Here is a 115,343-nt window from a genome sequence, read left to right on the forward strand (position 1 = left end):
GGCGAGGAGCTGAACCAGTCGCTGGAGAAGGCCGGCCGGGTGGCCGACTTCTTCGAGCTGGCCGAGCTGATGTGCATCGACGCCCTGCACCGCGAGGAGTCCTGCGGCGGTCACTTCCGGGCCGAGCACCAGACCCCCGACGGGGAGGCGCAGCGCGACGACGAGAAGTTCGCGTACGTCGCGGCCTGGGAGTTCACCGCCACCGGTGAGCCCTCGGTGCTGCACAAGGAAGACCTGAAGTTCGAATACGTCCACCCCACGCAGCGGAGCTACAAGTGAACCTGACCCTGCGCATCTGGCGCCAGAAGGGCCCTGAGGACAAGGGTCGGATGGTGACCTACCCGGTCGACGACGTGTCCCCGGACATGTCGTTCCTGGAGATGCTCGACGTGCTCAACGAGCGGCTGATCCTCTCCGGCGAGGACCCGGTGGCGTTCGACCACGACTGCCGCGAGGGCATCTGCGGCATGTGCGGCCTCATGATCAACGGGGACGCGCACGGGCCGCAGCGCGGCACCACGGCGTGCCAGCTGCACATGCGGCAGTTCTCCGACGGCGACACGATCGACATCGAGCCGTGGCGGGCCAGCGCCTTCCCGGTCGTCAAGGACCTGGTCGTCAACCGGAGCGCCTTCGACAAGATCATCGCTGCCGGTGGCTACATCACCGCGCCGACCGGCAGCGCGCCCGAGGCCCACTCCACCCCGGTCGCCAAGGCCAACGCGGACGCCGCCTTCGAGTCGGCGGCCTGCATCGGCTGCGGCGCGTGCGTGGCGGCCTGCCCGAACGGCTCCGGCATGCTCTTCACCGCCGCCAAGCTCACCCAGCTCTCGCTGCTGCCGCAGGGCCAGCCGGAGCGCTACACCCGGGTGATCGGCATGGTCGACGCGCACGACGAGGCGGGCTTCGGCGGCTGCACCAACGCCGGTGAGTGCACGGTGGCCTGCCCGAAGGGCATCCCGCTGAACACCATCGGCCGGCTCAACCGCGACTACCTGTCGGCCACCACCAAGGGTGGCAACACCCCCGGCTCCTGACCCTTCCGGCCCAGGCAACCCCCTGACCGCCGCGCCCCGATCGTCGGGCGCGGCGGTCAGCAACTCGACATCCAGGAAGTCGGCCGGTCCGGGCGCCCACGACACCCCAGCTTCCTGGAACCCGAGTCGATCAACCGCAACCACCGACGAGGCCGGAGCGCTTCAACGCCCCCTTCCCGGGTAGCAGTCAGGGGAGGACCGACGGAGGGCAGCCGGACATGAAGGCGTTGACCTGGCAGGGCAAGCGGGACGTACGGGTCGAGGAGGTGCCCGACCCCCGGATCGAGGAGCCGACCGACGCGATCGTCAAGATCACATCGACGGCGATCTGCGGCTCGGATCTGCACCTGTACGAGGTGCTGGGGCCGTACCTGAAGCCCGGGGACATCCTGGGACACGAGCCGATGGGGATCGTCGAGGAGGTCGGCCCGGAGGTGACCGGCCTGAAGGCCGGCGACCGGGTGGTGGTGCCGTTCAACATCTCCTGCGGCGACTGCTGGATGTGCCGACGCCAGCTCTACGCCCAGTGCGAGACGACCCAGGTGACCAGCGAGGGCAAGGGCGCGGCACTGTTCGGCTACACGTCCCTCTACGGGTCGGTGCCCGGCGGCCAGGCCGAGTACCTACGCGTTCCGCAGGCCCACTTCGGGCCGATCAAGATCCCGCAGACCGGCGCGGACGAGCGCTACCTCTACCTCTCCGACATCCTGCCCACCGCCTGGCAGGCGGTGAAGTACGCGGACACCCCGCCCGGCGGCACGCTCGCCGTCTTCGGGCTGGGCCCGGTCGGCCAGTTCTGCGCCCGCATCGGCCGCCACCTCGGCGCCGGACGCGTCATCGGACTGGACCTGGTGCCCGAGCGGCTGGAGCTGGCTCGCCGGCACGGCATCGAGGTGCTCGACGTACGCGAGTTGTCCGACGTGCCGGGCGCGCTGATCGACCTGGTCGACGGGCGCGGTCCGGACGCGGTCATCGACGCGGTCGGCATGGAGGCGCACGGCTCGCCGGTCGGCAAGCTCGCCCACGCGGCCGTCGGACTACTGCCGGACAAGCTCGCCCAGACGCTGACGGACCGGGTCGCCATCGACCGGCTCGCCGTCCTGCACGCCGCGCTCAAGGCGGTCCGGCGCGGCGGCACCGTCTCGCTCTCCGGGGTGTACGGCGGCGAGGCCGACCCGATGCCGATGATGGAGATGTTCGACCGGGGCGTCCAACTGCGGATGGGGCAGTGCCACGTGCGCCGCTGGGTCGACGAGATCATGCCGCTGCTCTCCGGCGACGACGACCCGCTGGGGGTGGAGGATCTGCGTACCCACCGGCTGCCGCTGAGCGACGCGCCGCGCGCGTACGAGATGTTCCAGAAGAAGGAGGACGCCTGCATCAAGGTGGTCCTGGAACCGTGAGTCGGGTGGTGGTGGTCGCGGGCGCGACCAGCGGGATCGGTCGGGCGACGGCCCGGGCGTTCGCCGAGCGCGGCGACCGCCTGGTCCTCGCGGCCCGCGCGCCGCAGACCCTCGCCGAGGTACGCGAGGAGTGCGCGGACGTCGAGGTGCTGACCGTGGCGACCGACGTCACCGAGGCGGGCGCGCTGGACGCGCTGGCGGAGGCGGCGATCGAACGGTTCGGCCGCATCGACGTCTGGGTGCACACGGCGGCGGTGATGGCCTATGGGCGCTTCGACGAGCTGCCGGAGCGGGTGTTCGACCAGGTGGTGCGGACGGATCTGCTGGCCGCCGCCGGCGCGGCCCGGGTGGCGCTGCGGCACTTCCGGGCCACCGGCGTCGGGACGTTGATCCTCACCGGTTCGGTGCTCGGGCACATCACCGCGCCGTACATGAGCGCGTACGTGACCAGCAAGTGGGGTTTGCAGGGGCTGGCCCGGACGCTCCAGCAGGAGCTGCGGGACAGCCCGGGAATCCGGCTGTGCCTGGTCAACCCGGGCAGTGTGGACACACCCGTCTACCAGCAGGCGGCCAACTATCTGGGTCGCGTCGGCCGCCCTCCACCGCCGGTCGCCGGGCCGCAGCGGGTGGCCCGGGCCATCGTCGACTGTGTGGACAGTCCCCGTCGGGAGGTGTCGGTGGGGCGGCTGAACGTGCTGCTACGCGCCGGCTTCACGCTGCTGCCCGGCGTCTACGACGTCCTCGTCGGCCCGTTGATGCGGCTCGCCGGCCTCAGTGGACGGCCGGTCGCGGCGCACGACGGCTCGGTCTTCGCGCCGAACCCGGCGGGCGAGGCGGTCCGTGGCGGTCACCTGCCCGACCTGCGGCAGCTCACCCGGGCGGTGTCCGGGCCGGCGGCACAGCTCCGTGGGACGGCGGCCGGCGCGATCGCCGCCGCGCTGCGCCGACGGTCCGGGTAAGACCGTTCGGGACTGTTCGGGACTCTCTCCGGAGGCATCGTGGATAGATCAACTCGCCTAGCGTGGGGGGCCGGCAGGCGCTCCGGCGCCCCACGACGGGAGAGACGATTGACCATCCGACTGAGCCGCAGGACCGCCCTCGGACTGGGCACGGTGACCACCGCCGGTACGGTGCTCGCCGTGACCACTCCGGCCAGCGCCGCCGAGGCGACACCGACCACCCCCGCGCAGGCGGCCCGGCGGGTCGCCACCGTCTTCGGCCGCCACCGCGCCGAGGCTGGCGGCAACTGGCAGGCGTACGTCAGCGTGGCCGACCCGGCGGGCACGCCGGTCGTCGCGGTGGCGGCGGACGCGGACCGGACGATCGAGGCGTACAGCGTCAACAAGATCGCGGTCGCCACGGCCGTGTTGGACAAGGTCGACCGTGGACTGCTGACGCTGGACCAGCGGGTCGAGGTGACCGCGGCGATCGTGGTGCCCGGTGGTGACGGCATCTTCAGCCTGGACGGCGCGTACCCGAGCAGCGTGACGCTGGGGCACGTGCTGGCGAACCTGCTGACCGTCTCGGACGACACCGCCGTACGACTGTGCGGGCTGGTCGCCCCGGCCGCCGAGATCAACTCGATCCTGGTCGCCAAGGGCTTCCCGAACACCCAGGTCGAGCCGGTCGCCAACCCGAACCGGTTCTTCCTCGGCACCAGCACTCCCCGGGAGACGCACGACCTGCTACGGGCCCTGGTCGCCGGCACGCTGCTCTCGCCGGCCTCGACAACGCACCTGCTCGGGCTGCTGCGCTCCCCGGTGGCCTTCACCGACGGGATCCGTCGCACCATGTCCTCCGACGATCGGGCCCGCATCGCCACGAAGGCCGGCTGGTTCGCCGACGCCCGGCACGAGGCCGGTGTGATCTTCGACCGGTCCGGCGCGGCGGTGCTCACCTACGCGCTCTTCGCCGACGGGCAGGCCGACCCGGACAACTTCGGCGCGACCCATCCGGCGGTGCGGGCGCGGGCCGCCATGGGTCCGAGGTTCCTCGCCGCGGTGGACCGCCTCGGGGGCGCGGGCACCGCGTACCGGACGACCGTCCAGCGGCCCAGCAACGGCGGCTGACTCCGCTGCCGGGTCGGTCGTCGGGGGGACGACCGGCCCGGTGCGGGCGACCGCCGGGGCGGGAACCTCGCGGGGGAACTACCGTGTAGTGCGGGACACGGCGGAGGGACGGCGATGACGCCAACGGAACGCACGGACGGGCAGCGGTCGCTCGGGCGACGGATGCGGGCGACGGCGGGACTGGCCGCGCTGGCCGGCCTGGCCTGGATGGCACGGGACGTGCCGGCGGCACTGGGCGGGCGACTCGCCGGGGCCCGGGCCGAGCGGGCGGCCCGCTCGCCGCAGTTCCGTGACGGCACGTTCCACAACCAGGCCGACGTCCGCACGATGGTCGCCGCCGAACCGGGTCGTAACCTGGTCCGGGAACTGATCTTCGGCAAGCAGAAGCGCCGCCCCACCGCGCCCGTGCCGCTGCTTCGGCCCGGCGCGTCGCCGGCCGCCGACACCGCCGACGAGCTGAACATCGTCTGGTACGGCCATGCCTCGGCGCTGATCGAGATCGAGGGCCGGCGGGTCCTGCTCGACCCGGTGTGGAGTGACCGCTGCTCGCCGTCCGGCGCGGTCGGTCCGCGTCGGCTGCACGAGCCGCCGGTGGGCATCGACGAACTGCCCCCGCTCGACGCCATCCTGATCTCCCACGACCACTACGACCACCTGGACATGCCCACCGTGCGGGCGCTGGTCGCCGGGCAGTCGGCGCCGTTCGTGGTGCCGCTCGGAGTGGGCGCCCACCTGGACCGCTGGGGGGTGCCCGCCGAGCGGATCATCGAGCTGGACTGGTCCGAGTCGCACCGGGTCGACGGGTTGGAGATCACCGCCACCGCCGCCCAGCACTTCTCCGGTCGCGGGCTGCGCCGCGACGGCACGCTCTGGAGCTCCTGGGTGGTCGCCGGGGCACGACGCAAGGTCTTCTACACCGGTGACTCCGGCTACTTCGCCGGGTACGCGGCGATCGGCGCCGAGCACGGGCCCTTCGACGTCACGCTGATGCAGATCGGCGCGTACGACCGGGCCTGGCCGACCATCCACATGTTCCCCGAGGAGGCGGTCGACGCCCACCTCGACCTGCGCGGCGGGCTGTTCATCCCGGTGCACTGGGCGACGTTCAACCTGGCCCTGCACGACTGGTCGGAGCCGGTGAACCGGCTGTGGGCCGAGGCGAAGGCCCGGGACGTGCGGCTCGCCGTTCCCCGCCCGGGTGAGCGGGTGGTGGTCGACGACCCGCCCGCCGTCGACGGTTGGTGGCAGTCCGTCGCCTGAGGTGGCGGTCCGTCGCCGGAGACGGCAGTCCGTCGCCGGAGGCGGGGTCAGAGCACGAAGGCGTCGGTCCAGAGCGCGCCGGAGCGACCGGAGAGCGCGTCCAGCATGGCGACCGCCTGGCCGTCGGTGAGCTGCGCGACGAAGTCCACGATCGCGCGTCCCCGGGCGCGGCCGATCCGGTGCGGCGTACGCGGGTGCAGCTCGGCCTCGGCCAGCTCGACCAGGTCGTGCAGCCGCCGGGGTAGGCGGGACTCCTCCTCCGGGTCGAGCAGCCACTCCCACAGCGCCTCCACCAGGGTGCCCAGGAGTCGGGCCTGACCACGCTGGTGCAGGGCCAGGTCGGGGCGGGCCAGCACGAACCGGTGGTGGACGAACTTGAGCACCTGGACCTCGTGCCACTGCGCGCTACCGAGCAGCACGTGCCCGGAGCGCACCGACGGCTGGTCGGTCACGGTGACGGCCTCGACGAAGCGGGTGGACCAGCGGGCGGAGAACCGCGCCACGTACTGCTCCGCCTCGATCGAGCCGTCGAACGGCAGCGCGAGCAGCCCGTCCACCAACTCCTCGCGGACGTGCTCGACGGCGGCGGCGAACGCGTCGTCGTTGGCGACCCAGGCGTCCTTGCGGTGCAGTTGCCGGCGGAGGCGCTCGATGGCCGCGCCGGGTCGTCGGGCCGAGGTGGCCAGCGCCCCGTCGGTGATCGCCCGGAAGTGCCCGACCTCGCGCTGCCAGGCCATCAGCTCGGCGGACACCGCGCCCTGCTGGAGCACCCCGACCCGGTAGAAGTCCTCCACGTCGTGGATGGCGTACGCGATGTCGTCGGCGGTGTCCATGACGGACGCCTCGACGGTCTGCTGCCAGTCCGGAATGCGGCCAACGAACGGCTCCCGGGCCTGCCGCAGGTCGTCCAGCTCGGTCCGGTACGCCCCGAACTTCAACGAGCCACTCTCCGGGTCGTCCGGCGGCGGGGTGGCGCCCCGCGGCGGCGGGTCCAGCAGGCGCGGGTGAGGGTCGGGGTAGTCCAGCCGCGTCCACGGGTACTTCAGCATCGCCGCGCGGACCGCGGCGGTCAGGTCCAACCCGGTGGTGGCGGCGCCCCGGATCTCGGTGCTCGTGACGATCCGATACGACTGCGCGTTGCCCTCGAAGCCGTCGGCGAGGCCCAGACGCTGGCGGGCCAACCGGTCGAGCACCCGCTCCCCCAGGTGGCCGAACGGCGGGTGGCCGAGGTCGTGCGCGAGCGCGGCGGCCTCCACCACGTCGGGGTCACAGCCGCCGAGCTTGTCCAGCAGGTCACGCCACCTGTCGTCGGCCGTCAACCGCTCGGCGATGGCGCGGGCCACCTGGGCGACCTTGAGGCTGTGGGTGAGCCGGTTGTGCACCAGCAACCCGGAGCCGACCGGGCTGATCACCTGGGTGACCCCGCCGAGCCGGGCAAAGAACGGCGAGCCGACGATCCGGTCCCGGTCGGCGCGGAACGGGTTGGCCGTGAGGTCGCCGAGAGCCCGGGCGCTGCCGCCGAAGAGCCGTCGGGCGCGCGGCTCCGCAGGTGATTCCATGATCGCCACGCTAGCGCAGGCCCGGTGGGGCCGGTCGAGGGATCGACCCGGCCTGCGCGCCGGGGCGCGGCGGAGCGACCTGGCCGGGCGCGGCGACACTCACCGGGGCCGCCCGGCAGAATGCAGGCGGTAACCGCTCTTCGAGGGCGGATCGAGTCGAAGGCGGATCGAGATCGTGACCCAGTCTGTTCATCAGCGGATCGCCGACGAGCTCGGCGTGGCCGAGCGTCAGGTGCGGGCGGCCGTGGAGCTGCTCGACGGCGGCGCCACCGTGCCGTTCATCGCCCGCTACCGCAAGGAGGCCACCGGCCTGCTCGACGACACCCAGCTGCGCACCCTGGAGGAGCGGCTGCGCTACCTGCGGGAGCTGGACGAGCGGCGGGCCGCCGTGCTGGAGTCGATCCGCGGCCAGGGCAAGCTGGACGAGGCGCTGGAAGCACAGATCATGGCCGCCGACTCGAAGTCGCGGCTGGAGGACATCTACCTGCCGTACAAGCCGAAGCGGCGGACCCGGGCGCAGATCGCCCGCGAGGCCGGCCTCGCGCCGCTGGCCGAGACGCTGCTGGCCGACCCGAGCCAGGACCCTCGGGCCACGGCCGCCGGGTACGTCGACGCGGACCGGGGTGTCGTCGACGCCGCCGCCGCGCTGGAGGGCGCGCGGGCGATCCTCATCGAGACCTTCGCCGAGGACGCCGACCTGATCGGCACGCTGCGCGAGCAGATGTGGTCGCGGGGCCGGCTGGCCTCCCGGGTACGCGATGGTCAGGAGACGGCCGGCGCGAAGTTCGCCGACTACTTCGACTTCTCCGAGCCGTACCCCAAGCTGCCGTCGCACCGCATCCTGGCGATGTTCCGGGGCGAGAAGGAGGGCGTGCTCGACCTCACCATGGAGTCGGAGGAGGCCGGCGAGGCCGACGCCGTACCGACCGGTCCGACCCGGTACGAGGCGATGATCGCCGGCCGGTTCGGCGTGTCCGACGCCGGGCGTCCCGCGGACCGGTGGTTGACCGACACGGTCCGCTGGGCCTGGCGTACGCGCATCCTCATCCACCTCGGGGCCGACCTGCGGATGCGGCTGTGGCAGGCCGCCGAGGAGGAGGCCGTACGGGTCTTCGCCACCAACCTGCGCGACCTGCTGCTCGCCGCGCCGGCCGGCACCCGGCCGACGATGGGCCTGGACCCGGGCCTGCGGACCGGCGTGAAGGTGGCCGTGGTCGACGCCACCGGCAAGGTGGTCGCCACCGACACCATCTACCCGCACGAGCCGCGTCGGCAGTGGGACGCGTCGATCGAGACCCTGGCCCGACTGGCCGGCGCGCACGGCGTGGAGCTGGTCGCGATCGGCAACGGCACCGCCTCGCGCGAGACCGACAAGCTGGCCGGTGACCTGATCAAGCGGCACCCGCAGCTCAACCTGACCAAGGTGATGGTCTCCGAGGCCGGCGCGTCGGTCTACTCCGCCTCCGCGTACGCCTCGCAGGAGCTACCCGGGATGGACGTGTCGCTGCGCGGCGCGGTCTCCATCGCCCGTCGTCTCCAGGACCCGCTCGCCGAGCTGGTCAAGATCGACCCGCGCTCGATCGGCGTCGGCCAGTACCAGCACGACCTGTCCGAGGTGAAGCTCTCCCGGTCGCTGGACGCCGTCGTGGAGGACTGCGTCAACGCGGTCGGGGTGGACGTGAACACCGCGTCCGCGCCGCTGCTGACCCGGGTCTCCGGGATCGGGGCCGGGCTGGCCGAGAACATCGTGCTGCACCGGGACTCCAACGGGCCGTTCCGGTCGCGGACCGAGCTGAAGAAGGTGGCCCGGCTCGGGCCGAAGGCGTTCGAGCAGTGCGCGGGCTTCCTGCGGATCCCCGGCGGCGACGACCCGCTGGACTCGTCCAGCGTGCACCCCGAGGCGTACCCGGTGGTGCGGCGCATCCTCGCCAGCACCGGGCAGGACCTGCGCGCGGTGATCGGCAAGAGCGCGATCCTGCGCGGGCTGCGGGCCACCGACTTCGTCGACGACCGGTTCGGCCTGCCCACCGTCACCGACATCCTCGCCGAGCTGGAGAAGCCGGGCCGTGACCCCCGGCCGGAGTTCCGCACCGCCACCTTCGTCGAGGGCGTGGAGAAGATCGGCGATCTGACGCCGGGCATGGTGCTGGAGGGTGTGGTCACCAACGTGGCCGCCTTCGGCGCGTTCGTGGACGTCGGGGTGCACCAGGACGGCCTGGTGCACGTGTCGGCGATGTCCCGGACGTTCGTGAAGGACCCCCGCGAGGTGGTGAAGTCCGGCGACGTGGTCAAGGTCCGGGTGCTCGACGTGGACGTACCCCGAAAGCGCATCTCACTGACCCTGCGCCTGGAGGACGAGCCGGCCGCCGGTGGTCGGACGAGCCAGGAGGGGCGTGGCGGCCCGGCGCAGCGCGGACCGCAGGGTGGTCGCGGGGGCCAGGCCGGCCAGGGCGGGTCCGGCGGTCGCGGCGGGTCCGGCGGGCAGGGTGGTCGCGAAGGCCAGGGCGGTCGTGGTGGCGGGCAGGACAGTCGTGGCGGCCAGGGCGGTCGTGGCGGCGGGCAGGGTGGTCGCGGCGGGCAGCAGCGGCAGGGCGCACCGGCGCCGGCCAACGATGCGATGGCCGAAGCCCTGCGCCGCGCCGGCCTGGCCTAACCCGCTCAGCACGTCAACCCCACGCCGCCTGCGTCGATCTTGCACTTACTGTCCCGACATAAGCTGGCATTCCGCCTATCTCGACGACAGAAACTGCAAGATCGACGCAGGCGGAGGCGGGGCGGGGCGGGGCGGGGGCGGGGCGGGGGCGTCGCGTACCGTCGGCTTTGTGAACGAGCCGGACGGCCGGACGTGGCGGGAGCAGCAGCAGCGGGCGGTGCGCGCGCATGCCGACGCGGACGCGCGGCGGCGGGCCGCCGAGCAGGCCGAGGCGGCGAAGCTGGTGGCCTGGTTCGTGGCCGAGGCGACCCGGCGGGGACTGCGCACCACCCGGCTGGTCGCCCGGGGTTACGACGGGCGCGGGCGCTACCGGACCAGGCTGAACGGCTGGTACGTCGACCGGGCCGAGACCCGGGCGGTGGACGTGGCCGGCCGGTTCCACCTGCTGACCGTGCCCGGAGGTCTGCGGGCCCGGCTGTTCGGCGCCGACCCGGAACCCAGCCCGGCGCCGTTGGTGGTCGGGTCCGGTGGACGCGACGGCGAGTCGATCCCGTTGCGGACGCTGCTCACCCGGTTGCTGGACGACGGGACCGGCGAGCCAGACCCCACCACCAGGCCTGCTGCACCACGAGGGTGAGCAGGCCGGCCAGGACGATCGCACTCAGGTTGATGACCAGTTGGAGTGCCGAGCCGCCCGCTTCGTCCCATACTCCGTAGGCGGCAGCCACCGCCACGTTCGCCGCGGCCGGGACCGTCGTCACCGAGATCAGCACCCCGACCAGGCTGCCGGACTTCTTCGACGTCAACGAGAGCATCCCGGCCACGCCGGCGAGGAGACCGACCACCCAGGACAACGCGTCCGGCCGCCAGATGAAGTCGGTGAGTGGGCGTTCGGCGAGCAGCATCTCCCGACTGACCAGGCCGGCTGCGGTCAGCGCCCAGGTGCTCAGCACGGTCGCCACCATGGCCGCCATGAAGCCGACCACGAGAGCCTGCACCGAGCGGCCGATCACCCCGAGCCGGCGGCGCAGCAACGCCACGCACAGCGCGGCGAGGGGGCCGAACTCCGGACCGACGACCATCGCCCCGACGATGAGAATCGGCTGGTCCAGCAGCACCCCGATGCCGGCGATCATGGTGGCCACCACGATCAGTACGAGGTACGTGCCGGACAGTTCCGTCTGCTCGCCGGTCTTCGCGGCGATCTCGTCCCAGACCACCGCGTCCGCGCCACTGCCCGGCGCCCGGTCCGCCGCCCGGTCGGCCGCCGCGGAGATGGTCAGCTCGATGTCCTCGGCCGCGATGCCGCCGCTGGTGTCCACGCCGATCCGCCGCAACTCCCGCAGCACGCGGTCCGCGCTCTCCCGCACCACGTCGCAGAGGATGAGATCGCCCGGCGGTTGCCGGGCGGCACCCGGCAGCACGGCGAGGTGAGTCACTCCTGCCTCTGCTGAGAGCAGGTCGACGACCTCCGTCGACCTGCTCTCCGGGGTGATCACCCTCAGGTGCAGCACGCGCCATCCCCTCGCCGGTCCGGCCGGTGCTTCCCGCGCCCGACCGGCCGTCGCGACTCTACAGCTCGCCCCGTCGAGGCCGGGAGCTGCACAAGGCCGGGGCCACAACGGGAGCCTCGGCCTGGTCGGAGACCGCGATGGACTCACCCCGCTCGGGCGGTGGCCGGGCGCCACCAGTCTGGACGAGCTGCCCACTTGGAAACGTACTGCAGCGGGTCAGCGCCGTCGGTGGCTCTCCACCGCCTCGCACAACGCCTGCTCGACCCGCTCGGCTCCGGCGGCGACGGAGAAGACCCGGTCGTAGTGCGCCCGGCCGGCATGACCGAGCAGCTCGAGCTTCTCCCGGCCCAGGCCGCAGAGTTCCCGTAGAGCGTCGGCGATCGAGTCGGGGTCACCGGGTCGGGCGGTGATGCCCGCGCCGCTCTCGTGCGCGACGGCGGCGGCGTCCCCCTCCGCGGCGACCAGCAGGGCCCGCCCGGCAGCGAGGGTGGCCTGCACCTTGCTGGGCATCGTGTACGCCGACATGCCGCCGGGTCGCAGGCTCACGTAGTGCGCGTCGCCGGTGGCCATCAACGCGGGCATCCGCTCGCGGGGCAGCCGCCCGAGGAACCGCACGTGTGTCGCGTTCAGCTCTTCGGCCCGACGGCGCAGCCGCTCCTCGGTGGTGCCGGAGCCGGCGATCAGGCAGACCAGTCGCGGATCGTTGATCCGGGCGCAGGCGTCGATGAGCGAGTCGAGCCCCTGCGCCTCACCGAGCGTGCCGGCGTACACCAGCACCACCTGGTCCTCGCGGAGCCCGAACTCGGCGCGCAGGTCCGCGACGCCCGTCTGCGGCGTCTCGTCGGCCCACACCGGAATGTGGACGAGCTTCTCCCGGGGTACGCCTCGGCTGGCGAGCAGGTCGGCGGCGCTGGGCGAGACGTAGGCGACCCGGCCGGCGCTGCGGTACATCCCACCGCACCAGCTGGTCATCCCCCGCTCGATCATCCGGGACACCCGGTCGGGGCCGATGAAGCCGCTGGCCACCGCGCTGTCGGGCCACAGGTCCAGCACGTGCAGCAGCACCGGCACCCGCTGGACGTACCGGGTGAACCACATCGGCAGGGCGACGCTGATCGGCGAGTTGCCGACCCAGAGGGCGTCCACGCCGCGCAGCGCCGACGTGCCGGACACCAGCGCCGAGGCGGCGAAGGAGCCGTAGTTCGCCAGCCGGCGCAGCGCGGAGCGGTCATGGCTGGGATAGAGGGCCACCCGGCGGATCCGGGTCGTCCCGTCGACCTCGTCGAGCCGACGGGTCACCCGGTAGCCGGGCGCCAACTCGCCGGTCGGATAGTTGGGGAACCCGGTGAGGACCTGGACCTCGTGTCCTCGGCGGACGAGAGCCCGAGCGAGCATCCCGGGGAGCGCGGCCGCGCCCGGCTCCGGGTCGAACCACTGGCTGAGCATGCCGATCCGCATGGGCTTCACCTCGCTGCCGAGCCGGCGACCGGACGGGCGGGCTGGTCGCCGTCGGCCTGCCACAGTGTCGCCAGCGAATCCTCGAGGTCGTGTGCGGGCGCCCACCCGAGCACCCGGTTCGCGCGCTCGATGTCGGCGCACATCCACGGCACGGCGGCTGAGCGATCGGCGTCCGGCGCGAAGCTGCCGTCCCGGATGTCGCCGGTGAAGCCGGACACCTCCGCCAGCAACCGGACGACGTCGCGCGTCGCCACCGCCCTACCGCTGCCCACGTTGAAGACCCGGGCGGGCCCCGGGCGGCAGTTCGCCGCGGCGAGGACCGCCGAGGCGACGTCCCGGACGTCGACGAAGTCCCGGTACGTGTCGTGCAGGCCCACGGCGATGTCCTCCGACCCGGTGGCGACCGCCGACCTCACCATCGCGGTCACCCGAGTGAGCACGTTGCCCGCCGGCATCCCGGGCCCGACCGGGTTGAAGATGCGCAACACCATCGTGTCGAGTCGGCCCGCCCCGCCGGCCAGCTCCGCCAACCGCGTGGCGGCCAGGTGGCTGAGCCCGTACTCGCTGATGGGTGTGCCCTGGTACTCCTCACTGACGGCGAGGCCGTGCGGCACGGTGCCGTACTCGGCGGCCGAGCCGATGCGGATCAGGCGGGCTCCGGGGGCGGCGGCGGCCACCGCTTCGATCAGCTTCGCGGTCGCCACCACGTGCGCCTGCACAAAGTCGTGCCCGGAGCCGACGATCCGTCCGGCCGCCGTCACCACCGTGTCCGGTCGCTCCCGGGCGATGAGCGCGGTCAGCTCGCGCAGCTCGACCCGGACCAGGTCACATTCGGCGCGGGTGATCGACCGGACGGTGGCGTGGGCGGCCAGCGCCGTCCGGATGTGCCGGCCGAGGAATCCACCGGACCCCAGGAGCAGGACCCGGTTCATCGCCGGTGGGCGGAGTCGTGGTCGACGCTCGGCTGCGCGGGTGGGTTACCGGTGAACTCGTGCCAGGTGGCCGCGCCCGGCGCGGAGATGCCCTGGCGACCGAGCACCACCCAGATCGTGGCCAGGACGATCCGCAGGTCCAGCAGGAAGGAGCGGCGGTCGACGTACTCGACGTCGTAGGTGAACTTCGCGTCCCAGTCCAGCGCGTTGCGGCCCCGCACCTGGGCCAGCCCGGTGATACCCGGTCGCACGTCGTGCCGTCGGGCCTGTTCCTGGTTGTAGAGGCTGAGGTAGCGCACGAGGTGCGGGCGGGGACCGACCACGCTCATCTCGCCCCGCAGCACGTTCCAGAACTCCGGCAGCTCGTCGAGGCTGCTGGCCCGCAACCAGCGGCCCACCCGGGTCAGACGATCCGCGTCGCTCACCAGCCCTCGATCCGGGTCGGGGTGACGCATGGTCCGGAACTTGACCACCTCGAACAGCTCACCGTGCAGCCCCGGGCGGGTGTGCCGGAACAGCACCGGCCGCCCGTGTGTCACCAGCACGACCAGGCCCACCACCGCCAGCACGGGAGCGCCGAGAACCAGAACGAGAAGAGCGCCGAGGACGTCGAGAAGCCGCTTCCAACGATCATAGGGTCGCCGTGTCGCAGTGCCTTCCCGAAGTGTTTCCCGACCGGTCGTCAGGTCGGAGGCACCGGGGGTCGGGTGCGCCGCGTGGAGAGCAACTTTTGGCATGGAGTACGCATACCACCTTTCCGGAAGGCCAACTCCGTCTTTAGCGCTAACGACTTCGGCGCGTCGACAACGCGGGGCCGAACGGATATTTTGGCAACGCCGAACCTTGTTCGCATATTTGCCGACGGCCACCACGGAAGGTCGAACGCGACTCCAATTCCGTTTAGCGGAAGAGGTCACGGTGCCACTTTTCCGCGCGTAGGGTCGCGTTCGACGAGAATCCGATTCCCGAGGATGGCCCCCCGGGAAACAGGCAGGAGAAGATGTGGTTTCCTCGCTTTCGGACCGGCGATTCCTGATCACCGGTGGCACCGGATCCTTCGGCCAGACGATGGTCTCCCGACTGCTCGACGCCGGGGCCGCCGAGGTGCGCGTACTCAGCCGGGACGAGTCGAAGCAGGACGCGATGCGGCACCGCCTCGGCGACGATCGGGTCCGCTACTACGTCGGCGACGTCCGCGACTACGACAGTGTGCTCAAGGCCGCGCGGGGAATGGAGTTCGTCTTTCACGCCGCGGCCCTGAAGCAGGTCCCCTCGTGCGAGTTCTTCCCACTGGAGGCCGTCCGCACCAATGTGCTCGGCAGCGCGAACGTGGTGGACGCCTGCGAGCGCGTCGGCGTCGAGGCGCTGGTGCTGTTGAGCACCGACAAGGCCGTCTATCCGGTAAACGCGATGGGCATGACCAAGGCGCTCATGGAGAAGGTCGCGCAGGCGCACTCCCGCAACAATCCCCAGGCGCGTACCCGGGTCTGCTGCGTGCGCTACGGCAACGTCATGTACTCACGCGGATCGGTGATCCCGCTGTTCATCGACCAGATCCTGCGCGGCGGCCTGCCGACGGTCACCGAGCCGTCGATGACCCGGTTCCTGATGTCCCTGCCGCAGTCGGTCGACCTGGTGGAGCACGCCTTCCGGTACGGCCAGCCAGGCGACGTCTTCATCCGCAAGGCCGACGCGTGCACGATCGGCGATCTGGCCACCGCGCTGTGCAACCTGTTCCGCGTCCCGGCGAAGTTCAACGTGCTCGGCATCCGGCACGGGGAGAAGCTGTACGAGACGCTGGCCAGCCGCGAGGAACTCGCCCACGTCGAGGATCTCGGCGAGTTCCTTCGGGTGCCGGTGGACAGTCGGGACCTCAACTACTCCCTCTACTTCGAGGAGGGTGACGTCGAGAGCGGCAACATGGCCGACTTCCACTCGCACAACGCCCGGCGGCTGTCCGTACCGGAGATCGAGGCGCTGCTGCTGACGCTGCCCGAGGTACGGGCGCAGGTCGAGGCCGCGGCGGCGGTCGTAACGGCATGAACACCGGCACCGGCGGCCGGCGACCGGAGTTCGTCCCCCGCCGACGCAGCGGCCTCGGCGAGGACGAGCCGCGCCCGACGCGACGGGTCCTCGTCGTCGGCGTGACCGGCATGCTCGGCCACGCTGTCCTGCGGGAGCTGAGCGACGATGCGGACCTCGACGTCCACGGCGTCGCCCGGAGCATCGAGGACCGCGCCGGGTGGTACCCGCCGCGCCTGCTCGACCGGATCACCCCGGCCGTCGACGCGACCCGCTTCGACGAGGTCCGGCAGATCGTCGACGACCTGCGGCCGGACGTCGTCGTCAACTGCGTGGGGGTGATCAAGCAACGGCCGGACGTGCAGGACGCGGTGCAGACGGTCACCCTCAACGCGCTCTTTCCCCATCTGCTCGCCGAGGCCTGCGGGCATCTCGGCAGTCGCCTGATCCACGTCAGCACCGACTGTGTCTTCTCCGGCCGGCGGGGCGGCTACGTCGAGGACGACCTGCCGGACCCACCAGACCTGTACGGGCGGTCGAAGCTGCTGGGTGAGGCGCGCGGGGTCGCCGCGCTCACCCTCCGCACCTCGATCATCGGGCACGAGCTGGTCACGAACCGCTCACTCGTGGACTGGTTCCTCTCCCAGCAAGGCCAGGTACGCGGTTTCACGAGGGCCATCTACAGCGGCGTGACGACCGTCGAGTTCGCCCGACTGCTCCGGACGGTGATCCTGCCCCGGACGGAGCTGGCCGGGCTCTACCACGTCGCCGCCGAACCGATCTCCAAGTACGACCTGCTCCGCCTGATCGCCGAGGTGTACGGGTGGCCCGGTGACATCGTCCCGGACGACGAGTTCACCTGCGACCGGTCGATGAACGCGGACGCCCTCGCCAAGGCCACCGGATACCGGCCGCCGCACTGGCCGGACATGATCCGGGCGATGCACGCCGCCAGGGCCCGCTGGGCTGACGAAACGGCCCAACCGGGCCTACAGGACCTGCCTCGCTGAGGGCGGTCCCCCCAACGACCGCGGGCGACGCCGGCGGCCGGACTTCAAAGGACATCACGTGGGAAACCGGATGGGCCAACTGGGCCTACTCGTCGTCGCGACGTGTCTGGTGGTGATCACCACCATCGCCGCCATCACCGCCCCGCTTGTCGCGACCGGGTTGGTCGCGCTGGTGCTGCTGCTCGCCTTCAGCCGGCGGGTCGACGGATGGCGGTGGATGCTGACCCTGACCGTCGGGCTGCTGGTGTGCGCCTCGTCCAACGTGCCGGCGCTCGTCGAGGCCAGCTTCTACCCTCGGTACGCGGCGGTCAGCGGCCTGGTCCTCTGGGGCCTCTGCCTCCCGGTCCGGACGACGGCCCGCAGCGATGCCTGGACCAGCGTGTTCGTCGGAGCGCTCTGGGCGATGGCCGGTCTCGCCACGGTGAGCTTCGCCTGGTCGGTGGTTCCGATGGAGACCCTCCAGCGAGGCGTCGCGCTGCTGCTCCTGGCCGCCCTGGTGCACGTACTCGTTCGGCGTCGATGGCCCGATCGTGCGGTCATGATGGCCGACCTGCGCGTGGTCTACCTGGTCCTCACCGCGTCCATCGTGGTCAGCCTCGGCATCGGGTTCGTCGACGGCACGCTCGTCGCGGCGACCTCCAGCGTCACGCGGTTCCAGGGCCTCTACAACAACCCCAACATGCTCGGCATCGTCTGTGCCCTGACGATCCCGCTGGGCTGGGCCGTCCACCGGCAGTCCCGGCGGCCCGTCACGCTCCTCGGCATGGCGCCGGCCGCCGTCAGCCTCCTGTTGTCCCAGTCGCGTACCGCGCTGATCGCCGTGCTCGTCGGCGCGCTCTGGCTCGTGGTGCGCCACGGGCTCGGCCGGGTGGTCCGGGTGGCCGCCGGGGCGACCGCCCTGCTGCTGGTGGCATACCTGCTCAACCTGCTGCCCACCATCTTCGCCGCACCCTGGATGCGCCAGTTCGTCATGCGCTTCACCGACCCCACCGGCGGCGACCTGTCCAACGGGCGGACCCAGATGTGGCAGACGACCATCGACCTGTGGTGGCAGAACCGCCCCACGCTGGGCTTCGGGTACGCGTCGCGGAATCACCTGTTCGAGCTGGCCAGCGCCGACGAGTTCTTCGGGACCGCCGGCGTCAGCGTGGTGCACAACAGCTACCTCCAGCTACTGCTGGAATTGGGGCTCGTCGCGGTGCCACCGCTGGTGGTGCTGCTGGTGGCCGCCGGGCGGGTCGCGGTGCGGGCCCCGGTGCGGCGGGCCGACGCGGGGTTGGTCTGGCTCGTCGTCACCGGCCTGCTGATCCAGGTCACCGAGTCGGCCATGTTCGGCACGGGCCAGACCTATCCGTACGTGTTCTGGACCGTGGTCGCCGCCGCGCTGCTGCACCTGCCGAAGGACCGGGCACCCGCCGGCCGGGAGGCCGCTCACGCCAACCCGCCCCACGCGGAGGCGCGCCGGCAGCGGGCCAGCATGTTCGACGACGCCACGCCGCGCCGACCCACCGTCCTGCTGCGCTGAGTGCCTGCCGGCAGCGCCGATGGGCACTCCGGGATACTCGGGCGGTGCGTTCGGCCGGCGGGCGTCGCCTCAGTCGCCCCGGCCCGCCGTCACGAAGGCGCTGACCCGGTCCCGCCAGGCACGGTGGTCGAACGACTCCCGGGCCCGCGAACGGGCAGCGCCGCTCATCGCCGTCCACTCCTCGTCGCGCAGCCGCAACGCCCGCTCGATGGCCGCCCGGACGTCGTCCGGGCCGTTGCCGTCGAGCACCAGACCCTCGATGCCGTCGTGGACGTAGGCGGCCAGGTCACTCGTGTGGTTGAGCAGCACCGGGCACCCGGCGGCGAGGCTCTCCGGCACCTTGGACGGAAACCCGTTTGCCGCGTACCCGCCGGTGGGGCGGACCAGCATCGAGAAGTGCGACTCCGACAGGAGGGTCAGCACCGTCTCGCGCGGAACGCGGCCGAGGAACCGCACGTCGGCCGAGACGGCGTCCAGCACCGTCATGTCCAGGTCGGAGTGGGCGGCGGCGTCCCGCGCGCTCACCCCGGCGATCGTGAGGCTGACCCGCCGCTGCTGCTCCGGGTTGAGCCGGCTGAGCCCCCGCAGGATCACGTCGAGCATGTCCTTGCGCCCGGGTGTGCCGGCGTAGAGCAGGCGCAGGCCCGCGCTGATCGGGGGTGGTTGCGGCGCCCGGAACTCGTCGCAGTCCACCTGCGGCGGCACCACCAGCACCTCCAGGCCGTGGCCCGTCAGGTAGTCGGCCAGCGTGGTGGAGACCGCCGTGGCCCGATCCACGAGCCGGGTCGCCAGGAACGTCGACCAGCGGTGCCGGACGAAGTACGGGGTGAGCCACCCGCGGCGGAACTGCCGTCGGTCGTGGCGCTCGCTGGCGTCCACCACCACCGGGCAGCGCAGCACGAGGCGCAGGGTCGCCCAGTTGCCGAGGGTCAGCAGGGCCATCGGCAACAGCACGACGCTCACGTCACCACGATCCACGCGGGCCCGGCGGACGGCCCGCAGGACCCGCAGCGGCCGGGCCAGCCGGGCCGACGCGCGGGTGAGGTGGTGCCGACCCCGGGTCCGCAGGGTGACCAGGTCGATGCCGGCCGCGCCGAGCTGCCCGGCCGGAAAGGCCACCTCGCAGGGCCAGTCATTGACGACGAGCGTGCGCGCACCCTCGGGCGCGGCGCAACGGGCGAGTTGCAGCAGCCGGTTCGAGGTGGCGTCCCCGTACGGGAACGCGTACGCGCCCACCAGCAGTGGACGCGGCCGGGCGGCCCGAGCGGTCGACCCCGGCGCCGGTCGCGGTTGCCGGCCGAGCACCGTTGTCTGATCGTTCATCTCTCTCCCCGTGTCGAGAAGGCGGGCGGCTGGGGCCGCGCCGGGCGGTGCGGGCGGCTCGACACCCACCGGCGGTAGATCGCCAGGTGGGTGGTGACCGCCGTGTCGATGGCGAAGACGCTGCGCGCGAACCGTTCCGCCGCCGTCGAGGCCGAGGTCTGCTCGGTGTACGTCGCCGCGGCGCACACCGCGTTCGCCCACTGCCTCGGCGCGGCCTCGGTGTCGACGATGGTCACGCCGGGCAGATGCTCGTTGATGAAGCGCACTCCCGGCAGGTCGGCGGCCACCGTGCCGATGCCCAGGGCGACCGGCTCCAGCACGCCCCCGGGCATCCCTTCCAGGCAGGACGGGTGGACGACCACGTCGGCCTGGCTCAACAGCCCGCCCACGTCGTCGCGCGGGCCCAACAGGTGTACCCGCTCGGCGAGACCGGCGGCGGCCGCCGCCGCCCGGACGCGCTCGTCGTCGACGTCGTCGCCCGGCCCGACGAGGACCGCGTGGGCCCGCACTCCCCGTGTCTGCAACTCGGCGAGGATCGGCGGCAGGAGCCAGCGCCGCTTCTCCGGCGATGCCCGGCCGACGCTGACGCAGACCAGATCGGCCGGGCGCGCGCCGATCAACTCGCGTAGGTCGTCCTGACTGGGGCGGCGCAGCCGGTCGAGGTCAAGTCCGTTGAGCACCACCCGGCAGCGGGGATCGTCCGGCCAGCGCGGGTCGTAGGCGACGGCGAGCGAGCTGGGCGAGACGCCGAGGATGTCGGTGGCGAAGACCCGCAGCAGCCGTCTGAAGACCCAGCGGTAGACACGCCGGCGCAGATCGCGGTGCTGGTTGTCGTCGCCCCGGAAGTGGGCGACGCGGACGGGCACCCCGCGGAGGGCGGCGAGCGCGAGAAGCACCCCGGAGAAGTTGGCGCAGTCGACGTGCACCACATCGGGGCGTACCCGCCGCAGCAGTCCGAGGAAGCGGGCGGCGAAGCGGAGGTCGAGCGGGATCGGGGTGACCGTGCCGCCGTGCCGGCTGACAACCCCGGCCAGCGGGCCGGGCCCGATGTGGTCGCTGAGCGTCGCGAGGTGCACCTGGACGCCGGCGGCCCAGAGACGGGGCAGCAGTTCGGCGGTACGCATCTCGGTGCCGCCGAAGTTCAGCTCGCCGACGACCCGCAGCACCCGGCACTCCCCGGTCACGTCGACGCTCCCCTGGTGACCGCCCGCCGGTATCCCACGAACACGGCCGGCCACATGGTGAGCACGTACGCGACACAGGCCGCCACCGGCAGGCCGGCGAGCCCGAACCGCCGCAGCGCCCAGACCTTGAGCGCCGTCGCCAACAGCAGGAACGCGGCCCAGCCGACGAACTGCGGCCGGAGCAACCCGATGCTGTTCTGCACCAGGATCAGCGGTGAGGTGACCGCGATCAGGAGGGACCAGCTCGCCAGTCCGACCAGGACCGCGACGGGGATCTCGGTGCGGTCGATGCCGCCCACCCACAGGTCGATCAGCCGGTGGCCGTAGCCGACCAGCACGACCCCGACCGCCCCCACGATCCCCCCGTAGAGCAGCACCATGCGGCGCGTGTTGCGACGCACCCAGGCCACCTCGCCCCGCGCCAGAGCCGCGCCGTTGACCGGCCAGACCGTCATACCGACCAGCCCGACGAAGATCGAGAGGACGCCGAACAGCTTCCCCACCACCGCGTAGTGCGCCGCCGTGGTGGCCCCGAGGACGTTCGCGACGAGCGGGCTGTCCACGTTCAGCGCGATCGCCGACATCGTGGTGAGCGCGAAGAACCGCAGACCCAGCCGGAGCAGGCCGACCGCGGTGGCCCGGTGCACGAGCTTCGGGCCCGGCCGCCGTCCGCGATCCTGCAACCAGAAGTACGTCACGCAGTTGAGCAGGTTGGTCACCGGCACGGCCAGCACCGCGCAGGCGATGACCGCCAGTGGTCGCCACCCGGCGGCGATGGCGCCGAGCACGGCCGCCATGCCCGACAGCGCGCCGGCCGACTGCCAGATGTTGCTCTGCACCACCTGGCCACGGGCGTACTGGACCCGCTGGACCAGCGAGAGCGGAATGTTGACCGCGAAGGCGCCGAAGCAGAGCAGGACCAGGGAGGGCGCCTCCGCGGCGACACCGGGGTCGGTGACGTTGAACAGCCCGGCCCAGGACACCACGGGTACGACGAGCACGAGACCCGTGAGCAGCGCGAGCGCGACCACACCGAGGGTGGCGAACGCGCTGGAGACCTCCCGGGCCTGTTGCTTCGGGTCGTCGGCCAGGTGACTGAGCCGGGTGAGCAGCCCGTTGCCCAGTCCCAGATCGGCGAACCAGGCCATCCCGGTGAGGGCGGTGACCGCCATCCAGAGGCCGTACCGTTGGTCACCGAGGAACCGGAAGCAGGCCGGGGTGATGACCAGCGGGGCGGCCAGGCCGATGCCCTTGGCCACCATCGCTGCGGCGATGCCCACCGTGACGGAGCGATCCCGATCCTTCGACGCCGCCGAGGGCCGCTCGCCGGGCGCGAGCGTGATTCCGGTCGGCGGCGCGGCCACCGGCACCCGGGCCAGCGGCTCCGGTACGGCCCGACTCGCTGCCCGGGTCACCGAGGCGCGGCGGCTACGGCGCGCTCGGCGTCCAACCGACCGGCCATCCACTCGACCGTCGCCCGCAGGCCCTCCCTACGGGCGACAGGCGCGACGCTCGGAAAGAGGTGCCGCAGCGCGGCGTTGTCGGCGAGGGAGTGCGCGACATCGCCGGTGCGTGGCGGCGCGTACTCGCGGACGATCGGTCGGCCGCACAGCCACTCGAGCTCGTCGAGGACCTGCAGCAGGCTGGCCCGCGCGCCAAACGCGAGGTTCACCGGGTGAGGGTGGTGAACCCGGCGGCGGACCGCGTCCAGGATGACGTCGCAGACCGTACCGACGTACGTGAAGTCACGCGACTGCGTCCCGTCGCCGTGCAGCACCGCGGGTTCGTCGCGTAGAGCGGCGTGCACGAAGCGGGGAATGACGGCCGCGTACGCGTGGTCGTGTCGCTGCCCCGGGCCGAACACGTTGAAGAAGCGGAAAGCCACCGTCGGCAGCCCGAACGACGCCTGGTGGGCCAGGGCGTACGCCTCGGTGGCGAGCTTGCTGGCCGCGTACGGGCTCATCGGGCGGGTCCAGGTCAGCTCGGTCTTGGGCAGGGCCGGGTTCATGCCGTACACCGACGAGGAGGAGGCGACGACGACGTGCGCGACCCGGTGTCGTCGGGCCGCCTCCACCACCATGAGGGTGCCGGTGGCGTTCGCGTGGTGGGAGGCCAGCGGGTCACTCAGCGACCGGGGAACGCTGGGCAACGCGGCCAGGTGGACCACCGCGTCGCGGCCCGTCATCGCGGCGTCCAGGGCCGCCGCATCCAGGATCGAGCCCTCGATCAGCTCGACGTCCAGACCGTCGAGGTTGGTCCGCAGCCCGACCGAGAGGTCGTCGAGGACGGTCACCCCGTCGATGCTGGGCTCGACCATCGCGGCGCGGGCCAGATTGGACCCGATGAAACCGGCTCCGCCGGTGATCAGAATGCGCATGAAATCCCCCGTTTACGGCAAATCACCTGTTCATCGAGTGAACACGGGCCGCGTGACGGCGACGGCGGAAAATTCACCCTGTCCGGGTGCTGACCGAAAATGGTCACCCCCATTTCCACGGCGCACAGTGAGGTTCATCGTCATGCGTTCGCGGCGGAGGTGCCGACCATGTCCGAGTTGATCGTCTACCGGTCCAACGCCCTGATGTCCGTCAGATCCCGCTTCGACAGCACGAGGGACCTGGTGATGCCGGCCAACCTGGCGTACGCCGAGGCGATGGTCGGCATGTGGCACTCGGGCCTGCCCCAGGTCACCCTGGTGCCCTCGACCGCGACCGACGCCCAGGTGTGGCCGGTGATGTCCGCCGTCGGGACGAAGATCCACGACACCTCCGACGACAACTGCCCGATCAACACCAGCTGGTCGTACGTCGGCGGCAACCACGGCTACAACGTCGGCAACCAGATCGTCGTCACCAACCACGGCAAGACGACGGTCGACGTGGGCTCGCAGTGGACCGACGGGACCCGCACCTTCACCCTGCTCGCCATCACCAACGCGGACAGCCTGCTGTTCGGCAACCCGTACACGATCGTCGACGGCATCGCGCAGGGCGCCCGGGTCAAGCCGGGCGCGCCGCTCACCCACCTCTCGGGGGCAACCCACACGGCGACCGTGCCGATCACGGGTCTGACGCCCGACGTGCAGATCCGCCCGGCCACCCACTCCCACACGGTGACCGTCGAACTCGACGGACGACCGGTGCCGGACGGCCGGTTCACGGGGCAGGAGCTGACCATCCGCGAGTCCTACCTGATCCCGTCCTACCAGGGGATGATCGACACCGCACGGGCGAACGTCGGCACACCCATCGCCACGATCATGTCGCGGATCCCGTCGCTGTGCCGCATCTCGAACGTCTACCGCTGGTCGCAGGGGGGTCTGCTGGTCGGGCAGACGGTGGCCGCGTTGGAACGCTTCGCCCTGAACGCCGGGGTGACCCAGTGCCATCCGTTGACTCCGGTTGCCGGCGGCACCCGCCGGCAGTTCATGCCGAACGTGGGCACGGCCGGCGGTCTGAGCTGGTCGGTGTGGGCGAACCTCGACACGTTGCCCGCCCTCACTGACATCACCCCGTCGGCCCTCACGAACCGGCTCATGCCGGCGAGCAGCATGACCCAGTGGGTGGTCGACAGCGGCCAGGTCCAGCAGTGGGGCATCGCCGTCGGTCTGCTGCCCGTCGCCGACGGCGTACCGGAGATCCGGTCCCGGCACACCACGGCCAAGAGTTGGTTCATCAGTTCCAGCCTGAAGAAGAACTATCCGCAGTTGGTGTGGGGTCGCATCCTGGAGGCGGGCGAGTCCGTGACCGGTACCGCCTATCGGCGCTACCTGGCGCCGCCCGCGGCGGCCACCGAGATCGTCGTGTCGGACTCCGCCAACGACTTCGTGATGATCGAACGGGTCGAGCCGGTCACCCAAGCCCAGATGGCGGCACCGCAGCTGTTCCAACGTTTGCTGGTACCGGCCGGGCCGACGAATCTCACCGTGCCGGACCGGGTCGCGGTGGCCGGCATCTCGTACACCATGCCAGTGCCCACCGGGTACGGCATGTGGCGCGCGGAGGCCGGCCCGGCGCAGGTGGGGCCGCTGCCCGGAACGACCTGCCCGCGCGGCAGCTACTTCCTGGCCCTCGCCGGCCCGACCCAGGACGTCACCTACGCCGGCACCTATCAGTCGCTCCTGCTGCATCCGGTGTACCTGGCGGAGCCCACCCCGGTCGACCGGGTGTGCGTCGAGGTGACCGTCGCGGGCTCGGGGGTGCTGCGACACGGCGTGTACGCCCACGATCCGGCCACCGGTCGTCCGACCCTCCTCGGCCCGATCGCCGACTTCGGCAGCGTCGCCGTCACGTCCGCCGGGGTCCAGGAGTCGGTGCTGAGTGTCCCCGTGGTCCTGCCCGCCGGCTGGCACTGGTACGGGCACGTGTGGCAGACCAGCGGCGTCACACCGCCCACGTTGCGCGCCAGCAGCACCGGTGTCGCCACCGGCCTGAATCTCGGCACCAGTTCGGCGGCGATGACCGGCGACCGGTTCGGTTACGAGGTGACCGGGACGACCGGCGCGCTGGGGGCCATCACCATCGCCGGGGTGCACCAACTGCCGCCACCGCGGGTCGCGTGCCGGCGTGCCTGAGCGGGCCGGCGGGGCTCAGACCGTGGTCACCCCGTAGATCTTCTTCATCGCCTCGTGCTTCTCCGGGACGGGGAGGTGCCCGATGCCCAGCGACTTGGCCTGCAACCGTTCGAGGTACTCGTCGGTGGTCCGCAGTGGGCGCGCCGGGACACCGGCCGCCACCGTGTTGTCGGGGATGTCGCGCGTGACGATCGAGCCTGCCCCGATGACGCACCGGTTTCCGATGGTGACACCGGCCAGGATCATCGACCGCATACCGATGTACACGTCGTCGCCGATCGTGATCGGGGCGGTCCAGTCCAGGTCGGGGTGGTCCTTGCGCAGGATCAGCGTGCCGCCGTCGTGGGTGACGAACTGCACCTCGGAGGTGATGTAGACGTTGTCGCCGATGGTGATCAGCCATGGCTCCGAGCCGAACATCGCCCGGCTGATCCCATAGAACCTGACCCGTCCGTTCAGCTTCACCCCCAGGGACCGCGCGAAGGCCTCGGGATTCCGGGTGGCGGCCAGGTGGTCCGAGACTCGTCGGACCATCGTGCGAAGGCGACTGGGCACCTGCTGTCCTCGCTCATCGGAGCCGACCGGCGTGGCGGACGGCGGACCCGCCCACGCGGACCCGTCACTGCAACGAACCAGTTCCAGCCCGGGTGACGCGGTCGCGGCCAGCCGGATCAGCCGCAGGGGCGCGGCCAGCCGGATCAGCCGCAGAACTGTCGGGCGTGGTCCAGCACGTTGGGTTCCTGGAGCTGTTGTCGCCAGAGTCGGTAGCGCCGACCCGCGGCCTCCTTGGCCTCGGCGCGCTCCCCGGCGGACCGGTCGGCGAGCCGGTCGAGGGTCTCGCTCAGGCCCGCCGCCGACGCCGGCCGGACCACCGCTCCCCCGCCGGTCGCGATCAGGTCGCTGAACGGCGTCGCGTCGGAGCAGACCACCGGGCAGCCGGACGCGAGGCTCTCCAGGATGACGTGCCCGTAATTCTCGCCAAGTGTCGGAAAGAGGAACGCGTCGTAGCGGCTGAAGGCCGCCATCACCTCGTCCGCCGCCAGTTCCCCGAGGTAGCGGACCCGCACATGGTCGGGCATCGCGTCGATGAGTCGTCGGCAGCACGCCCAGTACTGCTCGTCCTCCCGCGGACCGTAGATGTCGAACTCCAGCGGGCGCGTGGCGCCGGCGACCGCCTCCAACGCCCTGGTCAGGTTCTTCATCGGGGAGATCCGGCCGACGAAGACCAGCCGCAACGGCCCGTCGTGCGCGACGGCTCGGGGTGCCGGCTGTTCCGGGATGGGGCACTCGTTGCCGTTCACCATGATCTGCGCCCATGGCATGTTCGCACGGATCTGGTCCTCCTCCAGCCGGCTGCAGGCCTGCCACCGCACGTCGAGCCGGCGCAGCAGCGGGGCCCAGACCGCGAGGAAGAGCCGCTTCTTGCGGGCCTTGATGGCGAGCGCGCCGGGCGAGAGTTCGCCGCGCGGGGCCAGCATGACCGAGCGGACCCGCACCAGTCGCAGCGCCACCGCCAGGATCGGCAGCACGGAGAAGAGCGACCAGAGGCTGTTGACGTAGATCAGGTCGAGTGGGCGGGACCTGACGTGCCGCGCCAGTCGTACCCAGTGCCGCAGCGCGAACGCGCCGAGATAGAAGATGGCGCAGCGGTCGTCGCGGCGTACCAACCGCCCGGACAGGCCCGGGTACGGTGTGGACGAGCAGAGGTCCCGGTCGCCGGTGACCAGGGTGACGTCGAGGTCGTCCGGCAGGGTGTCGAGGATGAACCGCAGCGAGCGGATCGGCCCGCCGCCACGAAAGCCCGGCTCGAACACGCGGGCGGTGGCGAGCACCCGGTACCGCGTCGTGGTCGTGGATCGCGCCGTGCCGCTCGGCGTTCCGGTGCTGTCGGGCGGACGCGTCATTGCCAGCTCGTTCACCTTGGGCTCACCTTCCGAAATCCTGTTCCGGCGTCGGTGCGGGCACGTGTTCGCCCACCTGGAACGCGCGAGGACCGGCCAGGGCGCCGCCGCTCACCCGTCACCATCGGCACCGGTAACCGGTTCAGATGACGGAGAGCGGCAAGCGTTCTCCTTAGCCGAGGGAGAGCCGCGGTTGACGACCGACGTAGTGATCGTAGGCACCGGCGGGATGGGCCGAGAGGTATATGGGGTAATTCGCCTATTGAACACCTTTTCGGGCGCTCCGGCATCCTGGCGGGTACTGGGCTTCGTCGACGACTACCCCACCGAGAGAAACGTCGAGTCGGTACACCGCCTCGGCGTCGCCTTCCTCGGCCCGACCCGTTGGCTGGCCGCCCAACCGGCCAGCACCCACGTGGTGCTCGGCGTCGGGCACCCCCGGCTGCGCCGCGAGACCGACCAGACCATCTCCCGGTACGGCCTGCCGGCGGCCACGGTGGTGCATCCGGCCGCGGAGATCGGCCCCGACTGCGTCCACCAGCAGGGGCTGTTCGCCGCCGGTGGCGCCCGGGTCACCACGAACGTGCTGGTGGGGCGGCACGTGCACCTCAACCAGAACTGCACGGTCGGGCACGACACGGTGCTCGGTGACTACGTCTCGGTCAATCCGCTCGCCGCGGTTTCCGGGTACTGCCGGCTGGAGGACGGCGTGCTGGTGGGTACGACTGCCGCGATCCTGCCGAAGCTGACCGTCGGCCGGGATGCCACCGTGGGCGCCGGCGCCTGCGTGACCCGCGACGTACCGCCGGGCGTCGTCGTGACGGGTGTGCCGGCCCGCCCGGTGGAGCGGTCAGCGGCGGATGCCCGCCCAGTCGTGATGGCGGCGCACGGTCGACAGGATGAAGTCGACGACCCGGCGTGACGTATCGGGGACCTGGTAGTCGAGCGGGCAGGCGACCGAGCCCTCGGCCGCCTGCGCCACCACCACACGGATGGCCTCGACGACCCCGTCCGGATCGAGGCCGGTCATCACGATCGCCCCGCTGTCCAGCGCCTCCGGCCGTTCGATGGACTCGCGCAGGGTCACCGCCGGGAATCCGAGAATCGCGGCCTCCTCGCTGACGGTGCCACTGTCCGAGAGAGCGCATCGGGCGTTGCGTTGCAGGGTCACGTAGTCGAAGAAGCCGAACGGCTCGTGGAACGCCACACCGTCGAGGTGCAGGCCGTCGCCGGCGAGCGCCTCCAGCCGTTTACGGGTACGCGGATGGGTGGAGACCAGCAACGGCAGCCGCCACTCGTCGCGGACCGCCCGCAGGCATTCCAGCAGTCGGTGGAGCCGTTGCGGGTGGTCGACGTTCTCCTGCCGGTGCGCGCTGACGACGAAGTAGCCGCCCGGTTTCAGTTCGAGTTGGTCCAGCACGGTGGACCCCTCGATCTGCCGCCGGTAGTGGTCGAGCACCTCACGCATGGGTGAGCCGGTGTGCAGGATGCGACGCGGGTGCAGCCCTTCGGCGAGCAGGTTGCGCCGGGCGTGCTCCGAGTAGACCAGGTTGAAGTCGGCGATGTGGTCGACCATGCACCGGTTGGTCTCCTCCGGCACGTTCAGGTCGAAGCAGCGGTTGCCGGCCTCCATGTGGTACACCGGCACGTTCATCCGCCGGGCCATCAACGCCGAGATCGCGCTGTTGGTGTCGCCGAGCACCAGCAGGGCGTCCGGGCGCAGCTCGGTGATCGCTTTCTCCGTACCGACCAGGACGGCACCCAGGAGGCTGCCGAGAGACCTGGTGTCGGCCCGCAGGAAGAGGTCCGGGGCGCGGACCCCCAGTTCGCTGAAGAAGACGTCGGAGAGCGAGGGATCCCAGTTCTGTCCGGTGTGCACCAGGGTGTGGTCCACGGTCCGGTCGAGCGCGTCGATCACCCGGGCCAGCCGGATGATCTCCGGTCTGGTCCCGACGACGGTCATCACGCGGGTCACTTGACGCCTCCTGGTGGCAGTTGGACGGATTCGGCCCGCTGGGCGGGCAGTGGACACGGCTCCCGATGCGCCGGTTCGTGGATCACTCGTCGGGCCTGGTCGAGAACGCTTATCGGCGCCCTGCTCGCCCGCCACCGGCGATAGGCGGCGCCCGCCTCGATCCGGGCCGCGTGGCGTTGCTCCGGGGTGGCGGTCGCCACCTGCGTGACGAGGGCCCCCAGCGCGACCGGGGTCAGCTCGGTCAGGACCAGTCCGCCGCCGTCGCGCAGCACGCCCGTCCACGGTGTCCGGTCGGAGCAGACCACCGGACAGCATGCGGAGAGGCTCTCGGCGATGGCGTTGCCGTAGTTCTCCCCGCGGGTCGGCATGACGAAGGCGTCGTAGCGGGAGAAGGTCGGACGGACCTGCTCGGGCGGCAGCTCGCCCCGGTAGCTGACGGCGACCGAGTCGGGCAGCTCGGCCAGGCGCTCCCTGCACCGTCGCCAGTACGCCGGGTCCTCCACCGGGCCGTAGATGTCCAGCCGCACCGGCACCGGCACGAAGGCGAGCGCGGCAAGCACCAGGTCGAGGTTCTTCATGGGCGAGATCCGCCCGATGAAGACCAGCCGCGCGTGGTGGGTCGAGATCATCTCGACCGGCTCCGTCTGCGGCTCGGGGCCACGACTGACCGCGACGACACCGATCCGCGCCCGGGGCAGCACCCGCTGGATGTCGTTGGCCTCGACCGGCGTGGTGGCGTGCCACAGCACCCGACGGTCGAGCAGCATCCACCGCCAGGCAGCCAGGAAGATCCGCTTACGGAATCGGTGCACCCGGAGCGCGGCCGCTCCGAACTCACCTCGGGGGGCGACCAGGATGCGGCCCGCCCGCAGCAGCCCGAGCCGGGCCGCGGCCATGGGCAGGATGGAGAAGGTCGACCAGACGCTGTTGACGTACAGCAGGTCGAAGCGGTCGGCGCGCAGCGAGCGCCAGAGCGACCGCCACTGCTCCGGCCGACGCACACCGAGGTAGAAGACGTTCGTCCGGCCGACCCGGGCCCAGCGCCCGGAGAGCCCCGGATAGGGGTCGCGGCATCCCAGATCACGGTCGCGGGTCAACATCGACGTCTCGATGTCGTCGCTGGCCAGAGCGAGCACTTCACCAATGGACCGGACCGGCCCTCCGGCCCGCCATCCGGGAGCGAAATAACCGGCGGTGACAAGGACGTGGAATTTGTTTGCGTTGGCCGATGCAAAGCGTTCCCGGGCGTCCGCCGCGGGGGTGGGGTCGCCGACCATCCGCACTCCTCGCTCGTGCCACAGGATCAATTCACCCAACGATCGAACGCTCGATACGTGACTGATCCTTCTCTCAACTGAGCTGGGCGGTTGGGACGGGAAGAATAAATTCCGCCAGTTACATGAAACCCGAGTGTCGCCGACGTCGAGAGCGATATAAGGAAGCGCGGGGGAAATTGGCCCAGCAGGAGAGGGACTTCATGTCACGAACGGCGCTCATATCCGGCATCACCGGTCAGGACGGCAGTTACCTGTCGGAGTTCCTGCTCGACAAGGGATACACGGTGCACGGCATCAAACGGCGATCGTCCTCTTTCAACACCGAGCGGATCGACCACGTCGACGTACATCCGCGCAGCGGCGACGCCCGCCTCTTCCTCCACTACAGCGACCTCTCCGACCCGGCCTCGCTGACGGCGCTGATCCGGGACATCCGCCCCCACGAGATCTACAACCTGGGCGCCCAGAGCCACGTCCGGGTGTCCTTCGACATCCCCACGTACACGGCGGACGTCACCGGCCTCGGGGCGCTGCGCATGATGGAGGCGGCCCGTTCCGCCGACGTCGGCTGCCGGTTCTACCAGGCGTCCTCGTCGGAGATGTTCGGATCGACCCCACCCCCGCAACGCGAGGAGACTCCGTTCCACCCGCGCAGCCCGTACGCCTGCGCCAAGGTGTACGCCTACTGGTCGGCGGTGAACTACCGCGAGTCCTGGAACATGTTCTGCGCCAACGGCATCCTGTTCAACCACGAGAGCCCGCGCCGGGGCGAGAACTTCGTGACCCGCAAGATCACCCGTGCGGTGGCCAGGATCGAGGCCGGTATCCAGGACAAGCTCTACCTGGGCAACCTGGACGCCGTTCGGGACTGGGGCTACGCACCGGAGTACGTCGAGGCGATGTGGCTCGCCCTCCAGCGGGACACCCCGGACGACTACGTGATCGCCACCGGTGAGGGCCACACGGTGCGCGAATTCGTGGAGGCCGCGTTCGACCGGATCGGGTTGGACTGGCAGCGGTACGTGGAGTTGGACCCCGCCTACTTCCGCCCGGCGGAGGTCGATGCCCTCGTCGGCGACTACTCGAAGGCCCGACGCGCCCTGGGGTGGGCCCCGAAGACGCTCTTCAGCGACCTGGTCCGGATCATGGTCGACGCCGACCGGCAACTGCTCGAGGACGAGCGGATGGGGCGACTGATCCGGGTCGACCGGTGAGGGTCGCGGTCGACGCCGCACCCATCCGTCCCGGTCACGCCGCAGGGCTGGAAGCCTTCACCTACGGCCTGTTGACCGGCATGGCCGCCGACGACTCCTGCGAGCTGCGGGTGAACGTCCTGCGGGGCACGCTGCAGCAGTGGCGGGAACAGGTGCCCGTCCCGCGCATCGGCTGGACCGAGGTGACCCAGCCGCTGCGCTCCGACAACCCCACCGGCCAACTGCTGCGACGGTGGACACCGACGGTGGTACGCAATTCCCGCACGGTCCGCACGGCGGTCAACGCGGTCCGGCAACGGTCCGTCGTACGGCACGCCGACACCGACGTCACCCTGTTCCCGTTCCACTCCGCCCCGATCGGGTCGGGCCCCTCGGTCGTCGTCCTGCACGACACCCGCCACCTGCGGACCGAGTTCCACGCTCCCGGCTTCGCGGCGGTCGTCCGGGAGAACGTGGCCCGCGCGGCGGCGATCGTGGTCACCTGGCCCCATCCGTACCGGGAAACCCTGCGTCTCTTCCCGGAGGCCGCGGAGCGGACCGTGCTCATCCCGACCCCGGCGTTCCAGCCGGCGCCGGAACGCGCACACGCGCGGCCCGAACCGGGGCTGCTGGTCTACCCGTCGTCCACCGCGGAGCACAAGAACCACGCCACGCTGCTGGAGGCGATGGCCCTGCTGCCCGACTGCCGCCTGATCTGCCCGGGGCCGCTGGTCGAGCCCGAGGCGAGCCGGCTGCTCGCCCGAGCCGCCCAGGCTGACCTGCGCGGCCGGGTGTCCTTTCCCGGCTTCGTCAGCCTCGACGAGCTGAACGCCATCTACGCCAGGGCGGACGCGGTGGTCGTACCCTCGCTCTGGGAGGCGGCCAGCGGCGCGATGCTGGAGGCGTTCACCTGGGGTCTCCCGGTCGCCTGCGCCGACGTCGAGCCGCTTCGCGACCAGTTGGAGTTCAACCGCGCCGAGGCGGCGGTCTTCCGGGCGCGGGATCCGCGGTCCCTGGCCGACGCGGTCCGGCACCTCCTCGACGACCGGGAGCGCTATGCCGCGGCCTCCCGGCGGGCGAACGACCGGCTGGCCGCTCGCACGTGGGCGGCCACCGGCCGCGACTACCTGGACGTCCTGGCCTGGGCGGCACGGGGCGGATCAGGCCCGGTGCCGCGCTCCCCCTTCGTCACGGCGGCGAACGACGCCGCCCCCAGCGGAGGTGACGGGCCATGAGCATCGGGGACGACACCTATCCGGTGGCCCGACCGAGCCTCTCCGCGTTGGAGGAGCGGTACGTCGTGGACGCGCTGCGGAGCGGGTGGATCTCCTCGCAGGGTCCGTACCTGCGTGACTTCGAGGAACGGTTCGCCAGTCGCTGCGCCGCCGGCACCGCGCTGACGACGAGCAACGGCACGGTCGCGCTGCACCTGGTCCTGGCGGCGGCGGGCATCGGGCCGGGGGACGAGGTGGTCGTCCCCGCGCTGACGTACGTGGCGACGGCGAACGCCGTGGCGTACTGCGGTGCGCGTGCCGTCTGTGTGGACGTCCTGCCGGAGACCTGGTGCGTCGACCCGGCGGCGGTACGCGCCGCGATCGGCCCGCGTACCCGGGCGGTCATCGCCGTCGACCTGTATGGACATCCGGCCGACTACACCGCCCTGCGGCAGCTCTGTGACCAGCACGGTCTGCTCCTGGTCGCCGACGCGGCGGAGTCGTTCGGCGCCACCCTCGACGGACGGCCCACCGGCTCGCTCGCCGACGTCACGACCTTCTCCTTCTTCGGCAACAAGGTGCTCACGTCCGGCGAGGGCGGCTGCGTGACCACCTCCGACGCGGCCCTCGCCGAGCGGATGCGCCTCCTCCGCAACCAGGGCATGGATCCGCACCGTCGGTACTACTTCCCGGTGCTCGGCTACAACTACCGGATGACGAACCTGTGCGCCGCGGTGCTCTGCGCCCAACTGGAGCGCGCGGACGAGATCATCGCCCTTCGGGACCGGGTCATCGCCGGTTACGAGGAGCAGTTGGCCGACGAGCCGACGCTGTCGGCGCAGCCGGTGGCCGCCGGAGTCCGCCGCGCACCCTGGATGGCGGCCTTCCTCGTCGGGGCCGAGGGGGACGCGACGTCCCGGGATGCGCTGGCCCGTGCGCTCACCCGGCTCGGCGTGGAGACCCGCCCGTTCTTCGTGCCGATCCCGGACCTGCCGGCGCATCACGATCCGGGCGCGGACTGTCCGGTGACCGGGGACCTGAGTCGGCGCGGCATCAATCTGCCCACGTACGCCGATCTGAGCGAGCCGGCGGTCAAGGCCGTGGTGGAGCGCGTCCGCGCCGCCCTGGCGACCATCGCCTGACGCGCCGCCGGACCCGCGCCGACCCGGTCGGCGCGGGTCGGGCGGTCAGACCGGTTGGACCGCCGGTGGACGGTCGGCCGTGCGGTCGGCCAGCAGCAGGAGATAACTGCCGCCCCAGGCGACCGCGCTGGCCAGGGCCATCAGGACCAGCGCGCCGGCCGCGCCGGGAGCGCCGAACAGGACCGCCCCGGCGACGACCGCCGGCACGCGCAGCCCGCCGAGCAGGAGGCCGAGGACGATCGCCCGCCGGCTCGCCCGCTCGATCCGCAGCCCGGCGAAGCCGATGGTGGCCGGCACGGCCAGCAGACTCTCCAACGCGAGCAACACCAGCAGGCTCCGTGCGACGCTCCAGTTGGAGCCGAGCAGCTCCTTGCCGACCGCGTCCGGCAGCAGGGCCACCGCGACTGTCAACGGCCCGATGGCGGCGGCCACCAGCAGGGCCAGCCGGACAGCGGCCCGGGTCCGCACCGTGCGGGACTCGGCGCGGGTGCGGGCCAACTGCGGAAGGACGAGCGTGGCCGCCGTCGACAGCACCAGGTTGACCGGCCCCAGCAGCGTGCGGCCGGCGCTCAACGCGCCGACCACCGCCGTGCCGGCGACGAGCGCCACCGCGGTCAGCGCCAGCTGCGCGGACCCGTTGGTCAGCAGGAACTGCGTACCGAATCCCACCGCGACGCGGGTCTCAGCTCGGCCGACGCGCCAGCCGGGCACCAGCGCGTACCCGCGCCGGGCCGCGACGACCAGGCCGACCAGCGCGCCGCCGACGCCCCACAGGGCGAAGACGGTTGGTGGGTCGATCACCCGGAACAGACCGGCCAGCACGGCGCCCCCGGTGAGCGCGGCCCACGTGATCTCCTGGGCCATCGCCGCCGAGGGAGCGCCGATGCCGACGGCGACCGCCTTGGTGTAGTCGTAGAGGACCAGACCGGGCAGGGCGAGGCCCGCGAACAGCAGGTAGGGCGAGCCGTACGCCACGCCGGCCGCACAGACGAGGGTGCCAACGACGAGGCCGAGCAGGATCGCCCGCCGGGAGGCCGACGCGACCCCGACGCCGGTGGCCAGCACGGTGTCGGTCACCGTGCTCCGCACCAGCCCGGACCCGACGATGTAGAACGAGAACGCCAGGGCGAACTGGCCCAGCCCACCGACCGACTCCAGTCGGGTCACGGTGATGGCCAGCAGCAGGTTGCCACCGCTGGAGAGCCCGCCGACGACGAGCGCGAGCAGCGCCCGCCGTCCGGTCCGTGGCCCCTCTCGGGCGTCGGTACGGCCGACCGCGTGCCGGCCCACCCGTACGGTCACCGGCGCGTGGCCGGGATCGCGGGTGTTCGACCGGGCTCCGGGCGCTTGCGGGCCCCGTGCAGGGAGCGGCGGCTGAGCGCCAGGAGGACGAAGACCGGGATCGCCGCCACCACGTGTTGCAGAAAGCTGATCGTGGAGTCCGGGTAGGTGTTGGACCAGAGCAGCGGGTCGAAGAGCACCAGACAGAAGAGACTCAGCCGGATCGGGCCGGGTGCGCCCCGCCAGCGCAGCAGCACCGCCGCCACCGCGGCCCAGAAGGCGTGCACGGCGACCACGCCGGCCGGACCGTCGAAGAACCAGATGTTGCCCAGCAGCAGGAACGTGTAGGCCGACGTCGGACCACCGCCGATGTACTGGTTGATCCGCTGCCCGGTGGAGATCGCCGGCCGGTCCGGATCGAGCACCCGGGGCACCAACCCGTACCGCAGGTAGTCGGTGGCCGCGGGCTGGCCGAGGTCGACCGGGACATCGAAGCCCGCCACCGTACTGAGCTGGCTGTCCAGCCGCAGCCGGTCCGTGGCGGTGACCTTGGTGTCCACCGCGACGCCGCGATCCTCCCGGATGCTGTTGCGCTGCTCGAACACCGCCGGCCACGCGAGGAAGAGCACTACCGCGCAGAGCACCAGGTAACGCAGCCGGAAGATGCCGCAGAGCGCCCCGGTGGCCGCCATGAAGAACACCAACGCGACAAGCGGAGCGGTGACGGCCGTCAGTACCGCGACGTAGATCTCCGCGCCGACGAGGACGGCCAGCCAGCCGTACAGCTTCGTTCGCGACAGCCGACCGCTCAGATGGCTGGCCACCAGCAACGCGAAGCCCAGAGCCGTCCAACCGGAGAAGAGCGTGCTCACCAGGGCGAGCGGTCCGTCGGAGAGGTCGCCGGCAACCTGGTTCACGATCGTTCCCCGGCCGAGGTGGGCCCCGAGCACGTTGGACACGACGCTGGTCAGGGTGGTCACGATGGCGATCGGGTAGAGCCACGGATAGCGGGCGTGGGCGCGCCGGAAGCCGTCGCGCCAACGCGGGTCGGGACGGCCGAACAGGCGGGCCGTCGTCTCCACGGCGACACTACCCAGCAACGCGAGCCCGACCAGATAGACGATGAAACCGGTCTCCGGATTCCGGTAGTAGACCGCCATCGGCAGGATCAGCAGCGCGTACGGGGCGAGCACGACGACGGTCACCGGATAGCAGCGGAGCAACCGACCAACGAGGTCCCGTTGGGCGCCCGACGCCCTGACCCCGGTTGGCTGGTCCGTCCGCGCGTCGGTCGCACCGGTCGCCTCGCCGGGGGAGAGGGCAGCCCCGGGCCAGGTCATTGCGCGCGGGCCCCCTTCGGGATACGGATGGTCGCTCCTGACCCAACGAGCCAACCGACCGGGCGAAACGCCCTGTGGAGGCGGGCCCCGCGCGTAAGCCCCCTGCCCCTGTTGCCGGAACAGCTTTGCGAGTTGCCTTCTCAAGAGCCTGCGACGCCGCCTCGGTCGCCGCGAGGAGCCCTCGCCGGCAACCTCAGGCCCGTCAGACTTCCCGACCAGAAATCAGACATCCGGTCATAGAAATGTGAAAACCGGATTCCGCACCGCATATTCCGCTAAGCAGATAAGGGACGTCCGTGGGCCCCCTGACCTGCCCTGGGTCATCTTCGGCCACGGACAGGACAGGGAGTCGTAGATGCCCCCGGAGATACAACGGGTCGAGCCAACGGCGTCAACAGCCACCGGCCGGGCCAGGGTGAGCCGCCGTCGGACTGCCATCTTCCTCGCCGCCGACGCCCTCGGCTGGGTCGGCGGGTTCACGGTCGCGGGCTGGGCGAGGTACGAGATGGCCCTCACCGTCGACCAAGCGGTCAATGCGGTACTGCTCGGCGGCGGCGCCGCCGTGCTGCATGTCGGGGTCAGCGCACTGCGTCGTATCCGTTCCGGTCGTCAGCCTCTCGGCACCGTCGAGGAAGTCCGTGGACTCGCCGGCACCACCGCCACCACGGCGGCGATCGTCCTCGTCGCCCTCCTCGCGATGGGCGAACGCCCAGTGCCGGCCAGCACCCCCGTGATCGGTGCCGCACTGGCGCTGCTGCTGATGCTCAGCTGCCGTCTCCTACACCGCCACCGGCGCGACCGCGCGATGCGACCCGACGCCCGCTCGGCCACCCCGGTGCTCCTCTTCGGTTTCGGCGAGGCCGGGCAGGGGCTGGTACGCGCGATGCTCAGCGACCCGAAGGGCCGCTACCTTCCCGTCGGCGCGCTCGACGACGATCCGGGCAAACACGACCTGCGCATCGCAGGTGTCCCGGTGCTCGGCGGCCGGCAACACCTCGTCGACGTGATCGACCGCACCGGCGCCACCACCGTCATCTTCGCCGTGGCCAACGCCGACGCCATGCTGATCCGGGAGGTGCGGGAGGCGACTCTGCGCACGGGAGCGGCGTTCAAGGTGCTGCCGCCGGTCCGGGAGTTGGTGGATCACCGGATCACGGTCAGCGACGTACGGGACGTCCAGATCAGTGACCTGCTCGGCCGACGCCAGGTGGTCGGCGACCTGGCCCTGGACGACAACGGGATCACCGGTCGACGTGTCCTGGTCACCGGCGCCGGAGGTTCGATCGGATCGGAGCTGTGCCGGCAGATCATGCGCGCCAACCCCGGTGAGCTGATGATGCTGGACCGGGACGAGTCGGCCCTGCACAGCCTCCAGATGTCGCTCACCGGGCGCGCGCTGTTGGACGGCCCCGAACTCATTCTCGCCGACCTACGGGACGACGAAGGTATCCGCCGCATCATGCGGGAGCGCCGCCCCGAGATCGTCTTCCACGCGGCCGCGCTGAAGCATCTGCCCCTGCTGGAACGCCACCCGGGTGAAGCGGTCAAGACCAACGTCTGGGGGACGCTCACCGTCCTGGACGCCTGCCGGGATGTCACCCGCTTCGTCAACATCTCCACCGACAAGGCCGCCGACCCGATAAGCGTGCTCGGCTACTCGAAGCGCATCACCGAGATGCTGACCGCGCACGCCGCAGCCACCTACCCGGGCACCTTCCTGAGCGTCCGGTTCGGCAACGTCCTGAGCAGCCGGGGATCCGTGGTGACGGCCTTCCAGCGGCAGATCGAGGCGAGACAGCCCCTGACCGTCACCGACCCGCACGTGACCCGGTACCTGATGACGGTGCAGGAGGCCGTACACCTGGTCCTGCAAGCGGCGGCCATCGGGCGCGACGGGGAGGCCCTGGTCCTCGACATGGGCGAACCGGTACGGATCGACGATCTCGCCCGGCGCATGGTGGAGCAGGCGGCCAGCCCGGTCCCGATCGTCTACACCGGGCTACGACCCGGGGAGAAGCTGCACGAGGACCTGTTCGGCCAGGGGGAGGCGGACCTCCGGCCGCTGCACCCGCTGATCTCGCACGTGACGGTACCGGTCCTGGACCCGTTCGAGGTGAGTGGACTGGACCCGTTCGACGAACCCAACAAGGTCACCGACCAACTCGCCCGGCTCTGCGGCATCCGGCCCGGCCCGCTCTCCAACCGGCGCACCGGGATTCCGCTGGCACGCTGACGCCGTCGCAACCGGGGCCGGCGCACTCCCCGCGTCGGCCCCGGCGTGAGCTGACGGAGCCTCCCACCCGACCCGCCACCTGTAACAGCTGGCTCCGGCATCGACACGGACGGCAACGACCCGCCCATCGACCGATTGACATCGATCACGCCACACCGAAAGCTCGCGCCTACAGGTCCTTCACCCAAGGAGGCGCGATGAGACCGAGACGACTGGCGATCGCCAGCGTGGTCACCCTGCTCGGCGCACTGGCACTAACCCCGCCGGCGAGCGCGAAGCCACCGTCCGAACCGGGCCCCCGCGACGGCCTGGAGGTCTACGTCGGCACGGTCGACGCGAAACAGCGGGACCAGCTACGCGCGGCGGGGGTCGACCTCGGCCACGACGCGAAGACCGACTCGACCGGCAGGACGACGGTCGAGACGGTGCTCAGTCGCCGGCAGGCGAAGCGGCTGACCGACCAGGGCGTCCCGTTGTCGGTGAAGAGGGTGCGCGGCAAGGACGCGTCACAGGCGCTGCGGGAGCAGGCGGCGGCGGGCTGGACGGCGTTCCGGCCCTACGGGGAACCGGGCGGTCTGCGCGACGAGTTGAACGCCACAGCGGCCCGTTATCCCAAGCTGACCAAGGTGGAGACGATCGGCCGCACCCAGCAGGGCCAGCCGATCGTCGCTGTGAAGGTCACCAAGAACGCGCGGACCGTCGCGGACGGGAAGCGGCCCGCCGTGCTCTACGCCGGCGCGCAGCACGCCCGTGAGTGGATCACGCCGGAGATGACCCGTCGACTGATGCACCACGTGCTGGACAGCTACGGAACCGACCGGGAGATCACGAAAATTCTGGACACGACCGAGCTGTGGTTCCTGCCGGTGGCCAACCCGGACGGCTACGACTTCACCTTCACTTCCGGCAATCGGCTGTGGCGCAAGAACCTGCGGGACAACAACGGCGACGGGCAGATCACCTCCGGCGACGGCGTGGACCTCAACCGCAACTTCGCCTACAAGTGGGGGTACGACAACGAGGGCTCGTCACCGGAGCCGAACAGTGAGACCTACCGGGGTCCCGGCCCCAACTCGGAGCCGGAGACCAAGGCCCTGGACCAGCTCTTCAAGCGGGTCGGGTTCGAGTTCTTCGTCAACTACCACTCGGCGGCCGAACTGCTGCTCTACGGCATCGGCTGGCAGGTGAGCACCCCCAGCCCGGACGACGAGATCTACAAGGCGATGGTCGGGGACGACGCGCACCCGGCGGTGCCCGGTTACGACCCGGACATCTCCGCCGAGCTGTACACGACCAACGGTGACACCGACAGCCACGCCACCGTCCGGTACGGCACGCTGGGCTTCACCCCCGAGATGTCCACGTGTGAGGCCGCCTCGGCGGTCGACCCGGACGACGAGTGGCGCCCGGAGGACTGCGTCAGCGGCTTCATCTTCCCCGACGACGAGACGTTGATCGCTGGTGAGGTGAGCAAGAACCTGCCGTTCGCGCTGGCCGTGGCCAAGTCGGCGGCGGACCCGGACGAGCCGGTGTCGGTGGTCGGCCGGAGCACCCCGGACTTCGTGGTGGACGCCTTCGACACCTCGTACGGGCGCACCCAGCAGGTCGCCGCCGTCACCCGGCGGGCGCTGAAGAACGTGAAGATGCACTACACGGTCAACGGCGGGCGACCGAAGACCGTCGCGGTCCGCGAGTGGCGCGGCGGCGAGCGGTACGGCGACACTCACGACGACTACTACGCGGAGCTACGCGGGACGGTCCGCGGCACGAAGCCGGGTGACCGGGTGGAGGTCTGGTTCACCGGCAACAAACCCCGGTCGGGGGTGGTCGCAAGCGAACGCTTCACCTACCGGGTGCACACCGACATCGGCGGTGACGTGCTGATCCTCGCCGCTGAGGACGTCACCGGCCTCAGCCCGGCACAGACCGGCACCACCGCGAAGTACGCCGACGAGGTCGCGGCGTCGTTAAGCGCCGCCGGGCGCAGCAGCGACGTGTACGACTTCGACGCGATGGGCCGCAAGGCACCCCACCCGCTCGGCGTGCTGTCGCACTACAAGGCGGTGGTGTGGGAGACCGGCGACGACGTGATCATGCGCTCCCCCGGCCAGGTTGCCGGCACCGCGGCCAAGGCGGCGCTGGACACCGAACTGGCCGTGCGGGACTACCTCAACGAGGGTGGCAAGCTCCTGGTCAGCGGCCAGTACGCGCTGTTCGCCCAGGGTGCCAACGGTTCGTACGTCTACCATCCGGACGCGCCGCCGGAGTGCACCAACGCCGACGATCCCGCCTGCCTGCCGCTGCTCAACGACTTCCAGCAGTACTGGTTGGGAGCGCACACCTACGTCAGCGACGGCGGCACCTCGCCGGAGGGAGAGCCGTTCCCGGTCGCGGGCCGCGACGACGCCTTCACCGGCTTCAACGGGCAGCTCAACGCGGCCGGTTCGGCGCAGAACCAGGGGCACACCGCGTCGTTCCTGACCACGTCGAGTTTCCTGCCGCCGGACGAGTTCCCGCAGTTCGCCAGCTCCGCGCCGGTGGGCTGGACCCGACCGGGTGGCGCGCCGTTCGACCCGCGTACGGGTGAGTGGTACCTGCACAGCGGGCAGGCCGACGAGTCGTACAAGCGGCTCACCCGCACGGTGGACCTCAGCGGGGCGACCAGCGGAGAGCTGCGCTTCTTCACCTCGTACGAGATCGAGCAGAACTGGGACTTCCTGTTCGTCGAGGCCCACGAGGTGGGTAGCGACAACTGGACGACCCTGCCGGACCTCAACGGCAAGACCACCACCGTCACCGGGGAGAGCTGCGCCTCAGGCTGGGACGAGCTGCACCCGTTCATCGCCCACTACCAGGGCGCGGGCTGCTCCCCCACCGGAAGCACCGGCAGCTGGAACGCGGCGACCGGGACGTCGAGCGGCTGGAAGGAGTTCGTGGCCGACCTGACCGCGTACGCCGGCAAGCAGGTCGAGGTGTCGATCACGTACGCCTCGGACTGGGGCACCCAGGGCCTGGGCGTCTTCCTCGACGACACCCGGGTGGTGGTCGACGGGTCGACGGTGGCGGAGACCTCGTTCGAGTCCGCCGACCTGGGCGGCTGGACGGTGGCCGGGCCTCCGGCCGGCTCCGGCGGCAACGCCAACGACTGGTCGCGTAGCCAGCAGGCGTTCGAGGAGGGCTCGGTGGTGGTCACCGGGGACACGGTGTACCTGGGCTTCGGGTTGGAGGGCCTCTCCCCAGCAGCCCGCGATGACCTGGTCGCCCGCTCGTTGACCCACCTCACCGGTCAACCCCGCCCCTGACGGCGGCGAGGTGCGCCGGCGGTCCACGGGCCGCCGGCGCACCTTCGGCGTACGCCGGGTGCGGCCCGCACCGATGTGATGAGCTGGACGGGTGTCGGGGCTGGGACTTGTGCTGCACCCCACCCGGGATGTCACCGAGGTGGTCGAAATCATCGGACGGTGGGCCACCCGCCACCACAAGACGCTGTACGTGCGCGAGGAGGACCAGCACCGCGTCCCGTCCGGCGTCGAACCGCTGCCGGAGGGCGAGGTCGCCGTCCGCGCCGACGCGTTGATCAGCATCGGCGGTGACGGCACGATGCTGGGTGCGCTGCGCTCCGCCGTCCGCGACCCGAAGCCGGTGCTGGGCGTACACCTGGGTCGTCTGGGGTTTCTGGTCGAGATCGAACCGCCGGGGTTGCCCGACGCGCTGAGCCGGCTGCTGTCGAAGGACTTCACCGTCGAGTCGCACGCGTGTCTCGCCTGCGACGTGTGCGGTGACGACGTCGTGGCATTCAACGACATCGCGTTGGTCCGCCAGCCGGGCGCCGGTTTCGTCAGCGTCACGCTCGCCATCGACGGCCAGCAGTACGGCTACTACCGCAGCGACGCCATAGTGGTCAGCACCCCGATCGGCTCGACGGCGTACAGCTACGCGGCCGGCGGTCCGCTGATCTCCCCGGCGGCGGATTCGGTGGTGATCACGCCGTCGGCGCCGATGGCCGGTATCTCCCGTGCCGTGGTGCTCTCCCCGGACGAGAAGATCCGGTTGGAGCTACAGCCCAACTCGTCGCCGGTCGTCGTGGAGATGGACGGTCTGGTGTTCCGCGACGCGGCGACGGAGGGGGCGGTGGACATCTCGTACCGCCGCGACGCCGGCCTGGTGGTCCGCTTCGACCCGCTGCGCTACCAGGAGCGCAACCAGTTGAAGATGACCCTGCTCGACCTGCCGTTCCTCCCCGAGCAGCTCCGCGAACTACTCCCCGAAGAACTCCGCCGCCGCAGCCAGGAACTCCCCCCACCCGCCGACCCCCCACCCTGCTGAAACCCCCTGCCCCCCAACCCCCCACCGCCCCCGGCCTCCTCCCGGCGCGGTTGATCATGAAGTTATTGCCGTCCCGTACGGCGTGTCGTGGCAATAACTTCATGATCAACGCGGGCGGAGGGGGGTGGGGTGCGCAAGGAAGGGGGTGGGGTGGGGTGGGGTTAGGCTTGGGTTAGGGCCTGGTCTACCAGGGTTTTGGCTTCTTCCTGGATCTTCTTCAGGTGGTCGGGGCCCTGGAAGGACTCGGCGTAGATCTTGTAGACGTCTTCCGTTCCCGAGGGCCTGGCGGCGAACCAGCCGGACTTCGTGCTGACCTTCAGGCCACCGATCGGGGCGTTGTTGCCCGGGGCGGTGGTCAGGGTCGCGGTGATCGGCTCGCCGGCCAGCTCCGTGGCGGTGACCTGGTCCGGGTTGAGCTTCGCGAGCACGGCCTTCTGCTCGCGGGTCGCCGGGGCGTCGATCCGGGCGTACGCGGGGGCGCCGAAGCGCTCGGCCAGCTCCGCCCAGTGCTCGCTCGGGCTGCGCCCGGTGGTGGCCAGGATCTCGGAGGCCAGCAGGCAGAGCAGGATGCCGTCCTTGTCGGTGGTCCAGGTGGAGCCGTCGCGCCGCAGGAACGACGCCCCGGCGCTCTCCTCGCCGCCGAAACCGACCGCCCCGTCGAGCAGGCCCGGCACGAACCACTTGAACCCGACCGGCACCTCCAACAGCGGCCGACCCAGGTCGGCGGCCACCCGGTCGATCATCGAGGACGACACCAGGGTCTTGCCGACGGCGGCGGCCGGCCCCCAGTCGGCGCGGGTCCGGAACAGGTGCCCGATCGCGACCGCGAGGAAGTGGTTGGGGTTCATGAGGCCGGCGTCGGGGGTGACGATGCCGTGCCGGTCGGCGTCCGCGTCGTTGCCCGTGGAGATCTGGTAGTCGGCGCGGGCGGCGATCAGCGACGCCATCGCGTTCGGCGAGGAGCAGTCCATTCGGATCTTGCCGTCGCCGTCGAGGGTCATGAACCGCCAGGTCGGGTCGACCGTCGGGTTGACCACCGTCAGGTCCAGCCGGTGCCGCTCGGCGATCTCACCCCAGTACGCCACGCTCGCCCCGCCCAGCGGGTCCGCGCCGATGCGGATGCCGGCGTCGCGGATGGCGTCGATGTCGATCGCGGCCGGCAGGTCGTCGACGTAGTGGGCGAGGAAGTCGTACTCCCCGGTGGTGTCGGCGGCCCGGGCCCGCGCGTAGGTGATCCGGCGGACCTCCTTGAGCCCGGCGGCCAGGATCGCGTTGGCGCGGTCCTGGATCCACCGGGTCACGTCGGTGTCGGCCGGCCCGCCGTTGGTCGGGTTGTACTTGAAGCCGCCGTCGTCCGGCGGGTTGTGCGACGGGGTGATGACGATGCCGTCGGCGAGCCCGCTGGTGCGCCCCCGGTTGTGGGTGAGGATCGCGTGCGACAGCGCCGGCGTGGGGGTGTAGCCGTCGCGGCTGTCCACCAGCACGGTGACGCCGTTGGCGGCGAGGACCTCCAGCGCGTCCACGGCGGCGGGCGCGGAGAGCGCGTGGGTGTCCCGGGCGAGGAACAGCGGGCCGTCGAGGCCCTGCTCCCGCCGGTAGTCGCAGAGCGCCTGGGTGACCGCGAGGATGTGGTCGGAGTTGAACGCGTTGCGCAGGCTGGAGCCCCGGTGACCGGAGGTGCCGAAGGAGACCTGCTGCGCCGGGTCCGCGGGGTCCGGATGCTCGGCGTAGTAGGCGGTCACCAGGCGCGGCACGTCGACCAGGTCGGCGGGCTCGGCGGGCTGGCCGGCACGGGGGTGGGTCACTGCGGGATCCTCCTCGGTGTGTGCGGGTTGGTCACGGCTCGACCTTCTGGCCCTTGCCGATGACCACGATGCCGTTGTCGGAGACGGTGTAGCGCTGGCGGTCCTTCTCCAGGTCGACACCGATCTCGACGCCCTCGGGGACGAACACGTTCTTGTCCAGGATCGCCCGTCGGACCACCGCGTGTCGGCCGATCTCGACGCCCTCCATCAGCACCGAGCCCTCCACGTGCGCCCAGGAGTGCACCCGCACCTTCGGCGACACGATCGAGTTCTCCACCAGCGATCCGGAGATCACCACACCGGGCGAGACCATCGAGCCGACCGCCCGGCCGACCCGCTCACCCCACTGGTGGACGAACTTCGCCGGCGGCCACGGCGGCTGCTCGGTGTAGATCGGCCAGTCGAAGTTGTAGAGGTTGAAGACGGGGTGCACGTTGATCAGATCCATGTGCGCGTCGTAGAACGAGTCGAGCGTTCCCACGTCCCGCCAGTAGCCCCGGTCCCGGTCGGTGCTGCCCGGCACCTCGTTGTCGCGGAAGTCGTAGACGTTGGCCTCGCCCCGCTCGACGAGCATCGGGATGATGCTGCCGCCCATGTCGTGCTTGCTGCTCTTGTCGGCTGCGTCGCGCTCCACGGCCTCACACAGGGCCCGGGTGGTGAAGACGTAGTTGCCCATCGAGGCGTAGATCTCGTCCGGCGCGTCCGGCAGGCCGACCGCGTCGGTGGGCTTCTCGCGGAACGCACGGATCTTCCGGCCGTCCTCGCCGACCTCGATGACACCGAACTGGTCGGCCATCGACAGCGGCTGGCGGATGCCGGCGACGGTCACCGCCGCCCCGGAGGCGATGTGGTCCTCCACCATCTGCCGGGGATCCATCCGGTAGATGTGGTCGGCGCCGAAGACGATCACGTAGTCGGGCTGCTCGTCGTTGATGAGGTTGAAGCTCTGGTAGATGGCGTCGGCCGAGCCGGCGAACCACCACGGGCCGCGACGCTGCTGCGCCGGCACCGGGGTGACGTAGTTGCCGAGCAGCGTGGACATCCGCCAGGTCTTGGTGATGTGTCGGTCGAGGGAGTGGGACTTGTACTGGGTCAACACGACGATCTTGAGATAGCCGGCGTTGGCCAGGTTGGAGAGGACGAAGTCGACCATGCGGTACATCCCGCCGAACGGGACGGCCGGCTTGGCCCGGTCCGTGGTGAGTGGCATCAGGCGCTTGCCCTCCCCACCCGCCAGGACGATCGCGAGCACCTTGGCAGCCATGCCCCGACGCTATCCACCCGCGTGCCACTTCACCACTCGTACGGGGAGTCTTCTGCACTAGGGTGCGGGGTCATGACGGAACCCACCCCGCTGCGCGTCGACCTGCTCACCCGTGAGTACCCGCCGGAGGTCTACGGCGGCGCGGGCGTGCACGTCGAGTACCTGGCTCGGGAACTGCGTCGCCTTGCCGACGTCCGCGTGCACTGCTTCGGCCTGCCGCGGGCCGAGCCGGGCGTCACGGCGTACGCCGACCCGCCCGGTCTGACCGGCGCGAACGCCGCGTTGCGGACCATGGGCGTGGACCTGGAGATGGCCGCCGGCACCGCCGGCACCGACGTGGTGCACAGCCACACGTGGTACGCGAACCTGGCCGGGCACACCGCGAAGCTGCTGCACGGGGTGCCGCACGTGGTGACGGCGCACAGCCTGGAGCCGCTGCGGCCGTGGAAGGCCGAGCAGCTCGGTGGCGGCTATGCGCTCTCCTCGTGGATCGAGCGCACCGCCATGGAGGCCGCCGACGCGGTGATCGCCGTCAGCCGGGGCATGCGCGGCGACGTGCTGACCGCGTACCCGCAGATCGACCCGTCGAAGGTCCGGGTGGTCTACAACGGCATCGACACCGTGCAGTACGCCCCGGACTCCGGCACCGACGTGCTCAACCGGCTCGGCATCGACCCGGCGCTGCCCAGCGTGGTCTACGTGGGCAGGATCACCCGGCAGAAGGGCCTGCCCTACCTGCTGCGGGCCGCCCGGGAGCTGCCGGCGGACACCCAGCTCGTGCTGCTGGCCGGCGCGCCGGACACGGCGGAGATCGCCGCCGAGGTCGAGGAGCTGGTGGCCGAGCTGCGGGCCAACCGCTCCGGGGTCGTCTGGGTGGCCGAGATGCTGCCCAAGCCCGAGGTGATCCAGGTGCTCACGCACGCGACGGTCTTCGTCTGCCCGTCGGTGTACGAGCCGATGGGCATCGTGAACCTGGAGGCGATGGCGTGCGAGACGGCCGTGGTGGCGACCGCCACCGGCGGCATCCCCGAGGTGGTGGCCGACGGCGACACCGGGCTGCTGGTGCCGATCGAGCAGGCCACCGACGGGTCGGGGACGCCGCTGAAGCCGGAGACGTTCGTGGCCGACCTGGCGGCGGCGATCAACACGCTGCTCGCCGACCCGGCGCGTACCGAGCGCTTCGGCCTGGCCGGCCGCCGCCGCGCGGTCGAACACTTCTCCTGGGATGCCGTCGCGCGGCAGACCCTGGACGTGTACCGCTCCGTCGGCGGGCGCTGACGTCATGCGGTACGACGAACTCGAAGCCGCGATCCTCCGGCTGGTCGTCGCGGCGGGCGAGGACGACCTGCGGGCGTTCGGCCTCGACACGGTCACCCGGCTGACCCGCGACGATCTGCTCGACACCGCCGTCGACGACGAGATGACCGAGGACGCGTGGGCGGCTCTCACCAGCGCCCGCGAGAACGTGCGGACGGCCGACGCGACGGAGCTGCGCGCGCTGCTGGTTCGGATCGACGAGGGCATCCTCGCCGACGGTGACCTCGATCAGGGTCTCCTGACGGCCTTCACCGCGCTGGAGCACTGGACCACCTACCTGGAGGAGAACGCGCGCGGGGAGATCTACGAGCTGGCCATCCGCGCTGTCGAGGAGGTCGACTTCCAGGTCTCGGCCGACCTCGACGACGTCCTCGCCACCCCGGAGATGGCCGCCGAGTACGCCCGGATCGAGCGCCTGCTCACCGCCGGCCTCAGACCGCCGTCCCGGGAGGGGACTTGAGCAACGACGTCACCTCGGCGCGGTAACGCATCGGGCTCATCCGCGCGCTCTACGAGCAACGGGGACTGCGGTTGCGGGACACGCTCGCGGTGTCACCCACCCGGCCGGCTACCGAGCAGGCCGTCGAACTGCTGCGGGCCATGCTGCGCTTCAAGCGCGACAACCGGGTGCTGACGCTGGCGCTGGAGAGCGCCGGAGGCGGCAACCCGTACCGCAACGAGGCGTACGACCACTGGCACGCCCTGCTCGCCGACCTCGTCACGGAGGCACGCGGCCCGCAGTCGGCGGACTACCTGGCCCACGCGCTGCTCGCCGCCGTCCGCAGCGACCTGGTCGAGCACCTGCGCGACTGGCCCGAAGATCGGTGGCACGCGGGACTGGGCGCGCTTGTCGGCTCCGTACTTGGCGACGACGGGAAGACGAGGTGACGGCGGTCAGGCGACACCGAGAGTGGTGGCGAGCTGAACAATGCCGGCTGGCGCGTCGGCGGACCGCCACACGACCGTGACCAGCTTTCGTACCGCCGGGCGGTCGTGCACCTCGCCGGGTGCGGTGCGTTCCGCGTCGAGCAGCGCCCGGCCAGCCCGAAGCATGTCGCCGGTCAGCGCGTAGGCGCGGGCCACATCGAGGAGGTACGCGGCACGGTGTTCGGGCGGCAGCCACCGCCACTCCTCGCCGGCCACCAGCCGCTCGTGTCGAGCGGAGGCCGTGGTGACGTCGTCAAGGGACGCCTCGGCCACCACTCGGGCGGCCTCGACCACCGCCCAGCCAGCGATCCCCGAGGCTTGGTCGAGCGCGCGGCGTGCGCGGGCATGGTCCTTGCCGCCCGCAGCGGCGAGCGCAGCCTGGATCAGTAGCACGCCTCGAAGCGCGTCGGCTGAAGAGTCGTCGCCAGCCCCGGACACACCGATGTTTTCGGCGGCGACGAGCGCGGCGTCCAGGGCGGACCGTCGTCGACCACGAGACCGCAGGGCCTGACTCAGTGACACGGTGGCGAGGCCGACCAACTGCGGGTCATGGGTGGCCAGGGCGACTGCCATGCCCCGGTCGGCGGCCAACCAGGCCAGGTCCCCCTGGTCGACCTTCACCAGCGCCAGGGCGATGAGCGCGTACACCGACACCAGCAGCGCGTCCGTCGCGCCGGGGCGAGCCGCGTGCGCTTCCCGGGCCGCGTCGAGCAGGCCGGGCAACAGTGCGAGCAACGCCGGGTACCGAGCGTGGCGATAGCTCTGCTCGGCATGCTCCACCCGGGCCCGCAATTCCTCCGCCAGCGTCGGTCGATCCGCGCCCGGTAGGTGGTACCGGGCCAGCGCCAGCCGTACCCCGTCCACCCCGACCACGACCGGAGTCGGCCGCACCGGCCGCGCCGCCAAGAGGACCTCCACGTCGATGCGCAGCGTCTCGGCGACCTCCCGGAGGTTCGACACCCGCTCCAACCGGCGCACCCCACGCTCGACCTTGTCCACCCAACTCTTCGACTTGCCGAGCCGGTCCGCGAACTGCTGCTGCGTCATGTTGCGCCGGACCCGCCACTGCGCGACCCGGCGACCCACCGGCAGGTCGTTCACCGCCGGCCCGTCGCGCTCACCGCACGACCCCAAGAATAAACAACAGGAGTACGACCACAGCGATCACGAGTCCGTAGAGGTACTGCCGACGGGTGAGCGACGCCCGCGCCGGAAGCGGCGGGGTGGGAACCCGATCCCCGTCCGGCAGCCGAGGACGCGCACCGGCAACAGGATTGGCCGGTGGCAACGGCCCGTCGGGTGGACGCTCGCGCATCGGTAACTCCTCAAAGGCGATGAACGCAGGCCGGTGAAGACGCAGGTCAGGGCGGAGCGACACGGGGGAATCACCCCGCCCTGCCCGAGGGACCTCCGCTGCTGACGAGAGAACCCTGCAACCCAACTTAGGACCCTAAGTAGCCAGAGTCAACACAGGGTCCACACCTTGTCGCGGGTGGTGAGAGGCTGGACAGGCTGACGAGAGGTGGACCCACATGCCCCGCAAGCCTGTTTACGAGCAGGTAGTCGATGACGTCACAGCATCGATCCGCAGCGGCACCCTGAAGCCTGGCGACAAGTTGCCGACCATCGCCGAACTCGCCCGCCAGTACAGCTCATCTGACAATCCGATCAAGCGGGCTCTCTGGATCCTGGATGAGCGGGGCTGGATCGAGGTGCACCAGGGCAAGGGCTCGTTCGTGGCACCGAACCCGCCCGCCTGATCCGTTCGAGTCGCCCAGGCGACCTTGATCCACTCGTTTTGCAGGAAACCGTGGCCTCCGAGGCGCATTGATGCCGCGGTTTCACGGAACGCGAGTGGATCAGGGCGACGGCGGCCGGTCACCGTGGAGATCCGCGCAACTTCGGGGAAAGTGCTGTCTCGACGCGCTCCGATGCAGCAGTTTCCCCGAAAGTGAGCGGATCTTGGGTCGGGTGCCCACCGGGCGGGTGCTTGGCCGCGCGCGAGCCGATCTCGCACAGTAGGTTGGCGGGGTGACAGGACGGTTCCCGATCGAAGACGTCTCCCCCGTCGTCTCGTGCGGGCGGTACCCGGCCAAGGCGGTCGTCGACGAGCCGGTTCCGGTGTCGGCGCGCGCCTACCGGGAGGGGCACGACGCGCTGGGCTGCAACGTGGTGTGGGTCGGCCCGGACGGCGAGGAACGGCCGTTCACCCGGATGCGCCCAGGCGAGCCCGGCCAGGACCGTTGGCACGCCACGATCCGCCCGGACGCCGTCGGCGCCTGGACCTTCACCGTCGAGGCCTTCCAAGACCCGTACCTGACGTGGCAGAACGCGGTGACCAAGAAGATCGCCGCCGGGCAGGGGCCGGAAGATCTCGCCAACGACCTGGCCGAGGGCGCCCGGGTGCTCGCCGCCGCCACGGACCTGGTGCCGGCCGCCGACCGCGCGAGCGTCGCCGACGCGCTCACCGCCCTCGCCGACACCGATCTGCCGTTGCCGCAGCGCGTCGGGCCGGCGCTCGCCCTCGCCGACCTGCTCTGGGAGCACCCGGTACGCGAGTTGGTGACGGTCGGTGACGCGTACTCCCTCTGGGTCGACCGCAAGCGGGCCCTCTTCTCGGCCTGGTACGAGTTCTTCCCGCGCTCCGAAGGAGCAGCGGGTGGGCGCTCCGGCACCTTCGCCACCGCGACCGGGCGGCTGCCCGGTGTCGCCGCGATGGGCTTCGACGTGCTCTACCTGCCGCCGATCCACCCGATCGGCCGGGTCAACCGCAAGGGCCGCAACAACGCGCTCACCGCCGGGCCGACCGACGTGGGCTCGCCGTGGGCCATCGGCGCCGCCGAGGGCGGCCACGACACGATCCACCCCGACCTGGGTACGACGGCGGACTTCCGGGCCTTCATCGACGCCGCCGCCGCGCAGGGCCTGGAGGTCGCGATGGACCTGGCGTTGCAGTGCGCGCCGGACCATCCCTGGGTCACCGAGCACCCGGAGTGGTTCACCACCCGGGCCGACGGCAGCATCGCGTACGCGGAGAACCCGCCGAAGAAGTACCAGGACATCTACCCGGTCAACTTCGACAACGACCCGGAGGGCATCCGGGCCGAGGTGCTGCGGGTGGTGCTGCACTGGGTGGGCGAGGGCATCCGGATCTTCCGGGTGGACAACCCGCACACCAAGCCGTTCGACTTCTGGCACTGGCTGATCGCCGAGGTCAAGAAGGTCGACAAGGACGTGCTGTTCCTGGCCGAGGCATTCACCCGGCCGGCCATCATGCACGGGCTCGGCAAGATCGGCTTCACGCAGTCGTACACCTACTTCACCTGGCGCACGACGGCCGCGCAGATGCGGGAGTACTGCGAGGAGCTGGTCGCGTCGGCCGACCACATGCGGCCGAACTTCTGGCCGAACACGCCGGACATCCTGCACGAGTCGTTGCAGCACGGCGGCCCGCCGATGTTCAAGATCCGGGCGGTGCTGGCCGCGCTGCTCTCCCCCTCCTGGGGCCTGTACGCGGGCTACGAGCTGTTCGAGCACGTGGCTCGCCCCGGCGCGGAGGAGTACCTGGACAACGAGAAGTACGAGCTGCGTCCGCGCGACTGGGCCGCCGCCGAGGCGCAGGGCCGCTCGCTGGCGCCGTTCCTGACCACCCTCAACCGGGTACGCCGTGACAACCCGGCGCTGCACCAGCTCCGCAACCTGAAGTTCCACGAGATCGACAACCCGGCGCTGCTGTGCTGGTCGAAGCACGACCCGGAGACCGGCAACACGGTCATCGTCGTCTGCTCGTTCGACTCACGTGAGGTGCAGTGGGGCAACACCACGCTCGACATGCCGGCGCTCGGGTTCGACTGGCACGAGCGCTTCACCGTGTCCGACGAGCTGACCGGCACCAGCTACGACTGGGGGCAGCGCAACGCGGTACGACTCGACCCGTACCTGCAACCGGCGCACGTGCTGACCGTCCGCCGCCCGACGCCGCCCACCATGCCCGAGCCGGCCGGCGTCGAAGCGCCCGATCTCACCGTCGCCGACGTGCCGGAGGAGTTGTCCGGAGGCACGGCCCCGGTGGCCCCGGCCACCGAGCCGTCGCCTCCGGCCAGCGCCGCAGAGCCCCGGGCTGCCCAGCCGTCGCCGCCGCCCACCGCGCCCCCGACCACCGCGCCGCCGCCCACCGCGCCCCCGACCACCGCGCCGCCGGCCCCAGCCACCACGACGCCGCCCCCGGCCGCCGAGCCATCTGCCTCAGCCGCCGAGCCCGCTCCCCCGGCCGTTGAGCCATCTGCCTCAGCCGTCGAGCCATCTGCCCCGACGCCGGCGACCCCGGCCCGCGGGGCGGCGACGCCGGCCACCCTGGCGTTCCGCGCGGCGGCCCGTGCGGCGGCCGCCCAGTCCTCGGACGGCCGCCCGTCCACGCCCCACCCGGCTGCCATCCGCCCGTCCCGCTCCGCGCCGACCGCTTCCGCCTCGAAGGACGACCGATGGACCAGCTGATCACCGGTGTGACGCACGACCCGCACGCGCTGCTCGGCGCGCACCCCGCCGAGGGGTCGACCACGATCCGCACGATGCGCCGGGGCGCGGGTGACGTGGTGCTGCTCGTCGGCGACGAGCGGCACCCCATGAAGCGGGTGCACGACCTGGGCATCTTCGAGGCGCAGGTCGAGGGGGGCGTGCTCGACTACCGGGTGGAGGTCGACGGCACGACGCACGACGACCCGTACCGCTACCCGCCCACCCTCGGCGAGCTGGACCTGCACCTCATCGGCGAGGGCCGGCACGAGCGGCTGTGGGAAGCGCTCGGCGCGCGGGTGTTCGACGAGGGAGTGGCGTTCAGCGTCTGGGCGCCCAACGCCCAGGGCGTCCGCGTGGTCGGTGACTTCACCGGCTGGGGCGCGGACGACGGCTGGCCGATGCGCTCGCTCGGCTCCAGCGGGGTGTGGGAGCTGTTCGTCCCCAACGCGCGGGTCGGCGCCCGCTACAAGTTCCGGGTGCTCGGCGCCGACGGGAAGTGGCGGGACAAGGCCGACCCCCTGGCGGCGTACGCGGAGGTGCCGCCGGCCACCGCGTCGGTGGTGCACCACTCGACGTACCGCTGGAACGACGCCGACTGGCTCGCCCGCCGGGCCGAGCGGCGGCCGCACCAGGAGCCGATGAGCGTGTACGAGGTGCACCTCGGCTCGTGGCGGCCCGGCCTGGGTTACCGCGAGCTGGCCGACCAGCTCACCGCGTACGTCACCGAGCTGGGCTTCACGCACGTGGAGTTCCTGCCCGTGATGGAGCACCCGTTCGGCGGCTCCTGGGGCTACCAGGTGACCGGCTACTACGCGCCGACGTCCCGCTTCGGCGACCCGGACGAGTTCCGCCACCTCGTCGACGCTCTGCACGCCGCCGGTATCGGCGTGATCCTGGACTGGGTGCCCGCGCACTTCCCGAAGGACGAGTGGGCCCTCGCCCGCTTCGACGGCACCCCGCTGTACGAGCACCCCGACCCCCGTCGCGGCGAGCACCCGGACTGGGGCACGTACGTCTTCGACTTCGGTCGCCGCGAGGTGCGCAACTTCCTGGTCGCCAACGCGCTCTACTGGTGCGACCAGTTCCACGTCGACGGGCTGCGTGTCGACGCGGTCGCCTCGATGCTCTACCTGGACTACTCCCGCGAGGCGGGCCAGTGGGCCCCCAACCAGTACGGCGGTCGGGAGAACCTGGAGGCCATCGCGCTCATGCAGGAGGTGAACGCGACGGTCTACAAGCACCACGCCGGCGTCGTCATGATCGCCGAGGAGTCCACCGCGTGGCCGGGGGTCACCCAGTCCACCGCCGGTGGCGGGCTGGGCTTCGGCTTCAAGTGGAACATGGGCTGGATGCACGACACCCTGCTCTACACGTCGAAGGACCCGATCTACCGCCAGCACCACCACCACCAGCTCACGTTCTCCCTGGCGTATGCCTGGAGCGAGAACTACGTGCTGCCGATCAGCCACGACGAGGTCGTGCACGGCAAGGGATCGCTGGCCGGCAAGATGCCCGGCGACACCTGGCAGCGCCTCGCGAACGTCCGGGCGCTCCTGGCGTACATGTGGGCGCACCCCGGCAAGCAACTGCTCTTCATGGGCTCCGAGCTGGCCGACGACCGGGAGTGGAGCGAGGAACGCGGTCTCGACTGGTACCTGCTGCACGACCCGGCCCGCGCCGGAGTGCAGCGGCTCGTCGGTGACCTCAACCGCGTCTACCGGGACACCCCGGCGCTGTGGGCGCAGGACACCGAACCGGCCGGGTTCCGCTGGATCGCCGGCGACGACGTCGCCAACAACACCGTCTCCTTCGTCCGGATCGCGCCGGACGGTTCGACGCTGGTGTGCGTGGCGAACTTCTCGGCACTGCCGCTGCACGACTACCGGATCGGCCTACCGGCCGGCGGTACGTGGACCGAGGTGCTCAACACCGACGCCCACCACTACGGCGGGTCGGGGGTGGGCAACCTGGGCGAGGTGCACGCCGAGGACGTGCCGTGGCACGGTCTGGTGGCGTCGGCGGCCCTCCAGGTGCCGCCGCTGGGCGTCATCTGGCTCCGCCAGGGCTGACCGCCGCTGACCGTCGCGCAGTCCCATGATCACTTGATGCTGACCAGTTGCCAGCAGGCTCCAGGAACTGGTCAGCATCAAGTGATCATCACGCTACATACTTGAACGCGCACATCGACTCCTCGGAGACCGCCCGCCGGAAGATCGGCTGAGCGGTGTCCTCGTCCAGTGTCCATGGGTGCCTGTCGGTGGGTTGGGCGAAAGTCATACAGCCGAGCGCGATCCGGCTCACCCGCAGGTCTGCCGAGCCCAACCTGGTGTAGTCCATCGATCGTCACGCCCCACCCGGGTACGGGGCGGCGGCACGGGCGGCACGCAATGCCTGCGCCCACCATTGGAGTTGTTCCAGGAGTGTCTTGGCGTAGCCGGCTGCGGCGGCGTCCAGCGGTGCACCGTCCTGCCAGGCGGTGAAGTAGTTGGGGAAGGCCAGTCCGTCGCGGATCGTGACCGCGTGCAGTTCGGTGAGCACGTTCTCGAGGTGAAGCACCGCATGCCGGCCACCGGCCGCACCGCCGTAGCTGACGAACGCCACCGGTTTGGCGGTCCACTGGGTGAAGTGCCAGTCGACGAACGCCTTCAACGACGCTGGGAAGCTGTGGTTGTACTCCGGAGTGACGATGATGAAAGCGTCGGCCTCCGACAGCCTCCTGGTGAGGTCCTTCATGCCTTCCGGACGGGGATAGTCGTCCCCGGCGAACTTCGGCGAAGCGGCCGGCAGCACCAGCGGAATGTCCACCCCGGCCAGGTCGACGAGGTCGGCGTCGAAACCGCCGTGCGCGTGAATCTGATCCGTCACCCAGGAGGCGACGACGGGCCCGAACCTTCCCTCACGGATGCTACCGACGATGACCACGAGTCTGCTCTTGTCGCTCATGCCGTCGACGATCTGTCGTTTCCGGGCGAGCAGCCAGACCGGGTGCAGGCTGGCCCCCACAGGGCCACCCTGTGTCCCGCCGACCGGGCGTGGCGGGCCGTAGGCTCCGCAGCATGGGTACGCCGCTGGGAGACTTCGTCCGGGCCAAGCGTGACAGCCTCCGCCCCGAGGAGTTGGGCCTGCCGGCACTCCTGCGACGGCGTGCTCCCGGGCTACGGCGGTCGGAGTTGGCCGCGCGGGCTGGGGTCAGCGTCGAGTACCTCACCAGAATCGAACAGGGCCGCGACCGTAACCCGTCGCGCTCGGTCGTCAACGCCCTGGCCGATGCGCTCAACCTCGACACCGCCGAACGCACGCATCTGGGCTACCTCGCCAAGATCACTGGTGGCGCGTGTGCCGGGCACGTGCGGCCGACGCCGCCCGTACGCACCGTGCGGCCAACCGTGCGCCAGATACTCACCCTTCTGGAGCCGGGCATCGCCTTCGTCACCAACCGAATCGGTGACGTGCTCGCCCACACCGACGGCTTCGGCACGGTCATGCGCGCCACCGGCCTGCTGGACACGGAAGAGCCCAACCTCACCAGGTATGTCTTCACGCATCCGCGGGCCAGGACCACCTTCGTCGACTGGGAGCAAATCGCCGACGAGCAGGTCTTCAACCTGTGGCTCGGGCCTTCGGCCGAAACGTTCGAATGGTTCACGGCCGATCTCGCAACCGTGGCCGGCGCCGAGTTCACGCGGCGGCTGCACCGCCACCTCCCTCCCGCCCGCGTCCCGCTGAGGATGACTCACCCGCGCGGGCCCCAACTGCGGTGGAATCGGGAGGTCCTTGAGCTTCCTGCCTCGGACGCCCAGCAACTCATCCTTCTGCTACCCGCTGACGACGCGACCGCCGCGGCGCTGGATCACCTACCTGAGCGCCCACACCGCACGGCCCTCCGCGCTGTCTGACGCCCGCGTGGCCCTGGCATTTTTGGCCGAGTCAGACGAGGCCGGCGTCGCGGAGCAGCTGCCACAGGCCGGCGCCGTCGGGCGCGGACAGCCACTTCTGCCCCACCGGCCCCGAGGACGGCCGTCCGGCCGGGGCGGGCAGGCTACCGGCCAGCACCGACTGCGTCGGGGACAGCCGGCGGATGGCCACCCCGGCGACGTTCTCCGGGTGGGCCGCCGCGAACTCGCGGTAGATCTCCTGGTCGTGCTGGCCGTCGTCGCCGACGAGGAGCCAGCGCACGTCGGGGAACTCCTTGGCGAGCCGCGCGAGGGTGGAACGCTTGTGCTCCATGCCACTGCGGAACCAGCGGTCGGCGGTCGGACCCCAGTCGGTGAGCAGCAGCGGCCCGGCCGGGTAGAGGTGCCGGGACAGGAACCGCGTCAACGTCGGCGCGACGTTCCACGCGCCGGTGGAGAGGTAGAAGACCGGGGCGCCGGGGTGCGCGGTGACCAGTCGCTCGTAGAGCACCGCCATGCCGGGTACGGCGGCGCGGGCGTGCTCGTCGAGAACGAAGGTGTTCCACGCGGCGAGCAGGGGTCGGGGCAGCGCCGTCACCATCACCGTGTCGTCGATGTCGGACAGGATGCCGAACTTGACCTCCGGGTCGAGGATGCGCACGGGCGCGTCGACGGGCTCGGCGTCGGGGACGCTGAGGCGTACGGTGCCCCAGCCGGGTGGCAGGTCGGCCTCGACGAGCGTGTCGACGAAGCCGCTGCGGTCGGCCCGGGCCTCGTGCCGCACCCCGCCGGCCTCGATCTGCACGGTGACGTGCTTGGCGGGCAGGGTGGTGAAGCTGCGCCAGCCGCGGACCTTCTCCAGCCGACCCCGCTGACGGGTGTCGGGCCGACCGAGCAGCACCCGGCACATCACGCGCACCCAGCCGGGGCGGCCGTAGCCGGTGTAGGCGACGATGTTCATCCGCCAGCCGGTGCGGCGCAGCCGACGCTCCACGAGCTGGTGCACGGCGTCTTCGATCCGCGCGGCCCGGTGCAGGTTCGGCACGGCCAGTTCGCCGGCGGGTGTGGGTGGCACCCGCCAACCCTGCCACACGCCGACGCCGTCGGCCACGCGAGCGGGTCCGAACCGCAGCCCGCCAGCCAGGCCGGACTGGGCCGAAGCGGCCCGACCGGCGGTCGGTCCGTGAAACACTCCGGTCGGGACGACGACGGGGGCGTGGTCGTGTCGCATCCAGAGCAGCACCGCGGGCGGTGGCGTCCGCGACTTGACCGGCCGGCGCTCGTCGCGCTGCTGTTCGGGCTGGTCGGCGTCGGGTACCGGCTGGTCCTGACGCTGTACACCGTCCCGGTGTCGAACAGCGACGAGGCGACCTTCGGGCTGGCCGCCCTGCACATCGGGCAGGGCCGGGAACACCCCGTCTTCCTCTACGGCCAGCACTACATGGGGATGCTCGAGTCGTACCTGGCGGCGCCTCTGCTTGCCGTGTTCGGTCCGAGCTGGCCGGTGCTGCGGCTGCCGATGCTGGCCCTGTACGCGATCTTCCTCTACCTCGTGTACCGGCTCACCCGCCGGCTCTACCCGCCGTGGTTCGCCGTGCTCGTGGTCGCTCTGCTGGCGCTGGGACCCGAGCGGGTGGTGCGTGACCAGCTCACGGTGGTCGGCGGCCGACCGGAGGTCAAACCGGCGGTGCTGCTGATGCTGCTGATCGTCGTGGGGCTGGCCGCCGGGTCGGTGCGCCACCGTCGGCTGGCCGTCGCGCTGTTCGGGCTGCTGGCCGGGCTGGCCGCCTGGTCGGACTGGCTGATCCTGCCGTACCTGGGTGTCGCCGTGCTGGCGCTGCTCTGGGCGGTGCGCCGGGAGCTGGTCGGCTGGTCCGGGCTGCTGCTGGTGGCGGGTTTCGTGGTCGGGATCGCGCCGATGATCGTCGACAACCTGCGCGCCGGGCCGGGTGAGGACTCGCTGACGGTGTTCCGGGAGGTCAGCACCAAGGCCGGCCCGCTGCCGCCGTGGTCGGACCGGATCCGGGGTGGCCTGTTGGAGGGGGTGCCGCTGGCGCACGGGCTCTGCCCGGTCGACGGCTGCGGCCGCTGGCAGCAGTGGTTCGGGCTGCTCTACCCGGTGCTGCTGGTGGCCGCCGCGGCGCTCGCGCTCGTCGCGTACCGCCGGGCCGTGGGCACGGCACCCGGCGGGCCCGCCGCCGGCACCCTGCGCGGCGACCGGGCCGAGGGCACGCCACGGTCCGCGCGGGTCGGGCCGGTGGTGCAGCTCGCGCTTGTCGTCGGGGCGGCGTTGACCCTGCTGTCGTACGTGCGCAGCCCGCTCGCCGCGACCAGTCCGCTGGACAACGCGCGCTACCTGTCGGTGCTGCAACTGTCGCTGCCGGCGGTGCTCTGGCCGCTCTGGGCGGCGGCCGTGGCCGGCCGGCGGGGCACGGTGGGCGTACTCGGCCGGCTGACCGGCGCGCTGGCCGCCGCCGTGCTGGCGGCGCTGACCGCGACGACGCTGGTGGTCACCGTGCTCTTCGCGGTCAGCGGCGCCGCCGCGTCGCGGACCGAGGAGCGCCAGGCCCGGGAGTTGGCCACCGCGCTGCGCGCCGACGGACCCCACGAGGTGTACGGGGACTACTGGACCTGCAACCGGCTGATCTTCAACACCGACGAGGCGGTGGTCTGCGGGGTGCTCGACGGCGACCTGTCCCCCGGGCAGAACCGCTACCGACCGTACTGGCGGCAGGTCGGGCGGGCTGCGCGGCCCGGCTACGTGGTGGAGGTCGACTCGCCGATGGACCGGCGGCTGCGCCGGCTGCTCGCCGACCGACCCGACGCCGCACCGGTCCGCGAGGTCGGTGGTTATCGCGTGTACCACCCCGACACCCCGGTGCGGCCCTGGCGCTGAGGACGGGTCGTACGCTGGCCGGGCCGCCGCCGTACGCCGTTCGAGGAGATCCGATGCTCATCCTGCTGCCGCCCTCGGAGGGCAAGGCCGACGCCGGCACCGGACGGCGGTGGACGCCGGACAAGCTCTCGCTGCCGGAGCTGAACCCGGCCCGCGAGCGGGTGCTCGACGCGCTCGTGACGCTCAGCGCGGGGCCGGACGAGGAGGCGGCGTTGGCCGCGCTCGGGCTCAGCGACGGTCAGCGTGGCGAGCTGCGCCGCAACGCCCGGCTGCGGGAGGCGGCGACCGCCCCGGCCGAGCGGCTCTACACCGGGGTGCTCTACGAGGCGCTGGAGCTGGCCACGCTGCCACCGGCGGCGCTGCGGGCGGCCCGCCGGTCGATCCTCATCAGCTCCGGCCTGTGGGGCGCGGTACGCCTCGCCGACCGGATCCCGCCGTACCGCTGCCCGATCGGCGTCCGCCTGCCGGACGTCGGGGCGCTGTCGGCGTACTGGCGGCGGGAGTTGACGCCGGTCCTGGCCGGCGCGGCCGGTCGGGGCCCGGTGCTCGACCTGCGCTCCGGCGCGTACGCGGCCACCTGGACTCCGCGCGGCGAGCTGGCCGAACGGACGGTCACCGTGCGGGTGCTGCACGAGCGGGAGGTCGACGGGGTGCCCGTCCGCTCGGTCGTGAGCCACTTCAACAAGGCGACCAAGGGACGGCTGGTACGGGATCTGCTCCTCACCGGCGCGAAGCCGCGCACCGCCCGGGAGCTGGTCGGCGCCCTGCGCGAGCTGAAGCACACCGTGGTGGAGGAACCGACCGCCGCCGGGCGGGTCCGGCAGGTGGATCTGGTGGTCACCGAGCTGTAGCGCAGCGGGAGCCGCAAGATTTGCTCAAGGCTGGGCGGGACACGTTCCGTAACGGCCGCGCAGGGGCCACGGTAGGGAGACCCAGACTCCGACAAAGGAGCCTTCAGTTGGCCCGCGATCCCGCCCTGCTCGACCGGCCCCGCCCACCGGCGACGCCGCCCCCGCTGGACTGGCTGACCCTGGGCGACGCGTTCGAGGCGTCCTGCCTGCTGCGCTGCACCGCGCCTGCGACGGGCGCCCGGTCGAGCGCCACGCCGTCTGCGCCGGCGCCGGCGCAGACGCCGGGGGTCGAGTTCAACCGGGAGGACGCCGCGCAGCGGATGCGCCAGCTGCTCGCCCGCCTCGACATTCCGGTCACCCAGGAGGTGACGGTCGGCGGACTCCGCCGCCGCTACGAGGTGCACCGGCTGTGGGTGCCGCCGGAGCACCGGGGCACGTACGGCCGGTTGATGGATGCCGGCTGGTGGCAGGGACGTCGGGAGCTGTTGGGCGGTCCCGTGCCGGGCGCCTCGCCGGCCCGCCGCAGGTGGGTGTCCCGCCTCGCGGCGGCGGCATGGCGGTCGGCGCTGCTGGCCGGCGGGCGGCACGTGCGCCGGCACATCCTCGGTGTACGGCTCACCGACCGGGAGTTGGCCGCCGTGCTGATCCGCGGCGCGGCCGTGCTCGACGTGCCGGCCGTACTCCGCCCGGGCACCGGCTGTTTCCTGGTGAGCGTGGCCGACGGGCCGGACCGGGAGCGCATCCTGCACAGCGCGTCGTTGGAGCCGGCGCGCGCCGCGGTGTCGACGCCGGGCCGCCGCCCGGTCTGCTGAGCGAGGGCCGCACCGGCGGTACTGACGGATGCGGGCTTGCGCCTGCCCGTCGGAGCGCGCACAGTGCACCGCGTGAGTCGTACCTCGTCTCCTCGGGCCGGTCGACGCCGCGCGGGGACGGCGGCGCTGGCGCTGGTCGTGGCCCTGACCGTCGCCGGCTGCCGGGACGACCCGGCCGAGCCGGTGGAGATCCGGATCGCCACCGGCAGCCCCACCGCCGTCTACTACGCGTTCGGGCAGTCCCTCGCGACCATCCTCAACCGCGAACTGCCCGGGGTACGGGCCAGCGTGGTGATCACCGCGGCCTCGGCGGAGAACGTCCGCCTGGTCGGCTCGGGGGCCGCCGAGCTGGGTTTCACCCAGGCCGACGTGCTGCCCACGAGCCCGACGCAGAGCCCCTCGGTGGACGCGGTGGCCCGGGTGTACGACGACCAACTGCACCTGGTCACGACCGACGGCGGGCCGGTCCGCACGGTCGGCGACCTGCGGGGTCGGCGGGTCTCCGTGGGCGCGGCCGGCTCCGGCACCGAGATCACCGCCACCCGGCTGCTCGAGGTGGCCCGGCTCGGGGGCGACGCGGTACGCCGGGAACGGCTCGGCCTGGACGACTCGGTGACCGCCCTGCGCTCGGGACGCATCGACGCGTTCTTCTTCTCCGGTGGTCTGCCGGTGCGGGGCATCGAGGAGCTGGCCGGGCGCAGCGCCACCCGGGTCGTCGACCTCGGCGAGTGGACGGAGCCGCTGCGCGCCCGCTACGGGCAGGTCTACGTGTCCCGGGACATCCCCCGCTCGGTGTACGGCATGAACCCGGTGACCACGGTCGCCGACCCGAACTATCTGATCGTGCGGGCCGACCTGCCGGAGCCGCTGGTCCGGGATGTGACCCGACTGCTGATGGAGCGCCGGGCCGAGCTGGGCGCGGCGCATCCGGCGGCGGGACGGATGAGCCCCCGTTCGGCGATCGCCACCGCGCCGCTGCCACTGCACCCGGGCGCCGCCGCCTGGTACCGGGCCGCCAAGCCCTGAGCTGCCGGACGGCCACGCCGTGGGCCGCCCGGGTCGCCGCAGTGGCCGAGCCGTGAACCGCCGCTAGCGCGCCGGGGTGGGCCACCGGTCGGCGGCCGGGTCCCCCTCCCCGTCCAGCGGCTCTCCCGCCGGCTCGGTGGCCGGGAACCACAGGCCGGCGACCAGCCCGCGCGGGGTGCCCGCTCGCATGGTGAGCCGCCCGTCGGAGGCGTCCACCAGCACGGCGGCGATGGTCAGGCCGAGCCCGGCCCCGTCGACGTTCTGCGCGTCCGGGGCCCGCCAGAACCGCTCGGTGGCCTGGCGGAGCTGACTCTCGGTCATACCCGGGCCGGTGTCGCGCACCTCCAACAGGACGCCGTCGTCGCGGCGCGCCACCGTCACCGTCACCGCCCCGCCGGCACCGCTGAACTTCACCGCGTTGTCGATCAGGGCGTCCAGCGCCTGGTCGACGGCGGTCGGCACGGTCCGCGCGTACGCGGGGGCATCGCTCGTGGCCAGGCGCAGCGCGACCGACCGGTGCCGGGCCAACGGCGCCCACGCGGCCACCCGGGAAGCCGCGACGGCGGCGGCGTCCACGCTGACCCGCTCGTTCTCCTCGCGTTCGGCCCGGGCCAGGGTGAGCAGCGCGTCGAGCACCAGCGCCAGCCGGTCGGTCTCCTCCAACGCCAGCCGGTGCTCGGAGCGCCCGTCCGCGTCGGTGAGGCTGGGACCCAGCTCCTCCACCCGCAGCCGCAGCGCCGTGAGCGGATTGCGCAGCTGGTGGCTGGCGTGCGCGACGAAGGCACGCTGCCGGTCCATCACGTCGGAGACCACGTCGGCCATGTGGTTGAAGCTGGTCGCGAGCCGGCGCAGCTCCGGCGGGCCGAGTCGATGCTGCACCCGGGCGCCCCGATCGCCCTCGGCGATCTCGTGGGTGACCGCGTCCAGCTCGGTGACCGGCCGCAGCACCCATCCGGCCAGGCCGAACGCGGTGAGCACGCAGGCCAGCACGACGAGCAGGCCGGCCACGGTGAGCAGCAGCCACCAGATGGTCACGGCCCGGCGGATCTCGCCGGCGGGTGTCACGATCACCACCGCGCCGAGGACCTCACCGCCGTCGTTGATGGGCACCGCCACCACCACCGGTCCGGCGGACCAGGGCCAGATCGACTCCGGCGCGCTGGCCTGCTGCCCGGACAGCGCCACGTCCAGGACCGTGGCCGTTCCGGTGGACCGCCAGCTCGCCGAGTCGACGACGATGCCCCGGTCCCGGTCGACGACCGCCGCGCCGATCCCGTACAGCTCGTCGTAGCTGCGCAGCTCCGCGCCGATCGGGCCGGGCTCGCCGCCGCGCAGCGCCGGACCGGCCAGCGAGGCGAACCGGGTGGCGTCGGCGAGCCGGTCGGCGCGTACCCGCTCGGTCTCCCGGCTGGCCAGGGTCACGGCGAGCGGGCTCTCCAGCGCGACGAGGACGAGCACCATCAGCAGCAGGTAACTGATCACCAGTCGACGGCGCACGGCGTCCCCTCACGCATCGCGCAACCGGTAGCCGACCCCACGGACGGTCTCCACCAGCCGCGCGTCGCCCAGCTTGCCGCGCAACGACCCGACGTGCACCTCGACCGTGTGCGGATCGCCCCAGGTGGTGCCCCAGGCGTCGAGCAGGATGCGGTCGCGGGGCACCGCCACCCCCGGCTGGCGGGCGAGCGACAGCAGCACGTCGAACTCCTTGCGGGTCAGCGTCACCGCGCGCCCCGCCACCGTCACCGTGCGGGCGGCCACGTCGATGCGCACCGCCCCCGCCTCGATCAGGTGCCGCTCGGGAGCGGCATTCGCGGCGCGGCGCAGCACCGCCTCGATCCGGGCCTGCAACTCCACCATCGAGAACGGCTTGACCACGTAGTCGTCCGCGCCCAGGCGCAGCCCGAGGACGCGGTCGCGCTCCTCACCCCGCGCGGTCACCGCGATGATGCCGAGCTGGCTGCTGCGCCGGCGCAGCTCCCGACACACCTCGGTGCCGTCGCCGTCGGGCAGGGTCAGATCCAGCAGCACCAGGTCGCAGGGGGCGGCGGAGAGCGCCGCGGCGACAGTGGCGGCGTGCTCGACCTGGTAGCCACGACGGGTCAGGGCGGAGGAGAGCGCGGCGGCCACCCGGCGGTCGTCCTCCACCAGCAGGATCCGCACCGTGCCCCCATCCGTCGCAGCCGTCCTGCGAATGGTGGCAGAAGGCCGCCGCGAGCGGGAGGGCCGCCTCCCGGTCGGGCCCTAGAGACCGAACGTGTCGTCGGCGACCGCGTCCCGCACGCCGTCGGTGAAGCCCCGGAAACCGGGGTCGTCGTGCCGGGCCGGCACGCTGGTCACGTTGACGCCGCTGGCCTGGGTGACGGCGTCGACCAGGGGCGGAAAGTCGATCTCGGAGTCGTCGAAGGCGTCGTCGTCCGCCTCGGCCAGGTTGATCACGTGCTGCACGTCGTCCGACGGGGTGTCCGGGTCCTCGGCCCACTCGCCGCCGGCCCGGTAGCACTCGTCGTACAGCCCGCGCTGGGTGTCGGTCCAGTCGTCGTCGTAGCTCGCCATCGTCCATCCCCTTCCGGCGGGTCCACCTGAGCATGACGGGCGGTGGCCGACGTCGGCGGCGGTACGGCCGAAACGTGGGAGACGTAGTCTGCGGAGGTGATCTACAAGCTGTTGCCGACCGTCGAGTGGGACGACGCGCGGGCCGCCGGCGCCGTCGCCGGCTCGGCCCTGGACCGCCAGGACGGTTTCATCCACCTCTCCGCCGCCGACCAGGTGGTGGAGACGGCCCGCCGGCACTTCTCCGGCGTCACCGGCCTCACCCTGCTGGGCGTGGACGAGGGCCGGCTGGCCGACGTCCTGCGCTGGGAGCCGTCGCGCGGCGGGCAGCTCTTCCCCCACCTGTACGGGCCGCTGCCGCTGAGCGCGGTCGTGACGGCACGGGCGTTGCCGGCGGACACCCCGGTCGCCGACGCGGTCGCCGCCCTGCTCGACTGAGTCACCCCTCCTCGCCGCCGACACGACCGCGCCCGGTCCGACGAGTGTCGGGCCGGGCGCGGGACGTGGTGCGCGGTCAGCGGCAGAGCCGGGTGATCTCCTCGGCGAACCGGTCCATCGGGTTGGCCTCCGCCGGCCCCAACAGGTAGGTCTTCAGGTCGCGGCGTGCCTCGGTCATCGGGTCGTCGCCGGCCCGGGTCACCGCCACGATCTTCTCCAGCTCACCGCAGTCGGCGGAGAGCAGGTACGCGGCCCGCGAGGTCGGGTACTCCCGACGGAACTCGTCCTCCGGCAGGCCGGACGGGTTTGCCACCACGTACGGCCGCTGACTCTGCACGAAGTCCGAGACCACACTGGACACGTCGCTGATCAGCAGGTCGGTCTGGTTGAAGCAGTCGAACAGCCCGGGCGTACGGCCGGTCACCACGAGATGCGCGGTGCCGTCCAGGGAGGCCGCGTTGGGGTTTCCACCGGCGGAGCGGATCGCCTCGACGATCCGGTCGTGCACCGCCTTGGCCGCCTTGGACCGCGACCCGGTCAGCGGGTGCGGCTTGTAGACCAGACGCACTCCGGGGTTGCTCGCCAGCAGGCCCTTGACGATCCGCTCACCCATCAGCACCAGGGAGGTGTGGTACGGGTCGTCGTCGAGCCAACCCTCCCAGGTGGGCGCGTAGAGCACGGTGAACGGACGGTCCACCGACTCGGCCCCGAAGGTGTGCACGCCGGCCAACTGCGGCCGGCCGATCTCCACGATGTCCGAGTCGAGCACGCCCACCCCGGCACGGGCGTACCGCTCCCGACCGGCCAGGCCCGCCACCCAGACCTCGTCGTACACCTTGCTGTAGGGGTTGACGCTGGCCTGCTTGTCGCTGTCGCCGTGCCCCACGAAGACGTGCTTCATGCCGGGCTCGCGCAGCATGTGGATGTTCGCGCCGACGTTCGCGGCGTAGAGGGCGGCGCGGACGCTGCCGAGTTCGAGGTTCATGAAGTCCACCCCGGCCGGGACGCAGAGCACCGGCAGCCGGGTGTCGGCCAGCTCGAAGAACGCCTCCCGGCTGCGCATCAGCACCACCGCGCGCTGGTTCAGCGCCTCGGTGGGAGCGAGCCACATGTTGGCCTGGTAGACGTCCTTGGCCGGGCCGGCGAAGTAGAGCGCCACCTCGGGCCGGTGGGTGTCGAGCCAGCGCTGCACGGCCGGCATCAGCGGCCCCTGGCCGGAGCCTCGACCACGCAGCCACGTCGCGGCGATGATCGCGCCCACCACCCCGGTCGCCGCCACCGTCAGAGCGGCGGCGATGAAGTACGGCGTCGGCTCGTGCCGCACGGCGGCGACCACCGCGGCCGGGACCAGCAGGAGGTTGAGCAGGGGCATCCGGTCGCCCGCGACGGCCGCCGCCCAGGCCGGCGGGCGGGGGGCCGAGCGCAGGGGGCCCAGCTCGATGTTGCGGACCAGGGCGGACTGCGGGTTACGCCGGTCGATCATGGTGGAGAGCGCGCCCGCGAAGACCGAGACGACCCACACCGCCGCCGGCAGGATCAGCAGGAGGCTCAACTCGACGCCGTCGAGCTCGACCTGGGCGGCGACCAGCAGCACGGCCGACAGGTCACGGGTCAACTGCCGGTACGAGAAGTTCAGGCCGACCTTCTCCAGCAGCACCTGCGACGGCGGGGACCAGCGGGCGGCGGCGAACTCCCCGACCACCGCCGCCAGTCCGGCGACGGCGAACAGGCCGACCCAACCGAAGACTCCTGCGACGAGCATGACCAGGTAGGCCAGCACCAGCAGCGCGCTGCGGGCGGCCACTCCGATGCGTCCTGTCAACGTGCCGAACAACGAGTTCGCTCCCTACGATTTCCGTGGTGGACGCATGCCCGTGGTGCGTCGATGACACTCCCCGTCGCGCATGACCTACCGCGCGCCCGGAGCGGCGGGCCACGGATGTGGTGATCCAGACCCCGTACGGCGGGCGGTAGTGATGACTGCGACCTTAACGCGAAGACACCCAGCGGTGTCGCTCGGGTATCGGCCGCACATTTCGGTCACCGCACCGAAACTGCCGGTGCCGCACCGTCGCGGCACCGGCCGACCCAGGGGCGGAATGCTCAGCCGACCCGCCGGAAACACGTCATCGCTCCGGGCTTGCCACGCTTCGCGAACTCCTGGTAGCCGAGCTGCGGCGCCAGGTCACGGGCGTACTGGTTGCCGTTGTAGACGCAGATGGTGCCCACGTCCAGCCGATCGAGCGCCGGGCCCAACTCCGCCGGCGTCGCGGTGGTGGCGCCGTCGGCGAAGCCGGCGAGCAGCAGCCGGTCCTTGGCGAACTGGGAGTTGAGGTCGTACTCGACGAGGTAGAAGTCACGCGGTAGGACGACCCGAACCTGGCTGGTGACGACGAGCGAGGTCCGCATGATGGTCTTCGGCGCCAGCAGCAGGCCCGCGGGCCGGTCCAACCCCTTGATCCAGAAGGCGATCGACTGGCGCTGCTGCGGCAGCTTCCAGGTGGGCCGCTCGTGCACGTCGACCCAACTCTTGGCGGACCACATCGGAGTGGCGAAGAGCGCGAACGAGGCGACCAGCAGTACCGCGATCCCAGCGGACGCCGCACGACGCAGCACCGGCGTGGGGGCCGGCACGCGAACCGTGCAGAGCAGCCCGATCAGGGTCGGCAGGGCGAGCAGCCACGGCACCCGCCACAGCACGACCGAGATTCCGCTGAGCGCGCTCAACGTCTCCAGCACACCGGGGACGAACAGTACGCTCAGCGCCAGGGTCGCGCCGGCGGTGAGCAGCGCGGGCGTGCGCCGACGGGCCAGCAGCGGGCCGCACCAGAGCGCCAGGCCGGAGAGCACGCCGACCACGCCGAACAGCAGGGTCCGCTTGTAGGTGTACGCCGCGTCGAAGAAGGCGTCGTCCGCGCCGTCGGCGGTCAGGCCGCCGAGCAGGATCCGGGACACCACCAGGGACCCGATCGGGTACGTGAGGGCCGCCACCGCCGCCACCACGGCGAGCTTCCAGCGCCCGACCAGCAGCATGGCGAAACCGGCGGCGCCGACCAGCATCGGCAGGATGATCGCGGCGGTGTTGGTGAGGCCGATGGCGGTGATCGAGAGCGCCACGATGAGCAGCAGGCTCCGCCGGGTACGCCGGTCGAACCACTCGGTCAGGTAGAGCCACATCAGCGGGATGACGGCCGAGACGAACATGCCCTTGCCCTCGTAGAGCCGGGGCAGGTGGAATGTGCCCAGCGCGGCGTCCCCACCGACGACCAGGTACAGGTACGCGACGGCGACCGTGAAGGCGAGCACCGGCCGCCGGGGTGCCCAACGGTGGGTCAGCCGCCAGAGCGCGAGCACCGCCAGCACCGCCATGATCGGCAGCATCACGTACCAGGTGGCCGAGGCCCCGTGGATCCCGAGCACGTTGGCGAGCGCGCCGTCGAACACCTCGATCGAGGGGATGGGGGGTTGCGAACCCATCGCCGGGAGGACGTTCTCGGAGAAGAGGAAGTCGTTGAGCGGAACGAGGTCCCGCTCGGCGATCCAGACCGACTTCCCGACGTAGTAGACGTCGTCCGGGGTGTTGCGGGCGAGGAAGAACGAGGAGATCCCGACCAGCACGGAGATGACCAGCGCGTACGCCGACTGCCCCGCCGTGGGCATTGGCGCGATCGAGGTGGGCGTCGGTCCGTCCAGCCAGACCCGACGCAGCAGCAGGATCCCGCCGGCCGCCGCGAGCAGCCCCGCCACCGCCGGGATCCACCAGGAGAGGGCGACGCCGGTGCCGATCACTCCGGCGCTGACCGAGGCTAGCGCTGCGGCGACGAGCACGCCGATCAGCAGCCGCCGGTCGACCGCAGGCCGCGTCCCGGTCAGCTCGATCGGCTCGACCGATCCGCTCTCCTCGCGGAGGGCGGCGGAGCGGCGTCGGGCCCGCAGCATCGCCACCACGGCCAGCAGGACGCAGGCGACCAACCAGATCCGGAAGGTCACCGACGGACGCAGATCCGCCAGGAAGGCCGCGTGGTAGAGGACGGTGAAGAGTGCGAACGCGACCACGGCCCCGTCGGTGAGCAGCGTCGGGGCGGTGGCCACCAGCGCGCGTACCCGGGTGGCGGGGCTTCGGTCGGGGCCCTGACCCGACCGGGACACCGGCTCGGAGCGCGGCGTCGGGTCGGGGTCAGTGGGCGCGACGGCGATGATGTCGACGTTGGCCACGGGCGTCCTTCTCGTCAGGCGGATCTGGGGGCGAAAGGTGGATGTCGGCTCGGTGACGGCCGGGCGTCAAGGGGGCAGCCTAGCGGAGGCGGGCGGCCCGCCAGGTCCCCGTCGTGGGTGGTGTCGCGGGCCCGGTCAGCCGGATACCGGCGTCGCCCTCGGCCGGGGTACGACGCCGGTCGCGCCGAGTCCGACGGCCACGGATTCGACCAGGTTGTCCAGGTAGCTGTCGGTGAGCGGCAGCCGGGCGATGGCGAGCCGCCAGTAGAGCGGGCCGACGATCAGGTCGACGGCGGCGTCGGGATCGGTGTCCGCGGGCAGCTCGCCGCGCTGCACGGCGCGGATGACCAGGCGGCCGCCGATCTCCTGCTGGCGGGCGCGCAGCACCTGGCGCAGGGCCTCGTCGATGGCCGGGTTCCGGGCCGCCTCGGCCAGCAGGTCGGGGATGATCTGCGACGCCAGGGGGTGACGCAGCGCGTGTGCCACGGCCTGGAACAGCAGCACGAGGTCGCCGCGCAGGGTGCCGGTGTCCAGCACCGGCAGCTTGCCGTGTGCGGCGGCCGCGACGATCTCCACCACCAGGTCGAGTTTCGAACTCCACCGGCGGTAGACCGCCGTCTTGCTGACGCCGGCCCGTCGGGCCACCGCCTCGATGGAGAGCCGGCCGTAGCCGACCGCGGCCAGCTCCTGCATGAGCGCGCGCCGGATGGCCGTGGTGATCTCGTCGCGCAGCACCGCCGCGCCGGCCGGTACGCGCCTCTTCTCGGTCGTCACCGAGGACTCTTCTCGCAGGTCACGCCCGCTAGAGTAGCGCAACGACGGTACGGTTGCGTCCCGACGTGTTTCGGACTACTGTCCACGCAGCGACGAGGCGGCGTCCCGCGCACAGTTCCCACTAGGATTCCATCGTCGCGAGCAACCCGTCTGCACGAAAGATCGGAGCGCCATTTCCATGGCCACCACCGCGCTGGTCGACCCTGACACGGGCCTGACCCAGGCGCAGCTGGCCGCTCGGCACGGGCTACGGGTCGCCGGTGAGCGACCCACCCTCGTCGAGTACAGCCGCCGACTCTGGGCCTACCGGCACTTCATCGCCGCGTACGCCAACGCCAAGCTGGTCGCGTCCTACAGCAACGCCAAGCTGGGCCAGCTCTGGCAGGTGCTCACCCCGCTGACCAACGCCGCGGTCTACTACCTGATCTTCGGGGTGGTGCTGTCACAGAACAGCATCCCGAACTTCATCGCGTACCTGACCACCGGGTTGTTCATCTTCAACTTCACCCAGAGCGCGGTCCTGGCCGGCACCCAGTCGATCAGCAGCAACCTCGGGCTGATCCGGGCGCTGCACTTCCCCCGGGCCAGCCTGCCGCTGTCCACCACCGTGACCCAGTTCCAGCAGCTCCTGGCGTCGATGGTGGTGCTGGTCGGCATCGTGCTGGTCACCGGCGAGTCGATCACCTGGGACTGGCTGCTGCTGGTGCCGGCCCTGCTGTTGCAGGCGGTCTTCAACGCGGGCGTGGTGCTGCTGGTCGCCCGGCTGGGCTCCAAGGCCAGCGACCTCAAGCAGGTCATGCCGTTCGTCATGCGCACCTGGATGTACGGCTCCGGCGTCCTCTACAGCGTCAGCCTCTTCGAGCGGCTGCCCGGCTGGGCGACGACGCTGGTCCAGTTCAACCCGCTGCTGGTCTACATCGAGCTGGCCCGGTACGCGCTGCTCGAGCGGGCGCCCCTGCTCAACGAGTCGCTGACCCAGCTCTGGCTGGTCGCCGCCGGTTGGGCGGTCGTGGCCGGTGTCGGCGGCTACATCTACTTCTGGCGCGGCGAACAGGAGTACGGCCGTGGTTGATTCCCTGCCGGCCGCCGACGAGGCGACCGTCTCCCTGCCGACGTTGACGCCCGAGCGGATCCCCACCGTGGTGGTCGACGACGCGCACATCATCTACCGGGTCCACCAGGGCGCCACCGGTGGCACCACTCCGGTGGCGGCGCTGCGCCGGCTGGTCAAGCGCACCAACGCGCCGAACGTGCGGGAGGTGCACGCCGTCAAGGGCGTGTCGTTCACCGCGTACCGGGGCGAGGCGATCGGGCTGATCGGCAGCAACGGCTCGGGCAAGTCCACCATCCTGCGGGCCATCGCCGGCCTGCTACCGGTCAACCGGGGCGCGATCCACACCCAGGGGCAGCCGTCGCTGCTCGGGGTGAACGCGGCGCTGCTCAACGACCTGTCCGGCGAGCGAAACGTCGTGCTGGGGTGCCTGGCGATGGGCATGCACCCCGACGAGGTCGCCAAGCAGGCCGCGGGGATCATCGACTTCTCCGGGATCAACGAGCGGGGTGACTTCGCCAGCCTGCCGATGCGCACGTACTCGTCGGGCATGGCGGCCCGGCTGCGGTTCTCCATCGCCGCCGCCAAGAAGCACGACGTGCTGCTCATCGACGAGGCGCTCGCCACCGGCGACAAGGGTTTCCGCAAGCGCAGCGAGCAGCGCGTCCGCGAGCTGCGCGAGGGCGCCGGCACGGTGTTCCTGGTCAGCCACCAGCTCTCCTCCGTACGCGACACCTGCGAACGGACGATCTGGCTGGAATCGGGCCTCATCCGGATGGACGGCCCGACCGACGAGGTCATCCGCGCGTACGAGGCGTTCGCGAACAGCAAGTAGAGTGCCGGCCAACCACCGGCATCGACACGGCAACCAGGACCGCGTCGCCCGCGTTGGGGCGGCGCGGTCCGCGCGTTAAGGTTCATTCCGTCGCCGCTCGGGCGGAACTTTCCGTTAACGCAACCCTGAGAGTGAGGATCCGGCAATGACGCAGGACCAGACCACTGGCCCGGACGCCGCAACGGAGACCCCCGCACCGTGGCGGCCCTCGCGGACAGTGGCCGTGGTGCTGGCCGGCGGCACCGGGACCCGGCTGGGCCTCGGCATCCCCAAGCAGCTGCTCAAGATCGCCGGTAAGCCGATCATCGAGCACACTCTCGCGGTCTTCGAGGCCGCTCCGGAGATCGACGAGATCATCGTGCTGATGGCGACCGGTCACGTCGACGACGCCCGGCAGATCGTCGAGAAGGCCGGCCTGCGCAAGGTCACCAAGGTGATCGAGGGCGGCGACACCCGCAACGCGACCACCCGGATCGCGCTCGACGCCGTCGGGCCGGCCGACTGCAACATCCTCTTCCACGACGCCGTCCGCCCGCTGCTCAGCGGCCGGATCGTCCGCGAGTGCGTCAACGCGCTGTGGACCTACGACGCCGTCGACGTCGCCATCCCCTCCGCCGACACGATCATCCAGGTGGACGAGAACGACTGCATCACCGACATTCCGGTGCGCTCCCGGCTGCGCCGGGGACAGACCCCGCAGGCGTTCCGCTCCCCCACGATCCGTGAGGCGTACCGGATCGCCGAGGACGACCCCGACTTCGCCGCCACCGACGACTGCGGCGTGGTGCTCCGGTACCTGCCGGGCACGCCGATCAAGGTGATCGACGGCTCGGACGAGAACATCAAGGTCACCCACCCGGTCGACGTGCACCTGGCGGACAAGCTCTTCCAGCTCGCGGCGGCGCAGGCGCCCCGGCTGACCGACCACCGCAGCTACACCGAGGAGCTGACGGGCCGCACGATCGTGGTGTTCGGCGGCAGCTACGGGATCGGCCACGAGCTGACCGAGCTGGCGCGGCGCTTCGGCGCGCAGGTCTTCCCGTTCAGCCGCTCCACCACGGGCACCCACGTCGAGCGCGCCGAGGACGTCGAGGCCGCGCTGACGACCGCCTTCGAGGCCACCGGCCGGATCGACCACGTGGTGGTGACCGCCGGGATCCTGGAGCGGGGCGCCCTGGCCGAGATGGACGAGGAGACGATGGACCGGGTGTTGCAGGTCAACTTCGTCGGCCCGGTGACCATCGCCCGGCAGGCCCTTCCGTACCTGCAGCAGACCAAGGGTCAGCTGCTGCTCTACACCTCCAGCTCGTACACCCGGGGTCGGGCCCGCTACGCCCTCTACTCGTCCACCAAGGCCGCCCTGGTCAACCTGACCCAGGCGCTCGCCGACGAGTGGGCCGACGTCGGCGTACGGGTCAACTGCATCAACCCGGAGCGGACGGCCACCCCCATGCGTACGCGTGCCTTCGGCGAGGAGCCGGAGAACACGCTGCTGGCCGCGGAGGCCGTCGCGCAGTCCTCGCTCGACGTGTTGATCTCCGACCTGACCGGTCAGGTCATCGACGTACGCCGGGCGCCTGGCGACGGCCCGTCCGTGCCGGCGCAGGCCAGCCCGGACCGGTCCGAGACGCCGGCCGCGGCGTCGACGAACTGACGCCGACGGCACCGCGACACCGAGGGCGGCGATCGGAGCGACATGCGTGGTGACCTGGTTCGCAAGGTGGCCGCCCGGTGCCTGAGCACCGGGCTGGCCGTGCTGGCCTTCGTGGTGCTGGCCCTCACCGGCAGCACCGGGTGGGGCCTCGCGCTGGCCGTCGCCGCGCTGGTGGCGGCGGCCGCTGAGCAGCGGATCCGACCGGGCGCCGACCTGGTGGCCGAGACCGCCCTGATCGCCGCGGCGGTCCTGGTCGGCTACTCCCGACGGCTCGACGACGGCTTCGACCCGGCGCTGGCCGCGACGGCGCTGGTCCTGCTGGGGCTGGTGCTGCTGGTGGGGCCGTTGCGCACCGCGGGCAACCTGGAGATCCGGGCCGCCAACCTGCCGGTACGCGCCTGGACCCCGCTGATCGCCGACCGACTCGGCGTCGCCCTGCTGGGGCTGCTCGCGGTGGTGGCGATCGCCGCCGCGTCGACCCTGCCGGCCGTCGTGGCGCTCGCCGCCAGCCTGCTGGTGGCCGCCGGTGCCGGGGCGGTCGCGCTGGACCTGGCGAGGCGACGGTTCCGCCCGGCCGCCGGCGGTGGGCAGGTCGCCCGCGCGCTACGCCGGCACGAGCCGGAGTTCCTGCTCTACTTCTCCGCACCGCCCGGCTCCGAGTACCAGGTCACCATGTGGCTGCCGTACCTCGAACGGATCGGCCGGCCCTTCCTGGTGCTGGTCCGTGAGCCGGAGTTCGTCGCGCCGATCGCCGCGGCCACCGACGCGCCGGTGGTCTACTGCCCCACGCTGCGCGCGATGGACGAAGCGCTGGTGCCGAGCCTGCGGGTGGCCTTCTACGTCAACCATGGGGCGAAGAACAGCCACTGCATCCGGTTCACCCAGCTCACGCACGTCCAACTGCACCACGGCGACAGCGACAAGGCGCCCAGCGCCAACCCGGTCTCAGGGATCTTCGACCGGATCTTCGTGGCCGGGCCGGCGGCGATCGACCGGTACGCCCGCGCCGGGGTGCAGATCCCGGCGGAGAAGTTCGTCGTGGTGGGCCGTCCCCAGGTCGAGTCGATCGAGGTACGCGAGGAGCCGACGCGGGGCCTCGCGCACCCGACGGTGCTCTACACCCCGACCTGGACCGGGCACCACGCCGACGCCGACTACTGCTCGCTGCCGGTGGCCGAGGAGCTGCTGCGGCGGCTGCTGGGGCGCGGCGCGACGGTGATTTTGCGGGCGCATCCGTACACGGCGCAGAACCCCGCGTCGGCACGCCAGTTGGGCCGGCTCACCGAACTGCTGGTCGCCGACCGCGCCCGCACCGGCCGGCAGCACGTGTTCGGTGCGGCCGCCCGGGAGCTGAGCCTGACCGAGTCCGTGAACCGCTCGGACGCGCTGGTCTCCGACGTCTCCGGGGTCATCTCCGACTATCTCTACTCCGGCAAGCCGTACGCCGTCACCGACATGGGCGGCGAGGGCGACCGGTTCACCGAGCGCTTCCCGCTGGCCGGCTCGGGTTACGTGCTGCGGCGCGACATGTCCAACGTGGACGCCGTGCTCACCGCCCTGCTGGACACCGACCCGCTGGCCGACGCCCGCTGGGTCACCCGCCGCCGCTACCTGGGGGACTTCCCGGCCGAGTCGTACGCCGAGGGTTTCCTGACCGCCGCCCGCCGCGAGCTGACCCCGGCCCGGGAACTACCCGCGCCCGCACCTGCCTGACCGATCAACGGTACGGGTCCAGCAACCTCAGCACGGCCGCCGGATCCTCCAGGTGCGCGTTGTGCCCGAGACCGGGCAGCGTGACGACCGGTACGCCGTACTCCTTGAGCTGCGCGTCCGTGACCATCGGGTCGTGCTCCCCGCGGGCCAGCACCACCGGCACGTCGGTCGCCGCCAGCAGCGCGGCCAGGTCGGGCGCGCCGACGGCGAACGCGGCGTCGTCCATCGCGAGCCGCCACCGGCCGTCGACCTGACGCAGCCCGGCGTCGACCATCGGGTGGTCCGGGAGGACCAGACCGGTGAGGCCGGCGACCCGCAGATAGCGGCGGGCGGCCTCGGTGCGACTGGTGAACCAGCCCACCGGGCGGGCGGCGAGGTCCACGGCGCGGGCCAGCTCGGCCGGCGTCCAGACGGCCTTGATGCCCAAGCCCACCACCGCGTCCACCGGCAGGCCGGCGGCGCGGGCCGCCAGCGCCAGGCCGACCACGCCACCGAGCGAGTGCCCGAGCACGACGATGCGGTCGTCGGAGGCCAGGCCCTGCGCGACCCGCTGGGCGAAACCCTCGAAGGAGTACGACGACAGCGGCGCCGACCAACCGTGACCGGCGAGATCGGGCGCCAGCCACCGGCCGGGCCAGTGCTGCTCCAGAAGTGGCGCCCAGGGCAGCCACACGTCACCCGTCGCCCCCATGCCGTGCAGCAGCAACAGGATCGGCTCACGGCCAGCCTGACCACCCGATTCATCCACCACGGCCGCAGTCTCCCACGGTTCGTGGCCCGGTACGAGAGGCGTTCACCCGCGTCGCGCCCCGACACGGGAACGCCGCGGGCGCCGGCCCCTCGTGGGAGACGGCGCCCGCGGCGTCGTGGGGTGTCGCGCGTTGGTCAGGCGGAGTAACCCCGGGTGGCGATCCAGTTCGCCAGGTCGATCGTGGTGATCCAGTAGGCCGGGTCGGCGGCGTTCGCCGAGTCGGCGATCCGCACGGTACGACCGTTGTCCTTGTAGCCGACGACGGCGATGTAGTGCCCACCGCCGTAGGAGTGGTAGCCGCCCTCGGTGTCGATGGCGTCGCCGGCGACGTTGGCCACCACGCCGCGGCCATCGGTGATGGCCTTGACGACGTCGGCCTGAAGACGGTCCATCTGGGCCGGGCTGGGCGTGCCCGCGAACATGCGGGTGCGGTACGGGGAGCCCTTCACCTCGGCGTTGAGCACGCGGGTGGTGTCCTCGGCCGAGTTGGTGCCCATCTCGGTGGTGCCCAACTCGGCGCCGAGCTCCTCCTGGGTGCGGTCGATGCCGCTGGCGCTGAGCGCGTTGCGGGTGGCCGCCGGGCCGCAGTTGTAGTAGGTGTTCTGTGCCTCGTAGTCGTAGTCGAGCACCTTCGTCGCGGGTGGCTTCGGAGGCGTCGGCTTCCGGGTGACGTCCGGGTTGCTCGTGGCCTTGGCGGCGGGGGACGCGGTGCTGGTCGCCGGGGCGGCGGTGCTCGGTGCGACGCTCGCCGACGGAGCCGCGGACCGGAGCTCGCCACGGGAGGCGACGGTGTCACTGCGCATCTCGGCGATGGTGGTCGGGGTGCGCGAGCCGGCCGGGGCGTCGTCGGCGCCGGCGACCAGAGCGCCGGCGGTGGTGGCGATCGCGAGGGCCGCAGCGGAGGCGGCGACGATCTGGTACGGGCGCTCGGTCGCGAGGCGACGGAGCTGGCGCTTCAGGGTGTGCTTCACGAGGTCCTCCACGGTTCACAGGGAGAGCGGCACACCGGGGCCCGACCGGCATCCGGGCAGGCGTCAGCGCGCGGGCGGTGGCCCGCGGATGATGAACCGCTCAGGGGAACGCCCGGCGCGGCCGGGCGGGAAGTGCGGTGACCCGGGGGGGTCAGCTCACCGTCACGAGGCGGATGAGCGGGGACACCGCGTCGCCGTGGAGGCGGAGGAACAACAGGGGGATCGAGGGGTGCTGCACGAGGATGGAACTCCTTCCGTCACCGCCTACCGGGTTAGCTGACGGATTCGGGCGGGAAGATCGCCCTACCGCGGGCCGTGGCTCGCGGATTCACCCCGGACTTACTGTGGGTCCCCGGTTCGTTGATCACGATTGAGCGGGTCGGCACGGCGTCGCCTCCTGCGATCGGTAACCGCACCGGACGGGACGACAGTACTGGCCGGTGCGCACTCTGCCAAGCCGCGCCCACCTGCGTAAACATCGATTGGCCCAGCAATTTCTGCGCGTTTTGCCGCTGACGTGACTCGATGGGACAACGGGTTCCGCCGGCACCTGTGGGCGACAACCGGACAGGCGGCCGACAACGCCGCCACAATCGCGGGCACAATGGCCGTCGATGACGCCGACCGCCCGATTTCCGCTGCCGGTGACCCGCCTCACATAACAGATCGGGCTCAACCGGCCCGGGCCGGACGCCAGCGTGCCACGAGGGCCGTACGCGACGGCCGCGTCGCGGTGCGCCGGGAGAGCGCTGGGCTCGGCCGGCACCGTACCGCCGCAACGTACGCCTCCTGGGCGAGGACGCGCGCCGACTCGGCGGCCACCTCGGCGTCCCGCCAGGACGACCGCTCCCGCTCGGCGGCCGTCCGGTGCTCGGCCAGCCTCGCGTCCCGGATCGCCCGGATGAGCAGCGTCTCCTGCTCGACCGGGTGCCGGCGGGGGTCCCAGCCGCGCCGATGCCCGAACACGTCGCCGAGCTGAGCCATGGTCAACTCCCCCCGCCAGTGCGCCGCCATGGCGGCACGGTGCAGATAGCGCTCCCGGGCCGCGTACTCGGCGGGGGTGTGCGGGGTACGCGGCGTCGGCAACGCCCCGGCACCGGCGACCCGACGGGCGGCGGTGTCCGCCTCGTCGTACGCCGTCCAGGCCCGCTGCGCCTCGTCCTGAGCGACCAGCCAGTCAGCACGCCGCCGTCGGGCGGTCCGCGCCGCCCGGGTGGCGGCCACGGCCACCTCCTCGGCGTACCGGCGCAGGTCGGCCATCTCGGCGACGGCCACCTCGCGGGCGGTGGGTGTCGGCGGCGTGGGGTCGGCCGCGGGCGAGTCCCGCTCCGGACGGGCCACCAGGACGGCGAGGACCGTCAGCGCCAGTAGGAACAGGGCCGACCAGATGGCGGCGGCCTGGGGCACCTCGGTCAGGAACTGGTAGAAGACGACGGTTTCCATGATCGACACCTCGGCATGAGCACCGCGCCACCCACCACAGGGGACAGGTGAGCGCGACCGGGAGCACGTCCTCACGCTACCGTCGGGACCACCCGGACGCATCGGCGACGGGCGTGTCGGCCCGCGCCGCGCCGACCCCGTCCGCGTCACCACCTACGGTCTCCGGGGTGCGCTGATGAGGAACGAGCGGCGGGCGGCCCGGGCGGCGTGGCGCGAGCCGGCGCATCATCGGTATCTCCACGAAGCGGTGCAGCAGCCCGGCGAGGACCAGGTTCACGAGCAGGAATCCGAGCACCACCGCCGGGCCCCGCCAACCCCGGAAGCCGGTCCCCCAGTCGCCGCTGAGCCGGAGCACGCTCGTCATCACCAGGACGTGCACCAGGTAGAAGGCGAACGAGACCTCACCGAGCCAGACCAGCGGGCGTGAGCGCCACGGCGAGCGCCGGTCGCGCACGTCGGCGTCGGCGGCGGCGGTGATCACCAACAGGTACGCGACGGCGAGCAGCGTGGTCCACAACTCGGCGCGGATCCACTGCGCGGCGGCCACCCAGGTGCCCACGAAGATCGCGGTGGCGGCGGTCAGTCCCGGCCCGCGCCACCGGCCCCGGAGCATCAGCTCGGCCGCCACCGCGCCCAGCCAGAACTCCAGGGACCGCGCCGGCGGGAAGATCTGGGTGAACCACCAGCGGCTCACCTCCGGCACCAGCTGCTGCGCCGGCCAGAGCGCGAGGATCAACAGCGGCAGCGCGACGACGAGCGCCCAGAGCACCGCGGGTCGCGCCCGGCGCAACAGGGGCAGCGCCAGCGGCAGACACAGGTAGAAGAAGAACTCGCAGGACAGCGACCAGCTCACCGTGTTGACGCTGTAGAACCAGCCGAGCCGAGGGTCCCACGCCTGCAACAGCAGCAGGTTCTCCACGGCGACGGCCGGCAGGACGGGATCGGCGAACCACCAGGCGACCAGCAGCGCGGCGGCCCACAGCACCACGTGGTTCGGGTAGATCTTCGCGACCCGTCGACGCCAGAAGGTCAGCCGCGAGTCGCCCGGGCGGGCCGACCAGACCAGCACGAAACCGCTGAGGATGAAGAAGAACTGCACGCCGGACAGGCCGAGGGTGAAGAGGGCGTCGACGACGGCCTTGTAGTCCGGCTCGGCGATGATCCGCATCGTCCCGGCGTGGAACCCGAAGACCAGCAGCGCGGCGATCCACCGCAGCCCGGTCAGCGACGGCAGCCGGGCGGGGGCGGCCGGCGCGGTCGGCGCGTCGGTGGTGCTCGTCATGCCGAGGCACCCTACCGGGTCACTCCCGGGTGAACCGGGCGGCCGTTGTTAACCTTCCGCTTCGCGGGTGTTCAGGGATTCCACCATCCGCGGCCACATGTGGTTCCGGGGCTGGCCATCCGCGTCGTCGAAGGTGGCGAGGTGGTCAATGAGCCGACGCACGCGCCGCTGCTGAGCATCGTCGTGCCCGTCTACGGCGTCGAGGCTTACCTGTACCAGTGCCTCGAGTCGATCCGGGCGGACATCCCGGTGGGCGAGTCGGAGGCGGTCGAGCTGATCGCCGTGGACGACGCCTCCCCGGACGGCTGCGGCGCGATGCTGCGGTCCTACGCCACCGGGCGCGACAACGTCCGCGTCGTACACCTGGAAGAGAACGTGGGCCTCGGCCTGGCCCGCAACGCGGGCCTCGACGTGGCCACCGGCCGGTACGTGTGGTTCGTCGACAGCGACGACTGGCTGCCGCCGGGCACGATCGCGGCGGTGCTGGACCGGCTGCGTGAACACCAGCCCGACGTCCTCATGCTGGACCACCTGCGCGTGCACGAGGACGGTCGGCGGGAGGTCGACGCGAGCAGCCACCTGCTGCGCGGGGTGCCGGGCGTGGCCCGCCTCGCCGACCAGCCGCACCTGCTGCGGGTGCAGCACACGGCGTGGAACAAGGTGGTACGCCGGGCCTTCCTCGACGAGTTGGAGCTGCGCTTCTTCCCCGGCTGGTACGAGGACATCCCGTTCAGCCACCCGCTGCTGATCGGCGCGGAGAAGATCTCGGTGCTGGACCGGGTCTGCTACCTGTACCGGCAGGGCCGCCAGGGCGCGATCACCTCCACCCGCAGTGGTCGGCACTTCGACGCGTTCGGCCAGTACGAGCGGCTGATGGACTGGGTCGCCCGCCGGCACCCGGACGAAGGCCTGCGGGCCGAGCTGTTCGAGCTGATGATCAGCCACTACCTGGTGGTGGTCGGCAACGACGGCCGGCTGCACCCACACCTGCGGCGCGCCTTCTTCCACCGGGTCGCCGAGCACTACCGCCGATACCTGCCCCCCGGGGGCTACCCGATGCCGCCGGGGGTCACCGGGCTCAAGCACCGTCTGGTGGGGCGTGGTGACTGGTTGGCGTACTCGGCGCTGCGGCAGGCCCACCGGGTCACGGGCCGGTGGCGACGGCCCAGCCCGACCGCTGGCGCCGACTCGTCGTCGGCCGACGACCCGTCCCGAACGGCGCGGTCGGCGAGCAGGTCGGACGGCGGGCAGACCGCCGGCCTGCCGGGACGGTCGGACGCGCTGGCCGGTGGCCGCCTGCCGTGACCCGTTCGGCGGGTGCCGGAGTTTTTCAGGTCGTCCACCCGTTCGGGGGACGACGACAGCACCACCGCACCTTCGGTGCGGGCGTAAGGGAACAGAGGTCGGAATGACGGCGACAATCAAGATCGGACCGCACGCGGTCGGTGCCGGGGAGCGGCCCTTCGTGGTCGCCGAGATGTCCGGTAACCACAACGGCGACCTGGACCGGGCGCTGGCCATCGTGGACGCGGTCGCCGAGAGCGGCGCGCACGCGCTCAAGTTGCAGACGTACCGGCCGGACACGATCACGATCGACGTCGACGCCCCGGCCTTCCGCATCTCCGGCGGGCACGAGCTGTGGGGCGGCGAGAACCTGTACCGCCTCTACGAGCGGGCGCACACCCCGTACGAGTGGCACGCCCCGATCTTCGCGCGGGCCCGCGAGCGCGGGCTGACGGTCTTCTCGTCACCGTTCGACGCGACCGCCGTGGAGCTGTTGGAGTCGTTGGACGCCCCGGCGTACAAGATCGCGTCCTCGGAGCTGGTGGACCTTCCGCTGATCCGGTTGGTGGCCAGCACCGGCAAGCCGATGGTGATCTCCACCGGGATGGCGACGGTCGCCGAGATCGATGCCGCCGTACGGACCGCCCGCGACGGCGGCGCGGCGGGCATCGTGCTGCTGGCCTGCACCGCGTCGTACCCGGCACCCCCCGCCGACAGCAACCTGCGCCGCCTGCCGGTGCTGGCCGGCGCGTTCGACGTGCCGGTCGGACTCTCCGATCACACGCCCGGTATCGGCGTGGCGGTCGCCTCGGTGGCGCTGGGCGCCTGCTTCATCGAGAAGCACGTGACCCTGGACCGGGCCGACGGCGGCGTGGACTCGGACTTCTCGCTGAACCCGGCGGAGTTGACGGCGCTCGTCGAGGAGTCGGGCCGCGCCTACGCGGCCCTGGGCGGCACCGCGATCGGTCCGACGCCCGCCGAGCGGGAAGGGCTGCGGTTCCGCCGTTCGCTGTTCGTGGTCGAGGACGTCCGGGCCGGCGACCCGGTGACGGCACAGAACGTCCGGTCGATCCGCCCGGCCGGCGGCCTGGCCCCGATCGAGATCGACAGGGTGTTGGGCCGTACCTTCACCACCGATGTCCCGCGCGGCACCCCGCTGAGCTGGGACCTGATCTGACCGCCGGGTAGCCGGCCGGGCGTGCGGTCCCGACCGGCAGTGTCCTGTGTGCCTCCTGTCGAGCTGCCCCGGAAATGGGGCGGGCCGCCATCGAGGCCCACTCGCCCCGGATCTGGGGCAGCTCGACAGGCAACGCCGACACCGACCGTGCCCCACCCGCCGGCCGCGACCTACCGGCCCGGCACGGTCCGGTGTGCGCCCCGCCGACACCAGCCGCGGCCCACCCGTCAGGCGCGGCCGATCGGCCCGGCGCCCTACCCGGGCGCGAGGCCGACGGTGACCACCAGGTCGGCGACCCGCAGGGTACGCCAGAGCATGGCGCCGTCCAGCGGGGTGCCCAGCCCGTGGCGGCGCCACCACATGGCGATCGGCACGTCGGCCAACTTGCAGCAGCACTCGGCCCGGGTCCACCGGGCCCAGAAGTCACCAGCGCCGAAGCGGCGGGCCAGCGCCGGGGGCACCGGGGCGTTCGCCCGCTCCGCGTCGACGGCCACTCGCCAACCCGGCACCGGCGGGCCGTACCAGCCGACGCAGCGCCCGTCGTCGAGGTGACTGCGGGTCGTCGCCGAGGCCAGGTCGGCGGGCATACCGATCCGTAGGTGCCGTTCGGCGGCGGCGAGCAGTCCCGGCACCGGCCGCAGGTCAGATGGAGGCGGCACCGTCCACCACGATGACCTGGCCGTTGATGTTGGTGTGCTCGCGCAGCAGCATCCGCACCACCGGCACGACCTCCTCCGGCTCGGTCAGGTGGCCGGTCGGGGTACGGCGCACGATCTGGTCGAGCTGGGTCGGGCCGAGCACGGCCGACATCTCCGAGGCGAAGAAGCCGGGCGCGACCGCGTTGACCAGCATCCGGCCGCCGAGTTCCCGGGCGAGCGACCGGGTGGCGGCGTCCATGCCGCCCTTGGTGGCCGAGTACGCGACCAGGCCCGGGAAGCCGCGCTGCGCGCAGATCGAGGTGATGTTGACGACGCGGCCCCGCAGGCCCTTGCCGAGCATCCGACGGATCACCAGCCGGGTCAGTTGCAGGGGCGCGGTCAGGTTGGTCTCGATGATCCGGGCGATGTCGTCGGTCGCGGTGTGCACGTGCAGGGAGTCCTGCCCGACGGCGGCGTTGTTGACGATGCCGTCGATCGGGCCGAGGCGCTGCTCCACCTCGCGGACGAAGCCCTGCGCGGCGCGCAGGTCGGTGACGTCGACCGAACCGACGTGCGCCCGGTCGGGGTGCTCGGCGGCGAGCTTCTCCAGCTCGGGGGTGACGGTGCGGGCGAACGCGGCCACCCGTACGCCCGCGTCGAGCAGGTCGGTGACGATGGCCAGGCCCAGCCCCCGGGAACCGCCGGAGACGAGGACCACGGAGCTGGGGGGAACGAGCTTGGTGTCGGCGGGGTCAGACATCGCTCTTCAGGGTCTCCTTGACGGGAATCTCGGTCAGCACACGGATCCGGCGGGGCACGGCGTGCTCGGGCAGCCGGTCGGCGCACCAGCGGACCAGCGCGGCCTCGTCGGGCAGCGGGGCGTGCTCGGCGGGTGCGAGGACCACGTCGGCGACGACCATCCGGCCGAGCACCGGGGCGCGGCGGCCGGTGACGCGGGCCCAGGCCACACCGGGATGCTGGGTCAGCACGCCACGGACCACACCGGCGGAGACCTTGCTCCCACCCACGTTGATCTCGTCGGTGTCCAAGCGACCCGTGATCAGCACCCGCCCGTCGACCACCTGCACCCGGTCTCCGGTGCGGACCGGGCCGGAGAGTCCGACCCCGTGGTACGGGGAGGTGACGACCAGCTCGTCGTCACGCACCGACAGGGTGGGTCGCCCCTCGGTTTCCCGGTCCAGCCAATCGGCGGGGAACCCGGCCCGGCCGTCGTGCACCACGATGGACGCGCCGACCTCCGAGGACGCGTAGATCCAGGAGATCCGCGCGGCGGGAAAGACCTGGCGCAGCTGGTCCAGGATCGCCTGGTCCACCGGCTCGCCACCGAGGGTGATCTGACGCAGCGGCACCCGGGCCAGCGCGGCCGCGTCCCGGTAGAGGGTGCGCCGCCAGAAGGTGGGCGTGCCGGACGCGGCGTCCACCCCGTGCGCGGCGGCGACCACCGGCCAGTCGTCCAGTTCGGCCGGCTCGATGACCACCAGGTGCTGACCGGGCTGGGTCAGCGACAGGGTCACGACCTGCCACCAGGCGTACGTGCCGGGGGCGTAGGGGCACAGCCAGGTCCGGGCCGGCTGGTCGGCCCGGACGGTGGTCAACGTGTCGAGGGTGTGCCCGACCCGCTTGGGACGGCCCGTCGACCCGGAGGTCAGCAGCCACAGCCGGCCGGGTTCGGCGACGCGCGGTCGGGCGGGCGCGCTGTGGTGCGCGCCGTCGTCGTCGAGGAGGGTCACGGTGAAACCGGCGTCGTCCAGCTCCGCGCGCATCGTGGCGTCCACCCGGCTCGCGGTGCTGAGCAGCAGCTCGGTGCCGTGCACGGCGTGCTGCCGCGCGGCGGCGAGCGCGTGCCGGGCGGAGTGCGCCAGCACCGCGGCGGGGTCGGGCAGCTCCGGCGTCGGCAACGTCCGCCACGTCAGGGCTTCGCCGCCCACGACGAGCCGGTTGTCGACGCCGGCCGGCTCCGGGCCCGCGGTGGCCGGATGGGGGGTCGCGACGGTCACTGCTGCTGTAGCTCGACGAGGAAGTCGAGGACGTCGCCGATGGTGGCGATGCGGCGCAGGCCGGGAGCGTCGAAGTTGAGCTCCTCCCCCGTCTCGTCCTCCACGCGCAGGGCCAGCTCGGAGAAGTCCAGCGAACGGAAACCGATGTCCCGCAGCTGCGCCGCGTCGTCGGCGGGCAGCTCCTTGTCCTGGTTCTTGAGCACCTGCGCCATGAGGTCGCGGATCTGCGCGCGACTCAATTCGTTCATGCGCCGGAGTCTACAACCCAACGAATGGATAACTGATTTCCCGGTGGTCCCGGGTAAGGTGCCGGGACCGGATGTGTGCACACAGGAAAGCGGGATCACGTGTTACGCGAAGCGACGGCGGACGACGTTCATCTGATGTTGTCCTGGCGTAATCAGGAAACCAACCGGCAGGTCAGCAAGACCAGCCACGAGATCACCGCCGAGGAGCACGCCCGGTGGTGGTCGGCGGTGCGCGACGACCCGACGCGGCGCGTCCTGACGTACGTCCACGACGACCGGCCCTGCGGTGTCGTCACCTTCTTCGACCTGCGGCTGGACGCCCCGCGAACCGGGGCGTGGGGCTTCTACCTGGACGCCGACGGGCTGGCCGGGCGGGGCGAGACGCTGCCGGCCTGGCTGGGGGTGATGCGGGAGGCCGTGGAGTACGCCTTCGACGGGTTGCACCTGACGCGGCTCGACGGCGAGGTGCTGGCGCACAACACCGTCGTGCGGCAGATGAACCGACGCTTTCGATTCGTCGAGGGCACGCCACGGCAGGAACTGTCCGACGGGCGGGAAATCACCGTCATTCCGATTTCCCTGGCGCGCGAGGATCGCCGCCAACGGTGATTTCCGGCGGCATTTTGCACGCTGGCCGATAAGCATTAACCCGGTGGACATCCGCCGTTCACGCAATTGCGGTGTCCACCGGGTGGAACGCATATCGGATCAGACGCGTCGCCAGGCCGCCCAATGCTGGCCCTCGTTGCCGCCGAGCCGGACGAAGCCGTACCTCGCGCCGTCCCAGTCGTCCGGCTGGCCGGGCGCCCAGCGGGCGAACACCACCTGCGCGGCGGCGGGTGGCTGTTCGCGGAACCACCGCACGTCGGTCCAGGTCACCTGGTGACTGAGGTTGAACCGCAGGATGTAGTGCACACCGGTCGAGGCCCAGACCCGCTCGCCGGGGCGTACGCCGACGTCGGCGACCCGGGGGGTCGGCGCGGTGCTCGCCGCCATCGGCCGGACCAGCCGTTGGTCGATCACCTGCATGGTGAGCAGGTTGACCACGACCAGGACGCCGAGCACCGGCAGCCGCAGCCGGGGCACGCGGACCACGGCCACCAGCAGCACGCACGCGCCGATGCCGATCAGCGACCCGAGCACCGGACGCATCTCGCGCCAACCGTTGGTCAACGCCATCAGGTCCGGCGCGCCGAAGCCGCCGTAGCGCAGCGAGTGCCCTCGGCTGGCCACGTACGCGAGGCGACCGGCGACCACCGCGCCGCCGACGACCAGCAGGCCCACCGCGACCGCCGCCCGGCGCAGCGCCACCCGGCGATCCTCGGTGAGCAGCACCCCGAGCCCGACCAGCAGCCAGAACGGGGCGAGCATCTGCACGTAGCGACCGTAGATCGCGTCCAACGGCTTGCCGGTGATGCCGGCCAGGATCACCGACGCGCCGCTGGCGACCCCGACGCTCACGACCAGCGCCACACCCATCGTCCAGCGGGTGGCGTCACCGTGGCGCGGACGCCACAGCTCCTTGACGGCGGCGGCCCAGGCGATCCCGGCCAGTCCGAACGTGATCACCACGAGGTACCAGAGCTGGGTGGTGACGGCCGCCCCGACGCGGACCACCCCCTGCGCGGAGGCGACGGCGGCGACGGTGCCGCCGCCCGGGGTGCTGCCCAGCAGGTAGACCTTGTCCCCGAGGAAGCGGATGCCGGCCTCGTTGACCAGCGCCAGGGCCAGCACCGGCAGCAGCGCCGCGAGCACCGCGACGGGGGTGATCCGGCGGCGCACGAACAGCAGCAGGACCAGGCCGGCGTGCACGGCCACGATCACCAGGCCGCGCGAGTGCAGCAGGTGGAACGCCCCCACCAGCAGACCCACGGTGGCGGCGGCGAACGGCCCGGGGCGTTCGATCCAGCGGTGTACGGCCAGCAGCCAGGCGACCACGAGCGGCGCCATCACCGTGTCGATCATCGCGACGCCGGCGTAGAAGGCGGTGGCCGGCAGCGTGGCCGCGACCACCGCCGTGAGCAGCGCGGACGCGCGGGGCAGCCGGAGCACCCGCCGGCCCAGGAGGTACGCCAGCGGCAGCAGCGCCGAGTTGACCATCGCGTTGATCAGCTGGACGAGGCGGTAACTGTCGGCGAAGTCGTGGTGGCCGAGGAACGCGGGCGAGATGAGCATGGGGTATCCGACCCGCCGCAGCAGGTCGTTCTCGCTGCTGAAGCCGCCCGGACCGCCGGCGAGGGCGCGGGCGGTGTTCAGATAGCTGTCCTCGTCGGTGTGGGCGATGGGCAGCGCGATGTGCCGCGAGAGCCACATGCGCCAGGCGACGCTCAGCACCCAACCGACGAACAGCAGCAGCGGCACCAGCCAGCGGCGTGCGGGTGTCGCGGGCGGTGTCCCGGCCGGGACCGCCGGCCGTTCGATCACGTCGCTGCCGGTTGCCATCAACGCCTCCTGAACCGCCGGCCGGACCGGCGCTGGGCACGCCGGACAGGCTGGTGACGCTCGGGGATGATCCGCTCGCACCGAGGCGGTGCGGATGTCGGGTGAACGCGGCAACCACGACGCGCTCAAGGCTGCCGGGTCGCTCGCGCGGCCACTGTAGCGACCGGATCTCCCCTGGTCAGTCCGCTTCCCGGACGGTCGGAAATGTTCGCCTGCGCGGTGCCCGCCATTCACGACGGCAGGGGAAGCGGTTAACCCGCGAGCGCCGGTGCGTTAACCCGCCGCCGTTAGCGTCTCACCCCGGTCGGCCGGCCGAGGGCCGCCGGTTCATCCACGATCACGGGAGCACCAAATTGAGTGAGTTGAATGGATCGTCCATTCTGATCACCGGGGGAACGGGTTCCTTCGGCAGGACCTTCCTCCGGCACATCCTCACCGAGGCCGACCCCGCCCGGGTGGTGGTCTTCTCCCGCGACGAGCTCAAGCAGTACGAGTTGCGCCAGCAGCTCGGCGACGACCCGCGCCTGCGCTGGTTCATCGGCGACATCCGGGACCGGCACCGTCTCACGCGGGCGATGCACGGCGTGGACCACGTCGTGCACGCCGCCGCCCTGAAGCAGGTGGACACCGCGGAGTACAACCCGTCGGAGTTCATCGCCACCAACATCACCGGCTCGCAGCACGTGGTCGACGCGGCGATCGAGGCGGGCGTCAAGAAGGTCATCGCGCTCTCGACCGACAAGGCGTCCAGCCCGATCAACCTGTACGGCGCCACCAAGCTGGTCGGCGACAAGCTGTTCGTCTCGGCCAACCACTACGCCGCGCACCACCCGACCCGGTTCGCCGTCGTGCGCTACGGCAACGTGGTCGGCAGTCGCGGTTCGGTCGTCCCGCTGTTCCACCGGCTCGCCGCCGAGGGCAAGAGCCTGCCGATCACCGACAAGCGGATGACCCGCTTCTGGATCACCCTCGAGCAGGCCGTGCAGTTCGTCATGGACTCGTTCGACCAGATGCAGGGTGGCGAGCTGTTCGTGCCCCGGATCCCCAGCATGCGCATCCTCGACCTGGTCGAGGCCGTCGCCCCGGACGCCACCACCCACGAGATCGGCATCCGGCCCGGCGAGAAGCTGCACGAGGAGATGATCGCCCCGGACGACAGCCGGCGGACGCTGCGCGCCAAGGACCGCTACATTGTCCAGCCGACCATCGCCGGTTGGGGCTACCAGCCGCCGGTCGACTGCGAGCCCGTGCCGGACGGCTTCGCCTACCAGTCGGACACGAACGACGAGTGGCTCACCGTCGAGCAACTACGCGAGATGCTCGGCCTGACCGCATGACCGGGATGCTCCCGTACGGTCGGCAGTCGATCTCCGAGGACGACGTCGCGGCCGTCGCTGGCGTGCTGCGCGGCGACTGGCTCACCACCGGGCCGCAGGTCGACGCGTTCGAGGCCGACCTGGCCCGGGTGACCGGCGCGGCAGGCGTCGCCGCCGTCTCCAACGGCACCGCCGCGCTGCACGTGGCGTACGCGGCGGCCGGTGTCGGACCGGGCGACGAGGTGGTGGTGCCGCCCATGACGTTCGTGGCGACCGCCAGCAGCGCTGTCGCCCTCGGCGCGAAGATCGCCTTCGCGGACGTCGACGAGGAGACCTTCTGCCTCGACCCGGCTGCCGCGGCGGCGGCGGTCACCTCACGTACCAAGGTGGTTTCCGCCGTCGACTACGGCGGCCACCCGGCCGACTACGACGCGCTGCGCAAGGCCGTCGAGGGCACCGACGCCCTGCTGCTCGCCGACGCGGCGCACTCCATCGGCGGGACGTACCACGGTCGGCCGGTCGGATCACTCGCCGACCTGACCACGTTCTCGTTCTTCCCGACGAAGAACCTCACCACCGCCGAGGGCGGCGGGGTCGCCGCGCTGGATCCGAAGATTCTGGAGCGGGCCCGCCGCTTCCGTGGCGTGGGCATGGTCCGCGAGCGCGACGACCTGCGCCGCCCCGACGAGGGCGGCTGGTTCTACGAGGTGCCCGAGTTCGGGCTGAACTACCGCCTGCCCGACGTGCTCTGCGCCCTGGGCCGCAGCCAACTGCGCCGCCTCGGCGAGTTCGTGGCCCGCCGGGCCGCCCTCGTCGCCCGCTACAACGAGGCACTCGCCGACCTGGACGGGGTACGCCTGCCCGTCCAGCAGCCGTGGGCCGAGCCGGCCTGGCACCTCTACCCGATCCGGGTGCTCGACGGGCGTCGCCGCGAGGTGTACGACCGGATGCGCGCGGCCGGCATCGGCGTGCAGGTCAACTACATCCCGGTGCACTGGCACCCGGCCTTCGCCGACCTGGGCTACCGGCGCGGGTCGTGCCCGGTGGCCGAGTCGTTCTACGCCCAGCAGCTCTCGCTGCCGTTGTACCCGGGACTCAGCGACGCCGACCAGGACCGCGTCATCGACGCGCTGACCGCGATCCTGCGGGGCAGCGCGGTGCGTTCCGCCGCCTGATGGGAAGCTGATGCACCACGCGAACCACTTCTACGGCCACGCCCACGTGCTGGCCCGTTACGCCGGTCTCGGCGACCGGCATCCGCCACGGATCAACGGGTACGTGCAGCACGGCTGGAACATCGGCGACGGCCTCGCTCCGGGTCACCCGTACGCCGACCGCACGCCGAGCCTGCTGTGGTCCGAGCAGACCCGCCGCCGGGCCTGGTCGGTGGGGCGGCGCAACGTCGTCGTGATCGGCGCCCCGTTCACCTACCTGCTGGCCATGCGGCCCGAGGACCCGCCGGAGCAGGAGCGGGAGGGCACCATCTGGTACCCGTTCCACGGCTGGGAGGGCCAGCACGTCAAGGGCGACCACCGGGAGCTGATCGCTCGCATCCGCGACACCGAGCCCGGTCCGGTGACGGTCTGCCTGTACTGGCACGAGTACGGCATGCGCCACGTCCGGCGGCTCTACGAGCGCGCCGGGTTCCGGGTGATCTGCCACGGCTACCGGGGACACTGGTGGAAGGACACCGACCCGGAGTTCCTCGACAAGCAACTGACCGAGCTGCGCCGTCACCGCCGGGTAGCATCCAACCGCCTGACCAGCGCGATCTTCTACGGCATCGCGGCCGGCTGCGAACCGGCCGTCTACGGCGACCCGATGATCCTGTCCAACGAGGACCCGACCTTCGGCGGCACCGCCCGCATCCGTCGGCAGTGGCCGGAGCTGCACGGCACCACGGTCGACCTGCCCACCGCCGTCACGATCGCCCGCGCGGAGCTGGGCGTCGACCACCGCTGCACCCCTGCCGAGCTGCGTGAGCTGCTGGGTTGGGCGAACCTTGGGGAAGAAGAGGACGACAGTGACGACTGAGACCGCACCCGCCGGCCGGATCAGCCTGCCCGGCGGCGAGATGCTGGCCTGGTCCGACCTGCCGAAGGAGCGGTTGGCCGACGGCGGGCCGCTCGCCGCGCTGGCCGCCCGCGTCGTGCCGTCCGGCGCGCGTGTCCTGCTGGCCGGCCCGCACGACCCGGCACTGCTCGACCGGCTCGCCCACGCCGAGGTGACCTGCCTGCTGCGCAGTCATCCGGACGCGGTGGTGCTCGCCCAGCGGGCCACCCGCGTCATCGTGGGCGGCCCCGCCGGCCTGCCCGACGACGAGACGTACGACGTGGTGATCGCCGCCGCCGGCCTGGACCCGATCGAGTCGGTGGAGGGCACCCGGCTCGGCTGGGACGGCGTGCTGGCCCGGCTGGTCGCGGCGGTACGCCCCGGTGGCGCGCTGCTGCTGCGCCTGGACAACCCGCTCGGGCTGCACCGGCTGGTCGCCACCACCCCCTGGTACGCCGCCCGCGACGACTCCGCCTGGGTCATCGGCGGCGTGCTCGACCCGGCCCATCCCGCCAACCGGGACCAGCTCCGGCAGCGGATCACCGACAGCGGGCTCCGCCCGAGCGCCTGCTGGGCCGCGTACCCCGATGGCGCGACGGCGACGGCCCTGCTCGACGCCGACCAGCTCGACCGCGGCGCGGGCCGCGGGCTGTTCGACGCGGTGCTGCACGGCGCCTGCGCCGACGCCTTCGCCCCCGCCACGGTGCTCCAGGACCCGGCCCGGCTGGCGGTGGACGCCCTGCACGCCGGGCGGGCCGCCGACCTCGCGCCCGCCTGGCTGATGCTGGCCCACCGGCCCGGCGGACCCACGGACGCCCCCGCCGACGGGGAGCTGCCGGTGGCGCTGGTGCAGACCGGCTCGTCCGGCCAGCCCGGAATCGGTGTGCTGGAGGTGCGCGACGGCCCGTCCGGCTGGCGGTGGGGGCACGTCGCCACCGCCGACACGAGCGCGCCGAGCGGGCCGTTCGCCAGCCGCGAGGCCGCGTACCGGGACCCCGACGCGCTGACCGGGGCGGTGCCGTCCGGGCGACTGCTGCACACCCTGCTGCTCGACGCCGCGCTGCGCCGCGACCTGGCGACGGTGCGCGCGCTGCTGCACGGGTACGCGGGCTGGCTCGCCGACCAGGCCGACGCCGACGGACGGCTCGTCGGCGCCGCCGCGCTGGCCAGCGCGGACAACATGGTGGTCGACGGGGAACGCTTCGCGGTGCTCGACCCGAGCTGGCGGGCGGCCGACCGGCTCCCCGTCGACGTGGTGCTGGCCCGCGGGCTGTGGCGCTTCGCGGCGGCCCTGCTCACCGGCGGGTACGCCCACCCGTGGTCGTCGACCCTCGACGTCGCCGGCCTCACCGTCGTCCTCGGCGGGCTCGCCGGCCACGACCTGGACCGGACGACGGTGGCCGAGGCGGTCCAGGCCGAAGCGGCGATCACGGCCAGCCTGCACGGACTGGACGCCGAGCGCCGCACGGCCCTCGCCACCGACCTACCGGCGCTCGAACCGACCGACCCACCGGTCGGGGCGCACAGCTACCAGCAGTTGCGCGAGGCGTGGCTGCGCCAACGCGAGGAGATCAGCCGGCTGGCTGCCCTGACCCGGTGGACCGACGAACTGCTCACCTCTCGGGAGCGGGCGCTGCGCCGGGCCGAGGCGAAGATCGGCCTGCTCAGCGGGTCCATCAGCTACCGCGTCGGCCGGCTCGCCATCACCCCCGCCCGGCTGGCCAAGCGGGGTGCGCGTGCCGCGAAGCGGCGTGCCCGCGCGGCGCTCGCCCCGAAGCAGCTCGTGACCGAGCAGGAGGAGCAGCAGTGATCGACGGCGGCGCTCCGGCGACGGCGCGGCTCGGCCTTGCGGCACGGTCCGCCACGACAGCGCGTCCGGATGCGACGGCCGACGCGGGCCCGACGATCGCGCCACGGATCGTCGGAATCGTGCAGGCCCGGATGGGCTCGTCCCGGCTGCCCGGCAAGGTGCTGCGCCCGCTCGCCGGGCGGTCCGTGCTCGGCCGCGTCGTCCGCGCCGCCCGCGACAGCGGCGTCCTCGCCGACCTGGTGGTCGCCACGAGCACCGACACCGTCGACGACGCGGTGGTCGACGAGTGCCGGCGACTCGACGTGCCGTGCCATCGCGGGCCCGTCGACGACGTGCTGGGCCGGTTCGTGGGCGCGCTCGCCGCCCACCCGGGCGACGCGGTCATGCGGTTCACCGCCGACTGCCCGCTGCTCGACCCGGAGATCATCACGCTGGTGGCCTCGGTGTACCGGGCCGTACCCGGGTTGGACTACGCGAGCACGTCGATCGCGCGCACCCTGCCCCGAGGGCTGGACGTCGAGATCATCCGCGCGGACGCCCTGCGTACCCTGGACCGGCTCGCCACCGGCCACCACCGGGTCCACGTGACCTCGTACGCGTACACCCATCCGGAGCTGTTCCGGGTGCTCGGGGTGACCCTCACCCCGGACCGTTCGGCGCTGCGGCTGACCCTCGACACCGAGCAGGACTGGGCGCTGGTGAACGCCGTCGCCGACCACTTCGGCGACGTCAGCGTGCCCCTGGCCAAGCTCGCCGACTGGCTCGACGGGCAACCCCGGCTGCGCGCGCTCAACGCCGACGTACGCCAGAAGCGGCTGGAGGAGTCCTGAGCACGCTACGGGTCGGGCTGCGCTGCGACGCCGGCCCGCGGCGCGGCGTCGGGCACCTCGTCCGCTGCCTGGCCCTCGCCGAGGAGTTCCTGGCCCGAGGCGCCCACGTCGCGGTGTTCGGCACGGTCGAGCGCGTCGGCTGGGCCAGCGCCGAACTGGCCGCGCGCGGCATCGAGCTGCACCCCGGCCCCGAGTCACCGAGCGAGCTGGTCGAGGCGGCCCGACGACACGACCTCGACGTGGTGGTCCTCGACTCGTATGAACTGGACCCGGCCGGTGCCGGTGCCCTGCGCGCCGCCGGCATCCTCACCCTCGCCGTGATCGACGGAGACAGCCGGGGTCAGGACGCCGACCTGTACCTCGACCAGAACTTCGGGGCGCGGCTTCCGGAACTGCCCGGACGGCTGCTCGCCGGCAGCGGGTACGCCCTGCTGCGCGACTCGGTCGTGGCCGCCCGCCCGGCGACGCCCCGGCCCGCCACGACGGTCGGCCGGCCACGGGTGCTCGCCTTCTTCGGTGGCACCGACGCGGTCGGCGCGGCACCGGCGCTGACCCGGGTACTGCTGGCCACCGGCCACCCGATGGACCTAACGGTCGTCGTCGGGCGACCCGAGATCGAGGCCGAGCTGGAGACGATCATCCCCGGGCGGGGGCAGGTCGTGCGTCCCGTCCCGCCCACCGGCGCACTGCCCGCCCTGATCACCGAGGCGGACCTCGTGGTCAGCGCCGCCGGCACCTCCACCTGGGAACTGTGCTGCCTCGGTGCTCCTGCGGCACTGGTCTGCGTGGTCGACAACCAACGTGAGTCGTACACCCGGGTGGTGCGGCACGGCCTGGCCGCCGGCCTCGGCGAGCTGTCGGACCTGACCGCCGCCGGGCTGTCCGGGCGGACCGCCCGCGCGACGGCGGCGCGAACGCTCACCGGGCTCCTCAGCTCGCCGCAACGCCGCGCGGCGCTGGCCCGGCGGGCCTGGTCCGCCGTGGACGGCCAGGGCCGCGCCCGCGTGGTCGACGCCGTGCTGGAATCCGTAACCCCAACCCCCGCCAACCCCTAACCCCCGCCCCCGCTCCCCGCCCCCGCCCCCGCTCCCGCTCCCGCTCCCGCTCCCGCTCTCGCTCTCGGCGATCTTGCACTTGCTGCGGCGACACAAGGGGCGATTACTCCCATATCGGCAACCGAAACTGCAAGATCGGCGCGGGGTGGGGGCGCGGGGGGCGCCGTGAGGGTGTGGCGCGGCACTCGCACGGGTGTACTAATGGGCTGCTAGGGTGGGTTGCATGGAGGCCGCCTACCAGCCGTCGATGCTCGATCTGACCGACGCGGAGCCGACTCTGGGGCCACTGCCCGGCCCGATCCGGCGGCACGATCTGACCCGGGGCGCCTGGGTCGACCATCTTCCCGGCTGGGTACGCGGCTCCGACGTGGTCCTCGACACCCTGCTCACCGAGGTGCCGTGGCGGGCGGAGCGCCGGACCATGTACGACAGCGAGGTCGATGTGCCCCGACTGCTCTGCTGGTACGACGGCGAACGGAAACTGCCGCACCCCGTGCTCACGGCCGCGCGCACGGCCCTGACCCGGCACTACGCACCCGAGCTGGGCGAACCGTTCGTCACCGCCGGCATGTGCCTCTACCGCTCCGGCCGCGACAGCGTCGCCTGGCACGGCGACACCATCGGCCGCTCCGCCCACACGGACACCATCGTCGCGATCGTCTCGTTCGGCTCACCCCGACCGCTGCTGCTGCGCCCGCGCGGCGGCGGCGACAGCCTGCGCTTCCCCGTGGGACACGGCGATCTGATCGTCATGGGCGGCTCCTGCCAGCGCACCTGGGAACACGCCATCCCCAAGACCACCCGCCCAGTCGGCCCCCGGGTAAGTGTCCAGTTCCGCCCCATCAACGTCGCCTAACCCCCCCACCCCCCACCCGGCCCCCCACCCACCCACACCGGGTTGATCATGAAGTTATTGCCACGACACGCCGACGACGGTGGCAATAACTTCATGATCAACGGGGGCCAGCGGGCCGGGGACGGATCCGGGGTGGGTTAGTCGCGTTCGATCAGGTGGCCTACCACCGTTGGGCCGAGCATCACGGCGAAGCCGCTGCCGTCGCGGCGGGGGTCGGCCGCCGGCAGTTCGACCGGCTCGCCGGTGGCGGTCGCGCCGACCGGGCGCGGCCCGACCCAGGCCACGGCGACGTCCGTCTCACCCTTGAGGAAGCGGTGGGCACGCACGCCGCCGGTCGCCCGGCCCTTCGCCGGGTACGCCTGGAACGGCGTGACCTTGACCGTCGCTCCGGTGGAGGTGACCACCATCGGCTCGCCGTGACCCGGATCGTCGGTGCGTACCGCGCCGAAGAAGACCACCCGCGCACCGGCCGGCAGGTTGATGCCGGCCATGCCACCGCCCTTGAGGCCCTGCGGGCGCACCACTGAAACCGCGAAGCGCAGCAACGACGCCTCCGAGGTCACGAACGTCAGCGTCTCGGTGTCGCTGGTCAGCCAGGTCGCCCCGACCACCTCGTCACCGTCCCGCAGGCCGATCACCTCGAACTCGTCGGAACGAACCGGCCACTCCGGGGCGCAGATCTTGACCACGCCCTGCCGGGTGCCCAGCGCCAGCCCGGGTGAGGCGTCGGCAGCGCCGCCGAGGGGGGCCAGACCGACGACGGTCTCCCCCGCCTCCAGCGGCACCAGCTCAGCCGCGGACATGCCACCGCGCAGCGACACCGTGCCGGCCTGCTCGGGCAGCACCGGCAGCGGCAGTACGTCGATCTTGAAGGCGCGACCCGCGCTCGTGACCAACAGCACCCGGCCACGGGCCGTGGAGTGCACGATGGCGCGTACCGTGTCGTGCTTGACCCGGCCGTTGCGCCGACGCCCCTCGGCGCTCTCTTCCGACTCGGCCGCGGTCCGGGCGACCAGCCCGGTCGCCGAGAGGATCACCTGGCACGGGTCGTCCGCGACCTCCAGCGGGCCGGCCGGCGCGGACGCCGCCAGCACCTCCTTCAGGTCACCGTCGACGAGGGTCGTACGCCGTTCGGTGCCGAACTGCTTGACCACGGCCGCCAGCTCGTCGGAGACCAGCTTCTTGAGCACCCGCTCGTCGTCGAGGATCGTGGACAGCTCGGCGATCTCGGAGCGCAGCCGCTCCTGCTCGGCCTCCAGCTCGATCCGGTCGAATTTCGTGAGCCGGCGCAGCGGCGTGTCCAGGATGTAGGTGGCCTGGATGTCGGAGAGGCCGAACTGGCTCATCAGCCCGTCCTTGGCCGCCTGCGCGTCGTCGCTGCCACGGATGAGTCGGACCACCCGGTCGATGTCGAGCAGCGCGATCAGCAGACCGTCGACCAGGTGCAGCCGCTCCTCGCGCTTGCGGCGACGGTAGGAGCTACGCCGGGTGACCACCTCGTACCGGTGGGCGAGGAAGACCTCCAAGAGGGCCTTCAACCCGAGGGTACGGGGCTGACCGTCGACCAGCACGAGGTTGTTGACGCCGAAGGACTGCTCCAACGGGGTCAACCGGTACAGGTCGGCGAGGAGCGCCTGCGGATTGACCCCCACCTTGCACTCGACCACCAGGCGGGTGCCGCTCTCCCGGTCGGTGAGGTCCTTGACGTCCGCGATGCCGGTCAGCCGCTTGGTCTTGGTGACCTCGTTGGTGATCGCCGCGATGACCTTCTCCGCGCCGACGCCATAGGGCAGCTCGACCACGGTGATGGCCTGGCGACCCCGACTGCCCTCGATGGGGCCGATCTCCACCTTGCCGCGCATCCGCACCACGCCGCGCCCGGTCTCGTACGCCCGGCGCACCTCGTCGAGGCCGAGCAGCACCCCACCGGTGGGCAGGTCGGGGCCGGGGACGAACTCCATGAGCTTGTCCAGGGTGGCGTCAGGGTGGTTGATCAGCCAGCGGGCCGCCGAGACGACCTCGGCGAGGTTGTGCGGGATCATGTTGGTGGCCATTCCGACCGCGATCCCGGACGCGCCGTTGACCAGCAGGTTCGGAAAGGCCGCCGGCAGCACGGTCGGCTGCGTCAACGATCCGTCGTAGTTGGGCTCGACGTCGACCGTGTCCTCGCCCAGCTCACCGACGAGCAGCATGGCCTCACGGGACATCCGCGCTTCGGTGTAACGCGAGGCGGCCGGGCCGTCGTCCGGGGATCCGAAGTTGCCGTGCCCGTCGATCAGCGGCACGTTGAGCGAGAAGTCCTGGGCCAGGCGGACCATCGCGTCGTAGATCGCCGTGTCGCCGTGCGGATGGTACTTTCCCATGCAGTTGTGGACGACATAGCCCTCGGCGACAAACGCGTGCTCGTCACTGCCGACCTGGATGTCATACGTGTCGTCGGGTGACACCTCCTGAACCGAGGTGACCCGGACGAACGAACTCCCCACCAACGCGTCGAGCCGAGCAGCCAGCGGTGAGCCGAGCCGGTGGAGCTTGTTGATCCAGCCGTCTCGGACCGCCCGCTCCAGCTGGAACGACCGATCCGCAAGCGGGACGCCATTGCGGTCCTTGCCGTACCTCACCTTGGGGCTGCCGCTCGCCGAGAGCGAGGCGCGGAACGCGTGTCCGTCCTGGTCCCGGAACCACCCGCCGCCCTGATGCGCTGCGTTGAACTCCGCAATGACCGGACCGTACGGCAACCGGTCGTTGCCCTGCTTGCCGCCGTACTCGTAGCCGATATCGGTGACCTTCTGCAGGCCGTCGTGCTTGTATCCGATTCGCACCCAGGGCAGCAGCAACCGGGCAAGGTCTGCGGCGTCCCGTCCGCTGACCGAGAGACCAAAAAGTGGGTTACCCGCAGAGGCGCGACCGCTGGTCCAGTGATGTCCATGCAGCCCAAGGTCGGCGAGCATGGCGTAGATCTGCCGTACCAGCACCTCGCTCGTGCTGACGAAGACGATCTCCCTGAAGCGCTTACGAACGTAGCCGTCTCCGTCGAAGAAGCCAGCGAGGAACGGCGCCCAGGCCGACCGGTTCTCGACGATGTCGCGTGGTATGTACTTGTCCCGGCTGAGCGGTTCGGTCGCCTCCAACAGCCCCTCGTGCCGGCTGAAGGTCAGGATGTGCTGGTCGCGATGGAGGGGGTTGCGCGCCTCGCGCTTACCTCGCGAGACATTCAATCCACTGGCGATGGCCCAGCCGTGCGCGACATCCAGCGGCTCGACGTCACACATGTGGATCCGGACCCGACCGTCGGCCTCGCGAGACCGATGGGCAGGAAAGCCTTCGGCCACCAGCAGCCCGCGCACATAGTCGTAGACGTCTCCGGCGGGAGTCGACAGCGCGTTGCGACGACTGCCGTAGGCCAATGTCAGTTGCCCCGCGAGATCCCGAGCCTCCACCCATTCAACCGAAAGGTCATCGGCGACCACGCGGAAGCGCTGGCCCGGCGTGACGAGCATCGTGTGCCCGTTGCTCCAGGTCACGCGCACGAGTTCGGAGGTCGGATTCCGATAAACAGCAGTCACCGGCACGGAGGCTCCATCGCCGTCGAGCACGAGGTCCCCGACTTCGATCAGCTCAATGGCCCGCAGACCGGCGGGCGTCGAGACGAGTGTGCCGGCGACGAAGCAGTCACCGACGATGCGCGCGGACTTCACGTGCCCGCGATCGGGGCGGTAGCCCTGCTCATACATGGACCAGAGGATCCGACGGTGCACGGGCTTGAGGCCGTCGCGGGCGTCCGGCAGGGCGCGGGAGTGGATGACCGAGAAGGCGTACTCCAGATAGGAGTCGGAGACCTCGGTGACCAGCGGATTGTCGAAGACCCGCGCGCCGGCCTGGTCGAACGAGGAGAGGTCGACCTTGTTTTCCTTGCGGCGTGCCATGACTCAGCTCTCCACTCGAATGGAACGTCGGCTCATGCGTCGATCGCTTCCCGGTCGACCCGGTCGGCGGAGTCGATCAGCCAGTTGCGGCGCGGCTCGACCTTCTCGCCCATCAGCAGTTCGAGGATGCGCTCGGCGGCGTCCACGTCGTCGAGGGTGATCCGGCGGACCGCGCGGGTGGCCGGGTTCATCGTGGTGTCCCACAACTCGTCGGCGTCCATCTCACCGAGACCCTTGAAGCGCGGGATGGGCGTGACGATCTGCTTGCCGGCCTTCTCCAGCTTGCGGACCGTCGTCTCCATCTCGGCCTGGGTGTACGTGTAGACGGTCTGCGGGTTCCGCCCCTTGGTGGTGATCTTGTGCAGGGGCGGCATCGCGGCGTAGAGCCGGCCGGCCTGGATCAACGGCCGCATGTAGCGGGCGAACAGGGTGATCAGCAGCGTACGGATGTGCGCGCCGTCCACGTCGGCGTCGGCCATGATCAGTACGCGGCCGTAGCGCAGCGCGGACAGGTCGAACGTGCGCCCCGAACCCGCACCGAGCACCTGGACGATCGCCGCGCACTCGGCATTGTCCAGAACCTGCTGGAGGTTTGCCTTCTGCACGTTGAGGATCTTGCCGCGGATCGGCAGCAACGCCTGATATTCCGACGAACGGGCCATTCTGCTCGTGCCGAGGGCGCTGTCCCCCTCCACGATGAACAGCTCGCTGCGGTCGATGCCCGTCGCGCGGCAGTCGACCAGCTTCGGCGGCATGGACGCGCCCTCCAGGGCGGTCTTGCGCCGGGCGGCGTCCTTCTGCTGCTTCTGGGTGAGCCGCACCCGTGCCGCGTCGACGATCTTCTGGAGGACGACGCGCGCCTCGGCCTTGGTGCGCCGGTCCTCCAGCCAGGACTTGACGTGCGCGTCCATCAGGCTCTGGATGACCTTGGTGATGCCGGTGGTGGACAGCTCGTCCTTGGTCTGGGAGGTGAACTGCGGCTCGGGGATCCGCACGTGCACCACGGCGGTCATCCCCTCCAGGACGTCGTCCAGGGTGGGCGGTTCCTCCTTGGCCTTGAGCAGACCGCGGGTGTTGCGGACGGCGTCGGCGAGCGTGCGCACCAGGGCCCGTTCAAAGCCCTTGCGGTGGGTGCCGCCGTGGGCGTTGCGGATGGTGTTGGTGAAGCACTCGACGGTGCGCTCGTAGCCGGTTCCCCACCGGAACGCCACCTCGACCTCGGCGCGCCGCTGCACGTTGGACTGCATGACGCCGTTGGCGTCGGCGGCGTTCTCCCGGTACGTCCCCTCGCCGTCGACCAGCAGGATGCCGGAGACCGGGCGGTCGCCGGCCGGCGCGAGGAACTCGACCATGTCGCTGAGCCCGTTGGGGTAGTGGAACCGCTCCTCGACGGGCGCCTCACCGGTCAGGTCACGCAGCAGGTACGTCACGCCGGGGACCAGGAACGCGGTGTTGCGCAGCTTCATCCGGACGGCGTCGACGTCCAGCGCCGCGCCGGTCTCGAAGTAGCGCGCGTCGTGCCACCAGCGGATGGAGGTGCCGGTGCGCTGGCCGCGTTTCATCGCCCCGGTCACCTGCAGGCCCGGACCGGCGGTGAAGGGCGCGTCCGGCCCGGCGCCGTCGAAGATCCCGGGTACGCCGTGCCGGAAGGACATCGAGTGGACCTTGCCGCTCCGGCGGACGGTGACGTCGAAGCGGCGGGACAGCGCGTTGACGGCGGAGGCGCCCACGCCGTGCAGGCCGCCGGAGGTCTTGTAGCCGGAGCCGCCGAACTTGCCGCCTGCGTGCAGGCGGGTCAGCACCAGCTCGACGCCGGAGATGCCGGATTTGGCGTGCACGTCGGTGGGGATGCCCCGGCCGTCGTCGTCGACCTGGACCGAGCCGTCGGGGTGCAGGATCACCTCGACGTGGCTGGCGTGACCGGCGACGCCCTCGTCGGTGGAGTTGTCGAGGATCTCGTTGACGAGGTGACCCACGCCACGGCTGTCGGTGGAACCGATGTACATGCCGGGACGCTTGCGAACGGCGTCCAGCCCCTCAAGGTGGGTGAGGTCATCGGCCCCGTACAGGGTGTCAGGCTCTGCGGTCAACTGGTCGTACTCCCCGGTCTCGGCGGTGTGGTGCGGCGTCCCAACTGTCGGTCGGCCGGCGCGCGCCGCAGCGAGCCTAGCCCGAGACTGAGACAACTCCCGGAGGACCTACACGACCCGCCGTGCTCGACCCGATGAACGTGAGCCACCGAACAGCCGCACGGTGAGCAGGGGACCACGCAGAGATACCCACGTCGGTACGATTCCTCACTTGCGGGGACGACGGACGCGGGGAGGCGGTCGGGGTGGACGACACGACACGTGATGCCCTGCGGCGCTCCCTCGGCACGCGTGCCCGGCGTTGGCTGCTCGCGGGCACCCTGCTGGCGGGGCTGCTCACCGCCGTGGCTCTCGTCGCGACGGCGGCGCCCGCTGATCGGACGTTCGTCGACCTCTCGGGTGCGGTCCAGGGTCTGATGTCGGTGGCGACGCCACTGTTCGGCATCCTGCTCGTGCACGATCCACGCCCGGAGGCCGCTGTCGTTCCGACGGTGCCCGGAGTGCTGCTGCCGGCTGTCGTGATCGGGGTGGCCGGCGTGGTGATCTGCGCCGCGACGCTGGCGCTGGGCCCGGCCGACGGGGCGGCCGACCCGTGGCGGCACACCGGCACGGTGGCGGTGGGCAGCGTGCTGGTGCAGGTGGTCGCCGGCCTGGTCGGCACCGGGCTCGGTCTGCTGCTGCGCTCGCGGGTGGTCGCGTTCCTCGCCACGATCGTCCTCCCGCTGGGCCTGTTCGGGCTGTTGGAGGCCGTCGGCGCGCTGCGTCCGGCGCAGCCGTGGCTCACCCCGTTCGGCAGCGTCCGCAACCTGCTCTCCGGGGAGATGAGCGTGCTGCGGTGGGCGCAGTGGCTGTGCGTACTCCTGATCTGGGGTGTTGGTCTGAACGCGCTTGGCGCGGCCGTGCGCGGCCGGCGTCACCCCTGACGTAGTCGACGGCCCGGCGTTCATCTCCCATCCACAGTGGGCGCACACCGCTGCGCCGACATCCACGTGTCGATCGTCGAAAGATTCTGTTACGGGCCATTGACGCCCGTTGCACGGGAGTGATCTGATCGCGCTCTCAGAGAATCTTTCATCTTTCGATGGACGGGAGCCCCATGCCCAGGTTCCGCCGTACCGCGCTCGCCGCGGCACTCACGATCGTCACGGCCGCGCTGTCGACCGCCATCGCGCTGCCCGCCCCCGCGACCGCCGCGCTGCCCACCGCAGCCGTGGCGCTCGGCGACAGCTTCATCAGCGGGGAGGGCGCCGGCGCGTACACCCCGGTGGTCGACGCCAACGGCGTCACCCAGGGCTTCCCCGGCTGGACCGCCCCGAACAACAACGCGTTCTTCTGCCACCGGTCGGCCAACGCCTCGCTCAACCAGGCGAACCTGCCGGGCATCCAGAACCGGTTCAACCTGGCCTGCTCCGGCGGCCAGCCGCACGACATCGCGACCGCCTCCCAGGCCCGCACCAAAGGTCGTACGGTCTCGGCCCAGCTCGACCAGCTCCGTGCCGTCGCGCAGACCCAGGACATCGACCTGGTGCTGATCGGCCTCGGTTCCAACAACAGCTCGTTCACCTTCGGCAGCGTCGCGGAGACCTGCGCCAACCGGTTCATCGCCGACGCCTGGACCGGCTGGTGGGAGTTCTGGGCGTACCTGAACGGGCCGGTGGAGCAGAAGCCGTGCAGCGACGCCGACCTGGCCACCGCCGCGCAGCTCAGCGCCGCGACCGCGGAGACCACCGCCGCCGTACGACAGATCCTCACCACCCTCGACCAGGTGGACGCGGACGGGCAGCACCGGGTGGTGTTCCAGGACTACACCAACCCGCTGCCGCTGGACCTGAACGCGGCGTTCTACGAGGAGGACGGCCGCGACGACACCCGGGACAAGTTCCGTGACCTCGGCGCCGAGCGGTACGCGGCCGGCTGCCCGATCCACCTGGCCAGCCTCGCCCCCGGGCACCGCTTCTCCCAGGGCCTCGGTGGCATCGTGAAGTCCACCCGGGACACCCTGGCCGCCGAGTTCCCCAACGACGACCTGGTCTACCTGAACGTCCAGCGGGCCTTCGACGGCGCGCGGCTGTGCGAGTCGACGTCCAGCCCGGCCGGCGCGCTGGCCACCCCGATCCGGTTGCAGGACGGCGCGACGGGCACCTTCGTGACCAGCCTCGCCGGTAAGGACAAGATCGCCATTCAGCGGATCGCCAACACCTGCGTCAGCTACTTCCAGACGTGCCAGGAGTCGTGGCACCCCAACGCCACCGGACACCAGGTGCTCGGCCAGTGCCTCGCCGGCGCCGCCGTCACCGCCGCCCGCGCGGTGTCGTGCGTCCGCGCGAGCAACGGGGCGATCTCGGTCTCCTGACCGGTTTCGCCACCGGAGGCCCCGTCAACCGACGGGGCCTCCGTCGTGTCGACTCAGTCCTCCTGCTCCACCGGCGTCCGTTCGCCGTCGCGCTCCACCTCGATGGGCGCGTGGTCCTTGCGCGGCGCGACCTCGGCGGTGGTGCGGTGCGGATCGTTGTCCGGGTGCATGAGCACCGCGTCGGTCTTGGGGGTCTTCTCGCGGACCTCGTCCGGCTGCGACATGCCGTTCCCCTCTCCGTCGGCGTCCGCCTGACCTACCCACCGCCGCGCCGACGACTCCTCCCGGAGACGGTTCGGGCCCCGCGAGCCCGGATGTCCCCGTCGCGCGGATCGACCGGCCGACGACGGGGTTAGCCGTCCGGGCGACGGGTAAGCCGCCTCGCCCGACACGGCGGAAGGGGATCACACATGTCCGAACGACACACCGCACTGCGCTCGATGCACGATCTGGGTCTGGCGGCCTGGTTCGGCGGCTCCCTCATGGGTGCCTTCGGCGTCAACGGCGCAGCAGCGAAAATCAACGACTCGACCCAGCGGCTCCCGGTCGCCTCGGCCGGATGGTCCAAGTGGACACCGGTCAACGCGGCCGCGATCGGCGCGCACCTCGCCGGCGCGGTCGGCGAACTGGTCACCGAGAGCCCGCGGGTGGCGGCCCAGCGTGGAGTTGGCCGCGCCAGCGCCATCAAGACGGCGCTGACGATCGGCGCGCTGGCCGTCACCGGCTACAGCCGGTTGGTCGGTATGCGGCTGGAGAAGGCGGGCGGGCCGCCGGTGAGCGGCGCCACCGAACCCAACCACCAGACACCGGCCAGCGTCGCCTCCTCGCAGCGGCAGATGAAGCTGCTCCAGTGGGCGATCCCGGCGCTGACCGGATCGCTGGTCGTGGTCACCGCGTACATGGGTGAGCAGCAGAAGCCCGGTCAGGTGCTGCGGGGCCTCATGAGCCGCGCCGGCGGCATGCGCAGCGCCCCGATGGGCCTGGCGAAGATCGGCATGAGCGTCGGCGGCAAGCGCCAGATGGCGATGGCCGGACGCTGAGCGTCGGGCCGGCCGGGCCCCGCCGGACCGTCGACGGCGGGACGTCGGCCGGCCCTGCGCCGCACGGCACTTCGGGGTGGGCACGGGTCGCACCGGCACCGGCCCACCCCGCGCCCACGCCCGCTGGACAGGACCGGGAGGGGCAACCCGTCCGTCGACAGGCGGACCGACCGAAGAGGTGGCCATGACGGCACACGAGGGACGCGGCGGTGACCGGCTCGAACCGGAGGCGACCAACCCCTGGGGAACCAGCGACGGCTTCGACGCCGACGCGCCCTGGGGCGCGGGCGACGACTCCCCGATGGACGAGGGCAGCGAGGAGACGGCGGTGCCCGAGGGGCGGCGCGGTGAACGGCGGGCGGGCGCGCCGGACGGGCAGAGCGGCCCGGCCGGACGGCACGGCTTCGGCTCGGTCGAGCCCACCCGCACCACGGTGGCGGGGCCGGGCGCGCCGCCCGACCCCGCGCCCAGCGGGCGGACGTTCCCCGACGAGGCGGAGGTCACCGAGCGGTCCCAGGACGCGCTGCGCAGCCGGGGTCGCCGATCCTGAACACCGGCGCTGCCCGGGGTTCCGGGCGGTGGCCACGCGAGACGGCCGCCGGTCAGCCGCGCGACGCCGCGACGGCCGGACCGTCGGACGCCCGACGCGGCCCGACGGGCACCGGTGTGTCGCCGAGCATCGTCTCGGCGAGCAGTTGCGCCAGCCGCGTCGCGTCCCGCTGGGCCTGCCCGGCGCAGCAGTTGTTGAACAGGACGTGCAGGTCGTCGACGTTCCCGGCCAATCCGGCCAGCCGTTCCGCCCAGGCGCGTAGCTCCTGCTCGGCGTACGCGTAGCGGAACTTGTCCTGCTTGTCGCCGTCGCGCCACGCGTCGCTGTGGCCGTGGAAACGGACGATCGCCGGCTCCGCCGTACGCGCCAGGATCGGCGGCACCGACGACGGGTGTCCCTGCGGCATGTCCACGCAGACCAGTGAGAGGTCGTGCGCGCGCAGCAGGTCCAGGGTCGCGGTCGTGGCCGCGCCGTCGAACCAGGACCCGTGCCGCAGCTCCACCGCCACGCGCCACGGCCGGCACCGCTGCGCCAGTTCCACGATGCGCCGTTCGGCGGCGGCGCCACGGGCCAGCCAGGGCGGGAACTGCAGGAGGACCGCGCCCAACTTGTCGGCGGCCGCGATCGGGGCCAGCGCCTCCCGGAAGCGGACCCACAGCTCCTCGTACGCCTGCTCGGGCAGGTCACGGCGGCGGACCCGGCCCGGGCCGGCGGACGGCCGCAGGTCGCGCGGCAACGCGGCCACCGGCGTCGGATGCCCGGTGAAGAGGCTGAACGCCTTGATGTCGAAGGTGAAGTCGTCGGGAGTGGCGTCGACCCAGCCCTGTGTCGTCTCCGGGACCGGGACGGCGTAGTAGGAGGTGTCCACCTCGACGAGCGGGAAGCGGCCGGCGTAGAAGGCCAGCCGGCCGGCCGGCGTGTTGGCCGAACGGGGATACCAGCCGGAGCGCAGCAGTGACTGGTCCGCCCACGACGACGTGCCCACCTTGATGACACCCATGTCATTCAGTGGACAGTCCCGCACCCCGATCGGCAACCGCTGAAGCCCGATGCCCTCGTCGTGTCCGACCCTGAAGTGTCGGTCGCCGGTCCTAGGCTGCGGGCTGACGGACTTCGACGAGAGGGCGACACCATGACCAGCACCGCGCAGCTCACCGGGGAACGGGCCGACCTGTTGCAGACGCTGCGCCGGCACCGGGGCTTTCTCCTGCAGACCGTCGACGGTCTGACCGACGAGCAGGCCGCCGCCCGCAGCACCGTGACCGAGCTCTGCCCCGGCGGGCTGATCAAGCACGTCGCGAGCACCGAGGAGCGGTGGATGCTGTTCGCCGTTGGTGGCGCGGAGGAGATGCAGCGGGCCGAGATGGACTGGGTCGGCCAGTTCCAGATGACGCCGGGCGAGACCCTGGCCGGTCTGGTCGAGCGGTTCCAGGCGGTGGCCGCCCACACCGACGAGCTGATCGCCACCCTCGACCTGGACGCGGCGCACCCGCTGCCGCAGGCACCCTGGTTCGAGCCGGGCGCGAGTTGGACGGTGCGGCGGGTCCTGCTGCACCTGATCGCCGAGACGTCCCAGCACGCCGGGCACGCCGACATCCTCCGGGAGGCGATCGACGGGGCAAAGACCATGGGCTGACCCGCGATCCGGCGGTCACCGGCCCGCGTTCACGTCGTGTTCTCCGATCCTGGGCGCGAGCGGATGTGACATCGCCCGACAGGGCGACGCTGAGGGACACGAGATGAACGCGGACCGGATGGACGGCGAGACCGCCGAGCTGCTGCTCGGCGGTCTACCCGTCGGCGAGTTTGTCGGCACGCATCCGGTCGGGCTGCTGCTGACGGCGGCCCGCGCCGCTGCCCGGCCCGGCGAGCTGGCCGGTCTGGGCAGCGCCGTGCAGGGCTTCCGCCAGGTCCAGGCGCAACGCCACCGGTCTCCCCCGGTCCAGCGGGAGGCGCCCGTAAAGGAGAAGGACGCCACGGCCGCCGATCTCAGGACCGGAACGGGGACGTCTGGGGCCTGACCGGCTGGGTGGAGCGCTCGCCGGCGTACGCGTCGATGCGGCCCCAGCGCCCGGGAACGCCGAGCAGGTCGACACGGCCGAACCCCGCGGGCAGAGCGGGCCTGACCAGCAGGTCCTCACCGGTCGGCCGCAGACCCAGCAGGGTGCCGAGCAGCATCAGCAGGCCTCCCGAGGACCACGACTGCGGGCGTCCGGCCGACGGCAACTGGACCGGATACTTCGTCAAGCTCCGTTCGTAGCCGGCGATCAGCTCGGGTACCGCCCCGCCGAGCGTCTGGGCCAGGTCGAAGATGCCGCTCGCGATCCGGGCCGCGTGCGTGTCGAACCGGTAGTGCCGCAGCCCGGCGGCGATCAGGGCGTTGTCCGACGGCCACACCGCCCCCAGGTGCGACCCCACCGGGTTGTACGGGCGCTGGCCGGCGGCGTACGTCCGCACGCCCCAGCCGTTGAAGAGCTGGGGCCCCAGGAGGTGCTCGGCGACCGCCTCGGCCCGATCGTCCGCGACGATCCCGCTCCACAGCAGGTGCCCGATGTTCGACGACAGGGCGTCGACCGGTTCGCCGTACGGGTCCAGTGCCAGCGCGTAGTACTCCCGGTGTGGCAGCCAGAAGTCCCGGTTGAACCGCTCCTTGAGCGCCGCGGCCTCCCGGTCGAGACGGTCGGCGTACTCCGGGTCGCCCCAGAACTCGCGGGCCAGCCGCGCGCCGCGCCGCTTCGCGTCGTACGCGTAACCCTGCAACTCGCAGGTGGCGCGGGGGAACTCGGGCAGCCGTCCCTGCGCGTCGATGATCGCGTCCGAGGAGTCCTTCCAGGACTGGTTGACCGCGCCGACGCGCTCGTTGCGGCGCTGGTAGCGCACGTAGCCGTCACCGGTCATGTCGCCGTACTCGTCGATCCAGTTCAGCGCCATCCGGGCCGGCTGGCGCAGCTCGCGGACGAGCTCGGCGTCACCGGACCAGCGCTCGTACTCGTCGATCAGCACGACGAACAACGGGGTGATGTCCGCGGCGGCGTAGTACACCGCGCTCGGTCGCTCGCCGAAGACACTCGACTCGCCGTAGCGCAGCTCGGAGACGATCTTGCCGGGCTCCTCCTCACGCTCGTCGTCGAGGTGCCCGCCCTGCAACAGGGCCAGCATCCGCAGCGTGGCCGGCGTCAACTCCGGGGTGAACGCCAACGTCTCCAGGCAGGTGATGATGCTGTCCCGCCCCAGGAAGGCCATCGACCACGGGAGACCGGCGACGGGCACGCGCTCGGAGGTCGACAGTGGCCGGTACCGCAGCGCGGCCAGGTCGGCGAGGCTCCCCCGGTACATCTCCTCCAGGCCCCCGCGCTCGGCCACCAATCGTGGCGCCCGGTCCAGCCAGGCCGCCAGGTCCTCCCGCATCCCGGTGCGGACGGCCCGCTGGTGCGCCTGGAGGCTGGCGCGCATGTCCTGGCCGCCCTCCCCGACGACGGTAAGGACGACGTGCAGGTCGGTCTCCCACCGCCCGTGCGGGGGGATGCGGATCCGGAACGTCATCCCGCCCTCGTCGACGTCGACCGCGGCGGTGCTGCTGACCGTCGTCTCGCGGACGAACCGCTGCCGCTCGTAGCGCAGGGTGAGCCGTTGGCGCGCGGAGTCGACGTCGACCCGTACGCCCCGCCGCCGCAGGTTCCCGATCTCGGTGATGTCGGCGAAGTCGCTGCCCATCTCCATGCGTACGGTCAGCTCGGCGGGCTCCGACGAGTGGTTCAGCACGGTGAGTTTCTCGTGGAAGCACTCGTGGATCGAGCGGTGCCGGATGATCGACAGGTCGGCGTCGACGTAGTGGCTCGCGGCGCCGGGCACCAGGAAGAACCGGGTCTCGAAGTACGTCATCTCGTCCCGGGAGAGGGCGTTGATCCGCTCCCCGTCGACGGTCAGCACCCAGTGTGAGAGGAAGCGCGTGTCGAACGCGAAGAGCCCGACGGGCGCCTGCGGATCCACCTCGACGTCACCCTGGGCGTCGCTGATGGCGAACACGTTGCCGGCGAGGACGTGCACGAGCTCCTGTCTCATGGCCGGCCGTCCGGCCCGCCGGTCGCCGCCCGCCCGGCCGGCGCGCTCCGCCGGGCCAACGCGGCCCGCCCCAGCTCGCGCGGGTGCCGGGCGCCCCTCGGCCCCGGCAGGACACGCCGCAGCACCAACAGCAGCCGCATGTCGCCCCGCAGGGTCAGCTCGTTGCGCAGCAGCGCCGTGCCCGGAGGCAGGGCACCGTTGACCAACTCGTCGAAGACCGCACGGGGCGCGCGGACGACCAGGTCCGCGTCGTCGGCCGAGCGGCTGACCCGGATGTGCTGGTCCGCCACGGTCAGGTACCAGTGCTCGGTGTACCCGTCGTCGCGCAGGTCCAGCCGGAGCGTCCCGGTCATCGCCTCGGGCAGGTCGAAAGGCCGGCCCGCGTCCAGGTGCTCCAGGTAGCTCGTCGCCGTCGTGCCCATCACATCCCCTCCCGCATCCCCGCAGAGTCCCTCCCGCCAGGGTGAGCGAAGTTCACCCGAACCGGGTGAACCGCGACCCCGCCGCGCCCCCGCAAGCGCTGCGCCCCGCGATCTTGCAGTTTCGGTGGCGACATATCAGTCGAGAGAACGCGAATCGACAGCAGAAACTGCAAGATCGCGAGAGGACTCGGGGCCGGGCCGTGATCGTGCCGTGAGGCCGGCGGACGCCGTGGGTCAGCCGCGCTCGAGCAGGCCACGGACGTAGGCGGCCTGGCCGGCATGCTGCGCGTCGTCGTCGGCGATGCTGACCAGCCGCACGCCGAGGCTGACCGGCGGGTCCCACGACTCGTCGACGATGCGGTCCAGGTCCGCCGGGCGCAAGCCGGCGAGAAACGATCGGGTACGCGCCGAGACGGCGCCGTAGTAGTCGATGAGCGCCTGCGCGCTCTCCGGCCGTACCCCTGCGACCTGGGCGGGCGTGTGACCGTAGCCGGTGTCGTGCGGGTCGGCGACGAGGCCGAACCGCCCGGCCCAGTCGCCACCGGTCCAGATCTGCTCGGCGTCGAGCAGGTCGGCGACGTGGTGGTCCTGGACGCGGGTCAGGTGCCAGACGAGCCAGCCGATCGAGTTGGCCCCCTCGGCGGGCGCCCAGCGCAGCTGCTCCGGTGAGAGGCCGTCGACCGCCGCGCGGACGAGGTCGGGCAGCCGGTCGTACGTCTCGGTCAGCAGGTCACTCACGTCCACGGGTACGCCTCCTGGTGGGTCTTGGATCACCGTACCGCCGGCCACCGACGGCCGAACCTCGGCCGCTACCGTGATCACGTGGTCGCCGCGCTGGAGCTGTATCTGGACCCGGACGCCACGCGGCGGATCCGGGTGCTGTGGGACGCCCTGGAGGCCGAGGGCGTGCAGAGCATGCGCTCGCTGCTCCAGCAACGCCACCGCCCGCACGTGTCCCTCGCGGTGGCGCCCCGCTTCGACCCGGAGCAGGTCGCCGAGGCGCTGGGCGAAACGGTCGTGGCGGCCCCGCTGCGCCTCGACTTCCAGCACGCCGGGCAGTTCGTCGGTCGGGTGCTGTGGCTCGGTCCGACGCCGACGGGGGAGCTGCTGGCGCATCACCGGCTGGTGCACGGCCGGCTCGCCGCCGCCGGTATCGAACTGGTCGAGCACTACCAGCCGGGGCGCTGGGTGCCGCACTGCACGCTGTCCATGCGGGTGCCGAACACGCTGATGGCCGCCGCGGTGCGCCGCTGTCTGGAGGTGCTGCCGCTGACGGCGACAGTGGTCGGCGCGGCGCTCACCGACCACGCCCGTGGTATCGCCCACCCGCTGCGCTGAGCGGGTCCGACCGCCGGGCGAGTTGTCCGGTTTGGCGGGCGTGAGTCGGGAAACCGAAAACAGGGGGTGCGGATCCGGCCCATCGTGGGATGGTTCGACGTGGATGCCGTACCGGTGGCGACCCGCGTGCGCGGGCCGCCCGGCCGGGCGCGCGGGGCACACCGTGTCGCCCGCGACGGCTTCGACGAGGAGAGGCAGGGCCCATGCAGGCTCAGCGCAGGCCACCGCGGAGCGAGCGGAGCCAGACCAAGCACGACCGCACCGGCGGTGGCATGACCGGTGCCGCCACCCCACTGACCATCTGGGCCGCCGCCGTGCTGCTCGGTCGCATCGGCGCCGGCGACGACGACCTTGAGGACGAGCGGCACATCCTGCGCGGCATCGAGTGAGCGTCGTTCACAACCAGCCGCGGCGCTTGAAGACCAGGTAGAGGGTGCCGCAGACCAGCACCATGAGCAGGAGCGCGAACAGGTAGCCGAAGCGCCAGCTCAACTCGGGCATGTGCACGAAGTTCATCCCGTACACCGTGCCGATCAGGGTGGGGGCGAACAGGATCGCGGCCCACGAGGAGACCTTCTTCAGCTCCTCGTTCTGCGCGTAGCTGGCCGCCGTGAGGCTGCGCATCTCCTCGTTCTGCTGCTGCGAGACCAGGGTGGCGTTGACGGTCAGGATGTTCTGCAGCAGGTGCCGGAACCCGTCCACCCGCTCCACCACCTGGGTGAGGTGGTCGATGACGTCACGCAGGTAGCGGCGCAGCTCCTCGTCGGTGCCGTAGCTGCCGGCGCCGGCCGCCAGGGAGTCGAGCATGCCCAGCAGTGGGCGGGCGGCCCGCTGGAACTCGATGACCTCCCGGCTGAGCCCGTAGATGCGCCGGCTGGCATTCGGGTCACCGCCGAACACCTGGGTCTCGATCTCGTCGATGTCGTTCTCCAGCCCGGCGACCACCGGCGCGTACCCGTCGACGACCTGGTCCAGGATCGCGTACAGCACCGCCTCGGGACCCCGGGCGAGCATCGGCGCGTCGGCCTCCATGCGACGTCGTACCGCGGCCAGGTCGGGCGCCTCTCCGTGCCGGACCGTGACCACGAAACCGGGCCCGATGAACAGGTGCAGCTCGGAGAACTCCACCTCCTCCCGCAGGTCGTCGTAGCGGGCGGCGCGCAGCACCACGAACAGGGTGTGCCCGTACCGTTCCAGCTTGGGCCGCTGGTGGGCGTTGATCGCGTCCTCGACCGCCAGGTCGTGCAGACGGAACTCGCGCGCCAGCGAGGAGATCTGGTCGATGTCGGGCCGGTACAACCCGATCCAGGCCATCGCGTGGTCCTGCGTCTGCAGGCAGGCGTACGTCTCGGCGAGACCGGCCGGTGAGGCGAACCGGTGTCCCCGGATGTAGACGGCGCTGTCCACCAGTCGGCCGGCGGACGGGCTCCCCGGCTGCGCGGGCGGGACGGCACCGACCCGGGCCTCGTGCTCGTCGAGCTGGCGGCCGAAGCCGTCGCCCCGGCGGAAGCGGCGGCCACCAACCACGAGCCCGCTCCCCTCCCGGCGCTGCCCGGCCCGGGGTTCGGGACGGGGGCGCTGCTTCCCCGGTGCTTCCGACCCGAAACCCGGGGCCCGGGGCCGGTGCTCCGACGGACGGTTTCCGCACACCGCCGGACGGACGTCGACCACACGGCGGATACTCGCGGTGACCATGGGCGGGACGGGGGTGACGCCGGTGGAGGTGAACAGGCGTGCCGGCCGGCGGACCGACCGGGTACGGCGGTGGCTGCTCGCCGACGAGTCGCAGCAGCCCGTGCCGCAGGGCCCGGGCGGCCGCCCACCCGAGCAGCGGCACCACCCGTGGTGGAAGGTGATGTGCCTGACCGGCGTCGACTACTTCTCGACGCTTGGCTACCAGCCGGGGATCGCGGCGCTGGCCGCCGGGGCGCTCTCCCCGGTGGCGACCCTGGTGCTGGTGCTGGTGACGCTGCTGGGCGCGCTGCCCGTCTACCGGCGGGTGGCGGTGGAGAGCCCGCACGGCGAGGGCTCGATCGCGATGCTCGTACGCCTGCTCAGCTACTGGCCGGGCAAGCTGTTCGTGCTGGTGCTGCTGGGCTTCGCGGCCACCGACTTCATCATCACCATCACCCTGTCCGCGGCCGACGCGACCGCCCACCTCGACGAGAATCCGTTCCTGCCCAGCGGCCTCAAGGGTCACGAGGTCGCCGTCACGCTGCTGCTGGTGGCGCTGCTCGGCGCGGTGTTCCTCAAGGGGTTCGGCGAGGCCATCGGGATCGCCGTCGTCCTGGTCGCGGTCTACCTGACGCTGAACGCGGTGGTGATCGCCGACGCGCTGTGGCGGGTGGTGAGCGACCCGAGCGCGGTCGGGGACTGGACGAACGCCCTGACCACCGGACACGGGGATCCCCTGATGGTGGTCGCGCTGTCCCTGCTCGTGTTCCCGAAGCTGGCGCTGGGCCTGTCCGGTTTCGAGACCGGGGTGGCGGTGATGCCGCACATCCGAGGAGACCGGCAGGACTCGGAGGACCGGCCGCTGGGCCGCATCCGGGGCGCGCGGCGGCTGCTCACCACCGCCGCCGCGACGATGAGCGTCTTCCTGATCACCAGCAGCGTGACCACCACGGTGCTGATCCCGCCCGAGGCGTTCAAGCCGGGCGGGGCCGCCAACGGCCGGGCACTGGCCTACCTGGCCCACCAGCATCTCGGCGGTGTGTTCGGCACCGTCTACGACCTCTCCACCATCGCGATCCTCTGGTTCGCGGGGGCGTCCGCGATGGCCGGGCTGCTCAACCTCGTACCCCGGTATCTGCCGCGCTACGGCATGGCGCCGACGTGGGCCCGCGCGGTCCGGCCGCTGGTCCTGGTCTTCACCGGCGTGGCATTCCTGATCACGATCATTTTCTCCGCCAGCGTCGACGCGCAGGGCGGCGCGTACGCCACCGGGGTTCTGGTGTTGATCACCTCGGCGGCGACGGCCGTGACGCTCGCGGCGCGGCGGCGGCGTCAGCGCGGTCGCACGGTCGCTTTCGGGATCATCGCGGTGGTGTTCGTCTACACCACCGTGGCGAACGTGGTGCAGCGTCCGGACGGCGTGAAGATCGCCGCCTGTTTCATCGGCGCGATGATCCTGGTGTCGGCGCTGTCGCGGGTGATGCGGGCGTTCGAGCTGCGGGTCGACCACGTCGAGCTCGACGAGCTGGCGACCGCGATGATCGACGAGCGCTCCGGACGCCGCATCCGCCTGGTCGCGCACGAGCCGGAGCGCCGCGATCTCGCGGAGTACCGCGACAAGCTGGCCCAGACCATGGCGGACAACGACTTCCCCGACGACAGCGACGTGATCTTCGTCGAGGTCCGGGTCACCGATCCGTCGGACTTCGAGACGGGGTTGCTGGTACGCGGCAGCGTGGCGCACGACCGTTTCCCGGTGCTCAGCCTGGCCA

96 protein-coding genes, 3 pseudogenes and 1 riboswitch (2 of these 100 cut by a window edge) are annotated in these 115,343 nt (G+C 71.8%); of the genes and pseudogenes, 54 read left to right on the forward strand and 45 right to left on the reverse strand.

Features of this window, described 5'->3' with window-relative positions; genetic code table 11:
- From ACIA3K_RS16255 to ACIA3K_RS16280, 6 genes are all read left to right on the forward strand, one after another.
- Window positions 1–279 carry the end of a fumarate reductase/succinate dehydrogenase flavoprotein subunit gene (locus ACIA3K_RS16255; protein ID WP_355050273.1) on the forward strand. It extends 1,659 nt beyond the left edge of the window, so the window shows 279 of its 1,938 coding nt (coding positions 1,660–1,938); the start codon falls outside the window, past its left edge; it ends in the stop codon at window positions 277–279.
- Window positions 276–1,037 (forward strand): succinate dehydrogenase/fumarate reductase iron-sulfur subunit, encoded by a 762-nt coding sequence (locus ACIA3K_RS16260; RefSeq protein ID WP_396801834.1) that lies wholly within the window; start codon window positions 276–278, stop codon window positions 1,035–1,037. Before ACIA3K_RS16255 ends, ACIA3K_RS16260 begins: the two co-directional genes overlap by 4 nt.
- A 218-nt stretch (window positions 1,038–1,255) precedes the next feature.
- Window positions 1,256–2,440 carry a zinc-dependent alcohol dehydrogenase gene (locus ACIA3K_RS16265; protein ID WP_396801835.1) on the forward strand — a complete coding sequence of 395 codons (1,185 nt, stop codon included), beginning with the start codon at window positions 1,256–1,258 and terminating at the stop codon, window positions 2,438–2,440.
- Complete coding sequence (locus ACIA3K_RS16270) at window positions 2,437–3,399, forward strand: SDR family NAD(P)-dependent oxidoreductase (protein WP_396801836.1); 963 nt, start codon at window positions 2,437–2,439, stop codon at window positions 3,397–3,399. Before ACIA3K_RS16265 ends, ACIA3K_RS16270 begins: the two co-directional genes overlap by 4 nt.
- Before the next feature lie 108 nt (window positions 3,400–3,507).
- The gene (locus tag ACIA3K_RS16275) at window positions 3,508–4,509 is read left to right on the forward strand and encodes a serine hydrolase (RefSeq protein ID WP_396801837.1); all 1,002 of its coding nucleotides are present in this window, start codon (window positions 3,508–3,510) and stop codon (window positions 4,507–4,509) included.
- Window positions 4,510–4,623: 114 nt separating this feature from the next.
- Window positions 4,624–5,769, forward strand: coding sequence for an MBL fold metallo-hydrolase (locus tag ACIA3K_RS16280; protein WP_396801839.1), 1,146 nt, complete (start codon window positions 4,624–4,626; stop codon window positions 5,767–5,769).
- Window positions 5,770–5,816: 47 nt separating this feature from the next.
- Here the strand turns inward: ACIA3K_RS16280 and ACIA3K_RS16285 are convergent, their stop codons facing one another.
- Window positions 5,817–7,328 (reverse strand): deoxyguanosinetriphosphate triphosphohydrolase family protein, encoded by a 1,512-nt coding sequence (locus ACIA3K_RS16285; RefSeq protein WP_396801841.1) that lies wholly within the window; start codon window positions 7,326–7,328, stop codon window positions 5,817–5,819.
- A 175-nt stretch (window positions 7,329–7,503) separates the two neighbouring features.
- Between ACIA3K_RS16285 and ACIA3K_RS16290 the strand changes: the two genes are divergently transcribed.
- Together ACIA3K_RS16290 and ACIA3K_RS16295 are read left to right on the forward strand one after the other, a co-directional pair.
- Entirely contained in the window at window positions 7,504–9,981 is a 2,478-nt protein-coding gene (locus tag ACIA3K_RS16290; protein WP_396801843.1) for a Tex family protein, read from the forward strand.
- Between the two features lie 169 nt (window positions 9,982–10,150).
- Window positions 10,151–10,618 (forward strand): hypothetical protein, encoded by a 468-nt coding sequence (locus ACIA3K_RS16295; protein ID WP_396801845.1) that lies wholly within the window; start codon window positions 10,151–10,153, stop codon window positions 10,616–10,618.
- Here the strand turns inward: ACIA3K_RS16295 and ACIA3K_RS16300 are convergent.
- The 4 genes from ACIA3K_RS16300 to ACIA3K_RS16315 form a co-directional block, all read right to left on the reverse strand.
- Window positions 10,548–11,495: a DUF389 domain-containing protein gene (locus ACIA3K_RS16300; protein ID WP_396801847.1), complete on the reverse strand. Its 948-nt coding sequence runs from the start codon at window positions 11,493–11,495 to the stop codon at window positions 10,548–10,550. The two genes, ACIA3K_RS16295 and ACIA3K_RS16300, sit on opposite strands and share 71 nt — an antisense overlap.
- Window positions 11,496–11,711: 216 nt before the next feature.
- Window positions 11,712–12,953 carry a glycosyltransferase family 4 protein gene (locus ACIA3K_RS16305; RefSeq protein WP_396801849.1) on the reverse strand — a complete coding sequence of 414 codons (1,242 nt, stop codon included), beginning with the start codon at window positions 12,951–12,953 and terminating at the stop codon, window positions 11,712–11,714.
- Window positions 12,954–12,958: 5 nt separating this feature from the next.
- The gene (locus ACIA3K_RS16310; protein WP_396801850.1) at window positions 12,959–13,885 is read right to left on the reverse strand and encodes an NAD-dependent epimerase/dehydratase family protein; all 927 of its coding nucleotides are present in this window, start codon (window positions 13,883–13,885) and stop codon (window positions 12,959–12,961) included.
- On the reverse strand, window positions 13,882–14,571 hold the full coding sequence (locus tag ACIA3K_RS16315) for a sugar transferase (protein WP_396802141.1): 690 nt from the start codon (window positions 14,569–14,571) through the stop codon (window positions 13,882–13,884). Before ACIA3K_RS16315 ends, ACIA3K_RS16310 begins: the two co-directional genes overlap by 4 nt.
- A 316-nt stretch (window positions 14,572–14,887) precedes the next feature.
- Here ACIA3K_RS16315 and ACIA3K_RS16320 point away from each other — a divergent pair, with 316 nt between their 5' ends.
- From ACIA3K_RS16320 to ACIA3K_RS16330, 3 genes are read left to right on the forward strand one after another with little or no spacing between them, the layout of a single operon-like run.
- Window positions 14,888–15,928 carry a polysaccharide biosynthesis protein gene (locus tag ACIA3K_RS16320; protein ID WP_396801851.1) on the forward strand — a complete coding sequence of 347 codons (1,041 nt, stop codon included), beginning with the start codon at window positions 14,888–14,890 and terminating at the stop codon, window positions 15,926–15,928.
- On the forward strand, window positions 15,925–16,917 hold the full coding sequence (locus ACIA3K_RS16325; protein WP_396801852.1) for a dTDP-4-dehydrorhamnose reductase family protein: 993 nt from the start codon (window positions 15,925–15,927) through the stop codon (window positions 16,915–16,917). Before ACIA3K_RS16320 ends, ACIA3K_RS16325 begins: the two co-directional genes overlap by 4 nt.
- A 58-nt stretch (window positions 16,918–16,975) precedes the next feature.
- On the forward strand, window positions 16,976–18,442 hold the full coding sequence (locus tag ACIA3K_RS16330) for an O-antigen ligase family protein (RefSeq protein ID WP_396801853.1): 1,467 nt from the start codon (window positions 16,976–16,978) through the stop codon (window positions 18,440–18,442).
- 69 nt (window positions 18,443–18,511) lie between these two features.
- On the opposite strand, the gene ACIA3K_RS16335 is transcribed toward ACIA3K_RS16330, so the two are convergent.
- From ACIA3K_RS16335 to ACIA3K_RS16350, 4 genes are read right to left on the reverse strand one after another with little or no spacing between them, the layout of a single operon-like run.
- Window positions 18,512–19,765, reverse strand: a complete 1,254-nt coding sequence (locus ACIA3K_RS16335; RefSeq protein WP_396801854.1) for a glycosyltransferase — start codon at window positions 19,763–19,765, stop codon at window positions 18,512–18,514.
- A complete protein-coding gene (locus tag ACIA3K_RS16340; protein WP_396801855.1) occupies window positions 19,762–20,949 on the reverse strand; it encodes a glycosyltransferase in 1,188 nt (395 codons plus the stop codon). Before ACIA3K_RS16340 ends, ACIA3K_RS16335 begins: the two co-directional genes overlap by 4 nt.
- Window positions 20,946–22,364: a lipopolysaccharide biosynthesis protein gene (locus ACIA3K_RS16345; RefSeq protein WP_396801857.1), complete on the reverse strand. Its 1,419-nt coding sequence runs from the start codon at window positions 22,362–22,364 to the stop codon at window positions 20,946–20,948. Before ACIA3K_RS16345 ends, ACIA3K_RS16340 begins: the two co-directional genes overlap by 4 nt.
- Complete coding sequence (locus ACIA3K_RS16350; RefSeq protein ID WP_396801859.1) at window positions 22,361–23,326, reverse strand: NAD-dependent epimerase/dehydratase family protein; 966 nt, start codon at window positions 23,324–23,326, stop codon at window positions 22,361–22,363. Before ACIA3K_RS16350 ends, ACIA3K_RS16345 begins: the two co-directional genes overlap by 4 nt.
- 168 nt (window positions 23,327–23,494) lie before the next feature.
- On the opposite strand from ACIA3K_RS16350, the gene ACIA3K_RS16355 reads away from it, so the two are divergent.
- Window positions 23,495–25,522 (forward strand): hypothetical protein, encoded by a 2,028-nt coding sequence (locus tag ACIA3K_RS16355; RefSeq protein WP_396801861.1) that lies wholly within the window; start codon window positions 23,495–23,497, stop codon window positions 25,520–25,522.
- A 15-nt stretch (window positions 25,523–25,537) separates the two neighbouring features.
- Here ACIA3K_RS16355 and ACIA3K_RS16360 read toward each other — a convergent pair whose 3' ends face one another.
- The gene (locus tag ACIA3K_RS16360; protein WP_396801862.1) at window positions 25,538–26,056 is read right to left on the reverse strand and encodes an acyltransferase; all 519 of its coding nucleotides are present in this window, start codon (window positions 26,054–26,056) and stop codon (window positions 25,538–25,540) included.
- 164 nt (window positions 26,057–26,220) lie between these two features.
- A complete protein-coding gene (locus ACIA3K_RS16365; RefSeq protein ID WP_396801864.1) occupies window positions 26,221–27,441 on the reverse strand; it encodes a glycosyltransferase family 4 protein in 1,221 nt (406 codons plus the stop codon).
- A gap of 190 nt (window positions 27,442–27,631) precedes the next feature.
- Here ACIA3K_RS16365 and ACIA3K_RS16370 point away from each other — a divergent pair, with 190 nt between their 5' ends.
- Complete coding sequence (locus ACIA3K_RS16370) at window positions 27,632–28,345, forward strand: acetyltransferase (RefSeq protein WP_396802142.1); 714 nt, start codon at window positions 27,632–27,634, stop codon at window positions 28,343–28,345.
- Here the strand turns inward: ACIA3K_RS16370 and wecB are convergent.
- Window positions 28,274–29,398, reverse strand: coding sequence for a non-hydrolyzing UDP-N-acetylglucosamine 2-epimerase (wecB, locus tag ACIA3K_RS16375; protein ID WP_396801865.1), 1,125 nt, complete (start codon window positions 29,396–29,398; stop codon window positions 28,274–28,276). The genes ACIA3K_RS16370 and wecB overlap by 72 nt on opposite strands.
- A complete protein-coding gene (locus tag ACIA3K_RS16380) occupies window positions 29,395–30,534 on the reverse strand; it encodes a glycosyltransferase family 4 protein (RefSeq protein WP_396801866.1) in 1,140 nt (379 codons plus the stop codon). Before ACIA3K_RS16380 ends, wecB begins: the two co-directional genes overlap by 4 nt.
- Window positions 30,535–30,875: 341 nt before the next feature.
- Here ACIA3K_RS16380 and gmd point away from each other — a divergent pair, with 341 nt between their 5' ends.
- From gmd to ACIA3K_RS16395, 3 genes are read left to right on the forward strand one after another with little or no spacing between them, the layout of a single operon-like run.
- A complete protein-coding gene (gene gmd, locus ACIA3K_RS16385; RefSeq protein WP_396801868.1) occupies window positions 30,876–31,889 on the forward strand; it encodes a GDP-mannose 4,6-dehydratase in 1,014 nt (337 codons plus the stop codon).
- Entirely contained in the window at window positions 31,886–33,103 is a 1,218-nt protein-coding gene (locus ACIA3K_RS16390) for a glycosyltransferase (protein ID WP_396801870.1), read from the forward strand. The genes gmd and ACIA3K_RS16390 overlap by 4 nt, the downstream gene beginning before the upstream one ends.
- A complete protein-coding gene (locus ACIA3K_RS16395) occupies window positions 33,100–34,224 on the forward strand; it encodes a DegT/DnrJ/EryC1/StrS family aminotransferase (RefSeq protein ID WP_396801871.1) in 1,125 nt (374 codons plus the stop codon). The genes ACIA3K_RS16390 and ACIA3K_RS16395 overlap by 4 nt, the downstream gene beginning before the upstream one ends.
- Window positions 34,225–34,269: 45 nt before the next feature.
- On the opposite strand, the gene ACIA3K_RS16400 is transcribed toward ACIA3K_RS16395, so the two are convergent.
- A complete protein-coding gene (locus tag ACIA3K_RS16400) occupies window positions 34,270–35,526 on the reverse strand; it encodes a hypothetical protein (protein ID WP_396801872.1) in 1,257 nt (418 codons plus the stop codon).
- Window positions 35,523–36,710, reverse strand: coding sequence for a hypothetical protein (locus ACIA3K_RS16405; RefSeq protein ID WP_396801874.1), 1,188 nt, complete (start codon window positions 36,708–36,710; stop codon window positions 35,523–35,525). Before ACIA3K_RS16405 ends, ACIA3K_RS16400 begins: the two co-directional genes overlap by 4 nt.
- Before the next feature lie 490 nt (window positions 36,711–37,200).
- On the opposite strand from ACIA3K_RS16405, the gene ACIA3K_RS16410 reads away from it, so the two are divergent.
- The 3 genes from ACIA3K_RS16410 (at window position 37,201) to ACIA3K_RS16420 (ending at window position 43,404) form a co-directional block, all read left to right on the forward strand.
- The gene (locus ACIA3K_RS16410) at window positions 37,201–39,078 is read left to right on the forward strand and encodes a polysaccharide biosynthesis protein (protein WP_396801876.1); all 1,878 of its coding nucleotides are present in this window, start codon (window positions 37,201–37,203) and stop codon (window positions 39,076–39,078) included.
- 197 nt (window positions 39,079–39,275) lie between these two features.
- Window positions 39,276–42,380 (forward strand): M14 family zinc carboxypeptidase, encoded by a 3,105-nt coding sequence (locus ACIA3K_RS16415; protein WP_396801878.1) that lies wholly within the window; start codon window positions 39,276–39,278, stop codon window positions 42,378–42,380.
- Window positions 42,381–42,480: 100 nt separating this feature from the next.
- On the forward strand, window positions 42,481–43,404 hold the full coding sequence (locus ACIA3K_RS16420; protein ID WP_396802143.1) for an NAD(+)/NADH kinase: 924 nt from the start codon (window positions 42,481–42,483) through the stop codon (window positions 43,402–43,404).
- Between the two features lie 161 nt (window positions 43,405–43,565).
- Here the strand turns inward: ACIA3K_RS16420 and pgm are convergent, their stop codons facing one another.
- Together pgm and glgC are read right to left on the reverse strand one after the other, a co-directional pair.
- Complete coding sequence (pgm, locus tag ACIA3K_RS16425; protein ID WP_396801879.1) at window positions 43,566–45,209, reverse strand: phosphoglucomutase (alpha-D-glucose-1,6-bisphosphate-dependent); 1,644 nt, start codon at window positions 45,207–45,209, stop codon at window positions 43,566–43,568.
- Between the two features lie 31 nt (window positions 45,210–45,240).
- A complete protein-coding gene (gene glgC, locus ACIA3K_RS16430) occupies window positions 45,241–46,473 on the reverse strand; it encodes a glucose-1-phosphate adenylyltransferase (protein ID WP_278138510.1) in 1,233 nt (410 codons plus the stop codon).
- 72 nt (window positions 46,474–46,545) lie between these two features.
- Here glgC and glgA point away from each other — a divergent pair, with 72 nt between their 5' ends.
- The 3 genes from glgA (at window position 46,546) to ACIA3K_RS16445 (ending at window position 48,678) form a co-directional block, all read left to right on the forward strand.
- Window positions 46,546–47,751, forward strand: a complete 1,206-nt coding sequence (gene glgA / locus ACIA3K_RS16435; protein ID WP_396801881.1) for a glycogen synthase — start codon at window positions 46,546–46,548, stop codon at window positions 47,749–47,751.
- 4 nt (window positions 47,752–47,755) lie between these two features.
- On the forward strand, window positions 47,756–48,250 hold the full coding sequence (locus tag ACIA3K_RS16440; RefSeq protein WP_396801883.1) for a hypothetical protein: 495 nt from the start codon (window positions 47,756–47,758) through the stop codon (window positions 48,248–48,250).
- A gap of 71 nt (window positions 48,251–48,321) precedes the next feature.
- Window positions 48,322–48,678, forward strand: coding sequence for a hypothetical protein (locus tag ACIA3K_RS16445; RefSeq protein ID WP_396801884.1), 357 nt, complete (start codon window positions 48,322–48,324; stop codon window positions 48,676–48,678).
- 6 nt (window positions 48,679–48,684) lie between these two features.
- Here the strand turns inward: ACIA3K_RS16445 and ACIA3K_RS16450 are convergent, their stop codons facing one another.
- Window positions 48,685–49,818, reverse strand: coding sequence for a helix-turn-helix domain-containing protein (locus tag ACIA3K_RS16450; protein WP_396801886.1), 1,134 nt, complete (start codon window positions 49,816–49,818; stop codon window positions 48,685–48,687).
- Window positions 49,819–50,249: 431 nt separating this feature from the next.
- On the opposite strand from ACIA3K_RS16450, the gene ACIA3K_RS16455 reads away from it, so the two are divergent.
- The 3 genes and pseudogenes from ACIA3K_RS16455 to glgB all read left to right on the forward strand — a co-directional run bounded on the left by ACIA3K_RS16455 (window position 50,250) and on the right by glgB (window position 55,301).
- Window positions 50,250–50,477 (forward strand): winged helix-turn-helix domain-containing protein, encoded by a 228-nt coding sequence (locus ACIA3K_RS16455; RefSeq protein WP_355050311.1) that lies wholly within the window; start codon window positions 50,250–50,252, stop codon window positions 50,475–50,477.
- A gap of 271 nt (window positions 50,478–50,748) precedes the next feature.
- Window positions 50,749–52,797 (forward strand): annotated as a pseudogene (locus ACIA3K_RS16460) (maltotransferase domain-containing protein); the annotation flags it as partial.
- A 401-nt stretch (window positions 52,798–53,198) separates the two neighbouring features.
- The gene (gene glgB, locus ACIA3K_RS16465) at window positions 53,199–55,301 is read left to right on the forward strand and encodes a 1,4-alpha-glucan branching protein GlgB (RefSeq protein WP_396801888.1); all 2,103 of its coding nucleotides are present in this window, start codon (window positions 53,199–53,201) and stop codon (window positions 55,299–55,301) included.
- Window positions 55,302–55,575: 274 nt separating this feature from the next.
- On the opposite strand, the gene ACIA3K_RS16470 is transcribed toward glgB, so the two are convergent.
- Entirely contained in the window at window positions 55,576–56,235 is a 660-nt protein-coding gene (locus ACIA3K_RS16470; protein ID WP_396801890.1) for an NADPH-dependent FMN reductase, read from the reverse strand.
- Between the two features lie 53 nt (window positions 56,236–56,288).
- On the opposite strand from ACIA3K_RS16470, the gene ACIA3K_RS16475 reads away from it, so the two are divergent.
- A complete protein-coding gene (locus ACIA3K_RS16475) occupies window positions 56,289–57,128 on the forward strand; it encodes a helix-turn-helix domain-containing protein (protein ID WP_396801891.1) in 840 nt (279 codons plus the stop codon).
- Window positions 57,129–57,159: 31 nt separating this feature from the next.
- On the opposite strand, the gene ACIA3K_RS16480 is transcribed toward ACIA3K_RS16475, so the two are convergent.
- Window positions 57,160–58,200, reverse strand: a complete 1,041-nt coding sequence (locus tag ACIA3K_RS16480) for an App1 family protein (protein WP_396801893.1) — start codon at window positions 58,198–58,200, stop codon at window positions 57,160–57,162.
- Between the two features lie 147 nt (window positions 58,201–58,347).
- Here ACIA3K_RS16480 and ACIA3K_RS16485 point away from each other — a divergent pair, with 147 nt between their 5' ends.
- The 4 genes from ACIA3K_RS16485 (at window position 58,348) to ACIA3K_RS16500 (ending at window position 62,710) form a co-directional block, all read left to right on the forward strand.
- A complete protein-coding gene (locus ACIA3K_RS16485; protein ID WP_396801894.1) occupies window positions 58,348–60,021 on the forward strand; it encodes an ArnT family glycosyltransferase in 1,674 nt (557 codons plus the stop codon).
- Window positions 60,022–60,074: 53 nt separating this feature from the next.
- Window positions 60,075–60,872 (forward strand): peroxide stress protein YaaA, encoded by a 798-nt coding sequence (gene yaaA, locus ACIA3K_RS16490; protein ID WP_396801896.1) that lies wholly within the window; start codon window positions 60,075–60,077, stop codon window positions 60,870–60,872.
- Window positions 60,873–60,979: 107 nt separating this feature from the next.
- Window positions 60,980–61,684 carry a hypothetical protein gene (locus ACIA3K_RS16495; RefSeq protein WP_396801898.1) on the forward strand — a complete coding sequence of 235 codons (705 nt, stop codon included), beginning with the start codon at window positions 60,980–60,982 and terminating at the stop codon, window positions 61,682–61,684.
- Between the two features lie 63 nt (window positions 61,685–61,747).
- Window positions 61,748–62,710, forward strand: a complete 963-nt coding sequence (locus tag ACIA3K_RS16500; protein WP_396801900.1) for a TAXI family TRAP transporter solute-binding subunit — start codon at window positions 61,748–61,750, stop codon at window positions 62,708–62,710.
- 63 nt (window positions 62,711–62,773) lie between these two features.
- Here ACIA3K_RS16500 and ACIA3K_RS16505 read toward each other — a convergent pair whose 3' ends face one another.
- The 3 genes from ACIA3K_RS16505 to ACIA3K_RS16515 all read right to left on the reverse strand — a co-directional run bounded on the left by ACIA3K_RS16505 (window position 62,774) and on the right by ACIA3K_RS16515 (window position 65,266).
- Complete coding sequence (locus ACIA3K_RS16505; RefSeq protein WP_396801901.1) at window positions 62,774–64,207, reverse strand: sensor histidine kinase; 1,434 nt, start codon at window positions 64,205–64,207, stop codon at window positions 62,774–62,776.
- 9 nt (window positions 64,208–64,216) lie between these two features.
- Window positions 64,217–64,873: a response regulator transcription factor gene (locus ACIA3K_RS16510; RefSeq protein ID WP_355050323.1), complete on the reverse strand. Its 657-nt coding sequence runs from the start codon at window positions 64,871–64,873 to the stop codon at window positions 64,217–64,219.
- Between the two features lie 81 nt (window positions 64,874–64,954).
- Window positions 64,955–65,266 carry a hypothetical protein gene (locus ACIA3K_RS16515; RefSeq protein ID WP_396801902.1) on the reverse strand — a complete coding sequence of 104 codons (312 nt, stop codon included), beginning with the start codon at window positions 65,264–65,266 and terminating at the stop codon, window positions 64,955–64,957.
- 96 nt (window positions 65,267–65,362) lie between these two features.
- On the opposite strand from ACIA3K_RS16515, the gene ACIA3K_RS16520 reads away from it, so the two are divergent.
- A complete protein-coding gene (locus tag ACIA3K_RS16520; protein WP_396801904.1) occupies window positions 65,363–65,701 on the forward strand; it encodes a DUF952 domain-containing protein in 339 nt (112 codons plus the stop codon).
- A 76-nt stretch (window positions 65,702–65,777) separates the two neighbouring features.
- On the opposite strand, the gene ACIA3K_RS16525 is transcribed toward ACIA3K_RS16520, so the two are convergent.
- The 3 genes from ACIA3K_RS16525 to ACIA3K_RS16535 all read right to left on the reverse strand — a co-directional run bounded on the left by ACIA3K_RS16525 (window position 65,778) and on the right by ACIA3K_RS16535 (window position 70,651).
- The gene (locus ACIA3K_RS16525; RefSeq protein ID WP_396801906.1) at window positions 65,778–67,535 is read right to left on the reverse strand and encodes a CDP-glycerol glycerophosphotransferase family protein; all 1,758 of its coding nucleotides are present in this window, start codon (window positions 67,533–67,535) and stop codon (window positions 65,778–65,780) included.
- 269 nt (window positions 67,536–67,804) lie between these two features.
- Window positions 67,805–69,916 (reverse strand): DUF6077 domain-containing protein, encoded by a 2,112-nt coding sequence (locus ACIA3K_RS16530; protein ID WP_396801907.1) that lies wholly within the window; start codon window positions 69,914–69,916, stop codon window positions 67,805–67,807.
- A gap of 135 nt (window positions 69,917–70,051) precedes the next feature.
- On the reverse strand, window positions 70,052–70,651 hold the full coding sequence (locus ACIA3K_RS16535) for a TetR/AcrR family transcriptional regulator (protein WP_396802145.1): 600 nt from the start codon (window positions 70,649–70,651) through the stop codon (window positions 70,052–70,054).
- Between the two features lie 217 nt (window positions 70,652–70,868).
- Between ACIA3K_RS16535 and ACIA3K_RS16540 the strand changes: the two genes are divergently transcribed.
- The 4 genes from ACIA3K_RS16540 (at window position 70,869) to ACIA3K_RS16555 (ending at window position 75,943) form a co-directional block, all read left to right on the forward strand.
- Window positions 70,869–71,762 carry an ABC transporter permease gene (locus tag ACIA3K_RS16540; protein ID WP_396801908.1) on the forward strand — a complete coding sequence of 298 codons (894 nt, stop codon included), beginning with the start codon at window positions 70,869–70,871 and terminating at the stop codon, window positions 71,760–71,762.
- A gap of 4 nt (window positions 71,763–71,766) precedes the next feature.
- On the forward strand, window positions 71,767–72,576 hold the full coding sequence (locus ACIA3K_RS16545; protein ID WP_396802146.1) for an ABC transporter ATP-binding protein: 810 nt from the start codon (window positions 71,767–71,769) through the stop codon (window positions 72,574–72,576).
- A 145-nt stretch (window positions 72,577–72,721) separates the two neighbouring features.
- Window positions 72,722–74,230 (forward strand): D-ribitol-5-phosphate cytidylyltransferase, encoded by a 1,509-nt coding sequence (locus ACIA3K_RS16550; RefSeq protein WP_396801909.1) that lies wholly within the window; start codon window positions 72,722–72,724, stop codon window positions 74,228–74,230.
- A gap of 42 nt (window positions 74,231–74,272) precedes the next feature.
- Complete coding sequence (locus ACIA3K_RS16555; RefSeq protein ID WP_396801910.1) at window positions 74,273–75,943, forward strand: CDP-glycerol glycerophosphotransferase family protein; 1,671 nt, start codon at window positions 74,273–74,275, stop codon at window positions 75,941–75,943.
- Window positions 75,944–75,947: 4 nt separating this feature from the next.
- Here the strand turns inward: ACIA3K_RS16555 and ACIA3K_RS16560 are convergent, their stop codons facing one another.
- The 4 genes from ACIA3K_RS16560 to ACIA3K_RS16575 all read right to left on the reverse strand — a co-directional run bounded on the left by ACIA3K_RS16560 (window position 75,948) and on the right by ACIA3K_RS16575 (window position 80,390).
- Window positions 75,948–76,694 (reverse strand): alpha/beta fold hydrolase, encoded by a 747-nt coding sequence (locus ACIA3K_RS16560; protein WP_396801912.1) that lies wholly within the window; start codon window positions 76,692–76,694, stop codon window positions 75,948–75,950.
- 134 nt (window positions 76,695–76,828) lie between these two features.
- Entirely contained in the window at window positions 76,829–77,677 is an 849-nt protein-coding gene (locus tag ACIA3K_RS16565) for a C39 family peptidase (RefSeq protein WP_396801913.1), read from the reverse strand.
- Window positions 77,678–77,911: 234 nt separating this feature from the next.
- Window positions 77,912–78,052, reverse strand: a riboswitch (cyclic di-AMP (ydaO/yuaA leader).
- A gap of 285 nt (window positions 78,053–78,337) precedes the next feature.
- Window positions 78,338–79,108: a hypothetical protein gene (locus tag ACIA3K_RS16570; RefSeq protein WP_396801914.1), complete on the reverse strand. Its 771-nt coding sequence runs from the start codon at window positions 79,106–79,108 to the stop codon at window positions 78,338–78,340.
- 76 nt (window positions 79,109–79,184) lie between these two features.
- Entirely contained in the window at window positions 79,185–80,390 is a 1,206-nt protein-coding gene (locus tag ACIA3K_RS16575) for an acyltransferase family protein (RefSeq protein WP_396801915.1), read from the reverse strand.
- A 141-nt stretch (window positions 80,391–80,531) separates the two neighbouring features.
- On the opposite strand from ACIA3K_RS16575, the gene ACIA3K_RS16580 reads away from it, so the two are divergent.
- Together ACIA3K_RS16580 and pseI are read left to right on the forward strand one after the other, a co-directional pair.
- A complete protein-coding gene (locus ACIA3K_RS16580; RefSeq protein ID WP_396801916.1) occupies window positions 80,532–81,695 on the forward strand; it encodes a glycosyltransferase family 2 protein in 1,164 nt (387 codons plus the stop codon).
- Between the two features lie 103 nt (window positions 81,696–81,798).
- Window positions 81,799–82,851: a pseudaminic acid synthase gene (gene pseI / locus ACIA3K_RS16585; protein WP_396801917.1), complete on the forward strand. Its 1,053-nt coding sequence runs from the start codon at window positions 81,799–81,801 to the stop codon at window positions 82,849–82,851.
- 254 nt (window positions 82,852–83,105) lie between these two features.
- On the opposite strand, the gene ACIA3K_RS16590 is transcribed toward pseI, so the two are convergent.
- The 4 genes from ACIA3K_RS16590 to ACIA3K_RS16605 are packed head-to-tail and all read right to left on the reverse strand — an operon-like array spanning window position 83,106 to window position 85,755.
- Window positions 83,106–83,510, reverse strand: coding sequence for a hypothetical protein (locus tag ACIA3K_RS16590; protein ID WP_396801919.1), 405 nt, complete (start codon window positions 83,508–83,510; stop codon window positions 83,106–83,108).
- Entirely contained in the window at window positions 83,494–84,249 is a 756-nt protein-coding gene (locus ACIA3K_RS16595; protein ID WP_396801921.1) for an SDR family NAD(P)-dependent oxidoreductase, read from the reverse strand. The genes ACIA3K_RS16590 and ACIA3K_RS16595 overlap by 17 nt, the downstream gene beginning before the upstream one ends.
- Window positions 84,242–85,507 carry an AMP-binding protein gene (locus ACIA3K_RS16600; protein WP_396801922.1) on the reverse strand — a complete coding sequence of 422 codons (1,266 nt, stop codon included), beginning with the start codon at window positions 85,505–85,507 and terminating at the stop codon, window positions 84,242–84,244. The genes ACIA3K_RS16595 and ACIA3K_RS16600 overlap by 8 nt, the downstream gene beginning before the upstream one ends.
- Window positions 85,504–85,755, reverse strand: coding sequence for an acyl carrier protein (locus ACIA3K_RS16605; RefSeq protein ID WP_355050342.1), 252 nt, complete (start codon window positions 85,753–85,755; stop codon window positions 85,504–85,506). The genes ACIA3K_RS16600 and ACIA3K_RS16605 overlap by 4 nt, the downstream gene beginning before the upstream one ends.
- Window positions 85,756–85,854: 99 nt before the next feature.
- Here ACIA3K_RS16605 and ACIA3K_RS16610 point away from each other — a divergent pair, with 99 nt between their 5' ends.
- Window positions 85,855–86,364, forward strand: coding sequence for a GNAT family N-acetyltransferase (locus ACIA3K_RS16610; RefSeq protein WP_355050343.1), 510 nt, complete (start codon window positions 85,855–85,857; stop codon window positions 86,362–86,364).
- A gap of 99 nt (window positions 86,365–86,463) precedes the next feature.
- Here ACIA3K_RS16610 and ACIA3K_RS16615 read toward each other — a convergent pair whose 3' ends face one another.
- Complete coding sequence (locus tag ACIA3K_RS16615; RefSeq protein ID WP_396801924.1) at window positions 86,464–88,197, reverse strand: ArnT family glycosyltransferase; 1,734 nt, start codon at window positions 88,195–88,197, stop codon at window positions 86,464–86,466.
- A 353-nt stretch (window positions 88,198–88,550) separates the two neighbouring features.
- Here ACIA3K_RS16615 and pseB point away from each other — a divergent pair, with 353 nt between their 5' ends.
- The 7 genes from pseB to ACIA3K_RS16650 all read left to right on the forward strand — a co-directional run bounded on the left by pseB (window position 88,551) and on the right by ACIA3K_RS16650 (window position 96,116).
- Window positions 88,551–89,534 carry a UDP-N-acetylglucosamine 4,6-dehydratase (inverting) gene (pseB, locus tag ACIA3K_RS16620; RefSeq protein WP_355050345.1) on the forward strand — a complete coding sequence of 328 codons (984 nt, stop codon included), beginning with the start codon at window positions 88,551–88,553 and terminating at the stop codon, window positions 89,532–89,534.
- Complete coding sequence (locus ACIA3K_RS16625) at window positions 89,531–90,688, forward strand: DegT/DnrJ/EryC1/StrS family aminotransferase (RefSeq protein WP_396801926.1); 1,158 nt, start codon at window positions 89,531–89,533, stop codon at window positions 90,686–90,688. The genes pseB and ACIA3K_RS16625 overlap by 4 nt, the downstream gene beginning before the upstream one ends.
- Window positions 90,689–90,698: 10 nt before the next feature.
- A complete protein-coding gene (locus tag ACIA3K_RS16630; protein WP_396801928.1) occupies window positions 90,699–91,547 on the forward strand; it encodes a hypothetical protein in 849 nt (282 codons plus the stop codon).
- Window positions 91,537–93,375 carry a class I SAM-dependent methyltransferase gene (locus tag ACIA3K_RS16635; protein WP_396801929.1) on the forward strand — a complete coding sequence of 613 codons (1,839 nt, stop codon included), beginning with the start codon at window positions 91,537–91,539 and terminating at the stop codon, window positions 93,373–93,375. Before ACIA3K_RS16630 ends, ACIA3K_RS16635 begins: the two co-directional genes overlap by 11 nt.
- Before the next feature lie 95 nt (window positions 93,376–93,470).
- Complete coding sequence (locus ACIA3K_RS16640) at window positions 93,471–94,205, forward strand: cytidylyltransferase domain-containing protein (protein ID WP_396802147.1); 735 nt, start codon at window positions 93,471–93,473, stop codon at window positions 94,203–94,205.
- Window positions 94,202–95,260 carry a PseG/SpsG family protein gene (locus ACIA3K_RS16645; protein WP_396802148.1) on the forward strand — a complete coding sequence of 353 codons (1,059 nt, stop codon included), beginning with the start codon at window positions 94,202–94,204 and terminating at the stop codon, window positions 95,258–95,260. Before ACIA3K_RS16640 ends, ACIA3K_RS16645 begins: the two co-directional genes overlap by 4 nt.
- A 223-nt stretch (window positions 95,261–95,483) precedes the next feature.
- Window positions 95,484–96,116, forward strand: coding sequence for an alpha-ketoglutarate-dependent dioxygenase AlkB (locus ACIA3K_RS16650; protein ID WP_396801930.1), 633 nt, complete (start codon window positions 95,484–95,486; stop codon window positions 96,114–96,116).
- Window positions 96,117–96,253: 137 nt separating this feature from the next.
- Here ACIA3K_RS16650 and ACIA3K_RS16655 read toward each other — a convergent pair whose 3' ends face one another.
- The 4 genes and pseudogenes from ACIA3K_RS16655 to ACIA3K_RS16670 all read right to left on the reverse strand — a co-directional run bounded on the left by ACIA3K_RS16655 (window position 96,254) and on the right by ACIA3K_RS16670 (window position 102,228).
- Entirely contained in the window at window positions 96,254–98,938 is a 2,685-nt protein-coding gene (locus tag ACIA3K_RS16655) for a DNA topoisomerase (ATP-hydrolyzing) (protein ID WP_396802150.1), read from the reverse strand.
- Window positions 98,939–98,983: 45 nt separating this feature from the next.
- Window positions 98,984–99,616 (reverse strand): annotated as a pseudogene (locus ACIA3K_RS16660) (LAGLIDADG family homing endonuclease); the annotation flags it as partial.
- Between the two features lie 171 nt (window positions 99,617–99,787).
- Window positions 99,788–100,042 (reverse strand): annotated as a pseudogene (locus ACIA3K_RS16665) (DNA gyrase subunit A); the annotation flags it as partial.
- A 32-nt stretch (window positions 100,043–100,074) separates the two neighbouring features.
- Window positions 100,075–102,228: a type IIA DNA topoisomerase subunit B gene (locus tag ACIA3K_RS16670; RefSeq protein WP_396801932.1), complete on the reverse strand. Its 2,154-nt coding sequence runs from the start codon at window positions 102,226–102,228 to the stop codon at window positions 100,075–100,077.
- Between the two features lie 149 nt (window positions 102,229–102,377).
- Between ACIA3K_RS16670 and ACIA3K_RS16675 the strand changes: the two genes are divergently transcribed.
- Entirely contained in the window at window positions 102,378–103,055 is a 678-nt protein-coding gene (locus ACIA3K_RS16675; protein ID WP_396801933.1) for a hypothetical protein, read from the forward strand.
- Window positions 103,056–103,228: 173 nt separating this feature from the next.
- Window positions 103,229–104,485 (forward strand): hypothetical protein, encoded by a 1,257-nt coding sequence (locus tag ACIA3K_RS16680; protein WP_396801934.1) that lies wholly within the window; start codon window positions 103,229–103,231, stop codon window positions 104,483–104,485.
- A gap of 53 nt (window positions 104,486–104,538) precedes the next feature.
- Here the strand turns inward: ACIA3K_RS16680 and ACIA3K_RS16685 are convergent, their stop codons facing one another.
- The gene (locus ACIA3K_RS16685) at window positions 104,539–104,709 is read right to left on the reverse strand and encodes a hypothetical protein (RefSeq protein WP_355050353.1); all 171 of its coding nucleotides are present in this window, start codon (window positions 104,707–104,709) and stop codon (window positions 104,539–104,541) included.
- Between the two features lie 186 nt (window positions 104,710–104,895).
- On the opposite strand from ACIA3K_RS16685, the gene ACIA3K_RS16690 reads away from it, so the two are divergent.
- Both ACIA3K_RS16690 and ACIA3K_RS16695 read left to right on the forward strand, forming a co-directional pair.
- Window positions 104,896–105,525: a hypothetical protein gene (locus tag ACIA3K_RS16690; RefSeq protein WP_357120151.1), complete on the forward strand. Its 630-nt coding sequence runs from the start codon at window positions 104,896–104,898 to the stop codon at window positions 105,523–105,525.
- Between the two features lie 184 nt (window positions 105,526–105,709).
- Window positions 105,710–106,075 carry a hypothetical protein gene (locus ACIA3K_RS16695; protein ID WP_396801936.1) on the forward strand — a complete coding sequence of 122 codons (366 nt, stop codon included), beginning with the start codon at window positions 105,710–105,712 and terminating at the stop codon, window positions 106,073–106,075.
- Between the two features lie 52 nt (window positions 106,076–106,127).
- On the opposite strand, the gene ACIA3K_RS16700 is transcribed toward ACIA3K_RS16695, so the two are convergent.
- Window positions 106,128–107,075, reverse strand: coding sequence for a DUF72 domain-containing protein (locus ACIA3K_RS16700; RefSeq protein WP_396801938.1), 948 nt, complete (start codon window positions 107,073–107,075; stop codon window positions 106,128–106,130).
- A gap of 132 nt (window positions 107,076–107,207) precedes the next feature.
- Between ACIA3K_RS16700 and ACIA3K_RS16705 the strand changes: the two genes are divergently transcribed.
- On the forward strand, window positions 107,208–107,711 hold the full coding sequence (locus ACIA3K_RS16705; RefSeq protein ID WP_396801940.1) for a DinB family protein: 504 nt from the start codon (window positions 107,208–107,210) through the stop codon (window positions 107,709–107,711).
- A 103-nt stretch (window positions 107,712–107,814) separates the two neighbouring features.
- On the forward strand, window positions 107,815–108,096 hold the full coding sequence (locus ACIA3K_RS16710) for a hypothetical protein (RefSeq protein WP_396801942.1): 282 nt from the start codon (window positions 107,815–107,817) through the stop codon (window positions 108,094–108,096).
- Here the strand turns inward: ACIA3K_RS16710 and ACIA3K_RS16715 are convergent.
- The 3 genes from ACIA3K_RS16715 to ACIA3K_RS16725 form a co-directional block, all read right to left on the reverse strand.
- Window positions 108,065–110,137, reverse strand: coding sequence for a glycogen debranching N-terminal domain-containing protein (locus ACIA3K_RS16715; protein ID WP_396801944.1), 2,073 nt, complete (start codon window positions 110,135–110,137; stop codon window positions 108,065–108,067). The two genes, ACIA3K_RS16710 and ACIA3K_RS16715, sit on opposite strands and share 32 nt — an antisense overlap.
- The gene (locus tag ACIA3K_RS16720; protein WP_396801946.1) at window positions 110,134–110,559 is read right to left on the reverse strand and encodes an SCP2 sterol-binding domain-containing protein; all 426 of its coding nucleotides are present in this window, start codon (window positions 110,557–110,559) and stop codon (window positions 110,134–110,136) included. The genes ACIA3K_RS16715 and ACIA3K_RS16720 overlap by 4 nt, the downstream gene beginning before the upstream one ends.
- A gap of 234 nt (window positions 110,560–110,793) precedes the next feature.
- Complete coding sequence (locus ACIA3K_RS16725) at window positions 110,794–111,303, reverse strand: DUF664 domain-containing protein (protein ID WP_396801947.1); 510 nt, start codon at window positions 111,301–111,303, stop codon at window positions 110,794–110,796.
- 78 nt (window positions 111,304–111,381) lie between these two features.
- Between ACIA3K_RS16725 and ACIA3K_RS16730 the strand changes: the two genes are divergently transcribed.
- Window positions 111,382–111,897: a 2'-5' RNA ligase family protein gene (locus tag ACIA3K_RS16730; protein WP_396801948.1), complete on the forward strand. Its 516-nt coding sequence runs from the start codon at window positions 111,382–111,384 to the stop codon at window positions 111,895–111,897.
- A gap of 203 nt (window positions 111,898–112,100) precedes the next feature.
- Window positions 112,101–112,286, forward strand: a complete 186-nt coding sequence (locus tag ACIA3K_RS16735) for a hypothetical protein (protein ID WP_355050364.1) — start codon at window positions 112,101–112,103, stop codon at window positions 112,284–112,286.
- A 7-nt stretch (window positions 112,287–112,293) separates the two neighbouring features.
- On the opposite strand, the gene corA is transcribed toward ACIA3K_RS16735, so the two are convergent.
- On the reverse strand, window positions 112,294–113,424 hold the full coding sequence (gene corA, locus ACIA3K_RS16740; protein ID WP_396801950.1) for a magnesium/cobalt transporter CorA: 1,131 nt from the start codon (window positions 113,422–113,424) through the stop codon (window positions 112,294–112,296).
- 166 nt (window positions 113,425–113,590) lie between these two features.
- On the opposite strand from corA, the gene ACIA3K_RS16745 reads away from it, so the two are divergent.
- Window positions 113,591–115,343, forward strand: the 5' portion of a protein-coding gene (locus tag ACIA3K_RS16745; RefSeq protein WP_396802152.1) for an amino acid transporter. It continues 221 nt past the right edge of the window; the window shows 1,753 of its 1,974 coding nt (coding positions 1–1,753); the start codon lies at window positions 113,591–113,593; its stop codon lies beyond the right edge, outside the window.

This window comes from Micromonospora sp. NPDC051543 (assembly GCF_044454415.1).
Taxonomy (GTDB): Bacteria; Actinomycetota; Actinomycetes; order Mycobacteriales; family Micromonosporaceae; genus Micromonospora.

Excerpts from the sequence above, each read along its gene's own strand:
- ACIA3K_RS16360 (WP_396801862.1), bottom strand. The coding sequence starts at position 26,056 with ATGGTCCGACGAGTCTCGGACCACCTGGCCGCCACCCGGAATCCCGAG.
- glgC (WP_278138510.1), bottom strand. The coding sequence starts at position 46,473 with ATGGCTGCCAAGGTGCTCGCGATCGTCCTGGCGGGTGGGGAGGGCAAG.
- ACIA3K_RS16285 (WP_396801841.1), bottom strand. The coding sequence starts at position 7,328 with ATGGAATCACCTGCGGAGCCGCGCGCCCGACGGCTCTTCGGCGGCAGC.
- ACIA3K_RS16410 (WP_396801876.1), top strand. The coding sequence starts at position 37,201 with ATGCCCCCGGAGATACAACGGGTCGAGCCAACGGCGTCAACAGCCACC.
- yaaA (WP_396801896.1), top strand. The coding sequence starts at position 60,075 with ATGCTCATCCTGCTGCCGCCCTCGGAGGGCAAGGCCGACGCCGGCACC.
- ACIA3K_RS16605 (WP_355050342.1), bottom strand. The coding sequence starts at position 85,755 with ATGAACGAATTGAGTCGCGCGCAGATCCGCGACCTCATGGCGCAGGTG.
- ACIA3K_RS16625 (WP_396801926.1), top strand. The coding sequence starts at position 89,531 with ATGACCGGGATGCTCCCGTACGGTCGGCAGTCGATCTCCGAGGACGAC.
- ACIA3K_RS16695 (WP_396801936.1), top strand. The coding sequence starts at position 105,710 with ATGACGGCACACGAGGGACGCGGCGGTGACCGGCTCGAACCGGAGGCG.
- ACIA3K_RS16265 (WP_396801835.1), top strand. The coding sequence starts at position 1,256 with ATGAAGGCGTTGACCTGGCAGGGCAAGCGGGACGTACGGGTCGAGGAG.
- ACIA3K_RS16395 (WP_396801871.1), top strand. The coding sequence starts at position 33,100 with ATGAGCATCGGGGACGACACCTATCCGGTGGCCCGACCGAGCCTCTCC.
- ACIA3K_RS16310 (WP_396801850.1), bottom strand. The coding sequence starts at position 13,885 with ATGAACCGGGTCCTGCTCCTGGGGTCCGGTGGATTCCTCGGCCGGCAC.
- ACIA3K_RS16595 (WP_396801921.1), bottom strand. The coding sequence starts at position 84,249 with ATGTCTGACCCCGCCGACACCAAGCTCGTTCCCCCCAGCTCCGTGGTC.
- ACIA3K_RS16705 (WP_396801940.1), top strand. The coding sequence starts at position 107,208 with ATGACCAGCACCGCGCAGCTCACCGGGGAACGGGCCGACCTGTTGCAG.
- ACIA3K_RS16415 (WP_396801878.1), top strand. The coding sequence starts at position 39,276 with ATGAGACCGAGACGACTGGCGATCGCCAGCGTGGTCACCCTGCTCGGC.
- pseI (WP_396801917.1), top strand. The coding sequence starts at position 81,799 with ATGACGGCGACAATCAAGATCGGACCGCACGCGGTCGGTGCCGGGGAG.
- ACIA3K_RS16440 (WP_396801883.1), top strand. The coding sequence starts at position 47,756 with ATGCGGTACGACGAACTCGAAGCCGCGATCCTCCGGCTGGTCGTCGCG.
- ACIA3K_RS16710 (WP_396801942.1), top strand. The coding sequence starts at position 107,815 with ATGAACGCGGACCGGATGGACGGCGAGACCGCCGAGCTGCTGCTCGGC.
- ACIA3K_RS16350 (WP_396801859.1), bottom strand. The coding sequence starts at position 23,326 with ATGCGCATTCTGATCACCGGCGGAGCCGGTTTCATCGGGTCCAATCTG.
- ACIA3K_RS16715 (WP_396801944.1), bottom strand. The coding sequence starts at position 110,137 with ATGAGACAGGAGCTCGTGCACGTCCTCGCCGGCAACGTGTTCGCCATC.
- ACIA3K_RS16305 (WP_396801849.1), bottom strand. The coding sequence starts at position 12,953 with ATGCGGATCGGCATGCTCAGCCAGTGGTTCGACCCGGAGCCGGGCGCG.
- ACIA3K_RS16575 (WP_396801915.1), bottom strand. The coding sequence starts at position 80,390 with ATGACGAGCACCACCGACGCGCCGACCGCGCCGGCCGCCCCCGCCCGG.
- ACIA3K_RS16615 (WP_396801924.1), bottom strand. The coding sequence starts at position 88,197 with ATGGCAACCGGCAGCGACGTGATCGAACGGCCGGCGGTCCCGGCCGGG.
- ACIA3K_RS16540 (WP_396801908.1), top strand. The coding sequence starts at position 70,869 with ATGGCCACCACCGCGCTGGTCGACCCTGACACGGGCCTGACCCAGGCG.
- ACIA3K_RS16335 (WP_396801854.1), bottom strand. The coding sequence starts at position 19,765 with ATGAACGATCAGACAACGGTGCTCGGCCGGCAACCGCGACCGGCGCCG.
- glgA (WP_396801881.1), top strand. The coding sequence starts at position 46,546 with ATGACGGAACCCACCCCGCTGCGCGTCGACCTGCTCACCCGTGAGTAC.
- ACIA3K_RS16515 (WP_396801902.1), bottom strand. The coding sequence starts at position 65,266 with ATGGCGAGCTACGACGACGACTGGACCGACACCCAGCGCGGGCTGTAC.
- ACIA3K_RS16650 (WP_396801930.1), top strand. The coding sequence starts at position 95,484 with ATGGAGGCCGCCTACCAGCCGTCGATGCTCGATCTGACCGACGCGGAG.
- ACIA3K_RS16550 (WP_396801909.1), top strand. The coding sequence starts at position 72,722 with ATGACGCAGGACCAGACCACTGGCCCGGACGCCGCAACGGAGACCCCC.
- ACIA3K_RS16680 (WP_396801934.1), top strand. The coding sequence starts at position 103,229 with ATGCCCAGGTTCCGCCGTACCGCGCTCGCCGCGGCACTCACGATCGTC.
- ACIA3K_RS16735 (WP_355050364.1), top strand. The coding sequence starts at position 112,101 with ATGCAGGCTCAGCGCAGGCCACCGCGGAGCGAGCGGAGCCAGACCAAG.
- ACIA3K_RS16570 (WP_396801914.1), bottom strand. The coding sequence starts at position 79,108 with ATGGAAACCGTCGTCTTCTACCAGTTCCTGACCGAGGTGCCCCAGGCC.
- gmd (WP_396801868.1), top strand. The coding sequence starts at position 30,876 with ATGTCACGAACGGCGCTCATATCCGGCATCACCGGTCAGGACGGCAGT.
- ACIA3K_RS16475 (WP_396801891.1), top strand. The coding sequence starts at position 56,289 with ATGGGTACGCCGCTGGGAGACTTCGTCCGGGCCAAGCGTGACAGCCTC.
- ACIA3K_RS16700 (WP_396801938.1), bottom strand. The coding sequence starts at position 107,075 with ATGGGTGTCATCAAGGTGGGCACGTCGTCGTGGGCGGACCAGTCACTG.
- ACIA3K_RS16685 (WP_355050353.1), bottom strand. The coding sequence starts at position 104,709 with ATGTCGCAGCCGGACGAGGTCCGCGAGAAGACCCCCAAGACCGACGCG.
- ACIA3K_RS16720 (WP_396801946.1), bottom strand. The coding sequence starts at position 110,559 with ATGGGCACGACGGCGACGAGCTACCTGGAGCACCTGGACGCGGGCCGG.
- ACIA3K_RS16630 (WP_396801928.1), top strand. The coding sequence starts at position 90,699 with ATGCACCACGCGAACCACTTCTACGGCCACGCCCACGTGCTGGCCCGT.
- ACIA3K_RS16325 (WP_396801852.1), top strand. The coding sequence starts at position 15,925 with ATGAACACCGGCACCGGCGGCCGGCGACCGGAGTTCGTCCCCCGCCGA.
- ACIA3K_RS16355 (WP_396801861.1), top strand. The coding sequence starts at position 23,495 with ATGTCCGAGTTGATCGTCTACCGGTCCAACGCCCTGATGTCCGTCAGA.
- ACIA3K_RS16555 (WP_396801910.1), top strand. The coding sequence starts at position 74,273 with ATGCGTGGTGACCTGGTTCGCAAGGTGGCCGCCCGGTGCCTGAGCACC.
- ACIA3K_RS16690 (WP_357120151.1), top strand. The coding sequence starts at position 104,896 with ATGTCCGAACGACACACCGCACTGCGCTCGATGCACGATCTGGGTCTG.
- ACIA3K_RS16455 (WP_355050311.1), top strand. The coding sequence starts at position 50,250 with ATGCCCCGCAAGCCTGTTTACGAGCAGGTAGTCGATGACGTCACAGCA.
- glgB (WP_396801888.1), top strand. The coding sequence starts at position 53,199 with ATGGACCAGCTGATCACCGGTGTGACGCACGACCCGCACGCGCTGCTC.
- ACIA3K_RS16280 (WP_396801839.1), top strand. The coding sequence starts at position 4,624 with ATGACGCCAACGGAACGCACGGACGGGCAGCGGTCGCTCGGGCGACGG.